Annotated in this window: 110 protein-coding genes and 1 pseudogene (2 of these 111 cut by a window edge); 39 read left to right on the forward strand and 72 right to left on the reverse strand. The window is 64.9% G+C overall.

Annotated elements, in window-relative coordinates:
* The 9 genes in view from coaA to hisB are tightly spaced (at most 19 nt apart) and all read right to left on the reverse strand, a layout consistent with a single transcriptional unit that may run on beyond the window.
* Positions 1–352, reverse strand: the 5' portion of a protein-coding gene (gene coaA, locus PD284_RS03575) for a type I pantothenate kinase (protein ID WP_274626855.1). 611 nt of this gene lie to the left of the window's left edge; 352 of the gene's 963 nt are visible here — the first part of the coding sequence; it begins with the start codon at positions 350–352; its stop codon lies off the left edge, out of view.
* An 8-nt stretch (positions 353–360) separates the two neighbouring features.
* Positions 361–687: a phosphoribosyl-ATP diphosphatase gene (locus PD284_RS03580; RefSeq protein ID WP_274626856.1), complete on the reverse strand. Its 327-nt coding sequence runs from the start codon at positions 685–687 to the stop codon at positions 361–363.
* A gap of 19 nt (positions 688–706) precedes the next feature.
* Positions 707–1,492: an imidazole glycerol phosphate synthase subunit HisF gene (hisF, locus tag PD284_RS03585; protein WP_274626857.1), complete on the reverse strand. Its 786-nt coding sequence runs from the start codon at positions 1,490–1,492 to the stop codon at positions 707–709.
* Entirely contained in the window at positions 1,489–2,067 is a 579-nt protein-coding gene (locus PD284_RS03590; protein ID WP_274626858.1) for a Uma2 family endonuclease, read from the reverse strand. Before PD284_RS03590 ends, hisF begins: the two co-directional genes overlap by 4 nt.
* 5 nt (positions 2,068–2,072) lie before the next feature.
* Positions 2,073–2,828 carry a 1-(5-phosphoribosyl)-5-[(5-phosphoribosylamino)methylideneamino]imidazole-4-carboxamide isomerase gene (gene hisA, locus PD284_RS03595; RefSeq protein WP_274626859.1) on the reverse strand — a complete coding sequence of 252 codons (756 nt, stop codon included), beginning with the start codon at positions 2,826–2,828 and terminating at the stop codon, positions 2,073–2,075.
* Positions 2,829–2,831: 3 nt separating this feature from the next.
* Positions 2,832–3,137: a DUF1330 domain-containing protein gene (locus tag PD284_RS03600; RefSeq protein ID WP_274626860.1), complete on the reverse strand. Its 306-nt coding sequence runs from the start codon at positions 3,135–3,137 to the stop codon at positions 2,832–2,834.
* Complete coding sequence (hisH, locus tag PD284_RS03605) at positions 3,134–3,784, reverse strand: imidazole glycerol phosphate synthase subunit HisH (RefSeq protein ID WP_274626861.1); 651 nt, start codon at positions 3,782–3,784, stop codon at positions 3,134–3,136. The genes PD284_RS03600 and hisH overlap by 4 nt, the downstream gene beginning before the upstream one ends.
* Positions 3,784–4,266, reverse strand: coding sequence for a DUF2628 domain-containing protein (locus PD284_RS03610; RefSeq protein ID WP_274626862.1), 483 nt, complete (start codon positions 4,264–4,266; stop codon positions 3,784–3,786). The genes hisH and PD284_RS03610 overlap by 1 nt, the downstream gene beginning before the upstream one ends.
* A gap of 3 nt (positions 4,267–4,269) precedes the next feature.
* Entirely contained in the window at positions 4,270–4,869 is a 600-nt protein-coding gene (hisB, locus tag PD284_RS03615; RefSeq protein ID WP_274626863.1) for an imidazoleglycerol-phosphate dehydratase HisB, read from the reverse strand.
* Between the two features lie 170 nt (positions 4,870–5,039).
* On the opposite strand from hisB, the gene hslV reads away from it, so the two are divergent.
* From hslV to PD284_RS03640, 5 genes are all read left to right on the forward strand, one after another.
* Positions 5,040–5,594 (forward strand): ATP-dependent protease subunit HslV, encoded by a 555-nt coding sequence (gene hslV / locus PD284_RS03620; protein ID WP_274626864.1) that lies wholly within the window; start codon positions 5,040–5,042, stop codon positions 5,592–5,594.
* A complete protein-coding gene (locus tag PD284_RS03625; protein ID WP_274626865.1) occupies positions 5,578–6,096 on the forward strand; it encodes a GNAT family N-acetyltransferase in 519 nt (172 codons plus the stop codon). The genes hslV and PD284_RS03625 overlap by 17 nt, the downstream gene beginning before the upstream one ends.
* Positions 6,093–6,695 (forward strand): DUF2585 domain-containing protein, encoded by a 603-nt coding sequence (locus tag PD284_RS03630; RefSeq protein ID WP_274626866.1) that lies wholly within the window; start codon positions 6,093–6,095, stop codon positions 6,693–6,695. The genes PD284_RS03625 and PD284_RS03630 overlap by 4 nt, the downstream gene beginning before the upstream one ends.
* Positions 6,696–6,698: 3 nt before the next feature.
* Positions 6,699–8,012 carry an ATP-dependent protease ATPase subunit HslU gene (hslU, locus tag PD284_RS03635; protein WP_274626867.1) on the forward strand — a complete coding sequence of 438 codons (1,314 nt, stop codon included), beginning with the start codon at positions 6,699–6,701 and terminating at the stop codon, positions 8,010–8,012.
* A gap of 141 nt (positions 8,013–8,153) precedes the next feature.
* Complete coding sequence (locus PD284_RS03640; RefSeq protein WP_274626868.1) at positions 8,154–9,113, forward strand: DUF1402 family protein; 960 nt, start codon at positions 8,154–8,156, stop codon at positions 9,111–9,113.
* Here PD284_RS03640 and PD284_RS03645 read toward each other — a convergent pair.
* The 5 genes from PD284_RS03645 to PD284_RS03665 form a co-directional block, all read right to left on the reverse strand.
* Positions 9,062–9,502 carry a DoxX family protein gene (locus PD284_RS03645; RefSeq protein ID WP_274626869.1) on the reverse strand — a complete coding sequence of 147 codons (441 nt, stop codon included), beginning with the start codon at positions 9,500–9,502 and terminating at the stop codon, positions 9,062–9,064. The genes PD284_RS03640 and PD284_RS03645 overlap by 52 nt on opposite strands.
* 64 nt (positions 9,503–9,566) lie before the next feature.
* Positions 9,567–9,929 (reverse strand): helix-turn-helix domain-containing protein, encoded by a 363-nt coding sequence (locus PD284_RS03650; protein WP_274626870.1) that lies wholly within the window; start codon positions 9,927–9,929, stop codon positions 9,567–9,569.
* Positions 9,926–10,465: a Smr/MutS family protein gene (locus tag PD284_RS03655; RefSeq protein ID WP_274626871.1), complete on the reverse strand. Its 540-nt coding sequence runs from the start codon at positions 10,463–10,465 to the stop codon at positions 9,926–9,928. Before PD284_RS03655 ends, PD284_RS03650 begins: the two co-directional genes overlap by 4 nt.
* Positions 10,465–11,565: a murein transglycosylase A gene (gene mltA, locus PD284_RS03660; protein WP_274626872.1), complete on the reverse strand. Its 1,101-nt coding sequence runs from the start codon at positions 11,563–11,565 to the stop codon at positions 10,465–10,467. Before mltA ends, PD284_RS03655 begins: the two co-directional genes overlap by 1 nt.
* Positions 11,566–11,585: 20 nt before the next feature.
* A complete protein-coding gene (locus PD284_RS03665; protein ID WP_274626873.1) occupies positions 11,586–12,293 on the reverse strand; it encodes a Tim44/TimA family putative adaptor protein in 708 nt (235 codons plus the stop codon).
* Between the two features lie 206 nt (positions 12,294–12,499).
* Here PD284_RS03665 and PD284_RS03670 point away from each other — a divergent pair, with 206 nt between their 5' ends.
* Positions 12,500–13,000 (forward strand): FxsA family protein, encoded by a 501-nt coding sequence (locus tag PD284_RS03670; protein ID WP_274626874.1) that lies wholly within the window; start codon positions 12,500–12,502, stop codon positions 12,998–13,000.
* 117 nt (positions 13,001–13,117) lie between these two features.
* The gene (gene secB / locus PD284_RS03675; RefSeq protein ID WP_274626875.1) at positions 13,118–13,594 is read left to right on the forward strand and encodes a protein-export chaperone SecB; all 477 of its coding nucleotides are present in this window, start codon (positions 13,118–13,120) and stop codon (positions 13,592–13,594) included.
* A gap of 65 nt (positions 13,595–13,659) precedes the next feature.
* Here secB and dnaQ read toward each other — a convergent pair whose 3' ends face one another.
* The 5 genes from dnaQ to PD284_RS03700 are packed head-to-tail and all read right to left on the reverse strand — an operon-like array spanning position 13,660 to position 17,311.
* Positions 13,660–14,379: a DNA polymerase III subunit epsilon gene (dnaQ, locus tag PD284_RS03680; RefSeq protein ID WP_274626876.1), complete on the reverse strand. Its 720-nt coding sequence runs from the start codon at positions 14,377–14,379 to the stop codon at positions 13,660–13,662.
* Between the two features lie 56 nt (positions 14,380–14,435).
* Entirely contained in the window at positions 14,436–15,032 is a 597-nt protein-coding gene (gene coaE / locus PD284_RS03685) for a dephospho-CoA kinase (RefSeq protein ID WP_274626877.1), read from the reverse strand.
* Positions 15,029–15,868 (reverse strand): shikimate dehydrogenase, encoded by an 840-nt coding sequence (locus PD284_RS03690; RefSeq protein ID WP_274626878.1) that lies wholly within the window; start codon positions 15,866–15,868, stop codon positions 15,029–15,031. Before PD284_RS03690 ends, coaE begins: the two co-directional genes overlap by 4 nt.
* Complete coding sequence (locus PD284_RS03695; protein WP_274626879.1) at positions 15,861–16,460, reverse strand: Maf-like protein; 600 nt, start codon at positions 16,458–16,460, stop codon at positions 15,861–15,863. Before PD284_RS03695 ends, PD284_RS03690 begins: the two co-directional genes overlap by 8 nt.
* Before the next feature lie 29 nt (positions 16,461–16,489).
* Positions 16,490–17,311 carry a pyruvate, water dikinase regulatory protein gene (locus PD284_RS03700; RefSeq protein WP_274626880.1) on the reverse strand — a complete coding sequence of 274 codons (822 nt, stop codon included), beginning with the start codon at positions 17,309–17,311 and terminating at the stop codon, positions 16,490–16,492.
* 400 nt (positions 17,312–17,711) lie between these two features.
* Here PD284_RS03700 and hemE point away from each other — a divergent pair, with 400 nt between their 5' ends.
* From hemE to PD284_RS03740, 8 genes are all read left to right on the forward strand, one after another.
* Positions 17,712–18,746, forward strand: a complete 1,035-nt coding sequence (gene hemE, locus PD284_RS03705) for a uroporphyrinogen decarboxylase (RefSeq protein WP_274626881.1) — start codon at positions 17,712–17,714, stop codon at positions 18,744–18,746.
* Between the two features lie 10 nt (positions 18,747–18,756).
* A complete protein-coding gene (gene hemJ, locus PD284_RS03710) occupies positions 18,757–19,293 on the forward strand; it encodes a protoporphyrinogen oxidase HemJ (RefSeq protein ID WP_274626882.1) in 537 nt (178 codons plus the stop codon).
* Positions 19,294–19,464: 171 nt separating this feature from the next.
* Entirely contained in the window at positions 19,465–20,730 is a 1,266-nt protein-coding gene (gene rho / locus PD284_RS03715; protein WP_274626883.1) for a transcription termination factor Rho, read from the forward strand.
* Positions 20,731–20,997: 267 nt separating this feature from the next.
* Positions 20,998–22,317: a tRNA uridine-5-carboxymethylaminomethyl(34) synthesis GTPase MnmE gene (gene mnmE / locus PD284_RS03720; RefSeq protein ID WP_274626884.1), complete on the forward strand. Its 1,320-nt coding sequence runs from the start codon at positions 20,998–21,000 to the stop codon at positions 22,315–22,317.
* A gap of 110 nt (positions 22,318–22,427) precedes the next feature.
* On the forward strand, positions 22,428–24,299 hold the full coding sequence (gene mnmG, locus PD284_RS03725) for a tRNA uridine-5-carboxymethylaminomethyl(34) synthesis enzyme MnmG (protein WP_274626885.1): 1,872 nt from the start codon (positions 22,428–22,430) through the stop codon (positions 24,297–24,299).
* Positions 24,296–24,934, forward strand: coding sequence for a 16S rRNA (guanine(527)-N(7))-methyltransferase RsmG (gene rsmG / locus PD284_RS03730; RefSeq protein WP_411956173.1), 639 nt, complete (start codon positions 24,296–24,298; stop codon positions 24,932–24,934). Before mnmG ends, rsmG begins: the two co-directional genes overlap by 4 nt.
* Positions 24,931–25,728: a ParA family protein gene (locus PD284_RS03735; RefSeq protein WP_274626886.1), complete on the forward strand. Its 798-nt coding sequence runs from the start codon at positions 24,931–24,933 to the stop codon at positions 25,726–25,728. The genes rsmG and PD284_RS03735 overlap by 4 nt, the downstream gene beginning before the upstream one ends.
* 15 nt (positions 25,729–25,743) lie before the next feature.
* Positions 25,744–26,619 (forward strand): ParB/RepB/Spo0J family partition protein, encoded by an 876-nt coding sequence (locus PD284_RS03740; RefSeq protein ID WP_274626887.1) that lies wholly within the window; start codon positions 25,744–25,746, stop codon positions 26,617–26,619.
* Between the two features lie 15 nt (positions 26,620–26,634).
* Here PD284_RS03740 and holA read toward each other — a convergent pair whose 3' ends face one another.
* Positions 26,635–27,678: a DNA polymerase III subunit delta gene (holA, locus tag PD284_RS03745; protein WP_274626888.1), complete on the reverse strand. Its 1,044-nt coding sequence runs from the start codon at positions 27,676–27,678 to the stop codon at positions 26,635–26,637.
* A gap of 246 nt (positions 27,679–27,924) precedes the next feature.
* Between holA and PD284_RS03750 the strand changes: the two genes are divergently transcribed.
* The gene (locus PD284_RS03750) at positions 27,925–29,097 is read left to right on the forward strand and encodes a DUF2793 domain-containing protein (RefSeq protein WP_274626889.1); all 1,173 of its coding nucleotides are present in this window, start codon (positions 27,925–27,927) and stop codon (positions 29,095–29,097) included.
* Between the two features lie 103 nt (positions 29,098–29,200).
* On the opposite strand, the gene PD284_RS03755 is transcribed toward PD284_RS03750, so the two are convergent.
* Positions 29,201–29,539 carry an ArsR/SmtB family transcription factor gene (locus PD284_RS03755; RefSeq protein WP_274626890.1) on the reverse strand — a complete coding sequence of 113 codons (339 nt, stop codon included), beginning with the start codon at positions 29,537–29,539 and terminating at the stop codon, positions 29,201–29,203.
* A gap of 50 nt (positions 29,540–29,589) precedes the next feature.
* Here PD284_RS03755 and PD284_RS03760 point away from each other — a divergent pair, with 50 nt between their 5' ends.
* From PD284_RS03760 to PD284_RS03770, 3 genes are read left to right on the forward strand one after another with little or no spacing between them, the layout of a single operon-like run.
* Entirely contained in the window at positions 29,590–30,075 is a 486-nt protein-coding gene (locus PD284_RS03760; protein ID WP_274626891.1) for an SRPBCC domain-containing protein, read from the forward strand.
* Between the two features lie 17 nt (positions 30,076–30,092).
* Positions 30,093–30,455 (forward strand): VOC family protein, encoded by a 363-nt coding sequence (locus PD284_RS03765; RefSeq protein ID WP_274626892.1) that lies wholly within the window; start codon positions 30,093–30,095, stop codon positions 30,453–30,455.
* A complete protein-coding gene (locus PD284_RS03770; RefSeq protein ID WP_274626893.1) occupies positions 30,456–30,671 on the forward strand; it encodes an SRPBCC family protein in 216 nt (71 codons plus the stop codon).
* Positions 30,672–30,714: 43 nt separating this feature from the next.
* Here the strand turns inward: PD284_RS03770 and PD284_RS03775 are convergent, their stop codons facing one another.
* The 7 genes from PD284_RS03775 to PD284_RS03805 form a co-directional block, all read right to left on the reverse strand.
* Positions 30,715–31,497, reverse strand: coding sequence for a TerC family protein (locus tag PD284_RS03775; protein WP_274626894.1), 783 nt, complete (start codon positions 31,495–31,497; stop codon positions 30,715–30,717).
* A gap of 259 nt (positions 31,498–31,756) precedes the next feature.
* Complete coding sequence (locus tag PD284_RS03780) at positions 31,757–32,581, reverse strand: TIGR00282 family metallophosphoesterase (protein ID WP_274626895.1); 825 nt, start codon at positions 32,579–32,581, stop codon at positions 31,757–31,759.
* Between the two features lie 64 nt (positions 32,582–32,645).
* Positions 32,646–33,224, reverse strand: coding sequence for a 5-formyltetrahydrofolate cyclo-ligase (locus PD284_RS03785; RefSeq protein WP_274626896.1), 579 nt, complete (start codon positions 33,222–33,224; stop codon positions 32,646–32,648).
* Positions 33,225–33,241: 17 nt separating this feature from the next.
* Positions 33,242–34,828 carry a gamma-glutamyltransferase family protein gene (locus tag PD284_RS03790; protein ID WP_274626897.1) on the reverse strand — a complete coding sequence of 529 codons (1,587 nt, stop codon included), beginning with the start codon at positions 34,826–34,828 and terminating at the stop codon, positions 33,242–33,244.
* Positions 34,829–34,885: 57 nt separating this feature from the next.
* On the reverse strand, positions 34,886–35,284 hold the full coding sequence (locus PD284_RS03795) for a hypothetical protein (RefSeq protein WP_274626898.1): 399 nt from the start codon (positions 35,282–35,284) through the stop codon (positions 34,886–34,888).
* Between the two features lie 125 nt (positions 35,285–35,409).
* Positions 35,410–35,592: a 50S ribosomal protein L32 gene (rpmF, locus tag PD284_RS03800; protein WP_274626899.1), complete on the reverse strand. Its 183-nt coding sequence runs from the start codon at positions 35,590–35,592 to the stop codon at positions 35,410–35,412.
* A 141-nt stretch (positions 35,593–35,733) separates the two neighbouring features.
* Entirely contained in the window at positions 35,734–36,441 is a 708-nt protein-coding gene (locus PD284_RS03805) for a biosynthetic peptidoglycan transglycosylase (protein ID WP_274630532.1), read from the reverse strand.
* Between the two features lie 126 nt (positions 36,442–36,567).
* Here PD284_RS03805 and PD284_RS03810 point away from each other — a divergent pair, with 126 nt between their 5' ends.
* Both PD284_RS03810 and PD284_RS03815 read left to right on the forward strand, forming a co-directional pair.
* Positions 36,568–37,485, forward strand: coding sequence for a polyprenyl synthetase family protein (locus PD284_RS03810; RefSeq protein WP_274626900.1), 918 nt, complete (start codon positions 36,568–36,570; stop codon positions 37,483–37,485).
* A gap of 111 nt (positions 37,486–37,596) precedes the next feature.
* On the forward strand, positions 37,597–39,924 hold the full coding sequence (locus PD284_RS03815; protein WP_274626901.1) for a response regulator: 2,328 nt from the start codon (positions 37,597–37,599) through the stop codon (positions 39,922–39,924).
* A 28-nt stretch (positions 39,925–39,952) separates the two neighbouring features.
* On the opposite strand, the gene PD284_RS03820 is transcribed toward PD284_RS03815, so the two are convergent.
* The 3 genes from PD284_RS03820 to PD284_RS03830 all read right to left on the reverse strand — a co-directional run bounded on the left by PD284_RS03820 (position 39,953) and on the right by PD284_RS03830 (position 42,772).
* Positions 39,953–40,798, reverse strand: coding sequence for a transglycosylase SLT domain-containing protein (locus PD284_RS03820; protein WP_274626902.1), 846 nt, complete (start codon positions 40,796–40,798; stop codon positions 39,953–39,955).
* A gap of 5 nt (positions 40,799–40,803) precedes the next feature.
* A complete protein-coding gene (gene ispG, locus PD284_RS03825; protein WP_274626903.1) occupies positions 40,804–42,054 on the reverse strand; it encodes a flavodoxin-dependent (E)-4-hydroxy-3-methylbut-2-enyl-diphosphate synthase in 1,251 nt (416 codons plus the stop codon).
* Between the two features lie 112 nt (positions 42,055–42,166).
* A complete protein-coding gene (locus PD284_RS03830; protein ID WP_274626904.1) occupies positions 42,167–42,772 on the reverse strand; it encodes a TetR/AcrR family transcriptional regulator in 606 nt (201 codons plus the stop codon).
* Positions 42,773–42,907: 135 nt separating this feature from the next.
* Here PD284_RS03830 and PD284_RS03835 point away from each other — a divergent pair, with 135 nt between their 5' ends.
* From PD284_RS03835 to PD284_RS03855, 5 genes are all read left to right on the forward strand, one after another.
* Positions 42,908–43,369, forward strand: a complete 462-nt coding sequence (locus PD284_RS03835; RefSeq protein ID WP_274626905.1) for a (2Fe-2S)-binding protein — start codon at positions 42,908–42,910, stop codon at positions 43,367–43,369.
* Positions 43,370–43,372: 3 nt separating this feature from the next.
* Positions 43,373–45,649 (forward strand): xanthine dehydrogenase family protein molybdopterin-binding subunit, encoded by a 2,277-nt coding sequence (locus tag PD284_RS03840; RefSeq protein ID WP_274626906.1) that lies wholly within the window; start codon positions 43,373–43,375, stop codon positions 45,647–45,649.
* A 329-nt stretch (positions 45,650–45,978) separates the two neighbouring features.
* The gene (locus PD284_RS03845) at positions 45,979–47,115 is read left to right on the forward strand and encodes an efflux RND transporter periplasmic adaptor subunit (protein ID WP_274626907.1); all 1,137 of its coding nucleotides are present in this window, start codon (positions 45,979–45,981) and stop codon (positions 47,113–47,115) included.
* An 18-nt stretch (positions 47,116–47,133) separates the two neighbouring features.
* Positions 47,134–50,328 (forward strand): efflux RND transporter permease subunit, encoded by a 3,195-nt coding sequence (locus PD284_RS03850; protein ID WP_274626908.1) that lies wholly within the window; start codon positions 47,134–47,136, stop codon positions 50,326–50,328.
* A gap of 106 nt (positions 50,329–50,434) precedes the next feature.
* The gene (locus tag PD284_RS03855; protein WP_274626909.1) at positions 50,435–50,593 is read left to right on the forward strand and encodes a DUF3309 family protein; all 159 of its coding nucleotides are present in this window, start codon (positions 50,435–50,437) and stop codon (positions 50,591–50,593) included.
* Between the two features lie 69 nt (positions 50,594–50,662).
* Here PD284_RS03855 and PD284_RS03860 read toward each other — a convergent pair whose 3' ends face one another.
* The gene (locus tag PD284_RS03860; protein WP_274626910.1) at positions 50,663–51,832 is read right to left on the reverse strand and encodes an MFS transporter; all 1,170 of its coding nucleotides are present in this window, start codon (positions 51,830–51,832) and stop codon (positions 50,663–50,665) included.
* A gap of 335 nt (positions 51,833–52,167) precedes the next feature.
* Between PD284_RS03860 and PD284_RS03865 the strand changes: the two genes are divergently transcribed.
* Positions 52,168–53,076, forward strand: a complete 909-nt coding sequence (locus tag PD284_RS03865; protein WP_274626911.1) for an SH3 domain-containing protein — start codon at positions 52,168–52,170, stop codon at positions 53,074–53,076.
* Positions 53,077–53,128: 52 nt separating this feature from the next.
* Here the strand turns inward: PD284_RS03865 and pyc are convergent, their stop codons facing one another.
* Positions 53,129–56,587, reverse strand: coding sequence for a pyruvate carboxylase (gene pyc / locus PD284_RS03870; RefSeq protein ID WP_274626912.1), 3,459 nt, complete (start codon positions 56,585–56,587; stop codon positions 53,129–53,131).
* A 127-nt stretch (positions 56,588–56,714) separates the two neighbouring features.
* Between pyc and PD284_RS03875 the strand changes: the two genes are divergently transcribed.
* Entirely contained in the window at positions 56,715–58,064 is a 1,350-nt protein-coding gene (locus PD284_RS03875; RefSeq protein ID WP_274626913.1) for a PQQ-dependent sugar dehydrogenase, read from the forward strand.
* 53 nt (positions 58,065–58,117) lie between these two features.
* On the forward strand, positions 58,118–58,507 hold the full coding sequence (locus tag PD284_RS03880) for a YciI family protein (RefSeq protein ID WP_274626914.1): 390 nt from the start codon (positions 58,118–58,120) through the stop codon (positions 58,505–58,507).
* 95 nt (positions 58,508–58,602) lie between these two features.
* Here PD284_RS03880 and PD284_RS03885 read toward each other — a convergent pair whose 3' ends face one another.
* The 9 genes from PD284_RS03885 to PD284_RS03925 form a co-directional block, all read right to left on the reverse strand.
* Positions 58,603–59,721 (reverse strand): branched-chain amino acid ABC transporter substrate-binding protein, encoded by a 1,119-nt coding sequence (locus tag PD284_RS03885; protein ID WP_274626915.1) that lies wholly within the window; start codon positions 59,719–59,721, stop codon positions 58,603–58,605.
* A gap of 133 nt (positions 59,722–59,854) precedes the next feature.
* A complete protein-coding gene (locus PD284_RS03890; protein WP_274630533.1) occupies positions 59,855–60,187 on the reverse strand; it encodes a DUF6867 family protein in 333 nt (110 codons plus the stop codon).
* Between the two features lie 32 nt (positions 60,188–60,219).
* On the reverse strand, positions 60,220–60,948 hold the full coding sequence (locus PD284_RS03895; RefSeq protein ID WP_274626916.1) for an ABC transporter ATP-binding protein: 729 nt from the start codon (positions 60,946–60,948) through the stop codon (positions 60,220–60,222).
* Positions 60,949–62,394, reverse strand: coding sequence for an ATP-binding cassette domain-containing protein (locus tag PD284_RS03900; RefSeq protein ID WP_274626917.1), 1,446 nt, complete (start codon positions 62,392–62,394; stop codon positions 60,949–60,951).
* Positions 62,394–63,782: a high-affinity branched-chain amino acid ABC transporter permease LivM gene (livM, locus tag PD284_RS03905; protein ID WP_274626918.1), complete on the reverse strand. Its 1,389-nt coding sequence runs from the start codon at positions 63,780–63,782 to the stop codon at positions 62,394–62,396. Before livM ends, PD284_RS03900 begins: the two co-directional genes overlap by 1 nt.
* Positions 63,783–63,785: 3 nt before the next feature.
* Positions 63,786–64,688 carry a branched-chain amino acid ABC transporter permease gene (locus tag PD284_RS03910; protein ID WP_274626919.1) on the reverse strand — a complete coding sequence of 301 codons (903 nt, stop codon included), beginning with the start codon at positions 64,686–64,688 and terminating at the stop codon, positions 63,786–63,788.
* 323 nt (positions 64,689–65,011) lie between these two features.
* Positions 65,012–66,013, reverse strand: a complete 1,002-nt coding sequence (locus tag PD284_RS03915) for a 4-hydroxyproline epimerase (protein ID WP_274626920.1) — start codon at positions 66,011–66,013, stop codon at positions 65,012–65,014.
* A gap of 10 nt (positions 66,014–66,023) precedes the next feature.
* Positions 66,024–67,241, reverse strand: coding sequence for an NAD(P)/FAD-dependent oxidoreductase (locus tag PD284_RS03920; protein WP_411956250.1), 1,218 nt, complete (start codon positions 67,239–67,241; stop codon positions 66,024–66,026).
* Positions 67,242–67,397: 156 nt separating this feature from the next.
* Positions 67,398–68,291, reverse strand: a complete 894-nt coding sequence (locus PD284_RS03925; RefSeq protein WP_274626922.1) for a dihydrodipicolinate synthase family protein — start codon at positions 68,289–68,291, stop codon at positions 67,398–67,400.
* 123 nt (positions 68,292–68,414) lie between these two features.
* Here PD284_RS03925 and PD284_RS03930 point away from each other — a divergent pair, with 123 nt between their 5' ends.
* Positions 68,415–69,062: a GntR family transcriptional regulator gene (locus PD284_RS03930; RefSeq protein ID WP_274626923.1), complete on the forward strand. Its 648-nt coding sequence runs from the start codon at positions 68,415–68,417 to the stop codon at positions 69,060–69,062.
* Between the two features lie 58 nt (positions 69,063–69,120).
* Here the strand turns inward: PD284_RS03930 and PD284_RS03935 are convergent, their stop codons facing one another.
* Entirely contained in the window at positions 69,121–69,426 is a 306-nt protein-coding gene (locus tag PD284_RS03935) for a hypothetical protein (RefSeq protein WP_274626924.1), read from the reverse strand.
* A 270-nt stretch (positions 69,427–69,696) separates the two neighbouring features.
* The gene (locus PD284_RS03940) at positions 69,697–71,193 is read right to left on the reverse strand and encodes a CoA-acylating methylmalonate-semialdehyde dehydrogenase (RefSeq protein WP_274626925.1); all 1,497 of its coding nucleotides are present in this window, start codon (positions 71,191–71,193) and stop codon (positions 69,697–69,699) included.
* A 217-nt stretch (positions 71,194–71,410) separates the two neighbouring features.
* Here PD284_RS03940 and PD284_RS03945 point away from each other — a divergent pair, with 217 nt between their 5' ends.
* On the forward strand, positions 71,411–72,292 hold the full coding sequence (locus tag PD284_RS03945) for a LysR family transcriptional regulator (RefSeq protein ID WP_274626926.1): 882 nt from the start codon (positions 71,411–71,413) through the stop codon (positions 72,290–72,292).
* Positions 72,293–72,334: 42 nt separating this feature from the next.
* Here the strand turns inward: PD284_RS03945 and PD284_RS03950 are convergent.
* Positions 72,335–73,152 (reverse strand): annotated as a pseudogene (locus PD284_RS03950) (nickel-binding protein).
* Between the two features lie 232 nt (positions 73,153–73,384).
* Between PD284_RS03950 and PD284_RS03955 the strand changes: the two are divergent.
* Positions 73,385–73,858 carry a hypothetical protein gene (locus tag PD284_RS03955; RefSeq protein ID WP_274626927.1) on the forward strand — a complete coding sequence of 158 codons (474 nt, stop codon included), beginning with the start codon at positions 73,385–73,387 and terminating at the stop codon, positions 73,856–73,858.
* A gap of 25 nt (positions 73,859–73,883) precedes the next feature.
* On the opposite strand, the gene PD284_RS03960 is transcribed toward PD284_RS03955, so the two are convergent.
* The 4 genes from PD284_RS03960 to PD284_RS03975 all read right to left on the reverse strand — a co-directional run bounded on the left by PD284_RS03960 (position 73,884) and on the right by PD284_RS03975 (position 78,153).
* Positions 73,884–75,137, reverse strand: coding sequence for a D-amino acid dehydrogenase (locus PD284_RS03960; RefSeq protein ID WP_274626928.1), 1,254 nt, complete (start codon positions 75,135–75,137; stop codon positions 73,884–73,886).
* 16 nt (positions 75,138–75,153) lie between these two features.
* Positions 75,154–76,308: an alanine racemase gene (alr, locus tag PD284_RS03965; protein WP_274626929.1), complete on the reverse strand. Its 1,155-nt coding sequence runs from the start codon at positions 76,306–76,308 to the stop codon at positions 75,154–75,156.
* Positions 76,309–76,450: 142 nt separating this feature from the next.
* On the reverse strand, positions 76,451–77,683 hold the full coding sequence (locus PD284_RS03970) for a multidrug effflux MFS transporter (protein ID WP_274626930.1): 1,233 nt from the start codon (positions 77,681–77,683) through the stop codon (positions 76,451–76,453).
* Complete coding sequence (locus PD284_RS03975; protein WP_274626931.1) at positions 77,680–78,153, reverse strand: MarR family winged helix-turn-helix transcriptional regulator; 474 nt, start codon at positions 78,151–78,153, stop codon at positions 77,680–77,682. The genes PD284_RS03970 and PD284_RS03975 overlap by 4 nt, the downstream gene beginning before the upstream one ends.
* Before the next feature lie 146 nt (positions 78,154–78,299).
* On the opposite strand from PD284_RS03975, the gene PD284_RS03980 reads away from it, so the two are divergent.
* Positions 78,300–80,387, forward strand: a complete 2,088-nt coding sequence (locus tag PD284_RS03980) for a M3 family metallopeptidase (RefSeq protein ID WP_274630534.1) — start codon at positions 78,300–78,302, stop codon at positions 80,385–80,387.
* On the opposite strand, the gene PD284_RS03985 is transcribed toward PD284_RS03980, so the two are convergent.
* Together PD284_RS03985 and PD284_RS03990 are read right to left on the reverse strand one after the other, a co-directional pair.
* On the reverse strand, positions 80,364–82,082 hold the full coding sequence (locus tag PD284_RS03985) for an adenylate/guanylate cyclase domain-containing protein (RefSeq protein ID WP_274626932.1): 1,719 nt from the start codon (positions 82,080–82,082) through the stop codon (positions 80,364–80,366). The two genes, PD284_RS03980 and PD284_RS03985, sit on opposite strands and share 24 nt — an antisense overlap.
* Positions 82,083–82,213: 131 nt before the next feature.
* Positions 82,214–82,477 carry a hypothetical protein gene (locus PD284_RS03990; RefSeq protein ID WP_274626933.1) on the reverse strand — a complete coding sequence of 88 codons (264 nt, stop codon included), beginning with the start codon at positions 82,475–82,477 and terminating at the stop codon, positions 82,214–82,216.
* A gap of 170 nt (positions 82,478–82,647) precedes the next feature.
* Here PD284_RS03990 and typA point away from each other — a divergent pair, with 170 nt between their 5' ends.
* Positions 82,648–84,474, forward strand: coding sequence for a translational GTPase TypA (gene typA, locus PD284_RS03995; protein ID WP_274626934.1), 1,827 nt, complete (start codon positions 82,648–82,650; stop codon positions 84,472–84,474).
* Positions 84,475–84,650: 176 nt separating this feature from the next.
* Here typA and PD284_RS04000 read toward each other — a convergent pair whose 3' ends face one another.
* The 12 genes from PD284_RS04000 to PD284_RS04055 all read right to left on the reverse strand — a co-directional run bounded on the left by PD284_RS04000 (position 84,651) and on the right by PD284_RS04055 (position 97,123).
* Complete coding sequence (locus PD284_RS04000) at positions 84,651–85,265, reverse strand: cysteine hydrolase family protein (protein ID WP_274626935.1); 615 nt, start codon at positions 85,263–85,265, stop codon at positions 84,651–84,653.
* A gap of 2 nt (positions 85,266–85,267) precedes the next feature.
* Positions 85,268–87,322, reverse strand: a complete 2,055-nt coding sequence (locus tag PD284_RS04005; protein WP_274626936.1) for a hydantoinase/oxoprolinase family protein — start codon at positions 87,320–87,322, stop codon at positions 85,268–85,270.
* Positions 87,319–89,052, reverse strand: coding sequence for a hydantoinase B/oxoprolinase family protein (locus tag PD284_RS04010; protein WP_274626937.1), 1,734 nt, complete (start codon positions 89,050–89,052; stop codon positions 87,319–87,321). The genes PD284_RS04005 and PD284_RS04010 overlap by 4 nt, the downstream gene beginning before the upstream one ends.
* A complete protein-coding gene (locus PD284_RS04015) occupies positions 89,049–89,921 on the reverse strand; it encodes an isocitrate lyase/PEP mutase family protein (RefSeq protein WP_274626938.1) in 873 nt (290 codons plus the stop codon). Before PD284_RS04015 ends, PD284_RS04010 begins: the two co-directional genes overlap by 4 nt.
* On the reverse strand, positions 89,918–90,418 hold the full coding sequence (locus PD284_RS04020; RefSeq protein ID WP_274626939.1) for a LeuD/DmdB family oxidoreductase small subunit: 501 nt from the start codon (positions 90,416–90,418) through the stop codon (positions 89,918–89,920). The genes PD284_RS04015 and PD284_RS04020 overlap by 4 nt, the downstream gene beginning before the upstream one ends.
* On the reverse strand, positions 90,415–91,689 hold the full coding sequence (locus tag PD284_RS04025; protein WP_274626940.1) for a 3-isopropylmalate dehydratase large subunit: 1,275 nt from the start codon (positions 91,687–91,689) through the stop codon (positions 90,415–90,417). Before PD284_RS04025 ends, PD284_RS04020 begins: the two co-directional genes overlap by 4 nt.
* Positions 91,686–92,393, reverse strand: coding sequence for an ABC transporter ATP-binding protein (locus PD284_RS04030; protein WP_274626941.1), 708 nt, complete (start codon positions 92,391–92,393; stop codon positions 91,686–91,688). The genes PD284_RS04025 and PD284_RS04030 overlap by 4 nt, the downstream gene beginning before the upstream one ends.
* Positions 92,386–93,132 carry an ABC transporter ATP-binding protein gene (locus PD284_RS04035; protein WP_274626942.1) on the reverse strand — a complete coding sequence of 249 codons (747 nt, stop codon included), beginning with the start codon at positions 93,130–93,132 and terminating at the stop codon, positions 92,386–92,388. The genes PD284_RS04030 and PD284_RS04035 overlap by 8 nt, the downstream gene beginning before the upstream one ends.
* On the reverse strand, positions 93,125–94,126 hold the full coding sequence (locus PD284_RS04040) for a branched-chain amino acid ABC transporter permease (RefSeq protein WP_274626943.1): 1,002 nt from the start codon (positions 94,124–94,126) through the stop codon (positions 93,125–93,127). The genes PD284_RS04035 and PD284_RS04040 overlap by 8 nt, the downstream gene beginning before the upstream one ends.
* Positions 94,123–94,995 carry a branched-chain amino acid ABC transporter permease gene (locus PD284_RS04045; RefSeq protein ID WP_274626944.1) on the reverse strand — a complete coding sequence of 291 codons (873 nt, stop codon included), beginning with the start codon at positions 94,993–94,995 and terminating at the stop codon, positions 94,123–94,125. Before PD284_RS04045 ends, PD284_RS04040 begins: the two co-directional genes overlap by 4 nt.
* Positions 94,996–95,060: 65 nt before the next feature.
* The gene (locus PD284_RS04050) at positions 95,061–96,266 is read right to left on the reverse strand and encodes an ABC transporter substrate-binding protein (protein WP_274626945.1); all 1,206 of its coding nucleotides are present in this window, start codon (positions 96,264–96,266) and stop codon (positions 95,061–95,063) included.
* Positions 96,267–96,307: 41 nt separating this feature from the next.
* On the reverse strand, positions 96,308–97,123 hold the full coding sequence (locus tag PD284_RS04055) for a GntR family transcriptional regulator (RefSeq protein ID WP_274626946.1): 816 nt from the start codon (positions 97,121–97,123) through the stop codon (positions 96,308–96,310).
* A gap of 180 nt (positions 97,124–97,303) precedes the next feature.
* Here PD284_RS04055 and PD284_RS04060 point away from each other — a divergent pair, with 180 nt between their 5' ends.
* Positions 97,304–97,882 (forward strand): nuclear transport factor 2 family protein, encoded by a 579-nt coding sequence (locus tag PD284_RS04060; protein ID WP_274626947.1) that lies wholly within the window; start codon positions 97,304–97,306, stop codon positions 97,880–97,882.
* Between the two features lie 103 nt (positions 97,883–97,985).
* Here the strand turns inward: PD284_RS04060 and PD284_RS04065 are convergent, their stop codons facing one another.
* The 3 genes from PD284_RS04065 to PD284_RS04075 form a co-directional block, all read right to left on the reverse strand.
* Positions 97,986–99,536, reverse strand: coding sequence for a VOC family protein (locus tag PD284_RS04065; protein WP_274630535.1), 1,551 nt, complete (start codon positions 99,534–99,536; stop codon positions 97,986–97,988).
* A gap of 69 nt (positions 99,537–99,605) precedes the next feature.
* Positions 99,606–100,253: an NADPH-dependent F420 reductase gene (locus PD284_RS04070; RefSeq protein WP_274626948.1), complete on the reverse strand. Its 648-nt coding sequence runs from the start codon at positions 100,251–100,253 to the stop codon at positions 99,606–99,608.
* Entirely contained in the window at positions 100,243–101,310 is a 1,068-nt protein-coding gene (locus PD284_RS04075; protein WP_274626949.1) for an LLM class flavin-dependent oxidoreductase, read from the reverse strand. The genes PD284_RS04070 and PD284_RS04075 overlap by 11 nt, the downstream gene beginning before the upstream one ends.
* Positions 101,311–101,423: 113 nt before the next feature.
* On the opposite strand from PD284_RS04075, the gene PD284_RS04080 reads away from it, so the two are divergent.
* The 3 genes from PD284_RS04080 to PD284_RS04090 all read left to right on the forward strand — a co-directional run bounded on the left by PD284_RS04080 (position 101,424) and on the right by PD284_RS04090 (position 104,878).
* A complete protein-coding gene (locus PD284_RS04080) occupies positions 101,424–101,798 on the forward strand; it encodes a winged helix-turn-helix transcriptional regulator (protein ID WP_274626950.1) in 375 nt (124 codons plus the stop codon).
* 552 nt (positions 101,799–102,350) lie between these two features.
* Positions 102,351–102,692 (forward strand): DUF4286 family protein, encoded by a 342-nt coding sequence (locus PD284_RS04085; RefSeq protein ID WP_274626951.1) that lies wholly within the window; start codon positions 102,351–102,353, stop codon positions 102,690–102,692.
* Positions 102,693–102,910: 218 nt separating this feature from the next.
* Complete coding sequence (locus tag PD284_RS04090; RefSeq protein ID WP_274626952.1) at positions 102,911–104,878, forward strand: oxidoreductase; 1,968 nt, start codon at positions 102,911–102,913, stop codon at positions 104,876–104,878.
* A 29-nt stretch (positions 104,879–104,907) separates the two neighbouring features.
* Here the strand turns inward: PD284_RS04090 and PD284_RS04095 are convergent, their stop codons facing one another.
* From PD284_RS04095 to PD284_RS04120, 6 genes are all read right to left on the reverse strand, one after another.
* Positions 104,908–106,548: a flavin-containing monooxygenase gene (locus PD284_RS04095; protein ID WP_274626953.1), complete on the reverse strand. Its 1,641-nt coding sequence runs from the start codon at positions 106,546–106,548 to the stop codon at positions 104,908–104,910.
* A gap of 259 nt (positions 106,549–106,807) precedes the next feature.
* Positions 106,808–107,959: an ABC transporter substrate-binding protein gene (locus tag PD284_RS04100; protein WP_274626954.1), complete on the reverse strand. Its 1,152-nt coding sequence runs from the start codon at positions 107,957–107,959 to the stop codon at positions 106,808–106,810.
* A 116-nt stretch (positions 107,960–108,075) separates the two neighbouring features.
* A complete protein-coding gene (locus PD284_RS04105) occupies positions 108,076–108,801 on the reverse strand; it encodes an ABC transporter ATP-binding protein (RefSeq protein WP_411956174.1) in 726 nt (241 codons plus the stop codon).
* The gene (locus PD284_RS04110; RefSeq protein WP_274626956.1) at positions 108,798–110,618 is read right to left on the reverse strand and encodes a branched-chain amino acid ABC transporter ATP-binding protein/permease; all 1,821 of its coding nucleotides are present in this window, start codon (positions 110,616–110,618) and stop codon (positions 108,798–108,800) included. The genes PD284_RS04105 and PD284_RS04110 overlap by 4 nt, the downstream gene beginning before the upstream one ends.
* The gene (locus PD284_RS04115) at positions 110,615–111,664 is read right to left on the reverse strand and encodes a branched-chain amino acid ABC transporter permease (RefSeq protein ID WP_274626957.1); all 1,050 of its coding nucleotides are present in this window, start codon (positions 111,662–111,664) and stop codon (positions 110,615–110,617) included. The genes PD284_RS04110 and PD284_RS04115 overlap by 4 nt, the downstream gene beginning before the upstream one ends.
* A gap of 126 nt (positions 111,665–111,790) precedes the next feature.
* Positions 111,791–112,321 carry a hypothetical protein gene (locus PD284_RS04120; protein ID WP_274626958.1) on the reverse strand — a complete coding sequence of 177 codons (531 nt, stop codon included), beginning with the start codon at positions 112,319–112,321 and terminating at the stop codon, positions 111,791–111,793.
* Between the two features lie 320 nt (positions 112,322–112,641).
* On the opposite strand from PD284_RS04120, the gene PD284_RS04125 reads away from it, so the two are divergent.
* Positions 112,642–112,863, forward strand: the beginning of a protein-coding gene (locus tag PD284_RS04125) for an SDR family oxidoreductase (protein WP_274626959.1). The gene runs 582 nt beyond the window's last position; only the first 222 of its 804 coding nucleotides appear in the window; it begins with the start codon at positions 112,642–112,644; its stop codon lies beyond the right edge, outside the window.

Consider the following 112,863-nt stretch of genomic DNA (forward strand, 5'->3'; position numbering starts at 1 on the left):
AACGGCGCAGCAGTTCCTTCAGGATACGCGCGGTGGTCGACTTGCCGACGGAGACCGAGCCGGCAATGCCGATGATGAATGGCGTCTTCGTCGCGCTGTCGGCAGCGTTGAAAAAGCGCTTGCGGAGCGCATAAAGCGCCTGGGTGGTCTCGACATGCGCGGACAGGAGCCGCGACATGGACAGATAGATGCGCCGCACTTCGCCGAGATCGATAGGGTCGTTCAGCGAGCCGAGGCGCTGGACTTCTTCCTCGGTCAGCGTCAGCGGCGTGTCGGCACGGAACCCCGCCCACTCGTCGGCGGAGAAGAAGCGGTATGGGGAGTACTTTTCGGTCGGAACCAGCTGATCCATGCGCTACCTCAGCCGCCGCCTTGCCGCGATGCTTTTTCCGCAGTCCCCGATTGCGCGGTGCGGCGGCCGAGCTCCGCGAGGACTTCTGACATGGGAACGCCGGCGATGTGCAGCACGACGAGCCAATGATAGAGCAGGTCAGCGCTTTCCGAAACAAGCCCCGGCCTGTCCTTGCCGACAGCAGCGATGACCGTCTCGACGGCTTCCTCGCCGAGTTTCTGCGCGGCCTTCGGCATGCCCTTGCCGATCAGCTTCGCGGTCCACGAATCCGGATCACCCGAGGCGGCGCGCGCCGCGATGATCCGTTCCAGGTCTGACAGGGAAAAATCGCTCATCCGCCCCTCGGCAGGCTGTTCAGGTCGTGCGGTCGAGCCGCACCGGCACGCCGGCTCTTGCCATGTGCGCCTTGGCCTCCGCAATGGTGTAAGTGCCGAAATGGAAAATCGATGCGGCAAGAACTGCCGCCGCATGCCCCTCGCGAATGCCGTCGACCAGGTGATCCAGGTTGCCGACGCCGCCTGACGCGATGACCGGCGCCCGGACCGCGTCGGCCACGGCGCGGGTCAACGCCAGGTCATAGCCGCCCTTGGTGCCGTCGCGGTCCATCGACGTCAGCAGGATCTCTCCGGCGCCGAGGTCGACCATCTTCACCGCAAATTCGACCGCATCGATGCCGGTCGCCCGCCTGCCGCCGTGGGTAAAAATCTCCCATCGGCCGGCTTCGCCCTCGCCCGAAACACGTTTCGCGTCGATCGCCACGACAATGCACTGGTTGCCGAACTTGTCGGCGGCTTCTGCGACGAAATCAGGATCCTTCACCGCTGCCGTGTTGATCGACACCTTGTCGGCGCCGGCTAGGAGCAGCTTGCGGATGTCGGCCACCTGGCGGACGCCGCCACCGACGGTCAACGGCATGAAGCATTGCTCGGCCGTGCGGGCGACCACGTCGAAGATCGTCTCGCGGTTGTCGGAGGAGGCGGTGATGTCGAGGAAGCAGAGTTCGTCGGCCCCGGCGGCGTCATAGGCTTTCGCCGCCTCGACAGGATCGCCAGCGTCTATCAGATCGACGAAGTTGACGCCCTTGACGACGCGGCCGTCCTTCACGTCCAGACAGGGAATGATGCGGGCTTTGAGGGTCATTGAACCGACCCACGGTCGATCCCTGAATACACCTCCGCGAGCGCGATGGTTGCACCAAGCCGCTTCAAGTCGACAATCTCCTCGCGTCCGACAATTTCGTCCGGCCCGAGCCAGGCATCGGCGCCGTCGCGCGACCACAGCCAGATGCGCGGCTCCTCATGTGACAAGATGAGATAATGCTGGAGCGACGGAATGGCACTGTAGTCGGCAACCTTCTCGATAAAATCCCTGCTCATCGACGATGGAGAGAGAACCTCCGCGAGAAGCACGGGCTCCGAGGCGACGAGATCCGAATCGTTGCTTGACGGAGTACCGCGATCGACGAAAACATCGGGATAGCGAATACCATCGCCGGTGCGGACCGCGACGTCTGCCGATCCAACGGAATATGCAGGATACGAAAACTGGCGAAGCAGGATCGCCCCCACCCGCAAGGCGAGGATTGCGTGTCGTTTTGTCGTGTTGATCATCATCTCGACCACTTTTCCCCGGACGAACTCCCGCTTCCCCTCGCGCCCCTCGTTCCAGCGGAGGAATTCGTCGGCTGTGGTCGGATGTTTCGACTGGATGTTCATGTCCGTCAGTCTAGCACGGCGGTCTTGCGCGGAAAATCGCGGCGCAGGATCGCCAGGGCCTCGGCCGGATCGACGCGGCCGTCATAGAGCGCGCGGCCGGAGATCGCGCCTTCGAGCTTGTTCGCATCCGGCATGGTCATGCGCACGACGTCGGCGATCGAAGCCAGGCCGCCCGAGGCGATCACCGGGATCGAAACGGCATCAGCCAGCCTTATCGTCGACTCCCAGTTGATGCCTGCCAGGATGCCGTCACGATCGATATCGGTGTAGATGATGGCGGCGACACCGGCGCCTTCGAACTGCCTGGCGAGTTCGACGACCTCCAGCGAGGAGGCCTCCGCCCAGCCTTCCACCGCGACCTTGCCGCCCTTCGCGTCGATCCCCACGGCAATCCTGCCCGGGAAGAGCCTGCACGCCTCCTTCACCAGATCCGGATCGCGGACGGCCACCGTGCCGAGGATGACGCGGGCGAGCCCCTTGTCCAACCAGGACTCGATATGCGCGAGCGTGCGGATTCCGCCGCCGAGCTGCACCGGATTGCTGGTCGCCTTGAGGATCGCCTCGACCGCCTCGCCATTGACGGATTTGCCCGCGAAGGCCCCGTTGAGGTCGACCACGTGAAGCCACTCGAATCCCTGGTCCTCGAACGCCTTGGCCTGGGCGGCCGGATCGGCGTTGTAGACGGTCGCCTGGTCCATGTCGCCGAGCTTCAGGCGAACGCAGACGCCGTCCTTGAGGTCGATGGCAGGGAAAAGGATCACGGATCAGACGCCTTCGACTACGGCCATGTGTGCGACCGAACAGGCCTGCCGCAGCTTGAGCGCGGCCTGGTACTCCGGCGAATGGAAACAGTCGAGCGCGGTCTGGTAGCTGTCGAACTCGATGACCACCATGCGCGAGGCTGCAGGCCCATCGAAAACCTCCGAGCGGCCGCCGCGCACAATGAAACGTGCTCCGTACTTGTCGAAGGCCGCTTTATTGGCCGCAATGTATTTCGGATAGCCGTCGGGATCGGTGACGTCCACCATCGCCATCCAGTAACCCTTCTTGCCGGCAGTTTGCTCGCTCATGGCTTCCACCTCAGAAAGTTGGCTATGAGGGCCAGACCCAGCGCCTGGCTCTTCTCGGGATGAAACTGCGTTCCCGCCAGATTGTCACGCGCGACCATGGCCGTGATCTGCCCGCCATAGTCCGTCACCGCCACGAGCTGGCCGGGATCTCGCGCCTCGAGATGGTAGGAATGGACGAAATAGGCATGGAGCCCCTCCGCGCCGGTGGGGATGCCCGCCAGCAGGAAATGGTCCCGTTTCACGTGAATCGTGTTCCAGCCGATCTGCGGGATCTTGAGATCCGGATCCGACGGGACGATTTCCTTCACGTCGCCGGCAATCCAGCCGAAGCCTTCGGTCGTCGTCTTCTCGAGTCCACGCTCGGCCATCAGCTGCATGCCGACGCAGATGCCGAGGAACGGCCGCCCGTGGGTGATCGCAACCTCGCGGATGGCTTCATCCATGCCCCGCACCGCGGCCAGTCCAGCCCGGCAATCCGCATAGGCGCCGACGCCCGGCAGCACGATCCGGTCGGCGGAGGCGACGCGCTCGGGATCGGACGTGAGTTCCACCTCGGTCGCGATGGCGTTGTCGCGCGCTGCCCGCTGGAAGGCTTTCGTGGCCGACCGCAGATTGCCCGACCCGTAATCGATGATGGCGACCCGCATCAGAGCTTTCCTGGATAAGAAACAAGACCAATCGTTGGACCGACCGCCGGCCTCACCAGAGGGACGCTCGCGGGCGGCGGAGGGGATGCCAGGCGATCCTCGGGCCCGTCATGCTCTACACGCTCGTATTCATACCGCGCCTCGGCTTCGTCGACGCTCCCGGCGTGCACCACGCCCCACTCCCGCCAGCCGCGCCGGCGCAACGCCGCGACGCGCAGGGCGGCGCCCTCCAGGCCGAAATAGACCGAGACCGGCAGGACAACCAGCGGACCCAAGGCGGCAATGCCGGCGATCTCGACAACCGCGGACAGTGCGGCGACGGCCGCGAAGGCAAGCACGGCCTCGATCCAGAGGCGATGCCAGAGCAGCCAGAACACGGGAAGCAGGAACGCAAGCCAATGGAAGCCGTCGCGGACGAATGCCGTGCCCGCGGTAGCTTCGCCGGGCATCGCCTTCGTTTCCATGACGACATATGTGGCCATCGATCAGCCCTTCAGGCTTCCCTTGGTGGACGGCACCGCGTTCGGCTGGCGCGGATCGGGCTCGAGCGCAGCGCGCAGGACGCGCGCCACCGCCTTGAAGCAGGTCTCCGCGATGTGATGGTTGTTCGCCCCGTAGAGGTTGGTCACGTGAAGCGTGATGCCCGCATTCTGGGCAAGGGCCTGGAAAAACTCGCGCACCAGCTCGGTATCGAACGTGCCGATCTTGGGCGACGAGAAGCTGACATCCCACACCAGGAAAGGCCGCCCCGAGACGTCGACCGCCGCGCGGGTCAGCGTTTCGTCCATGGCGAGGTCGAGCGAGGCGTAACGCATGATGCCGCGGCGTTCGCCGAGCGCATCCGCAATGGCGCGGCCGATCGCGATGCCGGTGTCCTCGACGGTGTGGTGGTCGTCGATATGCAGGTCGCCCTTGGCGGTGACCGTCATGTCGATGAGGGAATGACGCGAAAGCTGGTCGAGCATGTGATCGAAGAAGCCGACCCCGGTCGCCATCTCGGACCGCCCCGTCCCGTCGAGATCGACAGAAACGGAGATCTCGGTCTCGTTCGTCTTGCGTTTGACGGAGGCCTTGCGCGCGGTCATTCGTTCTCCCCGGATCTCGAGCCGCGCGCGTTCTAACAGCGCGTCCGGCCGATTACCAGTTGCCTTCGCACTTGCACATTTGCAAAGCCAACGCTCCGCCATACATAGAGCGCGAAGAACTCGTACCGCGCGAATTGCCTCATGGGGATTGCGCGCCATCGGAGCAACACATGTCGAATGAGATCATCATGCACGGGACGACGATCGTCACCGTGCGCAAGGGCGGCAAGGTCGTCATCGCCGGCGACGGCCAGGTCAGCCTCGGGCAGACCGTCATGAAGGGCAACGCCAAGAAGGTGCGCCGCATCGGAAAAGGCAACGTCATCGCCGGGTTCGCTGGCGCGACGGCAGACGCCTTCACGCTGCTGGAGCGGCTCGAGGCGAAGCTGGAGCAGTATCCGGACCAGCTGACGCGCGCCTGCGTAGAACTCGCCAAGGACTGGCGGACCGACCGCTACTTGCGCCGCCTGGAGGCGATGATGCTGGTGGCCGACAAGAACGTGTCGCTGGCGCTCACCGGCACCGGCGACGTGCTTGAGCCCGAGCACGGCGTCATGGCCATCGGCTCTGGCGGTAACTACGCGCTCGCCGCCGCCCGCGCCCTGATGGACACCGAAGCCGATGCCGAGACGATCGCCCGCAAGGCGATGGATATCGCCGCGGACATCTGCGTCTACACCAATCACAGCGTCATCGTCGAAACCATCGATGGCGCCGAGGCTTAGTCCGCGCTACGGCTTCCGGGCAGTAATGGAAGCCGACCTTCCCATGATCGGCGCGTGGCTGGCGGAGCCACATGTGGCCGAGTGGTGGGGAGACAAGGAAAGCGAGCTGGAGGGCATCGCCGACCATATCGACAGCATCTCGGTAGAGCCGTTCGTCATCGAACTCGAGGGGCGACCGATCGGCTATATCCAGAGCTACGACCCCTATCTGGAAGAAGGCGAAAACCCCTTCTCGGATCAACCTTTCGGGACGCTCGGGATCGACCAGTTCATCGGCGAAAGGGAATTGATCAACGAGGGCCACGGTACGGCCCTGATAGTCCAGTTCGTGGCGATGCTGTTCGAGGAAGGCGCGCCGCGCGTGATCGTCGACCCCGACCCGAAGAACACGCGCGCCATCCGCGCCTATGAAAAGGCCGGCTTTCGCCGCATAGATGAACGCGCGTCGATCTATGGCCACGTACTTCTGATGGCCCGCGACGCGGAGGACGAGGGGGCATGAGCAGCGCAAGCGCCACGACATCACCGGCAAGCAAGGCATGGTCCGGCTGGACCTGGGGCATTCCCCTCGCGATCGCGCTCGTGGCGCTGCAAGCGGTCATCCTTTACGCCATGGGCCGCATACCGATCTGCGAATGCGGCTACGTCAAGCTCTGGCACGGGGTGGTGATGAGCTCGGAGAACTCACAGCATCTCTCCGACTGGTACACGCCCTCCCACATCATCCACGGCTTCCTGTTCTACGGGCTGGCGTGGCTCCTGTTTCCGCGGCGCTCGCTGTGGTTCCGCCTCGCCTTCGCGATCCTGCTCGAAGGGGCGTGGGAGATCGTCGAGAACAGCGATTTCATCATCAACCGGTATCGCGAAGCGACCATCTCGCTGGATTACTTCGGCGACTCCATCATCAACTCGGTCGCCGACACAGTCTGGATGGTCGTGGGCTTTATTGCCGCGGGACGGCTACCTATATGGGCAACTGTTGTGCTTGCGCTGCTCTTCGAGATCGGCGTCGGCGCAGTCATCCGGGATAATCTGACGCTCAACGTGATCATGCTGCTGCATCCGTTCGAGTTCATCCGGCAGTGGCAGAGTGGTGCGTAGCAAATGACGACGTTTTCCCCCCGCGAGATTGTTTCCGAGCTCGACCGTTTCATCATCGGCCAGAAGGACGCCAAGCGCGCCGTGGCGATCGCGCTGCGCAACCGCTGGCGCCGCCAGCAGCTGGAAGGCCAGATGCGCGAGGAGGTGATGCCCAAAAACATCCTGATGATCGGGCCGACCGGCGTCGGCAAGACCGAGATTTCCCGCCGCCTGGCAAAGCTCGCCGGCGCGCCCTTCATCAAGGTCGAGGCCACCAAGTTCACCGAGGTCGGCTATGTCGGCCGCGACGTCGAGCAGATCGTGCGCGACCTCGTCGAGGTGGCAATCGGGCTCACGCGCGAGAAGATGCGCGAGGACGTCAAGGCGCGCGCCCACATCAACGCCGAGGAGCGCGTGCTCGAGGCCCTCGTCGGCAAGACAGCGAGCCCCGCGACGCGCGACAGCTTCCGCAAGAAGCTGCGCGACGGCGAACTCGACGACAAGGAGATCGAGATCGAAGTCGCCGACACGGGGACCGGCGGCATGCCGGGCTTCGAGATCCCGGGCATGCCGGGCGCCAATATCGGCGTGCTGAACATCAACGACATGCTGTCCAAGGCCATGGGCGGCCGGCGCACCAAGACGCGCAAGACCACGGTCAAGGAATCCTACGACCTCCTGATCAGCGACGAGTCCGACAAGCTGCTCGACCAGGACGAGGTCGTGCGGCAGGCCGTCGAGGCGACGGAGAATGACGGCATCGTCTTCCTGGACGAGATCGACAAGATCGCGGCCCGCGAGGGCGGCATGGGCGCCGGCGTCTCCCGCGAGGGCGTGCAGCGCGACCTGCTGCCGCTGGTCGAGGGAACGACGGTTGCGACGAAGTACGGACCGGTGAAGACGGACCACATCCTCTTCATCGCGTCCGGCGCCTTCCATGTTTCGAAGCCGTCCGACCTGCTGCCCGAGCTGCAGGGACGGCTGCCCATCCGTGTCGAACTCCGGGCACTGGAGAAGCAGGACTTCATCCGCATCCTCACCGAGACCGAGGCCAGCCTGATCAAGCAGTATGTCGCACTGATGCAGACGGAGGGCGTCACGCTGTCCTTCACCGAGGACGCCATCGACGCGCTTGCCGGCATCGCCGTGGACCTCAACGCGAGTGTCGAGAACATCGGTGCGCGGCGGCTGCAGACGGTCATGGAACGCGTGCTCGACGACATCTCGTTCCATGCGCCGGACAAGTCCGGCTCGGAGGTGACGATCGACGCGGATTTCGTGAAGAAGAACGTCGGCGACCTGGCCAAGAACACAGATTTGTCGCGTTTCATCCTTTAAGAGACGCGTCGTCGCGACAAGATCATTTCTGCATCGTGCCTGGCTTGGGTCCCGACGCAGAGATTCTGCAACAGGCCCTCGACTCGCTCGGGGGCCTTCCCTTAGGGTCGCGGCGCGGTTTCCGGCAACAATGCGGCGGCAATGAAACTCCTTGTCATCCTGACCAGCGGCTTATTCCTCGCCCTCGCGCCCCAGGCGGCTGAGGCCGCCAGGTTGGTGCCTCCCGGCAACCGCAACGTAGAACAACCGGAAGTCCCGGGCGCTTCGGCAAGGCGGACACAGGCGCTGAAGACCACCTACGAGGCGAAGTACCGAAAAGTCTACCACCTGCTGAAGAGCGACGCGAAGCTGCGCAAGAAGATCGTCGAGGTCTCCGCGCAGTACGGCATCGACCCGATGCACATGGTCGGCGCCATCGTCGGCGAGCATACCTACAACGTCGACGCCTACGACCGCCTCCAGACCTACTACGTCAAGGCTGTCTCCTACCTGACCAAGCAGCTTTCCTTCGGTTATGGCGGCGAGGACATCTCGCAGTTCGTCACGCGCGCCGAGTTCACGCCCTGCAAGGCAGAACAGGGAAGCTATGACGTCTGGACCTGCCGCGAGCGGGTGTGGGACCACGCCTTCCGCGGCAAACAGGTCGGCGGCGTTTCCTTTCCCAACAAGCGCTTCTCGGCGACCTTCTTCCAGCCCCTCTACGCCGGCCAGACCTTCGGCATCGGCCAGCTCAATCCGCTGACGGCGCTGCAGATGAGCGACATCGTCACCCAGGTTTCCGGCCTGCCGCCGCTCGACGCCTCGCAGCCCAACAAGGTCTACGAGACGATCATGGACCCGGACCTCACGCTGCCCTATGTGGCGGCGACGCTGAAGAAGTCGATCGATTCCTACAGCTCGATCGCGGATTTCGACATTTCCAAGAACCCGGGCGTGACCTCCACGCTCTACAATGTGGGCAACCCCGAGGAGCGCGCCGCCGTTCTCCGCGCAGACAACGACAGGCGGGCAGCCGAAGGGCTGGAGCCCCGGCTGCCCGAAGAAAACTACTACGGCTGGCTGGTGAACGAGAAGCTGCCGGAGCTCGAAGCGCTCTTCTGATCGAGCTGCCGCCAGGGGAAGATCGCCCGCAGCGCAGGGTCGCGCAGCCAGAGCCCTCCCCACATGAACAGGCCGAGATAGACGCTGAAGAGGACGTGGCTGAACAGCGGGCTGCCGGCTCGGATCTGGGTCGCCATGGCGCCGCCGAGCAATCCCATCGTCAGCACCGCGCCGAGCACGCTTGTCCTCGGATAGAGATAGAGCAGCACGCAGGCGAGCTCGATGATACCGATCATCAGGACGTAGCCGTCTGGCCAGCCCAGCTGCAGCATTGTTTCGGTCGCCACCGACGCACCGACGAGCTTGGGGGCAACCGAAGCAACCAGCATGAACAAGGCATAGAGGCCGGTGAGAACCCAGCCCAACTTCACATAGGTCTGTTCGCTCATGACATGCATTCCTTGACGTTCCTCTCGCCAAGGACGGGTCAGCCGGCGCGCATCCGACAAGGCTTCAGCGCTTTTTCGCCGACTCCAGTGCTGCGATCAGGACCCGCAACGCCTCTTCGTCCAGTTCGCCTATGTCGCGCGCCAGGAGATTGGCGAGGCGCGTCGCCTGAGGCGACAGGCCGGACGTGTCCACGACCACCCGTGGATCGGACGCCCAGGCGAGGTTTTCGAGCTCGTCGGCATCGTCCCAGATGATGTTGAAGTAGCCTATCACCTTCTGGACAAAGGGCCAGCTCGGCTGTCCGCGATGTCCATGCTCGAGCGCCGAGAGATAGGCTGCGCTGACCCCGAGCGCGGCCGCCATGTCCTTCTGGGCGATGCCGCGCTGGCGTCGGAGTTCACGCAGTTTCTGGCCGAAAGGCGTCATCCGCCGGCCGCCGCATGCCGACGAAGCCGGACGTAGAGCGCGCCCCCGCCGCCGTGGTGGCGCGCGGCGCTGTCGTGACTGCTCACGACCGAGCGGAACGCCGGCGTCGCCAGCCATTCCGGCACGACGCGCCGCAGCACGCCGTCGCCCTTGTTCGTCGATCCCTTTCCAGTGACGACAAGGACGTAACGGACGCCGGAGGCGTGGGCGCGGTGCAGGAAGGAGAGCAGCAGCCCGTGCGCCTCGCGCTGGGTCAGGCCGTGGAGGTCAACCTTGGCCTCGATCACCAGCCTGCCCTTGGCCAGCTTGTCGTGGGTCGGCCGGTCCAGATGGCGGCCGACCTTGTGGTCCTTGCTGGGTGGGGGCGGCGCAATGTCCGAGAAGACGGCGGCCGGAACGATCGGCTGCATGTCCGGGACCGTTTCCGGATCGGCGCCGAGAGGAGCCGTGCCCTTCAGCGGCTTTGCCGAACGAGCTACCTTGTTCCAGAGGATGCGGTCGTCATCCGAGAGCGACCTGCCGCCACGCGCCGACATCAGAGGCGACCCTCGACCAGCGCACGCGGCAAGAGCGCATAGAAATCGGCGTCGTTGCGGACGACGCCGGCAATCTCCCCGGCAGCGTCGCCCGATCCGGCAAAGAGGTCGCCGCGGGCAGGACCGGTGATCGCCGAGCCGGTGTCCTGTGCGATCATGAGTCTGCGGAAGGGCTTTGCATCGAATGCGGTCAGCGTCGGCGCATCGATGAAGAACGGCGTGCCGAAGGTATGGAGCAGCCGGTCGACCGCGATCGAACGCCCGGGCGTGAGCGGAACCTTGGCGGCGGCGACGGGACCGAGTGCAGCATCCTCGACCGGCGCCTCGCGAAAGAAGATGTAGGATCGGTTTCGCCAGAGGATCTCGTTGATCCGATCTGGATGCGCGCGGAACCATGCGCGGATCGACTGCATGGTCACCTGCTCGAGCGGGATCTCGCCGAGTTCGGCCAGCACCTTTCCCGCCCCGGTGAAACGATGCCCGCTCTTGGCGGCATAGGTGACGCGCACGAGGCGGCCATCCGTCATGCGCAGTCGCGCAGCCCCCTGCACATGTATGAAGAAGGCATCCACGGGATCGGCGAGCCAGGCCAATGCCAGACCGGCCGTGTCGATCGATCCGGTTTCGATCTGGCGGCGATCGCAATATTCGGAGACGCCGTCAGCGGTGCGGCGGCCGAAGGCCAAATAGGGATCCATGCCGGCGGGCCGGTTGGCGTCATCGATGTCGACGAGGTCGGTCGGCCGGGCGAGGAGCGGCGCCTTGAAGCGCTCGGTCCGATGCGGCGACGCCTCGACCACCGGCTCATAGAAGCCCGTCACGAATCCCGAATTTCCGGCAGGTGTCACCAAGGCGGGAACAAAGTGGCGCTCGAAGAACGCGCGGGCCTCATCGTCATCGATGCTTCCGATCGCACGGGCTTCGGCGTAGGCCGCAGAAAAGGCCTCGACCGCCACGCCCAGCGTGCCGGTCCGGTATGGTTTCACGTGAATCCGAGCTGCGCAGCGGGAAAATGCGGCGAAGGCTTCGGCCTTGGGATCGGCTTTCCAGCCCGGAATCTGCCCGAACTCGACCGGTTTGAAGAGCGGCGACAGCGCCATCGCGCCACCCGCCCCTCGGTTCAGTCTTCCGCCTCGGTCGCGACGAGCTTCCAGTTTGGATCGCGCGACCGCGTGTCGCGCGAGAAGGTCCAGACGTCCTTGACTTCTGCGACCGTCTCCGGATCGCCGTCGATGACCTCGCCGGCCTTGTTGCGCGTCGCCGAGATCAGTTCGCTGACGATGCGCAGGGTCACATGCGCCTCGGACCCCTTCATCTCGGCAGAAACGATGTCGGCCTTGTCGATGCCGACAAAGGAAGACTGGATCTTTTCCGACCGCTGCTCGCGCTCCCCGATGGCGCTGACAAAGCCGTCATAGACCTCGCGCGAAAGCAGGTTCTTGAGCGTTTTCCGGTCGCCGTCCGCATAGGCCATGACGATCATCTCATAGGCCATCTTGGCGCCTTCGACGAAGGACTTGGGCTCGAAGCTCGGATCTGCGTCCTTGATGGCGCGCAGGCCCTTGTTCAGCTCGGTGTCGGGCTTGGCGAAGGCGTCGATGGCCTTGTAGGCGTCCTCGGCGCCCTCGGCGCCCTTCTTGCGGCCCGGCAGGGAGACGACGTTGTCCGGACCGGCCGCGGCATCGTCAGGCTTGGTGCGGTTTGCAGTGTAGGGATCGAAGGGCGGACGCTCGTTGCCGGTGCGACGGCCGAGCACATTGCGCAACTGCACGAAGATCGCGATCGCGACCACCAGAAAGAAGATCGTGCCGAAGTCGAGATATTCCATGTCGTCCGCCAGCCTGTCCCCTACCCCGCTGTCCGAGGCAGGCGCTGCACGTGTGCATGCAGCGGTCAAACAACCCATATAGATCGCAACGCGCGATCATTCAAACATGTGATCATTCAAATGCGGGCTTCCCTTACCTATGTATGACCCGATGCGCCAGCCAGGGGGCGCGGCCCGTGCACTCTCCGACCGAGGATATTCCTCTTTTGATTCCGCTGATCCTTCTTCTCCTTCCGCTGCTTGAGATCGCCACTTTCGTGCTCGTCGGAAGCGAGATCGGCGTGCTCGCGACCATCGGGCTGGTGCTTCTCAGCGCTGTCCTCGGCATGTTCCTCCTGCGGACGCAGGGCGTAAGCGCCCTTGCCCGGGCCCAGCTCGACCTGCGCGCCGGCAGCGATCCCGGGCCGCAGCTTGTGAAGGCCGTCATGACCGTCGTCGCGGCGGTGCTGCTTCTGATCCCCGGTTTTCTGACCGATGCGGTCGCCATCCTGCTCTTGATCCCGGCGGTCCGTTCCGCCGTCTGGCGCCTCCTCAAGGGTCGGCTGGCGGCGTCCGGCCGCTTCGCTTCCTTCGAAGGCGGCTTCGGGTCGACCCGCTGGTCCGGAGGCCGGCCTGCCGGTCGCGGTAATGTGATCGACCTCGACGAGGACGACTATTCGCGGGATGGAAACCCGGGCTCGCCGTGGCGGCTGAACAAGGACGAATGATCGCCTTTCGAGGCGCGACGGGCGGCGAAGGCGCGCTTGTAAGGCGGAACGCAGCGTGCTAGCCAACCCGCCACTTCAAATCGGGCTTGCAGAGCCCCAGCAATGAGGATTCGGCCGATGGCCAATGAGGAAAAGAAGGGCAACGGCACGCCGCCTTCGCTCAACGTGCTGGCTCAGTATGTGAAGGACCTCTCCTTCGAGAGCCCCGGCGCCCCCAATTCCCTGCGCGGCCGCGAGACCGCCCCGGGCATCGCCATCAACGTCAATGTCGCCGCCAACCCGCTTTCCGACAAGGATTTCGACGTCAACCTGACGCTGAACGCCAAGGCGAGCCACGACAAGGACGTGCTCTTCAACGTCGAACTCGTCTATGGCGGCGTCTTCCGCATCGACGGCTTTCCCCAGGAGCACATGCTGCCGCTTCTGTTCATCGAATGCCCGCGGCTGCTCTTCCCGTTCGCGCGCCAGATCATCGCCGACGCCACGCGCAATGGCGGCTTCCCGCCGCTGATGCTCGACCCGATCGATTTTGCGCAGATGTTCCAGCAGAAGATCGCCGAGGACCAGGCCAAGGCCAAGGTTCAGGTCAGCTGATCCGGTCCTCTCGGACAAGGTTTCAGGAAACCCGGCCTCGCGCCGGGTTTTCTTTTTTCGGCAGGCTATTCGGCGGCGAGAACGGTCGGCTGGAGCTTCGCCCAGATGGCATTTTCACCAAGCCCGCCAACCAGCTTTGCGTGCGCCGCGCGCTCGGCTTCCGTCAGTCTCGGCGGCAGTGGCGCTGGCCGCACGTAGCTCACATCCGCCAACCCAGCGCTCAAAGCCTCACCCGCCGCAGCTGCCGCCGCGGTCTCCAGGATGAGCGCGGCCTGCTTGCCGCCGATCAGCTCGATGTAGACTTCGGCCAGAAGCTCGGAGTCGAGGAGCGCGCCATGCTTGGTGCGCCGGCTGTTGTCGACGCCGTACCGCTTGCAAAGCGCATCCAGGGAATTCGGGCCCATCGGATGCTTGCGGCGGGCCAGCGCCAGCGTGTCGATCACCCTGCCGGTCTCGACGGGCGCATATCCCAGCCGCGCAAATTCGGCGTTGATGAAACCGATGTCGAAGTTCGCGTTGTGGGCGATCAGCTTCGCGCCGTCGATGAACGCGATGAACTCGTCGGCAACGCCGGAGAAGATCGGCTTTTCGGCAAGATCGGCCAGGCTGATGCCGTGAACTGCCTGAGCATCGGGATGGATCGCGCGACCTTCCGGATGGATATAGTGATGGAAGGTCCGACCGGTGGGAAAGCGATTGACGAGCTCGACTGCGCCGATCTCGATGATCCGGTCGTCCTTGGCGTCGAGGCCGGTAGTCTCGGTATCGAATATGATCTCGCGCATCGAATCACTCCTGCGCCAGTTGACGCTCACCCATGGCCGACTTCAAGCCGAACATGTCAGGAGCCTGTTTTGTCACCGCGCAAGCTGTGGACGATGGCGGCGACAGCCCGTCGCGCCGGTTCCATGCCTTGTGCCGTGTCGACGATGAAGTCGGCCCGACGCCGTTTTTCGGCATCCGGAACCTGCTTGGCGAGGATTGCCGCAAATTTCTCCTCGGTCATTCCCGGCCGGGCAAGCACGCGCTCGCGCTGGACTTCGGGCGGCGCCGTCACCACGACGATCCTGTCGACGCGATGCTCGCCCCCGGTCTCGAAAAGCAGCGGGATATCCAGCACCGCCATCGGCGCGCCGGCTTCGCGATACCGGGCAAGGAAGGCATCCGCGTCGGCGCGCACCAGCGGATGAATGATGGATTCAAGCCGGCGCAGCGCCTCGGGATTGCCGATGACCCTGGCGGTCAGTTTTGCGCGATCGACGACACCGTCGACCACGGTTCCAGGAAACGCCGCTTCGATCGCGGCCGCAGCCGGTCCCGCATAGAGCCTGTGGACTGCCTCGTCGGAGTCGTGGACCGGCACGCCGAGCTCGCGGAACATATTGGCGGTCGTCGACTTGCCCATGCCGATCGACCCGGTAAGCCCCAGCACGATCATCGGCCTGCATCCAGATCGGCCACGATCGTCGCGCGAAGCTCAGCGGTTACCTCCGGGCGCCTGCCGAACCAGCGCTCGAAGCCGGGGACGGCCTGGTGCAGAAGCATGCCAAGCCCGTCGACCGTCTTCAGCCCGCGCCGCTCGGCAGCCGCAAGGAACGGCGTCATCAGCGGCACATAGACGAGATCAGTGACGATCGCGGAGTCTCGCATCAGTTCGGGGTCGGCGGGGAGTTCGCCGACCCCCTTCATGCCGAGCGACGTGGTGTTCACGATGAGCCCGGCATCGCCGAGAAGCTCCGGTAGCGCCTTCGGTTCGTGGGCCGAAACGCCGCCGCCGAAGTGCCGCGCGAGTTCGGTTGCCCGTGAAAGCGTCCGATTGACGACCCTGACATCGCCGATCCCGCGCGACCTCAAGGCATGGACGATCGCCCGCGACGAGCCGCCGGCGCCCAGCACGACCGCCGCCGACGCCGACGCCCATCCGGGGGCGCGGTCATCCAGATTGGCGGCAAATCCGTACGCATCGGTATTGCTGGCGAACAGCCTTCCCTCCTCCAGCCACAGCGTGTTGACCGCGCCGATCTGCTCGGCCGCGTCATCGCGATGGTCGGCTGCGGCGAAAGCCGCTTCCTTGTGCGGGATCGTCACGTTTCCGCCGCGCAGTCCCTGCTTCCCGAGGCTTTTCAGGAAGTCTGGAAGATCGGCCGGGGAAACGTCGACCGCCTCATAGGATCCATCGATGCCGTACTGGCGCAGCCAGTGGCCGTGGATCTTCGGCGAACGCGAATGGGCGATGGGATGGCCGCAGACGAAGGCCTTCAGGGTTTCAGCCATCGATCGCTCCGAGTTCCCGAAGTTTGGAAAGCAGCGCCAGAAGCGGCAGGCCGACAATGGTGAAATGGTCCCCGACGACCTTCTCGAAGAGCTGTATGCCCTCGCCTTCGATCTGGTACGCGCCGACGCTGCCCAGCGCCTTCGCCCCGACGCTTGCCAGATGGCGGCCGATAAAGGCCGGCTCGAGCTTGCGCATCGTCATCTGAGCGACGTCCACGTGACGCCAAAGGGTCTCTCCGTCCTTGACGATCGCGACCGCGCTATTGAGCTGATGGGTGTTGCCGGAAAGCGCAAGCAGGTGCTCGCGCGCGCCTTCCATATCCTTCGGCTTGTGGAAGACGCGGTCGCCGAGCGACAGGGTCTGGTCCGATCCGATGACAAGCGCGCCGGGATGCCTTTCACTGACATCGAGCGCCTTGGCCTCCGCCAGCACCTGTGCGACGTCCTCAGGCGTCGCGCCTGACGCCTCCAGCGGCGCCTCGACGGCGCGCTCGTCGATCTCGGGGCGTACGACCGTAAACTTCAGGCCGGCATTCTCGAGCAGCTGTCGCCGGAAAGGACTGCCGGAAGCAAGTATGATCGCGCTGGGCATTTGATGCGGCCTCCTTGAAGGCGTTCGGCCTAGCGCGACTTGCCGCGCAGGGCAACGATGGCTGCCGCCGTTTCCTCGATGGATCGACGGGTCACGTCGATCATCGGCCAATTGTGGCGGGTGCAGATCTGGCGCGCATAGGTCAGTTCTTCGGTGATGGCCGCTCTGTCGACGTAGTCGGTCGCGTCATAACTCGACGTCGTTCCCAGCATCCGGTTCTGGCGCACCTGGGAAATCCGCTCGGCGGTGGCCACCAGGCCGACGATGAGCGGCCGCCGCGCGTCGACCAGGCTTTGCGGCACCGGAACGCCCAGCACGATGGGAATGTTGGCGGTCTTGATGCCTCTGTTGGCGAGATAGATGCTGGTCGGCGTCTTCGACGTGCGCGAGATGCCGATGAGGACGATGTCGGCCTCCTCGATATCCATCGGCAGCTGACCGTCGTCATGCTCCATGGTGAAGTTCAGGGCGTCGATGCGCCGGAAATACTGGGCGTCGAGCACATGCTGCGCCCCAACGCGCCGGCCTGCCGGCGCGCCGAGATAGGACTGGAACACGGCCAGCACCGGCTCCAGGACGGACACGCAGGGCAGTCCCATCTGCTGGCAGCGTTCGTCTATGGACCGGGCCAGCGCCTGGTCGACGACCGTGTAGAGGACGATGCCCGGCTCGTTCTCGACCTCCTCGAACACCTTCTGCAGCTGCCGCTCGGTGCGGATCAGGGGATAGATGTGCTCGATCGCACGCGCGTCCTTGTACTGCGCGGACGCCGCGCGGCCGGCGGCCAGCAGGGTCTCGCCCGTGGCGTCCGAAATCAGGTGCAGATGAAAGAAGCTCTGGGGTTTGTTCACAGACGATGTGCCCGACCTGTTGAAGGCTGTGGATGGCTCGCCCGAGCTGGTCCCGGGCGGCGCGGCGGACTGTATCAGAACGCCGTTTGTCCACAATTCGAGGCGGCGTGAAGTTCGATGCCCCCATGTGGAGAAGATTGTGGGCTTTCGGAATTATCCACGGAGGCTGGATTCCGGCGACCAATCGCTGGTTGATCAAGTACCTGTCTCTGCTATGCTTTTCAAGCTTGTCCCCAGTGTTCACACTGAGCGCCTGACAAGCGCTTTTCGCCGCGAAATCTCGGTTCTGGCGTCCGAGGCGTGACCTTTTGCCTACTCCCGATTCCAACAGACTCGTAGAATCAGAAGACTCTTTTCAAATAGGATTTTCTTTAAGGCTAGCCGGAAAGGACAACGCGAATTGGCCGGAAAACGGATCGTCGTAGACGTGCTGAACGGGGAAGCGAGCTTCCCTCCTCCGATCTGGATGATGCGCCAGGCCGGACGCTATCTGCCGGAGTACCGGGAGGCCAGACGCCAGGCCGGCGGTTTCCTCGACCTTTGCTACAACCCTGATCTCGCCGTGGAAGTGACCCTGCAGCCGATCAGGCGGTTCGGGTTCGACGCATCGATCCTGTTCTCCGATATCCTGGTGGTCCCGCATGCGCTGGGACGCGACCTGCGCTTCGAGGAAGGCCGCGGACCGTTGATGACGCCGATCCGGGAAGGCGAGGTCGATGAACTCGACGGCGAGGCGTTTCACGTGAATCTCGCTCCCGTCTACGAGACGGTAACCCGCCTGCGGAAGGAACTTCCGGACGAGACGACGCTGATCGGCTTCTGCGGGGCGCCGTGGACGGTGGCGACCTACATGATCGCTGGGCACGGCACGCCCGACCAGGCGCCGGCGCGGCTCTTCGCCTACCGGGCGCCCGAGGCAATGCGACGGCTGCTGAACACGCTTGCGGAGCGGTCGGCGGAATATCTGAAGCGCCAGATCGCGGCCGGCGCAGACGTGGTCCAGATCTTCGATTCCTGGGCCGGCGTGCTCGACGAGGCCTCGTTCGAGGCGTTTTGCATCGAGCCGGTGCGCCTGATCGTCGAGAGCGTGCGCCGCGAGTATCCGGACGTGCCGATCATCGGCTTCCCGCGCGGCGCAGGGGCTCTCTACGACACCTACCGGGCGCGGACGGGCGTGACCGCGCTTGGGCTGGATTGGTCGGTGCCGTGGACGCAGGCGAGAAAGCTGCAGGCCGAAGGGGCGGTGCAAGGAAATCTCGATCCGCTGCGGCTGGTGGCGGGCGGACGCGCGCTCAGCGAGGGCGTCGACGCGATCCTTTCCGAACTCGGCAACGGGCCCCTGGTGTTCAACCTCGGCCACGGGATCACCCCCGAAACGCCGATTGCGCATGTGGAGCAGATGATCGCCCGCGTGAGAGGCGCGTCGGCCAAATGAGGCGGGTGCGATGACCGGAAACGCGGTGACGGGGAGCGGTGGGTCCGCGGCGCGTCGGGCGGCAATCTCGGTCGCTGTCCTCGTCGGGCTGACGGGCGCCCTCTTCCTGCTGGCGCCGGACGGTCTCTATCCGTGGATCAAGGCGCTGCACGTGATCGCGGTGATCTCGTGGATGGCGGGAATGCTCTATCTTCCACGGCTCTTCGTCTATCACGCCGACACTGAGACCGGGTCCGCGCAGTCGGAGACGTTCAAGGTGATGGAGCGCCGCCTGCTGCGCGCCATCATCAACCCGGCGATGATCGCCAGCTGGGCGCTCGGCCTCTGGCTGGCCTGGCGGGTGTTCGGTTTCCAGGGCGGGTGGCTGCATGTGAAGCTCGCCGCTGTCGTCGCCCTGTCGGCCGTGCACGGCTACCTGTCGGGCGCGGTTCGGCGCTTTGCCGAAGATCGCAACGTGAAGCCGGCGCGGCACTGGCGGATGGTCAACGAAATCCCTACATTGCTGATGATCCTCACCGTGATCATGGTGATCGTGAAGCCGTTTTAGGCGCGGCGTCTCGAAATTGGCGGCTTGCTCTTTGCGGGGCGCGGCGCTACAAGCGCATACTTCCCTCCCCGCCTTGCGCACTCGACACATCCGTTCGGGCGTCTTCGGCACGCATCGCGTTGCTCAGGCATATCTTCCTTCGAATCTTCCTTCGACCCGAGACCCTCTCCCATGCAGGAAATGAAACTCCAGGATTTCAAGAACAAGAAGCCCACGGACCTGATCGCGTTCGCGGAGTCTCTTGAGGTCGAGAACGCCAGTGTGATGCGCAAGCAGGAACTGATGTTCGCGATCCTGAAGAAGCTTGCTTCTCAGGACGTCGAGATCATCGGCGACGGCGTGGTGGAAGTGCTGCAGGACGGCTTTGGGTTCCTGCGCTCGGCCAACGCCAATTACCTGCCCGGACCCGACGACATCTACATTTCGCCGTCGCAGATCCGGCGGTTCTCGCTGAAGACCGGCGATACGGTCGAAGGACCGATCCGCAGTCCGAAGGAAGGCGAGCGCTACTTCGCGCTGCTGAAGGTCAACACGATCAATTTCGACGATCCTGAGAAGATCCGGCACAAGATCCATTTCGACAATCTGACGCCGCTTTACCCTACGTCGCGGCTGAAGATGGAGACGGACAACCCGACCGGCAAGGATATCTCGCCGCGCGTGATCGATCTCGTCGCGCCTCTCGGCAAGGGCCAGCGAGCCCTCATCGTGGCGCAGCCGCGCACCGGCAAGACGGTGCTGCTGCAGAACATCGCGCATTCGATCACCGCAAATCACCCCGAGTGCTATCTCATCGTCCTGCTCATCGACGAGCGGCCCGAGGAAGTGACCGACATGCAGCGCTCGGTGAAGGGCGAAGTGGTGTCGTCGACTTTCGACGAACCGGCGGCGCGGCACGTGCAGGTCGCCGAGATGGTGATCGAGAAGGCAAAGCGGCTGGTCGAGCATGGACGGGATGTCGTCATCCTGCTCGATTCCATCACGCGGCTCGGCCGCGCCTACAACACGGTCGTCCCTTCCTCCGGCAAGGTTCTGACCGGCGGCGTGGACGCCAACGCTCTGCAGCGCCCCAAGCGCTTCTTCGGCGCGGCGCGCAACATCGAGGAAGGCGGTTCGCTGACCATCATCGCAACGGCGCTGATCGATACCGGCAGCCGCATGGACGAAGTCATCTTCGAGGAGTTCAAGGGCACTGGCAACTCGGAAATCGTGCTCGACCGCAAGGTGGCCGACAAGCGCATCTTCCCTGCGATGGACATCCTCAAGTCTGGTACGCGCAAGGAAGACCTGCTGGTGCCGCGCTCGGACCTGCAGAAGATCTTCGTGCTGCGCCGCATCCTTGCGCCGATGGGCACTACGGATGCGATCGAGTTCCTCATCGACAAGCTCAAGCAGACGAAGACCAACGCCGACTTCTTCGATTCGATGAACACATAGGCCGATTGGTCGGCCAAGAGCGCTGCCGCACAGGCGGCAGCGCCATCCCTTCGCGGTTCAGAGGCTCACCCTCACCGCCCCGGATTAACCAGATCCGATTCGCCTCCGCAACGATCCATGTGAAGCGCCGCTGCGCTTCGATCCGGGGGCAGAAGCTTTCGCGTGACTCGGTGATTCACGTGTGACACTGACGGCTCAACGCCCGGCGCACTCGGACAAATTGAGGTTGACGCGTGCGTCGCTCGAAGGATCATGTTCGGATCGCCGATGACGCTCTTCAAGGATACCATCTTCGCGCTTTCGAGCGGCCGACTGCCGGCCGGGGTCGCCGTCGTGCGCATATCCGGACCCCAATCTCGATTCGTTTACGAAACGATGATTGGAAGCCTGCCCACTGCCCGGCTTGCCAAGCTTGCCACGATCAGTAACCGCGGCGGCGAGCCGCTGGACCGCGGCCTCGCCCTCTGGTTCGATGGTCCGGCGAGCTTTACCGGCGAAGACAGCCTGGAGCTTCATCTTCATGGCGGCGTGGCTGTAGTCACCGCGGTGCTGCAGGCGCTGGGGGAACTCGATGACGTCCGACATGCGGAACCAGGCGAATTCACGCGGCGCGCTTTCGCACATGGAAAGCTCGACCTGGTTCAGGCGGAGGCGCTGGGCGATCTTGTTTCTGCGGAGACGGAGGCCCAACGACGCTTCGCCTTGCTCAACGCCGAGGGACGGCAGGGCGCTCTCTACCGATCATGGCGCGAACGACTGGTGCATGCGCGCGCCATGATCGAGGCCGAGCTGGATTTCGCCGACGAAGCCGATGTTCCAGGCTCTGTCGCGGACCGGATCTGGCCTGATATGGAGCGGCTGGCACAGGAGATCGCGGACCATTGTGGGCACTTCCGGCGGGCCGAGATGCTCCGGGATGGCTTTGACGTGGTCATCATCGGCGCGCCGAATGCCGGGAAGTCGAGCTTGCTGAACGCCCTGGTGCAACGGGACGTCGCCATCGTATCAAACGAGGCGGGAACGACACGCGACCTCATTGAAGTGGCGCTTGATCTGGAAGGCTACAAGGTTCGCATCACGGACACAGCGGGGTTGCGCGACGCGGAGGGCGCGGTCGAACGGATCGGCGTTGATCGCGCGATCGCCAGGGCGAGAGGAGCGCATCTGGTGGTCGAGGTGCTGGACATGAGCGAGATGGCGGCGCCCACTCTCGACGGCGCGCCCGCGCCGCAGATACGCGTGGGCTCCAAGGCGGATCTCGGGCGCGGCGATGCCGCCAACTTCGACGTCGTCATCTCGACGGTCGACGGGCGCGGTGTCGACACTTTGTTGGGCCTGATCCGTGATGCAGCGAAGGCCGCCGCGGGCGCCAGCACGGATCTCGCCCCGTCGCGACTGAGGCAGGTGTTGCTGCTGAAGGACGGAGAACGCCACATCCGGAGATCACTCCGGATGGACACCGCCTCCTTGGAACTGCGCGCGGAGGAACTGCGGCTGGCAGGCTCGGCCCTGGGGCGCATCACCGGGGACGTGGACGTCGAGGATCTCCTGGACGCGATATTTTCGAATTTCTGCATCGGAAAATGACTCACGTGAAACATTTCCGTGATGGATTCACATGAAACGCGCCTGATGGATGGGCTGTTTGCGTTTCACGTGAAACGAGCCTAGATGCTGGCTTTCAAAGGTTGATGCCCATGGAAGAGAGATTCGACGTCATCGTCGTCGGTGGCGGTCACGCGGGCTGTGAAGCGGCTTCGGCCGCCGCGCGCGCCGGTGCGAGGACTGCCCTGGTGACACTAAGTTTCGCGACCGTCGGCGCCATGTCGTGCAATCCCGCCATTGGCGGGCTTGGCAAGGGTCAACTCGTGCGGGAGATAGATGCGCTCGACGGCCTGATGGGACGTGTGGCCGACGAGGCCGGCATTCAGTTCCGGCTGCTCAATCGGCGCAAGGGGCCGGCAGTGCGCGGGCCACGCACGCAGGCGGATCGCAAGCTTTACCGAAACGCGATTCAGCGTCGCATTGGCGAGCAAGCCGGCCTTGCGGTGGTAGAGGCCGAGGTCGCCGAGATCATCGTCGAAAGCGACGCGATCAGGGGTATCAGGCTGCACGACGGCAGGGTTCTCGATTGCGCAGCGCTCGTCCTCACCACGGGCACATTCCTGCGTGGTCTCATCCACATTGGCGACAAAAGGATTGTCGCCGGCCGCATGAATGAGCCGGCCGCCGTGAGTTTGTCCGAATCCATGACCCGGATCGGGTTCAAGCTTGGGCGCTTGAAGACGGGCACGCCTCCCCGCCTCGACGGACGCACGATCGATTGGGCGAGCCTGGACATGCAGGCGGCCGATGCGGATCCGACGCCGTTCTCATTGATGACGGACAGAATCGTGACGCCGCAGATCGAGTGCGGCATTACGCGGACGACCGCGGCGTCGCATGAGGTGATCCGCGCCAATCTCAGCCGCTCGGCGATGTATTCCGGTTCGATCGAGGGGATCGGGCCGCGCTACTGTCCATCGATCGAGGACAAGATCGTCAAGTTCGGCGATCGTGAAGGTCACCAGATTTTTCTGGAGCCGGAGGGACTGGATGACCACACGGTCTATCCGAATGGTATATCAACCTCCCTCCCCGAGGACGCCCAGTTTGCGCTGCTGAAAACCATTCCCGGACTCGAGCAGGCGCGCTTGCTGCAGCCGGGATATGCGATCGAGTACGACCACATTGACCCGCGGGAGCTGCATGCGACGCTGGAGACCCGCAAGGTCGCCGGGCTGTTTCTCGCCGGCCAGATCAACGGTACGACCGGTTATGAGGAGGCTGGCGCACAGGGGCTGGTGGCGGGGCTCAATGCCGCTCGCAAGGCCGGCAATCTCGGCTGCCAGACTTTCAGCCGCACCGAATCATATATCGGCGTCATGATCGACGATCTGACGACCCGTGGCGTGAGCGAACCGTATCGCATGTTCACCTCGCGGGCAGAGTTCCGCCTTTCGCTTCGCGCCGACAATGCCGACGAGCGCCTCACCCCGCTCGCCGATTCGCTGGGGATCTGCTTGGCCGAACGCAGGGCTCGCTTCGATGCGCATCAGGAGAAGCTCGCGATTGCGCGCGCGCTGACGCAGTCGCTGACAGTGACGCCGAACGAAGCCGGGAGACAAGGCATCGAGGTCAACAAGGACGGCGTCCGGCGGTCAGCCTATCAACTGCTTGCCTATCCCGATATCGATGCCGCAATGCTCCGCCGTGTATGGCCTCAGCTTGGGGAGATCGACGAGGCGACCATGGAGCGGGTGGAAACCGAAGCGAAGTATGCCGTCTATCTCGACCGCCAGCGAAGTGAAGCGAGCCAGATCCGGGCTGAGGAAGGGCGCATGATCCCTGTTGGCCTGGATCTCTCCAGTGTGCCCGGGCTCTCGAATGAACTGAGGCAAAAGCTGGCGCTGCGAAAGCCGCGCTCGATTGGCGAAGCGCAGCGGATCGAAGGCATGACGCCGGCGGCGCTGGCTATCCTCCTGACCCAGGTCCGGAACCACGAAGTGTCCGCGGGTGTGGCAGCTTGATGGAAGCGCGCTTTGTGGAACTGAAGCAGGCAGCCGGGACCGTTTCACGTGAAACGTTCGAGGATCTCCTGGCCTTCGAATCACTCTTCAGGAAATGGGCGGCGCGGATCAATCTGGCGGCGCCCTCGACGCTCGGAGATCTCTGGCGGAGGCACATCCTCGACAGCGCCCAACTGATCCGCCATGCCGCAGATGCGGAGAGGTGGGTCGATCTCGGATCGGGCGGCGGCTTTCCCGGTCTCGTCATTGCGATCTTCCTGAAGCGGCGCTCCGGAGCGCATCTCGACCTGGTCGAGAGCAACCGGAAAAAATGTGCGTTCCTCCAGGCTGTCGTCACCGATCTTGCGTTGCCCGCCCGCGTTCATGCGTCGCGAATCGAGGCAGTCGTGCCAACGTTGGGCACCCCTCATGTCGTGACCTCGCGCGCGTTGGCGCCCCTCCCCTTGTTGCTGGAACTGTCCGAGCCCCTGCTCTTGCAAGGTGGGCGCGCCCTTTTCCATAAAGGTCGGGATTACCGCCGAGAGATCGAAGAAAGCGCTGAGGACTGGGAGTTCGATCTGGTAGAACACGTGAGTCTCGTGGAGCATGACAGCGTCATTCTCGACATTTCAAATCTCAGGCGGCGGCAAGGATGACAAACAGTCTGCGCATCATCACCGTGGCAAACCAGAAGGGCGGCGTCGGCAAGACGACGACGACGATCAACCTCGCGACAGCTTTGGCGGCAATCGGCGAGAGCGTGCTCATCGTCGACCTCGACCCGCAGGGCAACGCCAGCACCGGGTTGGGGATCGATCGGCGCGATCGGCTCATCTCTTCCTACGATGTCCTCACCGGCGAAGCGACGATCGAAGCGGCGGCTGTCGCCACGGCTGTTCCCGGCCTGTCCATCATACCGTCGACGCTCGACCTGCTCGGCGTCGAGATGGAGATTTCCAATGCGCCTGACCGGGTCCTGCGGCTCCGCAACGCCTTGCAGGCGTTTGCCGAACAGGCGAGCGGCTTCGGCTACGTGCTGATAGACTGCCCGCCGTCGCTCAACCTTCTGACGCTGAACTCGATGGCGGCAGCCGATTCCGTACTCGTTCCCCTGCAATGCGAGTTCTTCGCCCTGGAGGGCCTCAGCCAGTTGCTTGAGACCGTCGACCAGGTGCGGCGCACGATCAATCCGACGCTGAACATACAAGGCATCGTCCTGACCATGTTCGACGGTCGAAATAATCTTGCAAATCAAGTGGTTGAGGATGTCCGCGCCAATATGGGCGACAAGGTCTACAAGACGGTCATCCCGCGCAACGTCCGCGTTTCCGAAGCGCCCTCGCATGGCAAACCGGCGATCCTCTACGATTTGAAATGTTCTGGAAGCCAGGCCTACCTGCAGCTCGCGTCCGAAGTGATCCGCCGCGAGCGGCAGTTGCGAGCAGCGTGACGATTGGATAGCGCGATGAATGACGATCCTTCACGGAAAAGATTGGGGCGCGGTCTCGCGGCGTTGATCGGAGAGATCGACCGCCCTGCCGAGCCCAGCCAGACCACTCAACGGGCCGACGGCAGAGTCCCGATCGAGTTCGTCGCGCCCAACCCGAAGAACCCGCGGCGGAATTTCGCCGAGCAAGATCTCGCCGACCTGGCGCAGTCGATCCGGGAGCACGGCGTCGTGCAGCCCATCCTGGTGCGGTCGGCGCCTGTTCCCGGCCGCTACGAGATCATTGCCGGCGAACGCCGGTGGCGGGCCGCGCAGCGGGCCGGCCTGATCGAGATTCCGGTGCTCGTGCGCGAGGTGAACGACCGCACGGCGCTCGAACTTGCCATCATCGAAAACGTCCAGCGCGCCGACCTCAATCCGGTCGAGGAGGCGCTGGGCTATCAGCAGCTGATCGACGAACACAGCTACACCCAGGCCGATCTCGGCCAGGTGATCGGCAAGAGCCGCAGCCACGTCGCCAACACGCTGCGCCTCCTCAAACTTCCCGAATCGATCCGCGACATGCTTGTGGACGGGCATCTTTCGGCGGGCCATGCGCGTACCCTGGTCACGGCCGAGGATCCGGTCGGGCTCGCCAAGCGCATCATCGACGACGGCCTTTCCGTGCGACAGGCCGAGGCTCTCGCACAGGAGCCCAATGCTGCGTCCAAGCGCAATGCGCCACGGGGCGCACGGCCGGAGAAGGACGCCGACACGGTTGCGCTCGAAAAGCTGCTCAACGACGTTACCGGCCTCGCCGTCAGCATCGACCATAAGAGCGATGGCGGCGAAGTGCGCATTCGCTACCGGACGCTCGAGCAGTTGGACGAGCTCTGTCGGCGTCTGAAGGGCTGATTGTTCGTCGGCTATCTAGCGGCCGCGAGCGGCGGCCGACGACTCTGCGGTAATTCCCAAAACTGCCTGCCGAATGGCCGGAGCTGCAAGCTCCGGTCGCTTGCGTGTCGCCAGAACGAGGGCCTGGAGACGCGTGAGCGTGCGCTCGGAGCGGCTGGTTGGCCACGAACCAAGCGCCCTTTCGATCAATTGACGCCGGCTAAAGAAAATCGGCGGCCGGGCCGAAGCGACCACGCTTCCCGGAGAAACGCCGGCGTCGACTGCGCCGCGCATGAGATGCAACGCCTGGACCTGGCGCATCAGGGCCGAAAGAACCTGGAATGTCGCGCCTTGCGCGGAAAGGGCTCGCGACAGCGCGGCATCGGCGCGCGGCATGTCGCCTGCCAACGCGGCGTCGATGACTTCGTCGACGGAACTTGCCGACACGTCGCTCACGGTGCACTCGACGTCCGAGCGCTCAATCTGCGTTCTCCCCGCCATATAGAGAACCAGCTTATGAAGCTCGCTGCGTGTGGCGCGGCGGTCGCCTCCAAGGCTGTCGCGCAGCACGCGGCGGGCATCGAGGCCGATGGAAAGACCGGCATTGCCGAGTTCCTCGTCGATCAGGCGATCAAGGTCGCGGCCCTCGTCGGCGTAGCATGGCAAGGCCATGCTCGAGGCGCCGCCTTCCACGACGCTGCGCAGCGCAGCCCCCTTCTTCAGGTCGCCTGCCTCGATGAGCACGACGGCGTCGGCAGCCGGCCGGGCGATGAGCGCCTTGACGTCGTCCGCCAGCCGCCGATCCGCCCCTGCGCCACGTATCCAGATCAGCCGCTGCGCAGCGAACATGGCGACGGCATGCGCCTCATCGAGCAGCCGCCCCGGATCCTTCTCCAGCGTGCTGGCATCGAGCTTCACCACCACGAACGGGTCGTCGAGCGGCAATCCGGTGCTCTTGGCAAAGCGTTCTGCGCGTTCCGAGACCAATCCCCGATCAGGCCCGTAGCACAGCACGATCGATGCTTCCGGCCGGGAGCGGGCCAGCCAGGCGTCGACTTCATGAGATTTCTTCTGGGCCATGGGAATCCGGTTCGAGTGATCGTCTCAAGGTCTCCGGGTACGGGAGTTGCCATGATCGGAGCACTGGCAGGGGCGACTATCGCGATGTGAGCACTTATGCCGCCGCCGCTGACAAACCACAACTGCGGGAAGGAACGACGGGCTTCGCGAGCCACGATCCGGCGCTGGGGTATCTGATCGTAGGAATAAATTCTTGACCACACCGGCCGGCAAGCGTATAGAGGAATTTTTTCCTCGGAGCGATTCATGTCTGACACGACTGCCCGCCTCGCCCTTCCCCTCCTCGCCCCATCCCAGGCCCAGAAGCATGTGACCCACAACGAGGCGCTGATTGCGCTCGACGCCCTGGTGCAGCTTGCCGTAGCGGAGCGGCGGGCGTCACCGCCGCCTGTTGCGGCGGAGGGCGCCCGCTACATCGTCGCTGCGGGCGGCACAGGCGCATTCGCCGCGCACGAGGGCGAAATCGCCGTCAGGCAGGATGCGGCCTGGATGTTCTTCGCGCCCGACGAAGGCTGGATCGCCTGGATTGCGGTCGAGTCCGCGGTCCTCGTGTTCAGCGGCGGCGTGTGGAGCGATCTAAAACCGCGCGTGGCCGACGAACTCGGGATTTCGACGACTGCGGACGCCGTCAACCGCCTTGCGGTTGCCAGCGAGGGGGTGCTTTTCACGCACGCCGGCGACGATTGCCAGGTGAAGTTGAACAAGGCGGCGGCCGGCGACACCGCGAGCCTGATGTTCCAGACGGCATATTCGGGGCGGGCCGAGATGGGGCTTGCCGGCGACGACAAGTTTCACATCAAGATCAGCGCCGATGGCGCCAGCTGGCAGGACGTGTGGGTCGCCGATCCGACCAACGGAAACATCGGAATAGGCACGAGCGTGCCGGTTTCCCGCCTGCATCTCCAGGGGCCGGGTCTGCTTCAGGCGCAAATCAGGTGTCGTACCGAGGTCACCGGGACGAACTTCGGCGGAGGCATCATCCTCCATCACAACAATGACGCCGGCGCATTGCCGGCCGCCAATGACCGTCTCGGGTACATGCTGTTCGGCGCTGCGGACGGAAGCGCGAGCCGTCAAGGCGGCGGCATCGTGGCCTATGCCGACGACACCTACTCCTCGACCTCGGCGCCCACTCGATTCGCCTTCGAAACGGCGCCCTCGGGCACTACGGCGCGCACGGTGCGGCTCATGATCGCCAGCAACGGAAATGTCGGCATCGGGGCCGGCACGCCCGCCACAAAGCTCGACGTGGATGGGCCGGTGAAGGTGAAATCCTACACGCTTGGCGGCGGCCTGCCAGCAGCGACCGGCATTGCTGGCGCGATCATATTCGTGGGCGACGAGGCAGGCGGGGCGGTGCTTGCATTCTCGGACGGCGCTGACTGGCGGCGCGTCACCGACCGAGCTGTCGTCGCCTAGCAAGGGAAGCAGCGGCGGCAGACTTCGTGATGCCGCCGCAACTTTCCCGGAAGGCCCTGCCCTCCCCTCCCCAATGGGCATCCCGAGCCGCTGCCGTCCGGCTTCAGGAGCGCCCGCGCTCCCCTTCCATGTCGCCCTTCAGCTTGTCCAGGATGCTGATCGCGTGGCTTGCGTACTGGCTTATCCAGCGGTCGTGGATCTCCTTGATGGGCATGGAGTTCAGATGGTTCCAGCGCTCGCGGCCCGCGCGCTTCACGATGATCAGATCGGCCGCCTCCAGCACCTTGAGATGCTGCATCACCGTGCACCGGTCGAGATCCGGAAACTGGCCGCATAGTGCGCCGGTCGTCTCCGGCGCCTCTTTGAGCCGATCGAGCAGGAGACGGCGCGTCGGGTGCGCCAGCGCCTTGAAAACATTGTCGTTCTTCGCATCGCTTGACATGTTATAGAAATATAACATACCGTTAGGAGATGCAAGGGAAGGAAGGAACGATGTCCCCTGAATTCAGAGTTACCACACGCATCTCGAGGCCGCTGGCCGACGTGTTCGACGCCGTGGTCAATCCGAAGAAGCTCAGCGCCTATTTCGTCACCACCGGCGGCGGCGCCAATGCGCCCTTGAGGGAAGGCACGACGGTCGTCTGGTGGGGCGACGTTTCAGTGGAAGTGGACCGGGTCGTCCCGAACGACCGGATCGAGCTTCGCTGGGATGCGAGCACGCCGCCCGGGGAGTCCGGCTACAAGACGAAGGTCGAAATGAGCTTCGCGGCTCTCGATGACGGCGGGACCATGGTCACCATCGCCGAGAGCGGGTGGCGGGAGAACGAGAACGGCGTGAGGAAGTCCTACCTGAACTGCGAAGGCTGGACCCAGATGCTGTGCTGCCTGAAGGCCTATGTCGAACACGGCATCAACCTTCGCGAGGGCTATTACCGTAGCGAAATGCACGGTGAGCCTGCCCGCGAACACAATCTCTAACCCACAGGGAGCATTACATGTCGAGCAAGTTCACCGGCGGCCTGAACATCGCAATGAAGGTGCCGCCGCACCAGATGGCGGAGACGGTGCGCTTCTACCGGGACGTCGTCGGCCTGGAGCCCTATGTGGGCAAGGGGCAGGAGATCGGCTTCAAGCTCGGGCCCAACCGCCTGTGGATCGACGAAGCGCCAATGCAGAGCCAGGCGGAAGTCTGGCTGGAACTGTTCACCGACGATCATGAAGGCGCGCTGGCGGATCTCGAGAGCGCCGGGGTGGTCCGGTGCGACGCGATCGAGACGCTTCCCGAAGGCTTCAAGGGCGGCTGGATCAGCAACCCGGCAGGCATCGTTCACATGGTGCGCACGCCGGACGCGTGGTGATTGCGTGAGGCGCCTGTCGCGACGGCGCGCATGGAGATCCGGAACCACGGTTTCCGCGGAGAAGACGAGGCGCAGATTCGCCAGGCGATCGACTCCGCGGAAGGATTTGCACTGATGCTTGCCGGAGCCAAAGCCTGGCCGGAGCACGGCCTGCGCCTCGGTCTCGTCGCCGACCGCCATCCGGACATGCTGGTGCGGGGATGGCTGCAGGCCTGAGATAGCGTCCGGCCGCTCTGCGGCCGTGCCATGCTCGTATCGCTCAGGCGTTGGTGTCTGGCTCCACAACCGCACCCGCTCCTTCCCTGCGGCGTCGGGCCAGCATGTTGAGGCCCTCGACCAAGGCCGAGAAGCCCATCGCGGCGTAGATGTAGCCCTTGGGCACGTGGAAGCCCATGCCGTCGGCGATCAGCGTCATGCCGATCATCAGCAGGAAGGCCAGCGCCAGCATCACGATGGTCGGGTTCTTGGCGATGAAATTGGCCAGCGGCGTCGCGGCCACCAACATCACGGTTACTGCAGCGATGACGGCGATGTACATGATCGCGATCTCGTCGGTCATGCCCACGGCGGTGATGATGGAGTCGATCGAGAACACCAGGTCGAGCAGCAGGATCTGGAAGATCGCGCCGCCCAGCGAAAGCTGGAGCGTCTTGCCCAGCATGGTGTCCTTGTGATCGCTCGGGTCGACCGTGTGGTGAATTTCCTTCGTAGCCTTCCAGACCAGGAAAAGGCCGCCCACGATGAGGATCAGATCCCGCCAGGAAAAGCCATGGCCGAATACGCTGAACAGCGGCTGCGTCAGCTGTACGATGAAGGAGATGGTCGCCAGCAGCAGCAGACGCATGATGAGCGCCGCGCCGATGCCCAGCCGTCGCGCCCGCACCTGATGCTCAGCGGGCAGCTTGTTGGTGAGGATGGAGATGAAGATCAGGTTGTCGATGCCGAGGACGATTTCCAGAACGACAAGCGTCAGAAGGGCTACCCAGGCCGTTGGATCGTTCACGAACGCGAAATAGGGCGCCAGGAAGTCGATGATCGGCATGGGCGAGAGCTCTTGGAAATGAGGGTTGGTTGGGCAGAGTTAGGTAGCGACAGCCAATCCGTCAATGTATGCAATTGTATTCATGAGAGCTGGCGGCGACGGATCGCGAGGAATTTCCCGCCAGGCCTTGGGCGGCTTACATCATGCAGCTTGCCACGAACGCGCTTCCGCCGGGCTGAAGAAGGCCTATGCGGCCGCCGCTGACGTGGCCGGGCCGCGGGGTCTGCCAAACTTCCGACAGCGGGCTTTCGCCCGGATCCTATCGCCAGAACGCCGGGGTGGTTTCCTCGAGCCGGGGGCCGAGGCGCAAGGGCGCGACCCGTTCGGCAAGGCCTGTCCGATCCGAGATGTCGACGCCGACGCCGCAGATGGTGGCCGGGCCTGCCGCAGCCTCGAAGCGGCCTTTGGGCACTTTCGACAGAAAGCGGTTGAGCGGCTCGTCCTTGTCCATGCCGAGCGAGGAATCATAGTCTCCGCACATTCCGGCGTCGGTCAGGTAGGCCGTGCCGCCGTTGAGGATCTGGTGATCGGCGGTCGGCTGGTGGGTGTGGGTCCCCACGACGAGGCTCGCGCGCCCGTCGACGAAATGGGCAAAGCACATCTTTTCCGACGTCGCCTCGGCATGGAAGTCGATGATCGCCGCGTCGGCCTGCTCGCCGAGGGGGCACGCAGCGAGGATGGTTTCGGCCGCGTGGAACGGATCGTCGAGATCAGGGTGCATGAAGATGCGGCCCATGATGTTGGCGACCAGGACGCGGGCCCCGTTCTTCGCCATGAAAACGCCGGAGCCGGCGCCTGGCGTACCCTTCGGAAAGTTTGCAGGTCGCAGGAAGCGGCTTTCGCGCGGCGCGAACTCCAGCGCTTCGCGCTGGTCCCAGACGTGGTTTCCCGTCGTCACCACGTCGGCGCCGGCTGCCAGCGTCTCGCGAAAGATGTCCTCCGTGATGCCGAAGCCGCCGGCGGCGTTCTCGCCATTGACAACAACGAAGTCGAGCCGGAAATCCGAAATCAGGCCGGGCAGGCGATTCCAGACCGCCGTGCGGCCCGTGCGGCCCACCATGTCTCCGAGAAAAAGCAGACGCATCGATCGATCCCAGTTCTCAGAGGGGTCTAGAAGCCTGCGGCGTCCCTTGCAACCAAAAGCAGCACTAGAGGAATTGCCGCATTCCACTTTGGGTCAGCAGTTCCGGGATAATCACGTCATGCCATTCGTTGGGCACGACCGGCACTTCCTGGCAGTCGAAGGCTATCCCGATCAGCCGCGGCGTCATCCCCTTCGCCTGCAATCTGGCAATTGCCCGATCGTAATAGCCCGCGCCGTAGCCGATGCGGTGGCCGCGCGAATCGAAGGCTGCGAGCGGCACCAGCATGACCGATGGATCGAGGACATCGGCCTCCTCGCCCGGTCCTGCGGTGCCGAAGCCCATGTCGACCAGCGGAGCGCCGCGCACCAGTTCACGGAAAACCATGGTTTGCCTGTCGAGGATGGCGGGCAGGCAAAGCCGCGCACCCTTCTCGCGAAGCGCGAACATCAGCGGACGTACGTCGACCTCGGAACGCATGGGCCAGAAACCGGAGACGATCGTTCCGGGATCGAAATCGATCGCCGCCTTGCCCGTTTCAGCCATCTCAAGCGAGGCCTCGACGCGCCAGAAGGGGTCGAGCGCATCGCGACGCGCCAGCGCCGCCTTGCGCAGTTCCGTCTTGAGCATTCTTTCGGCCGACATCCGATGCTACGCCCTGCCTACCAGCCCAACGCGAGGCCATCCTTGCGCGGGTCTGATCCGCCGATCAGGAAGCCGCTCTCGTGATCCACAGCGATGATCTGGCCGCCCCCGTGCGGGGAGGCCGCATCGCGGACCTGGTGGCCGCGCGCAATCATCCCCTGCCGCACGGATTCGGAGATGCCGCTCTCTACTGCGAGAACGCCGTCCTTGTCCCAGAAGAGGCGCGGATGGTCGACCGCTTCCTGCGGGTCCATGGAGAAGTCAACCATGTTGGCAAGCACATGGGCATGCCCCATCGGCTGGAAGGCGCCGCCCATCACGCCGAAGGAAGCGGCAACGCGGCCGTCCTTCATCGCCATGGCCGGAATGATCGTGTGCATCGGTCGCTTGCCCGGGCCGAGCTCGTTCGGATGGCCGGGCTCCAGGGTGAAGCACGCGCCGCGATTCTGGAGAGTGACCCCCGACCTGGGCGTCACCACGCGGGAGCCGAAACCGCTATAGACGGAGTTGATGAAGGATACGGCGCGGCGGTCACGATCGACGACGGTCAGGTAGATGGTGTCGGCATCCGGAAGTTCGGGCAGCGCGACATCCGGGTTGTGGCGTCTGGGATCGATTCTTCCCGCCAGCGCATCAAGATGGGCGTCGGAGAGGATTGCGGCCGGGGCAACCGTCATCGTCTCCGGGTCGCCTACAAGATGATCGCGCACGGCATAGGCCAGCCTGGCCGCCTCGATCTCGAGATGGTAGCGCTCGACGCTGTCAGGCGCGGCGGTCCGCACGCCGATGCGCTCCATCAGCCCGAGCAGGATGAGCGCTGTGATCCCCTGCCCGTTGGGCGGCATCTCGATGATGTCGTGGCCGCCATAGGAGAGCGAGATCGGATCGACCCAATCTGCCGTGACCTGCAGCAGATCCTGCTCGGAGAGGAAGCCGCCCTTTGCCTGGATCGTCGCGGCCATTTCGGCTGCGATCTCGCCTTCGTAAAAAGCCTTAGCTCCACCCCGCGCGACGATGCGCAAGGTGGATGCCAGCGCCGGCGCACGAAACCGCTCGCCGACCTTGGGCGCCCGGCCGTCCACCAGCAAGTGTCGCGATCCGCCTTCATCCCGGCTGAGATCGGCGACATAGCCCGGCCAGTCGCGCGCCACCCGCGGATGGATCGCAAAGCCGTCCTCCGCGTATCGGATCGCCGGCCGGAACAGGTCGTCGAAACCGCGCGTGCCGAACCGATGGAGCAAGGTTTCCCACGCCTTGAGGGCGCCGGGCGCGGTGACGCCAAGGGCGCCGGTTTCCGGAACCTCGCGAAGGCCAAGGGCGCGATAGCGCTCGCCGCTTGCGGCAGCCGGCGCTCGGCCGGAGCCGTTCAGGGCGTGCACCGAGCCGTCGGGTTCGGCAACGATGGCGAGGCAGTCGCCGCCGATGCCGGTCATGTGTGGCTCGACCACGCACAGGGTTGCGGATGCAGCGACGGCCGCGTCGGCGGCATTGCCGCCGCCCTTCAGGACGTCGAGCGCAACCGCGGTCGCCAAGGGATGCGAGGTCGCAGCCATGCCGTTCTCGGCATAGACGGCGGACCGTCCCGGTCTGTCGAATGCCCGCATCGCCCCTCCCGCGATTGCCGCAACTGCCGCACAGGTCCGCTGCGCGAGAACCTCTTCCTACCCGATGGTCACATCGCGTCCGGCCGAACGCAGTGATACCGAGAAGCCGGCCAGCAAGTCCACAAGCGTGATCACCATCAGCGTGAAAAAGACATGGTGGGCCGCGCCGCTCACCAGCAGGAATTCGACCAAATATGCCATGAAGACAAAGGTCGAGAGAAGGTGGTCTACCACGGATGCGTTGGACGTCCGGGTGGATTTCACGATCTCGATGAAAAGCAGGATCAGCGCGAAGGCGATCAGCGCGTCGCCCAGCGTCATCGTCCACATGCCGCCCGACATCATCGGCATGGAAAACAGCTCTTCGGCCCAGATCGAGCCGGATTCAACGGATAGCGCCAGGCCGATATTGTACAGGAGGAATGGTACGATCAGCAGGGGAACTGCGCTCAGCATCGAGATCTCCGTCGTGGACGTCCTCTAGATGGGCATCCCGAACCGCCGTCAAGAGGCGGGCCTCGACCTTTACAAATGAAAAGACCGGCGCGAGGCCGGTCGTTTCAGTCGATGAGGAGAGCCGATCAGCTTTCCTTCGGCTCAAGCACCTGGCGGCCGCGATACATGCCCGTCTTCAGGTCGATGTGGTGCGGACGGCGCATCTCGCCGGAATTCTTGTCTTCGACGTAGCTCGGAGCCTTCAGCGCGTCGGCCGAGCGGCGCATGCCGCGCTTCGACGGCGAGGTCTTTCTTTTGGGTACAGCCATGTTGCGTTCCAGTCGGTCAAAAGCCCGGACCGCCCCACAAAAGGGCCGGCTGCCGGGCCGAGGTCTTCAATAAAGTGGCGTGCCTATACACGCTACGGCGTTGCTTGACCAGCATGGTCGGCGAAATTTTTCCGTGGACGACTATTGGACGCACTGGACATAGGCGCCCGATCTGGCGGCAAGCCGCTCGACCCGTGCCGCCAGTCGCCGAAGATCTCGCGACGGGTTCGTCGGATCCCGCGCATATGGGTTGGGCAGCGTCACCGCCAGCAGGGCGGCCTGGCGGCGGGTCAGGTCCTTCGCCGACTTCTTGAAATGATGCTGTGCGGCTGCCTCGATGCCGTAGACGCCCGGGCCCCATTCGGCGATGTTCAGATAGATCTCGATGATGCGCCGTTTGGGCATGACGAGATCGAAGTAGACGGCGCCCGGCAGTTCGATCATTTTCCTGACTGCGCCGAGCGGCCGATGCCACAGGTAGAGGTTCTTGACCGTCTGCATGGTAATGGTCGAGGCGCCGCGGATCGGCCTCCCTGCCAGCAGGTCGTTGACCTCGGCCCTGAGCTCTCCCCAATCGACGCCCTTGTGGGAGCAGAACTGGCCGTCCTCCGACATGATCACCGAATGCACCATCACCGGGGCGATGTCGTCGAGCGGCACCCAGCGGCGGTCATAACCCTTGAGGGTGACGAGATCGGCCAGCATGAAGGTCGACACCGGGTGGACGAAGGATGGCAGGTAGAGAATCGTCAGCACGACGGGCACAGCGGCGACCGCGACGGCGATCGCCATCAAACGCCGGGACCAGGAACGCAGCCAGTTGCGTCTTACGCCCTTGCGCGCGCCCATCCCCGCCGGATTCCTGATCTCCGCTTCGATCGTCGGTTCGGTCAATGCCCGGTCCCGTGTTCAAGCTCGGCATAAAGGCAGCCGCTCGCTTGCGCAACGCCTGACTGTCCGCTACCGCTGCCGGCCATGAGTGAAATGGCGGAAAACGGCTTCGAGAAGGCCTTGGCGGCGCATGCAGAAGCGGTCGAGAGATTTCTGGACCGCGCGCTGGACGAGCGGCCGCGCTCAGGCGAGATCGCGCGGCCGACGCGCCTTCTGGCGGCGATGCGCCATGGCGTCCTGAACGGCGGCAAGCGGTTGCGCCCTCTCCTCGTCATGGAAAGCGCCGCGCTCTTGCGGGGAGACAAGTCGGCAGCCCTGAGGGTCGCAGGCGCGCTGGAATGCGTCCACTGCTATTCGCTGATCCATGACGACCTGCCGGCGATGGACGACGACGACCTGAGGCGCGGTCAGCCGACCGTGCACAAGGCCTTTGACGAAGCCACTGCAATCCTGGCCGGTGACAGCCTGCTCACCTATGCATTCGAACTGATCGCGGACGACGAAACGCTGATCCCGATGGAACGCAAGGCCGCGCTCGTGCTCGGTCTGGCGCGCGCCGCCGGCATTGGCGGAATGGCGGGGGGCCAGGCCCTGGACCTCGAAGCGGAGACAGTCAAGCCGGACGAAGCGGGCATCATCCGGCTGCAGGCCATGAAGACCGGCGCGCTGTTTCGCTACGCCTGCGAGGCGGGCGCCATCGTGGCTGGAGCGGCGGCGGCGGACCGCGAGGCATTGGCGGAGTTCGGATCCGCTCTGGGGCTGGCCTTCCAACTGGCCGACGACCTGCTGGACCTGACCGCCAGCCCGGAAACCATGGGCAAGGCGACGGGCAAGGACGCGACTGCAGGAAAGGCAACGCTGGTAGCGCTCCACGGCGCCGATTGGGCGCGCGCGCAGCTCAACGGACTGGTGGCCCAAGCGGAATCATTGCTGGAGCCGTTCGGCGCACGAGCCGCAGCCTTGCGGTCGGCCGCACGCTTCGTGGTGGACAGGCGACACTGACCGGCCGCCCGAAGCGAGTTGTTCCGCGAATCACGGCTACGAAATATTAATTCTAATCCCACTTAATCTGCGGCCATCGAACATGCGCGTAACAGGTGCGGGGTGGTGCGCGTGCAGGCCTATTCGCCATTCATCGGTTCTATTCGACGTCGCTATCTCACCGGCCTGCTGATCTTTGCGCTTGCTTCCGGCTGCGTGATGTACGCGCTCAACCGGATCAACAATTTCCGCCACGACATAGACCGGCTGTCCGGCGGCATCTCGACGCTCGTGCGGGACCTGAAGAGCGCCACCAACTTCGCCGAGCAGGCGGTGGCGAACTGGCGGCCGGACACGCGCGACGCGCTGGTAAGCGCGGCCTGGGGCCATGTCGAGCGCCTCAATACGAGCATGGGCATCCTGAGTGCGCGGGTGGAGGCGATGCGCCCGCGGCTCTCCGAAAGGACCAATGACGAGCTGGATTCCGCCTCGATCAATGGCGACCTGCTTTGGTCGGCCCGCGATATGGTCCGCAACCTCAAGCGGCTGGCGTCGGCGGACGCGGCCGACGAATGGATCTTCCGGGAGATCAGCAACCAGAACGAGCTGTTCGCACTGCCGATGCTGTTGCGCGCCCGCGCCGCCATGGAGAACGAGCGGCGTCTTGCCGACAGGGGCAACGACAGGCTGCTCTTGTGGGGCAGCGCGCTGCTGATCAGTGTGCTCGCCTTCTGCGCCGTGATGGTGTTCCGTCCGATGGAGCGTGCGATCCGCCGCGCCTTCCAGCAGTCCGAAGAGTCGCTTGCGCGCGCCGAAGCGGCAGACCGCGCAAAGTCCGAGTTCCTGGCCAATATGAGCCACGAGATCCGTACGCCCATGAACGGCGTCCTGGGCATGGCGGAACTCTTGGCGAATACCGAGCTGACGACGCGCCAAAAAACCTTCACCGACGTCATCGTGAAGTCCGGCAACTCGTTGCTGACGATCATCAACGACATCCTGGACTTCTCCAAGATCAACGCCGGACAGCTGACCCTCGATCCAGCGCCGTTCCGCCTGGCCGAGGCGGTTGAGGATGTCGCTTCGCTGATCTCGACCCGCGTCGCCGAGAAGAACCTGGAATTGGTCGTCCGCGTCGACCCGCATCTTCCGCGTTTCGTCGTCGGCGACGTGGGACGGTTCCGCCAGATCGTCACGAACCTGCTCGGCAACGCCGTCAAGTTCACCGAAAAAGGGCATGTGCTGATCGACGTCACCGGCGTCGCGGCCGACGGAAAAACTGCGCTCAGAGTGCGCGTGGAGGACACCGGCATCGGCATTCCTCCCGACAAGGTTCAGGGCGTCTTCGAGAAATTCGCCCAGGTGGACAGCAGCTCGACGCGCCGTCACGAAGGGACTGGTCTCGGCCTTGCCATTGCCGCCCGACTGGTCGACCTGATGGGCGGCAAGATCGGCGTGGAGAGCGAGATCGGCCGCGGTTCGGTCTTCTGGTTCACCGTGGAACTTCCCATCCATGAAACGATCGAAGACGTCGCGCCGGTCCCGCTGGACGTGAGTGGCGCCCGCGTGCTGGTGATCGACGACAATCCCGTGAACCGTGACATCCTGATCGAGCAGTTGAAGAGCTGGGGCTTCGATTGCGCGGCGGCGGAAAGCGGCGCCATGGGCATCGCGTTCCTCAACCGAGCCTACCAGATGGGCGTCCAGGTCGACTGCGTCGTTCTCGACTACCAGATGCCGGGCATGAACGGAGCCGACGTCGCCAAGGCCATGTGCTCCGACGACAGGACCGCCGCCATTCCCATCATTCTGCTCAGTTCCGTCGACCAGATGGATTTCAGCCGGCTCGTGCTCGACTACAGCATCGCCGCGCAACTGACCAAGCCGGCGCGATCGTCCGTCCTGCTGGCGGCGGTCGTTTCCGCCATCCAGAAGGCGCGGTCGAAGAGGGTGGCCGTACAGCACGTCCACGAACCCGCGATCTTGTCGATGCTGCAGCCGCCGGCGGCTGCTCGCGTACCGACCGCGCCGCACGTTGCACCGGCGGCACCGGCAAAGACGGCCGGGGGCGCGGATATCCTGATCGCCGAAGACAATGATGTGAACCAGCTCGTCTTCGCACAGATCCTGAATGGGCTTGGCCATACGCATCGTATCGCCGCAAATGGCCGCACGGCCTTCGAGATGTTCCGGGCCCAACGCCCCAAGCTCGTCCTCATGGACGTGTCCATGCCCGAGATGAACGGCTACGAGGCGACGCGCGCCATTCGCGCCTATGAAAGCCGGCTGGGATGGCACACGCCGATCATCGGCGTGACGGCGCACGCCTTGAAGGGCGACAGAGAGAAATGCATCGAAGCCGGCATGGACGACTATATGTCCAAGCCCATTTCGCCGGATCGACTGAGCGCCAAGATAAGCGCCTGGATGACCGATGGCGTGGTCGCCAAGTCGGCCTGACGCCATGCGGCGAACGCGATGCGCGGCGTCAGCGGTTGCGGACGACGATGCAGGCGCCGCCTGCGCCACGTAGCTGCTGGCAGATGATGTCGGCGTTGGCGCGGTTGTCGACGCCGATGCGCACGGCATAGATGCCGCGCCGTCCTATCGGCGTCCGCACACGGCTGACGACCGGCTCGTATTCGCTCAGAAGGGCAGGGAACCGCCCGCGGATGCGGCTCCACTGCCGGATCGCGGCGGCGCGACGGAAATTGCCGGCCACCTGGACGCCCCACGGCTTGACGTTTATGCGGGCCATCGGAATGGTCGCAGCCATGATGACGGGGAGCTTGCGGCAGGCCTCGCGGAACGAAAGCTTCCTGTCGAGCGGCTGCACGTTGCCGGCATAGGAAGCGGTCGAAAAGCTGTCGGCGGGCTCGCCCATGATGTCGAGCACGTAATCCTCGGTCTCGAGCGGCAGAAAGCCGCCGCTGGTCAACCAGCGGGAGACGCGCGCTTCTCCCGCGTTGTAGGCGGCTGCGGCCAAACCGAGATTGCCGAAGTTCGTTTTCAGCTCGCCGAGATAGCGGGCCGACGCCGGAATCGCCTGCTCGACATCGAACGAGTCGGCCAGTCCGCGCATCCTGGCGGTGCCCGGCATGAATTGCGCGATGCCCTCCGCGCCGACGGGACTGACGGCTTCAGGATCGAACCGGCTCTCCTTCCAGATGAGACGGGCGAAAAAATCGCTGGGCAGCCGGTTGGCGTCGGCATGCGTCTCGATCAGGTGGCAGATGCGGCCGATCGTGACGGGTCTGGGCTGCGCGCTCGGCGGGTCCGCCTGCGCGGGCAGGGCAAGCAGGCAGGCGATGCCGGCTGCCAGCGTCGCCCGCATCACGGCTATTCCGCCGCCGCCCTGCCGCGGCCGAAGCGCTGCTCGATGTAGTCCGCGACCATCTTCTGGAAATCCTCGGCGATCGACGGCCCGCGCAGGGTGGCCGCCTTCTGGCCGTCGATGAAGACGGGCGCGGTCGGCATCTCGCCGGTGCCGGGGAGCGAAATGCCGATGTCGGCATGCTTCGATTCGCCCGGCCCGTTGACGATGCAGCCCATGACAGCGACCTTGAGCTCTTCCACGCCGGGGTACTGCTCACGCCAGACCGGCATGTTGACGCGGATATCCTCCTGGATCTTCTGGGCCAGTTCCTGGAACACGGTCGAGGTCGTGCGCCCGCAGCCGGGGCAGGCCGCGACGATCGGCACGAACTGCCGGAAGCCCATTGTCTGCAGGAGTTCCTGCGCCACCTGCACCTCGCGCGTGCGGTCGCCGCGCGGCTCAGGCGTCAGCGAAATTCGGATGGTGTCGCCGATGCCCTGCTGCAGCAGGATGCCCATCGCGGCGGACGATGCGACGATGCCCTTCGAGCCCATGCCGGCCTCGGTAAGGCCGAGGTGGAGGGCGTGGTCCGAGCGTTGGGCAAGCATGGTGTAAACCGAGATGAGGTCCTGCACCTGGCTCACCTTGGCCGACAGGATGATCTTTTCGCGCGGCAGCCCGATCTTCTCGGCCGCCTCGGCGGACAGCAACGCCGACTGCACGATCGCCTCGCGCATCACCTGCTCGGCGGTCAGGGGCGATCCCTCAGCCTGATTCTTGTCCATCAGGCTGGTCAGCAGCGCCTGGTCGAGCGAGCCCCAGTTGACGCCGATGCGCACCGGCTTGTCGTACTTGATCGCCATCTCGACGATGGCGGCGAACTGCTTGTCCTTCTTGTCCTTGAAGCCGACATTGCCGGGATTGATGCGGTATTTTGCGAGCGCCTCGGCGCAGGCCGGGTGGTCCGCCAGCAGGCGATGGCCGATATAGTGGAAATCGCCGACCAGCGGCACGTCGACGCCAAGCCGGTCGAGCCGCTCGCGGATTGCGGGGACGGCCGCCGCGCTCTCGTCGCGGTCTACCGTGATGCGGACGATCTCCGAGCCGGCGCGATGAAGCGCTGCGACCTGCGCAACCGTCTCGTCAATATCGGCGGTGTCGGTGTTCGTCATCGACTGGACGACGACCGGCGCGTCACCGCCGACGATCACGCCGCCGACATCGACAGGCACCGAGCGCCTGCGGGGAAAGGGTGAGGAGAAATATCCGGTCATGCCGGTCGTCCAGTTTGACGGAAATGATGGCTTTGAGGTGGCTGAGCGCGCACGCCTTGTCAATGGGCGCGATGGTCACGCCACGACGAGGAGCCCCGCCGGACCGCCACGGTCAGGGCTTGATGGCCAGTTCGATGACACGGACGAGCTGGCCGACCGCATTGCGTTGCCTTTCCATGTCCGGCGCGCGCATCTTCATGCCTTCCAGGCCGTCGACCAGAAATTCCGCCAGCATTTCGGCGCACAGGCCGCGTTCCTTCAGGACCACATGCGTGCGTCGCGTCTCAGCGGTGATCGCGTCGCAGAAGAGCTGCGCCAGCGCCTTCTTCCAGGTCTCGACCAGATCTCCGGCGAGCTGGCCCTTCAGGTCGAGCAGCTCGGCGCCGTGCGGCGATGTCTCGATAGGGCACATCATGTCGATCATCTTGAATTCGATCGCGGAAGCCAGACGCTCGCCGAGCGTGCCCGGCCCCGCCAGCACTTCGGCGATATGGCGCGTGCACTGCTCGAACATGCGACCGGCGATGGCCCGGTAGATGTCCGCCTTGTTCCGGAAGAGCAGGTAGAGCGCCGGCCGCGACATCTCCGCCGCGCGTGCGATGTCATCCATCGTGGTGCGATGATAGCCGTAGGCCAACACCACCTTCATCGCGCCGTCGAGCACGCGCGTGCGCTTTGCCTCCTCGACCGACCCCGTCTCCAAAGCGTCAGCAGTCAATTCGCGCCATTCTCCCGGGCAACGGTCCGCACACGGAGCGTCAAGCTCCTCGATACAGCACTGTTGACAAAAAGACAGAAAATGTCAATGTGTCAGAACCTGTCGTCCGGTCCCGGGCGTCGATGAGGGTATCCCATGCGCCTGACTGTAGACGGGAAGGTTGTGGAGATCGAGGCGGATCCCGAAATGCCGCTTTTGTGGGCGTTGCGGGACCTGGCGGGGATACTCGGACCCAAGTTCGGCTGCGGCGTCGCAGCGTGCGGAGCCTGCACCGTCCACGTCGATGGCCAGCCCGTTCGCTCCTGTTCCATTCCTGTCGGCGAAGTTTCGGGCGCGGTAACCACCATCGAGGGCCTTTCGGCCGGCGGCAAGCTGCATCCGGTCCAGCAGGCCTGGCTGGAGGAGCAGGTCGCGCAATGCGGCTACTGCCAGACGGGCCAGATCATGAGCGCCGCGGCGCTGATCGACGAGATCCCTGACCCCACTGACGAGGATATCGACAACGCAATGGCCGGCAATCTGTGCCGCTGCGGCACCTATCCGAAGATCCGCGCCGCGATCCGCAAGGCGGCGGCGCTGAAGACGGCAGGGATCTGAGCCATGTGGCGCTTGGGCAAGATCACGCGGCGCGCTTTCATGCTTGGCTCGGCAGCCGTCGCCGGAGGGGTTGCGGTCGGCTACTACTGGTACAAGCAACCCTACGCAAACCCGCTGGAAGGCACGCTCGCCGAAGGCGAGGCAACCTTCAATCCCTATGTGAAGATCGCTCCGGACAACACCATCACCGTCATCGCGCCACGTGCCGAGATGGGGCAGGGGGTTTCGACGACCCTCGCCGCCCTCGTTGCGGAGGAACTGGAAGTGGGCCTCGATCAGGTGAAGGTCGAGCACGGCCCGGCGTCCTATGCCTATTACAACTCTGCGATGTTCGAGGAGGGCGGTCCGTTCGCCTTCTTCGACGACAGCGCGATGGCGGAAGCGACGCGCGCAGCGCTAGGCAGCGTCGGCAAGATCCTGGGGCTGCAGGGCACGGGCGGCTCGACCTCGATCCGCGACGCCTTCGACAAGATGCGCCACGCGGGCGCTGCCGCGCGGCATGTGCTGGTCGCAGCGGCGGCCGACAAGCTCGGCGTCGCGGCGGCCGAACTCACGACCGAAGGCGGGATGGTTCTTCACAAGGCGTCGGGACGATCGGTCGCCTATGGCGAAGTGGTGGCGGCCGCTGCGGCGATTGCGCCGCCTTCCGAGGTCAGGCTCAAGGAAAAGGGCGAGTGGCGGCTGCTCGGCAAATCGCAGCCGCGCGTCGACATGCTCGCCAAGGTGACCGGGGCGCCGATCTTCGGCATCGATGTTCGTCTTCCCGACATGCTGTACGGCACCGTGCGGATGAGCCCCGTGTTCGGGGCGAAGCCGGTGAAGGCCGACACCTCGAAGGCCGAGAAGATGCCTGGCGTCGTCAAGGTCGTGTCGCTGGACACGACCTACGGCCACGGCTTCGGGGTGATCGCGGAAAACACCTGGGCGGCCTTCAAGGCCGCAGAAGCTATCGACGTCGAATGGGGCCCGCCCGCATATCCGGCCGACAGCGACGGCATTTTCGCCGTGATCGCCGAAGCTGCCGCCCAGGGCGAGGGGACCGCGCTACGTGATGACGGAGACGTCGACGTGGCTTTCGCGGACGCTCCGCAGGAGCGCGTGATCGAGGCGGAGTATCGCGTCCCCTATCTCGCGCACGCGCCGATGGAGCCCATGAACGCGACGGCGCGCCTCAAGGACGGGGTGCTCGACGTGTGGGCGCCGAACCAGATGCCGACGCTGACCCGTTCCTTCTGCGCCGATCTGGCCGGCGTCGAGGAGGCGAAGGTCAACGTCAACACCACCGCGCTCGGCGGCGGCTTCGGCCGCCGGGGCGAACTGGACTATTCGCTCTATGCGACGCTGCTTGCCAAGGAAGCGGAAGGGCGTCCGGTCAAGGTGACGTGGACGCGCGAGGAGGATTTCCGCCACGATGCCTACCGGACGGCTGCCGTCGGACGCTTTCGGGCCCGGCTGGGAGAGGACGGGCTGCCGGTGGCCGTGGATATGCGCGTGGCGGCGCAATCCATGATGGAGAGCATCCTCAAGCGCTGGTACCCTTCGATCTCGCCGCTCGGGCCGGACCGGACGATCACCGACGGCGCCCATAACCAGCCCTACTCGATCCCCAGCTACCGGGTGACGGCGATTGCCGCGCCGCTGGGCATTCCGGTTGGCTTCCTGCGATCGGTCGGCAACTCGTACAACGGCTATTTCCACGAATGCTTCATGGACGAGATCGCCGCGATGGGGAAAATGGATCCCGTCGCGCTTCGCATGAAGCTCATGTCCCAGTTCCCGGCCGCGGTGAAGGTCGTCGAGAAGGTGGCCGCGATGGCGAAATGGGGCGAGGCGCTGCCTGCCGGTCGGGCCAAGGGTTTCGCCTTCACGTTGTCGTTCGGCAGCTGGGTCGGCCAGATCATCGAGATCGCCGACACGCCGGCCGGCATCAAGCTGGACAAGATGTGGATCGCCGCCGACGTCGGCCTCGCGCTCGATCCCGGCATCATCGAGGCGCAGCTGATTTCGGGAGCGATCTACGGCCTGTCCACCGCCATGAGCCAGCAGATCACGTTCGCCGACGGCATGGTCGAACAGTCGAATTTCCACGATCAGGATGCGCTGCGCATTTCACAGTGCCCGGTCTTCGAAGTCGCCATACTGGAGAATTTTCACAAGATGGGAGGCGTCGGAGAGGTCGGCACGCCGCCGTCGGTCCCGGCGCTCGCGAATGCGGTGTTCGCGCTCACGGGCAAGCGCATCCGGACACTTCCCCTCGACCGCGAGGTGACATTCGCATGAACGGAGGGAAAGTCTCCTGACGGCTACCGCCATTTGCCTCGCCAGTCGTCGCACAGTCATGCGAAAGCATTGGCCGGCGGCGGATGCAGCGCTGCGCTGCGGTGCTTGTCGCCCGAACTAACGCTGGCAAGTGACGCTCCCTTGCCCGCAGAATTGATGCAGCCATGAATATTAATGACTGTTGTGCAACGAACGATTGGGATAATGAGCGCGGTTCGCGTGGAGCGGGCGACCAAGACTCATTGAACGAAGTATTGCGCGCACCCATATCGCCACGCAAATAGAGGGAACACGCCTTCGTCCTGAGGGACAGGGGCCGGAAAAAGACAATGCCGAAGTTCAGGTTTCATAAGCTGGCGGCACTCGCCGTTCTTATCGCTTTTGCCGCGTGGATGGGCACGGGCAAGTTCTCCTCGGTCGGCAGCGCCTCCGCAGAGAACGAGGCGAAGCCCGCGGAGCAGGCGGCAGAGCAGGCCAAGGCCGCGCCTCGCACCGTTGCTGTCATCACGCCGCCGCGTGTCCAGCACGCGCGCGCCATACGGCTCTCCGGACAGACCGAGGCCGACAAGCGTGCGGTTCTGGCAACACGCGCCGCAGGCATCATCGAAGAGCTGCCGGTCGTGCAGGGCGATCACGTCAAGAGCGGCGACCTGGTGCTGATGCTGAGCGCCGAGGACAAGCCGGCGATGGTCGACATGTCGAAGCAGGTGGTGAAGCAGCGCGAGGCTGAGCTGGAGGCTTCCCAGAAGCTCGCCAAGACAGGCAACCTGCCGAAGTTGCAGCTGGACACCGCGATATCCGCCCTGGCCCAGGCCAAGAGCCAGCTCGAGCAGGCGCAGGCCGAACTCGAACGCAACCGCATAGTGGCGCCGTTCAACGGCGTGGTCGACAAGGTCTCCGTGGAGCGGGGCAGTTCCGTCATGCAAGGCGGCGAGGTGGCGACGCTGATCAGCCTCGATCCGGTGCTGGTGAAGGGCGAGATCAGCGAGCGCGACCTGCGTCACATCAAGAGCGGCGACAATGCAGAGGCGCTCCTGGTCAATGGCGAAACGGTCAAGGGCAAGGTACGCTACATCAGCCGCGAGGCTTCCCCTGCAACGCGCACGTTCCGCATCGAGGTGGCCATACCCAATCCCGATCTGCGCATCCCTGCCGGGATGACGGCGGAGATCACCCTGCGCGCGGCCCCCGAGGACGCTGTCGTGCTGCCGAGATCGGTGGTGACGCTCAGCTCGCACGGCGACCTGGGCATCCGTGCAGCGGACAAGGACAACAAGGTCGTGTTCTTCCCGATCGACCTTGTCGATGACACCTCGTCCGGCCTGGTGCTCGGAGGAATCCCCGCAGACGCACGCATCATCGTGGCCGGACAGGATCTCGTCCAGGAAGGCGACGAGGTGAATCCGGTGCAGGCCAATGCGGAACTGGTCAAGAAATTGGCGGGCGAGCCCGCCGGCACCAATTAAGCAACGACGGACCCCGTCATGGATATCGTCAAGATCGCGATCAAGAACGCGCGCCTCACTTTGTCGGTGCTGCTGTTCTTCCTGATTGCCGGCACGATCGCGTATCGCGCGGTTCCCAAGGAAGCGGAGCCAGACGTCGCGATTCCGATCATGTACGTCTCCCTGATCTATCAGGGCATCTCGCCGGAGGACGCCGAGCGCCTGCTGCTCAGGCCAGTCGAGCAGCAGCTCAAGAACCTCAAGGGCCTGAAGGAGATGAAGTCGAACGCCTACCAGGGCGGCGCGAACGTCATCGTCGAGTTCGACCCCTCCGTGGACCTGGGCGACGCGCTGATCGAGACCCGCAACAAGGTCCAGGACGCCAAGCGCGACTTGCCGGTGGGCGTCGAGGAGCCGACGGTCAACGAGGTCAACATCTCGGAATTCCCCGTCGTCTTCGTCACCCTGTCTGGCGACATCCCGGAGCGTGCTCTGACCGCGGCGGCCAAGGTGCTACAGGATCGCATCGAGGAGGTCCCGGGCGTGCTCGAAGCGCCGATCCAGGGCGCGCGCGACGAGATGGTCGAGGCGGTCATCGACCCGATGAAACTCGCCTCCTACAACATGCGCATGGACCAGTTGATCCAGGGGATCGGCCAGTCCAACAACCTGGTGGCTGCCGGGTCTATCGAGGGGTCGGAGGGCAAGTATGCGATCAAGGTGCCGGCGCTCATCGAGACGCCGGAGGACGTCGGCAACCTGCCGGTGGTCGCCGGACCGAACGCCGTGGTGCGGGTTCGCGACCTCGCCACGGTGCGCGCGACTTTCGAGGATCGCGAAACCATCGCGCGGCTGGACGGCAAGCCGGCGATCGTGCTCGAGGTGAAGAAACGCATCGGCGCCAACGTGGTCGAGACCATCGAAGGCGCCAAGCGGGTGGCGGACCAGTTCGTAGCCGACAGCAAGGCCACCATGCCCGACCTGCAGGTGACCTATACCCAGGACAAGTCGACCTTCGTCAACCAGCTGCTCAACGACCTGCAGAACCATGTGCTGATCGCGGTCATCCTGGTCTTCATCGTCATCCTCTACGCGCTGTCCGGGCGCGCTTCGATGCTGATCGGCCTTGCCATTCCCGCTTCCTTCCTGATGGGCATCCTGGCGCTTGCGATGATGGGCTACACGATCAACATGATCGTGCTCTTCTCGCTGATCCTGGCGGTCGGCATGCTCGTGGACGACGCGATCATCGTCACCGAGTATGCGGAGCGGCGCATGTCGGAAGGCATGCCGAAGGCGCAGGCCTTCGAGGAAGCCGCCAAGCGCATGGCCGGGCCGGTCATCGCCGCGACGCTGACCCGCATCGCCGCCTTCTCGCCGCTGCTGTTCTGGCCGGGCATCGTCGGCGACTTCATGAAGTACCTGCCGATCACGCTGATCGTGACGCTGGCGGCGTCGATGGCCTATGCGCTGATCTTCGCGCCCTCGATCGGCGCGCTCATCGGCAAGGCGCCGCTGCACACCGAGGAGGAACGCCGCGACGGCCTCTACATGGCGATCGTCAAGAAGGCGGTGCACTATCCGATCACCGCGCTCGCGTTGACGGTGGCGCTGCTCACCGGCGGCCTCTACGCCTACACGCAGTACGGCAACGGGGTCGAGTTCTTCCCCCAGGTGGAGCCCGACTACGGCCTTCTCTACGTCCATGCCCGCGGCAACCTCTCCCTGGAGGAGATGGACCTCGCCACGCGCGCGGCCGAAAAGCGCCTCATCGGCTGGCCGGGCATCAAGAACGTCTATGCCCGCGTCGGCAAGACGCGCGGCGGGCAGGATATCCCCGAGGATGTGGTCGGCGTCATCAATTACGAATTCATCGACTGGCGCGAGCGCAAATCGGCGCATGAGATCCTTAACGACCTGCGCGTCGCCATGGCTGGCATCCCCGGCGTGGACGTCGAGGTGCGCGTGCCGGACGCCGGCCCGCCGACCGGCAAGCCGATCCAGGTGCAGCTCGCGGCGGTCAATCCAGCCGGGCTGAACGACTACGCGAAGGAAGTCGCGGCTGCGGTCGCCAAGGTGCCGGGCGTCATCGATCTCTCCGACGGTCTGCCGCCGCCCGGCGTCGACTGGGCGCTGGTGGTCGACCGCTCCAAGGCCGCGCAGTACGGCGTGTCACCCACCTCGGTCGGCACGGTGGTGCAACTCGTCACGACGGGACTCAAGCTCACCGACTATCGCCCCGCCGGCGCCGACGACGCCGTCGACATCCGCCTCCGCCTGCCGGAAGACCGCCGCACGCTGGCGGCGCTCGACCAGTTGCGCATCCAGACGGCCGACGGGTCGGTGCCGATCTCGAACTTCGTCACCCGCAAGCCGGAGCCGACCGTCGGCGTCCTCAACCGGATCGACGGCAAGCGAACGATCACGATCCAGGCGAACGTCGCCAGCGGCTTCCAGGTGGCGGCCGTGCAGGCCGAGGTGAGCAAGGTGGTCGCCGGGATGGCGAAACCGGGCGTAGAGTGGAAGCTCGCCGGTTCGAGCGAGGACAGCGCCGAGGCCGCGGCGTTCCTCACGAATGCCTTTGGCGCGGCGATGTTCCTGATCTTCATCGTGCTTCTGGCGCAATTCAACAAGTTCACCAGCGTCGTGCTCGTGCTCACCTGCGTGGTGATGGCCATCGTCGGCGCGCTGCTCGGCATGCTGCTCACCGGGCAGACCTTCGTCATCGTGATGTCCGGCATCGGCTTCATCGCGCTCGCCGGCGTCGTGGTGAACAACAACATCGTGTTGATCGACACCTACGACCGGCTTCGCGAGGAGGGCTGGAACAAGTACGACGCCGTCCTTCAGACATGCCGCGAGCGCGCGCGTCCGGTGGTGCTGACGGCGGTGTCGGCGATCCTCGGCGTGCTGCCGATCGCCTTCGGCCTCGGCCTGGAGATCTTCCACCAGGAGACCACGATCAACGCGCCGTCGACCCAGTGGTGGATCGCGCTGTCCTCGGCCATCGTGTTCGGCCTGTCCTTCGCGACCGTGCTGACGCTGATCGTGACGCCCTCGATGCTGATGGTTTTCACGCGCGACAAGCGCAAGCCGGGCGAGCGCGGCCGCGTGCAGCGCTTCTTCGACTGGATTTTACGCCGCGGCGGCAAGACGGAGCACGCGGCGACGGCCAAGGGCGGCGACAAACCGCTGGCCGAGCCCGAGATTCTCTATCCTAAGGCGGCAGAGTAACCGCTCGCCTGGTCATCAGCGACTGCCGCATAGCCGGTCCGGGGAACCTCCGGGCCGGCTTTCGCATTTCTGTGTCATTGCAATCATTTCGCGAGGGAAACCCGCTATGACGCTTGGCACAATCCTGATTATCATTTTGATCCTTATCGTTCTTGGCGCCATTCCCGCCTGGCCATATTCGCGTGGCTGGGGCTACGGACCGTCCGGCATCGCCGGAGTCATCCTGGTCGTGCTTCTCATCCTACTGCTGATGGGCAGGGTCTGACGTACGTGGCGGGCTACCGCGCCTGGGCCAGCGGGGGCTGAGAACCTCCTGGCCGGACCGCGCGGGCTTTCACGCGTGTCTGAAATCCGCGCGGTGCACCACCGATGCGAACGCCGTCGCGCAGAGCAGCAAGGCGGCGACGCCGGCGAACACCGGACCGATACCGGTGTGCTCGGCCACCAGCCCGACAACGGATGGTGCGATCAGAACGCCGGTTGACGCCATGGTGGTGGCGACGCTCATCCCGGTAGACGGCGCCATGCCCTCATGGTTTCCGGCTGCCGAGAAGGCGATCGGGATCATGTTCGCCGCACCGATCCCGGCGACCGCGAAGGCCGCCAGGGCCGGTAGGGTCCAGGGCGAAAGCGAGGCCGCCAGCATTCCGGCGGCCGTCAGAACGCATGACGCGCGCAGGGTGAGCACCGCTCCGAAGCGCTGACGAATGCCGTCGCCGAAAAACCGCATGACCGCCATCGCTCCCGAGTAGAGGGCAAAGGCAAGACCGGCCACGCCGATATCGGCGCCGAGATCCTGTTCCATGAAAAGCGCCGCCCAATTGCGCAAGGTCACCTCGGGGACGACGCAGATCATGCCGATCAGGCCCACCATGTAGATCGTCGGCAGCACCGGGAGGGCCGACCGCCCGCCGCCCTCTGCCGAGGCGGGGCGGTCGCCGCCGACGATATGAGGGGCCGCAACCGCAACGACGATCCCGGTCACCGCTGCCACCAGCAGGGCGTGCACCGCATAGCCTTGGGTCTGGATCAGAAAGCCGCCGATACCGCTGCCGACGAAGCCGCCCAAGCTCCAGAAACCGTGCGTCGACGACATGATGGGTCGCTTCAGGCGTCGTTCGACGGTGACCGCGTTGGCGTTCATCGCAACGTCCATGCCGCCGAGGACGGCCCCCAATAGGAACAATGCGGCCGTGGAGGCGAACACGCCCGGAGCCAGCGTGACGAGCGGCAATCCGAACACGGCGAGGAAAGCGAGCGGCAGGACCACCGGACGCGAGCCGGCGCGCGCCATGATGAGACCTGCGCAAGGCATCGAACTCACTGCACCCAGTCCAAAGCTGAGTATCAGCAGGCCGAATGTGGCTTCGCTGATGTCGAGACGCATCATGTAGGCGGGTATTTGCGCGGACCAGCTTCCTATTATGAAGCCGTTGATGAAGAACATCGCGGCGACAGCCCAGCGCCCGCGTTGCGCACTGGCAGTATGATTGGTGGCGTCCATCTGAATATCTCGATGAGGTCGTCAGTCAAATTCCTAAATCGGTTCAACAACGTGTCAATCAGCGGCGGAGCCAAGCTCAATGTGAGCGGAAAGACAGTTCTTTGCCCGGAATCGGCAGTCGAACGCGTCAAAATGCGGGCGCTTCTGCTGACGGGATCGCAGTCATTTGGGCGCAAATGAGTCCCATGGCCCAACGAATGACCGGCCTTGGCCACATTCTTGTCGGATTCTAGGAGCGAAGAGTAAGTTGCTTACAATTGAGAGCGCTGGCCGGTTTAGAGGGAACCAGCCATCCCCGCGGCAGGGAGGACCAGCGCCCAACTGGAGGGATCATAATGCGTTTCCCCGCTGAAAATGCGCGGCGACCGCGCACGGTGATTCAGTGGCAAGACGATGGGCCTGCACCGCGCGTCCGTAATCTCCTGTCGGAGGACGTTTCGCCGTTCAAGGCGCTAGGACTTGCCGCCGTTCTGTGTGTTGCGTCCATTGCCGCAGTCGTGGCGGTCATTCAGTTCCAGCGTCAGGGCGGCCTTCCGGAGGTCGGCTCACTCGTCGAGCGCGCCCAGGCCAGCGTCGCGACCGCATTCCCAAAAGCTCCGGAGCCCGACACCACGACGGCCGAGGCGACCGCACAGCCGGCAAGCGTCGACGCCATGCCTATCGAGCCGACGGCTCCTCGAGCATCCAGCGCTCTATCGACCTCGCCGCCTGCCGATGTTGAACTGCCCGATGCTGTCGCGATGCAGGAGGTCGAACCGAGCGGCACGGCCGGCATCATCCTCGCCGAGGCGACCGCGCCGGATCAAGGCGATGTTGAACTTGAACTGGAACCGCTGACCAAGAACGATCCCCGCTGGATCGACAGCGGAGTCGAGCCGATAAGCATCGACGCCATGGATCTTTCACGCGTGGCAGCGCTTGCAGACGAACCGATGGCTCTCACGCCGGCCGGTGCGCCTGTCGTCATTCAAGAGCCCGATCCGGCCCCGAAAGTCGAGCCGATGGAGGTCGCCGCGATCGAGAAGGCGCCGACGTCCATGGCCGTCGGCTTCGATACGGGTCTGTCGAATGCCAGGGTGAGGACCGCCGTCTTCCTGCGGTCGCGGCCTGCCGACGGCTCAAAGGTGATCGTCACGATACCCGGCGGCGCGTCGATCCAGGCGCCTGCCAGCTGCAAGCACTGGTGCCAGGTGAGCTACCAGGGCAGGCGCGGCTTCATCTACAAGAGCTTCGTCCTGCGGTAGCCGATAGCGCCCACCTCCGAAGAAGGGCGGCGCCAGCGCCGCCCTGGTCCGTTCAGCCGTAGACGACCAGAAGGTCCTTCGCGTCGATCTGGTCGCCGGCCCGTACGAGCACTTCGGCGATCGTGCCGTCGCGCTCGGCGTGCAGGGCGGTTTCCATCTTCATCGCCTCGATGGAGAGCAGCACGTCGCCGGCCTTGACGGCCTGCCCGGCCGCAACCGACAGCGTCGAGATGACACCGGGCATCGGCGCGCCGACATGTGCGTCATTGCCGGCTTCGGCCTTGCGGCGCGCCTTGCCGTTCGACACGCCATGGGCGCGATCGGGCACCTTCACGCGGCGCGGCTGGCCGTTGAGCTCGAAGAAGACGGCGACCATCCCCTTCTCGTCCACGTCGGTCATCGCCAGGCAGCGGATGACCAGCGTCTTGCCCTTCTCGATGTCGACGAAGATCTCGTCTTCCGTCTGCATGCCGTAGAAATAGGTTGGGGTCGGCAGCACGCTGACCGGGCCGTACATCTCGTGGGCGGCGGCAAAGTCGAGGAACACCTTCGGGTACATCAGCCAGGAGGCGAACTCGTATTCCGTCACCTTGCGGCCGAGCTTCTGCTCCAGCTCCTTGCGGCTGGCGGCGAGATCTGCCTCCTTGAGCAAAGAACCGGGCCGCACCGTGATTGGCTTCTCGCCCTTCAGCGCCTTCTTCTGGAGCTTGGAGGGCCAGCCGCCGGGCGACTGACCGAGGTCGCCGCGCAGCATCGACACGACCGATTCCGGGAAGGCGATGTCGCGCGCGGGGTTCTCGACGTCGGCGACCGTCAGGTCCTGGCTGACCATCATCAGCGCCATGTCGCCGACGACCTTCGACGACGGCGTCACCTTGACGATGTCGCCGAACATCAGGTTGACGTCATGGTAGGCCTGCGCCACCTCGTGCCAGCGGGTTTCGATGCCGAGCGAGCGCGCCTGCTCCTTGAGGTTTGTGAACTGGCCGCCAGGCATCTCGTGCAGGTAGACCTCGGAGGCGGGTCCCTTGAGATCGCTCTCGAAGGCCGCGTACTGGTTGCGGACGGCCTCCCAGTAGAACGAGATCTTGCGGATCCAGGCGGTGTCGAGGCCCGGATCGCGATCGGTGCCCTTGAGGGCTTCGGCGATCGATCCCAGGCAAGGCTGCGAGGTGTTGCCGGAGAACGCGTCCATCGCCGCATCGATTGCGTCGACGCCCGTCTCGACCGCGGCGAGCACGGTAGCTGCGGCAAGTCCGGACGTGTCGTGGGTGTGGAAATGGATCGGCAGGTCGGTCGACTCGCGGAGCGCCTTGAAGAGCACGCGCGCGGCGGCCGGCTTGAGCAGTCCGGCCATGTCCTTCAGCGCGATGATGTGGGCGCCGGCAGCCTCGAGTTCCTTGGCGAGGCCGACATAGTATTTCAGGTCGTACTTGGCGCGCGCCGGGTCGAGGATGTCGCCCGTGTAGCACATCGCAGCCTCGCAGAGCCTGCCCTCCTCGAGCACGGCGTCCATCGAGACGCGCATGTTCTCGACCCAGTTCAGGCAGTCGAATACCCGGAACAGGTCGATGCCGCCCGCGGCCGCCTGCTTCACGAAGTGGCGCACGACATTGTCGGGATAGTTCGTGTAGCCGACGCCGTTGGCGCCGCGCAGCAGCATCTGCAGCAGAAGATTGGGCGCTGCCTCGCGCACGCTGGCCAGACGCTCCCATGGGTCCTCGGTGAGGAAGCGCATGGCCACGTCGAAAGTCGCGCCGCCCCAGCATTCGAGCGAAAGAAGCTGCGGCAGGGCGCGTGCATAAGTGCCGGCGATGCGGGCGATGTCGTGGGTGCGCATGCGCGTCGCAAGCAGCGACTGATGCCCGTCGCGCATGGTGGTGTCAGTCACCAGCACGCCCTTCTCGGCGCGCATCCACTGGGCGAAGGCGGCGGGTCCGAGCGCATCGAGCTTCTGCTTGGACCCGTCCGGAATGGATCCGGTGAACCACGGGATCACCGGGGCCGCAGCGTCGGGATTGGGCCTTGCGCGGCCGCGGGTCTCCGGATGGCCGTTGACCGAGACGTCGGCCAGGTAGTTCAGGAGCTTTGTCGCGCGGTCCTGACGCTTGACCTGTTCGAACAACTCGGGCGTCGAATCGATGAACTTCGTCGTGTACGAATTGTCGTGAAAGCTCCGGTGCGTGATGATCGCTTCCAGGAAGGTCAGGTTGGTGGCGACGCCGCGGATGCGGAACTCGCGCAGCGCACGATGCATGCGCGCGATGGCTTCGCCGGCGCTGGGCGCCCATGCGGTCACCTTTTCCAGCAGCGGATCGTAGAAGCGGGTGATGACCGCGCCGGAATAGGCGGTGCCGCCGTCGAGGCGGATGCCGAAGCCCGTCGCGCCGCGATAGGCGGTGATGCGGCCGTAGTCCGGAATGAAGTTCTGCTCGGGGTCCTCGGTGGTGATGCGGCACTGGAGGGCATGGCCGTTGAGGCGGATGTCCTTCTGCGCGGGCACGCCAGACTCCGGCGTGCCGATGGCGAAGCCGTCGAGGATGTGGATCTGCGCCTTGACGATGTCGATGCCGGTCACCTGTTCGGTGACGGTGTGCTCGACCTGGATGCGCGGATTGACCTCGATGAAGTAGAACTTGCCGGTGTCGGCATCCTGCAGGAACTCGACCGTTCCCGCCCCGATGTAGCTGGTCTCGCCGGCGATCTTCAGCGCGTAGCCGCAGAGTTCCTGGCGCAGCGCGTCGCTGAGATATGGGGCCGGAGCGCGCTCGACGACCTTCTGATTGCGGCGCTGGATCGAGCAGTCGCGCTCGTAGAGGTGCACCACGGTGCCATGGGTGTCGCCCAGGACCTGGACCTCGACGTGGCGGGCGCGCTCGATGAGCTTCTCGAGATAGACCTCGTCCTTGCCGAAGGCGGCCTTGGCCTCGCGCTTGCCCTCGGTGACCTCGCGGACAAGATCGGCCTCGCTGCGGATGGCGCGCATGCCGCGGCCGCCACCGCCCCACGACGCCTTCAGCATCACGGGATAGCCTATTCCCGCGGCCAGCTTCTTGACCTCTTCCATGTCGTCCGGCAGCGGATCGGTCGCCGGAATGACCGGCACCCCGACTTCAATCGCCAGGTTGCGGGCGGCGATCTTGTTGCCAAGCCGGCGCATGGTTTCCGGCTTCGGACCGATGAAGGTGATGCCGTTTTCGGCGCAGGCCTCGGCGAACTCCGGGCTTTCCGAGAGAAGGCCGTAGCCGGGGTGGATGGCGTCGGCGCCCGAGAGCCTTGCGACGCGCATGATCTCGTCGATGGACAGATAGCTCTCGATCGGGCCCATTTCCTTGGCCAGATGGGGGCCACGGCCGACCTGATAGCTTTCGTCCGCCTTGAAGCGATGTAGCGAGTATTTGTCTTCCTCGGCCCAGATCGCGACCGTTTTGAGCCCCAGCTCGTTCGCCGCGCGGAACACGCGAATGGCAATTTCAGACCGATTGGCGACGAGGATCTTCGTGATCGGCACGCGGGCGCTCTCCGGAAAGGTGGGCTGATTTCGCCCTTGATTAGCGGATAATTTGTGCAGTGCAAACGAAAATGGCAGCCCGATCGCGCCGGGCGTCGCCGCGAGACCTCCTGGCCGCGGGTTTTGAATGGCGGTCGGTTCGTGTAGCGTGCGCGCGAACAGCTTAGGGGGTAGCGGAGTGTCACGCATTTTTGCACAGCTTGTCGCAGTGGTCGGCGCAGTTCTGATCTTCGTTCGGGGCCAGGACGGGCGCCGCGTCAAGCCGGCGTTCGGCGCTGAGCCGTCAATCCCGAAGGCGAAGCCGCAAGGGATTCCGACGTTGAAGATGCCCACTGCGCGGGGGTGGAAGGCAGGGGAAGCGCCGGCAGCCGCGCCCGGCCTCAAGGTGAACGCCTTCGCCACCGGGCTGAAGCATCCGCGCTGGATTCAGGTGCTACCGAACGGCGACGTGCTGACGGCGGAGGCGCTCAGCGTCCCGGGCGGCATCAAGAACGCCTTCGACTATGCCATGGTCACCACGATGAAGCGCGCCGCCGCAATCGGCGACAGCCCGAACCGGATCACGCTGCTGCGAGACGCGGATGGCGACGGCGTGGCCGAGACGCGTGAACTGTTTCTCGAGGGACTCAACCAGCCATTCGGCATGGCGCTGCTCGACGGCACGTTCTATGTCGGCAACACTGATGGTCTGATGGCCTTTTCCTACATGGATGGGGACACGCGGATCCGGACGACCGGCAAGAAACTCGCCGGGTTCAAGCCGGGTGGACATTGGACCCGCAGCCTGCTGCCGAGCCGCGACGGCAAGAAACTCTATGTCGGCGTCGGATCGCTGAGCAACATCGGCGATCAGGGCATGGAGGCAGAGGAAGGACGCGCGGCGATCCACGAGTATGACGTCGCCACCGGCAAGCTCCGCATCTTTGCATCGGGGCTGCGCAACCCCGTCGGCCTTGCCCTGGAGCCGACGACGGACACGTTGTGGACTGTCGTGAACGAGCGGGACGGGCTGGGCGACGAGACGCCACCCGACTATCTGACCTCCGTGGAGGACGGCGGCTTTTACGGTTGGCCGTACTGCTACTGGGGGCAGACGATCGATGATCGCGTGCCGCAGGATGCCGCCCTGGTCGCGTCAGCGATCACACCGGATTTCGCGCTCGGCGGACATACTGCGTCGCTGGGCCTGTGCTGGATGCCGGCCGGCACGCTGCCCGGTTTTCCGGACGGCATGGTGATCGGCCAGCACGGATCCTGGAACCGGAGCACGCTCAGCGGCTACAAGGTCATCTTCGTGCCATTCACCGACGGACGACCTTCCGGCCCCGCACGCGACATCCTCACCGGCTTTCTCTCGCCCGACGAGAAGTCTTCCTACGGTCGGCCCGTCGGGGTGACGATCGGGCCGGATGGCTCGCTGCTGGTCGCGGACGACGTCGGCGACGTCATCTGGCGGGTGACCGGCGCCGCGAACTGAGGAGCCAGGCCGGGGGGGCCGAGGAGAAGATTGAGCATGGAGGAGGTTTTGCAATGCTCTACGCAATTCTGGCGTATCACGTCGAAGACGTCATCACCTCGATGTCGGACCAGGAGGATCGGGCCCTGATGGAGGATCTCCACGAGGTGCATGGACGGCTGACGCGTGAAGGCCGGCTCGGACCGGCGGCGCGCCTCGGCGCAACGACCAGTGCCTGCACGTTGCGCGGGCCAGGAGACGGCGTCGTTCTCGACGGTCCCTTTGCCGAAACCAAGGAGCAACTCCTGGGCCTCTATGTCCTCGATTGCGAGGCCAGGGAGGATGCGATCGCGGCGGCGCGCGACCTGCGCAGCGCAAACCCCAGCGCCGTCTATGAGATACGGCCGATCCAGCTCTACCTGCCTGGCGTGCCGTTTCCCGTGACCGAAACGTCGCCGGCGTGAGCGCCGCGGCCTGGTGGGCCGGGAAGGACCAGACGCCCAATGAAAAATGCCCGGCGCGAGCGCCGGGCATCTGATCACTTGAACGGCAGTTCAGCTCATTCGTTCTCGAAGTAGTTGTACTTGCCGTCGTCGCCCTTCTTCCAGGTGTACATCACATAGTCCGGACGGGTGATGTCGCCCTTGGCGTCGAAGCCGAGGTCGCCGATCGCGGTCTTGAACGGACCCTTGGCCTTGGCGGCTTCCGCGACCTTCTGCGGATCAACGTCGCCGGCGGCCTTGGCGGCGTCCGCGATGACCTGCACGGCGGCGTAGGCGTAGAGCGTGTAGGCTTCCGGCTCGAAGCCCGCGGCGCGGAACTTCTCGACGATGTCCTTTGCGGCCGGGTTCTTGCGCGGATCCGGCGCGAAGGTCATCAGCGTGCCGTCAACGGCGTCGCCGGCGATCGAAGCAAGCTCGTTCGACACGATGCCGTCGCCCGACATGAAGGTCGCCTTCAGGCCCTGGTCGGCCAGCTGGCGCATGATCAGGCCCGCTTCGGTGTGGAGACCGCCGTAGTAGACGGCCGTCACGCCGGCTTCCTTCATCTTGGCGATGAGGGCGGAGAAGTCCTTGTCGCCGACGTTGATGCCTTCGTACATCGCCTCGGTGACGCCGGCGCCGTTCAGCGCCTTCTTGGTCTCGTCGGCAAGGCCCTGGCCGTAGGGCGTCTTATCGTGGATGACCGCGATCTTGCCGTCCTTGAAGTTCTCCGCCAGGTACTGGCCGGCAACGATGCCCTGCTGGTCGTCGCGACCGCAGGTACGGAAGGTGTTCCACAGGCCGCGCTCGGTGTACTGCGGGTTGGTCGACGCCGGCGAGATCTGCATGATCCCGTTCTCAGCATAGACTTCCGACGCGGGAATGGAGACGCCCGAGTTGAAGTGGCCGACGACGAACTTGACGCCGTCAGCGACGAACTTGTTGGCGACCGAGATGCCCTGCTTCGGATCGGAGACGTCGTCGCCGACGACCACCTTGATCTGCTCGCCATTGATTCCGCCAGCAGCGTTGATGTCGGCGGCCGCCTGCTCCGCGCCCTTCTGGAGCTGCGCGCCGAAAGCGGCGTTCGGGCCGGTGATTGGACCGGCGACGCCGATCAGGATGTCCGCCCAAGCGGTGCCGCCGAACGCGACGAGCGCGGTCAGGGCAACTGCGGACAACAGTGATTTCTTCATTAGTGACTCCCATTGTACGAGTGGGCTGAACCGAGCTTTCGTGCGACGCCCACCCTATCGCAGAAAGCTTAGAATGCCGATTTTCCGGCCGTTGTCACGTCGGTTTGGGTGCAAACCGGCGTATTGGTGAATGTCATGCCTTGGCTTTCCAGCTTAGCGGGGACGCACGCTCGTATAGCCAACTATACTGCGTCACCATCTGCTTGGTGCGCGTGTATCGATGCGCGATCAGGCCGACCGCAGCCAAGATGACGAGGTCGGACAAATAGTGCGGCAGACTGAGAAAGGGTCCGCCATAGAGCGCGTAGTGCAGGAATCGAACTCCTGCGGCGAGAAGCAGCGAATAGACGAGGAAACTCGCGGGTTCCTGCCATACACGCGCGACGGCGCGGCCGGTCATCCATGTCGCCCAGCAGGCGAGCAGGAAGAAACACAGTTCGCCGAAGTAGAAGTGCTCGGTGATCATTGCGAGGATCATCAGGGAAAACTCCGTTCGGCCTAGTGACGCCCGCCTTCGAGATAGGCGGCGCGTACCTCGGGATCGGCCAGCAGGTCCTTGCCGGTGCCGCTCATGGTCACCCTGCCGTTGACCATGACGTAGCCGCGCGTGGCGAGCTTAAGGGCGCCGAAGGCGTTCTGTTCGACCAGGAACACGGTGAGCCCTTGCGTCCGGTTCAGCTCTCGAATGGCGTCGAAGATCTGCTTGACGATGAGCGGCGCCAGACCGAGCGACGGTTCGTCGAGCAGCAGCAACTTGGGGCGGGCCATCAAGGCGCGGCCGATGGAGAGCATCTGCTGCTCGCCGCCCGACAGCGTGCCGCCACGCTGGGCGATGCGTTCCTTCAGGCGCGGGAACAGATGAAAGACCTTCTCGACGTCCTCGTCGTAGTACTTGAGCTTGTCGAGACCGGCGCCCATCTGCAGGTTTTCCATCACGGTCATGCGGGGGAAGATGCGCCGGCCCTCCGGCGACTGCGCAATCCGCAATCTCGCAATCTCGTGCGTCGGCATTTCGGTGATGTCGGTGCCGGCGAAGGTGATCTTGCCGGTGCGTGCTCGCGGCGTCCCGAAGATGGTCATCATCAGCGTCGACTTGCCGGCGCCGTTGGCGCCGATCAGCGCCACGATCTCGCCTTCGTTGACATCGACCGAGACGCCGTTCAACGCACGGATGTTGCCATAGTAGGTCTCGACGCCCTCGACCTTGAGCAGGGTTTGCATGGCCATCTAGTTGCGTCCCCCGCGCTTCGCCGGCGCTGCCTTGGCCGATCTCTGCTGTCTGGCGAGCGCCTTGGCCTGGCCCACCCAGTCCTCTCGGCCGATCCGCCCGTCGAAGGCCAGATAAGCCTCGGCCGCAGCGATGTCGGCCCGCTTCCATGCCGCGATCTGGTCGAAGTGGAAGATGCCGTGGTCGTTGAGCTTGCGCTCGTTCACTGGTCCTATGCCCTTGATCCGGGTCAACGCGTCCGGCTGGCCGCCGCGCGGGGCGGTCAAGGTGTTCGAAAGCACCGGCGCGGAAGGCGTCCGCCTGGTCGCCCTGGCGACCGGGCGCGCCTCGGCGGCCGGCACAGCATCGGATGCCCGCTTCGGCGATTTCGCGGAAGGCGGCTGCTTTGCGGTCTCTCCCGCCGGCGTTTGCGCAAGCCGCGCCATCCTCGCCTCGACTTGCCGCGCCCGAGAAGCGCCGGCCGAGACCTTTATTATCTCGCCCTCGTCGTCGCTGTGGCGGATGGTATCGGAGACAGGACCCGCCATCATGGAGGCGGAAACCGAGGGACCGTGCGCTGGATCGGGCTCCGCGTCCAGTTCCTCGATGACGCTCTCATCGCCGACCTCGGTGAGCACCTCGGTCACCTCCTCGTCATCGACGCCGAGATAGGCGGCGATGACCTTCGGGTCGCTCTTGACCGACATCGGGTCGCCGTCGGAAATCTTGCGGCCGTATTCCAGCACGACGACGTGGTCGGAGATCTGCATCACGACCGACATGTCGTGCTCGATCAGCAGGATCGAGGTGCCGGTGTTCTCCTTGATGTCGTTGAGCAGGGCGTTGAGCGCCAGGGATTCCTTCGGGTTCAGGCCTGCCGCGGGCTCATCAAGGCAAAGCAGCTCCGGCCCCGTGCACATGGCGCGCGCAATCTCGAGCCGGCGCTGGGCGCCGTACGGGAGATCGCCCGCCGGATCGTCGGCGCGGCTGGTGAGATCCGCCTTCTCCAGCCAGAACTTGGCCAGCTCGATCGAGTCGCGCGACGCCTGGGCATAGCCGCCGATGCCCAGCAGGCCGAGGATGGTGTAGCCCGACGCCTTCATGAGCACGTTGTGCTGCGCAACCAGCAGGTTCTCGAGTACGGTCATGCCCGAAAACAGCCGGATGTTCTGGAAAGTGCGCGCGACCTTCGCCTTCTGGGTGATCTGGAAGTCAGCCAGCCGCTCGAGGAGGTAGGTCGACCCGTCCTTGCGGGACAGCGTGATCATGCCTTCGCTGGGCTTGTAGAAGCCGGTGATGCAGTTGAACACGGTCGTCTTGCCGGCGCCGTTCGGCCCGATCAGCGCGGTGATCTCGCCGCGCCTGGCCTGAAAGGAGAGGTCGCCGATCGCCACCAGCCCGCCGAACTTCATCGACAGGTGTTCGACGTTGAGGATCGCATCGTTCATGGAAGCCGCCGCACTCATCAACCGTGGCCTTCCTTGGTGAACGCGCTTGAGACGGCCTTCCGTTCGCGCAGGAAGGCGGTGGGCTCGCGGCTGGCCACGAAACCGCGCGGCTTCCAGATCATGACGATGACCATGGCCATTCCGAAGAGCAGCATGCGGTAGAGCTCCGGCGTGAAGTCGGGACCGAAGATCAGCTTGAGGAACTGCAGCTCGCGCAGCGCCTCCGTGCCCCCGACCATGACCAGCGCCGCAATCGCGATGCCGGTGAGCGAACCCATGCCGCCGAGCACGACGATGGCAAGGATGATCGCCGATTCCAGGAAGATGAAGGATTCGGGGCTGACGAAGCCCTGCCGCGCTGCGAAGAACGAGCCGGCGAAGCCGCCGAACATGGCGCCCGTCGCGAAAGCGGTGAGCTTCGTCGTGGTGGTGTTGATGCCGAGCGAACGGCAGGCGATCTCATCCTCGCGCAGCGCCTCCCAGGCGCGGCCGACCGGCATTCGACGCAACCGGATGGTGACGAAGGCGGTGAGCAGGCAAAGCAGAAGGATGAGGTAGTAGAGGAAGATCTTGTAGTAGACGCCGGACTGCGGAATGCCGAATACCTTGGCGATGTAGAAGGGCGACGAGACGTCGAAATTGAAGAGGCCGAAGAACGTCACCTTGGGTATGCCGGAAATGCCGGCCGAGCCGTTGGTGAGTTCTCGCCAGTTGATCAGCACGAGACGGATGATCTCGCCGAAGGCCAGGGTCACGATGGCGAGATAGTCGCCGCGCAACCGCAACACCGGAAACCCGAGGATCACGCCCCACATTGCAGCCATGGCGCCGGCGGCGGGCAGCAGGATCCAGAACGACCAGCCGAACTCGGTGCCGAGCAGGGCGTAGCAATAGGCGCCGACTGCGTAGAAGGCCACATAACCCAGGTCGAGCAGCCCGGCGAGGCCGACGACGATGTTCAGGCCCCAGGCCAGCATCACATAGATGAGAATCTGGATGCCGAAATTGTCGACCCACTTCAGGGAACCCTGGAGGCCGAACATGAGCACCATGGCGATGGGGAAGACAAAGAGGAACCCGATGCCCAGCGCGTTGAAGTTCTTGCGCACAAAGCCGGCCTCGGCTTCCACCGGCGGAGCCTTGGCCTTGGCTGCCTTGCTGCGCTCGACGGCGGGCTGGACGTAAGCCACCGACACGAAGCGCACGACCATGACAAGCGCCACGATGATCGCCAGCAGTCCCCAGCGGGGGACCAGGATCAGCTCATTGCGGATGTTCTGATCGGTCTTCAGGCCTATCAGGAGGACGAAAAGGCCAAAGGCGATGAGCCCCGCATAGACGGCCTCGCGGAGGGCGCGCGGAAACAGGGCATCCGCGGCCCGTTCGGTTGTCGTAACGGCAGCCATGGGTCAGACCTTTTCGACTTCGGGCCGGCCGAGGATGCCGGACGGCAGGAAGATCAGGACGATAGCGAGGATGGAGAAGGCGGCGACGTCCTTGTAGTCGATCGAGAAATAGGCCGACCACATGCTTTCTATGAAGCCGATCAGCAATCCGCCGATCACGGCTCCGGGGATGGAGCCGATACCGCCGAGCACCGCGGCGGTGAAGGCCTTCACGCCGGGGACGAAGCCATCCGAGAAGGCGACGACGCCGTAGTACATGAGGAACAACGTGCCGGCGACGGCGGCGAGCGACGCGCCCATGATGAAGGTGATCGAGATCGTGCGGTCCACGTCGACGCCGAGCAGAGCGGCCATCTTGCGGTCCTGCTCGCAGGCGCGCTGCGCCCGGCCGAGGGCGGTGCGGTTGACGAGATACCAGAAGACGGCAAGCAGCGCGGCGGTGACCACGACGATGATGATCTGCTTCAGCGAGATCGAGATGCCTCCCACAGTGTAGACCTGGCTGACCATCGGCGGGATCGGCTTGTTGCGCGGCCCTTGGGTGACCTGCACGAAGTTCGACAGCGCGATCGACATGCCGATCGCGGTGATCAGCGGCGCCAGCCGGAACGAACCGCGCAACGGCCGATAGGCGATCTTCTCAATCACCCAGTTGTAGAGGCTGGTCATCAGCATCGCCACGATCATCATGATCAGAAGCGCGACGGCCACTGGCACCGAGTAGAAGAGGCTCAGCAGGATCAGGAACACGATCAGGGCGATGAAGGCGCCCACCATGAAGATGTCGCCATGAGCGAAGTTGATCATGCCTATGATGCCATAGACCATCGTATAGCCGATCGCGATCAGCCCATAGATCGATCCCAGCGTCAGCCCGTTAACAAGCTGCTGGACGAAATATTCCATATGTCTGCGGCTCCCCTGGAATGTCGCCCGTCGGGTCGCATTCCTTTTTCTTCCCCGAGTCGTAATGTGTCGGGCATGGAATGCAACGCAAAAAGTAGCGTGGCAGCAGGCCTTCCAGCATCGTATCCGCCTGCTTGTTCTTTGCGCGCAGGCTTATATACCAGGGCGGAAGCTAGCATTGGCCCAACGCAATGTCATTGTCTATTCGCGCATTTTTTTGAGCATCTGTGCAAGGATTCTGCGAATGTTGGGCACCCACCGGTTGAAACATGCGTGGTGGACGCCCTTCGCCAAAGCCCCCGGTGCGCATCTCGACCCGCATTTCAGGTCGCCACGAAGCCATGCGCGAACGGATCGCGATCATCGATGAAGATCGTATTCAAACCCGTCATGCGCGCCCACCCGCCAATGGATGGAACGATTGCCGGGCGGCCGGCCACCTCCGTTTCGCGCTCCACGCGCCCTTTGAACAGCGATCCGATGATGGACTCGTGGACAAAGGAATCTCCGGCCTTCAGCTTGCCCTTTGCATGGAGCTGCGCCATGCGCGCCGAGGTCCCGGTGCCGCAAGGCGAGCGGTCGATCGCCTTGTCGCCGTAGAACACCGCATTGCGCGCGTCGGCTTCGGGATGCCTCGGCTTCCCGGTCCACAGCATGTGGGAGAGCCGGTTGATGGCGGGGTTCTCCGGATGCACGAAGCTGTATTTCTCGTTGAGCCGCTGGCGGACAACGGGACTCCAGGCGATGAAGTCGCCAGCGGAATGGTGGGCCATGTCGCGGAAATTCTCCTGCGGCTCGACGATGGCATAGAAGTTGCCGCCATAGGCCACGTCGACCTTGATCTCGCCGAGCGTCGGGCAGTCCACCGTCAGGCCCTCGGCATAGAGGAAGGAGGGGACGTTGGTGATGCGGACCTCCTCCACATATTCGCCCTCCTGGCGATACTCTGCGATGACGAGGCCGGCCGGCGTATCCAGCCGAAGCACGCCCGGCGTCTTCGGTTTCACCAGGCCGTTCTCGATCGCCATCGTGACGGTGCCGATCGTGCCGTGGCCGCACATCGGCAGGCAGCCTGAGGTCTCGATGAAGAGGATGGCGACGTCGCAGTCGTCGCGCGTCGGCGGGTAGAGGATCGATCCCGACATCACGTCGTGGCCGCGCGGCTCGAACATGAGGCCGGTGCGAATCCAGTCGTATTCGGCGAGGAAGTGCGCCCGCCGCTCCATCATGGTCGCGCCGTGCAGTTGCGGCCCGCCGCCGGCGACCAGGCGCACCGGGTTGCCGCAGGTATGGCCGTCGATGCAGGTGAACGTGTTGCGTGGCATCGTGTTGGTCTCAGAAGCGTTGCGCAGAGAAGGGGGACGTGTCAATCGCGGAAATGCTGCCGAGCGCCATGTCGCTGATCAGGCGGCCGGTGGCGGCGGCCTGCGTCAGACCGAGATGACCGTGGCCGAAGGCGTAGAGAACCGGCCCGCGCGCAGCCTTGCCGATGACCGGCAGGGAATCGGGAAGCGACGGGCGGAACCCCATCCACTCGCGGCCACCTGAAGGGTCCAGCCCCGGCAGGAACCGCCGCGCCTTTTCCATCATGGCTCTTGACCGCGCATGATTGGGCGGCCGGCGAAGTCCAGCCAGCTCAACCGCACCGCCGACGCGGATGCCGGTGTCGAGCGGCGTGACGACGAAGCCGTGGCCGGAGAAGATGAGCTGGCGCCTGACGTCGAAGGCGGAGCGGGGCAGGGTGGTGTTGTAGCCGCGCTCGGTTTCCAAGGGGATGCGGTCGCCGAAATGGCGCGCGAGCAGATGCGACCACGCGCCGGCGGCGACGACCAGCCGCCGCGCCACGATCGTGCGGCCCTCACGCAGTTGCACGGCGACGGTATCGCCCATCGGGACGGCGACCGCGACATCGCCCTGCACGAAGGACGCGCCGCGCTGCTCCGCGTAGCGCCAGACCGCCTTGCCCAGCAACTTGGGATCGGCGACCGTCTTCCAGCCCGGCACGAAGGTTCCCTTTATGAACTGTCCGGAGAGGCCCGGCTGGAGCGCCGCCAGATCGTCGCCGGCAACATGCCGGTAGCCGATGCCGAAGCGGTCGCGCGCGGCCCATCCCGGGAGTGACGCGCAGAACTCGTCCTCGCTTTCGTAGAGCTCGAGCGAGCCGTCCTCGCGCAGCATGTGGCGCGTGCCGGAACGGTCCAGCAGGCTCATCCACTCGGCTTCGGCGAGCTTCATCAGCGCCGCCTGCGCCGACAGCGCCGCTTCGTAGTTCGAAGGCGCGCCGGCGCGCCAGAAGCGCCATAGCCAGGGCGCGAGCCAGGGCAGGTAGGCTGGCGGGATAGCCAAAGGCCCCAGCGGGTCGGCGAGCCAGCGCGGCAGGTGGCGCAGCATGCCCTTCTGGGCCAGAGGCAGCACGTCGGAGAAGGCGAAGGCCGCCGCGTTGCCCGAACTGGTCTCCTCGCAGATGCCGGTGCGGTCGATCACCGTTACCCGGCATCCGGCTTCCGCGAGGCAGGCCGCCGTGCAGATGCCGATGATCCCGGCGCCGACGATGACAACGTCGCCATCGTCCCCATTGGCGAGGGATGGCTGCTGCGCCGATGCGGGCCGCGAGGGCCTGTCGGAAGGTGCCGTCCTCCTGGTCACGTCTGCGCTGCCCTCATCTCCCGCAGCGTCCTCTCTAGTCCGTCTCCGCCCTGCGGGCCTTCCTCAGAGAGCGGGGAGCGTCGGGCGTTTGGCCAGCGCGTCCCTGACGATCTTCTCGGCCGCCTCGCGCCGCGCCCCGGACAGCGGCTGGCGGGGCATGCGGACGCGATCATTGCTTCCGATCGCAAGCACCTCGGCCAGCTTGATGTTCTGGACCAGGTAGGTGGACACGTCGAGGTCGAGCAGCGGGCGGAACCAGCGATAGATCGCCAGGGCCTCCTCGCGCCGGCCCTGCTTCATCAGCTTGTAGATCGCCACCGTCTCGCGCGGGAATGCGGTCACCAGTCCCGCGATCCAGCCGACCGCGCCGACCGAAAGCGCCTCGAAGGCGAGGTTGTCGACGCCGGTGAAGACGTCGAAGCGATCGCCGAACCGGTTGATGATCTCGGTCGTACGCCGAATGTCGTCGGACGATTCCTTGATGGCGACGAAGAGATCGTCGGAGGCGAGTTCCGCCATCGTGTCGACGGTGACGTCGACGCGATAGGCGATGCGGTTGGAGTAGATCATCACCGGCAGCCCGCCCGCCGCGGCAACCGCCTTCAGCGTGGCGACGGTTTCATCGGGGTTGGTGTGGTAGATCGGGCTCGGCACGACCATGAGGCCATCCGCGCCCGCCTTGGCGGCGCGCTTGGCGAGGGCGGCGCCCTCACGCGTCGCCGCCTCGTTGATCGTCATCAGCACAGGTCGGCTGCCGGCGATCTTCCGAGCCGTCTGGAAGACCTCGAGCTTCTCCTCGTGACTGAGCATGGGCCCCTCGCCGAGCGAGCCGCAGACGATCAGCCCGTCGCACCCTGCTTCGATCTGGAGGCCGAAGCAGCGTTCCATCTCGGCATGATCGAGACGATCATCCCCCGTGAACTTGGTGGTGACCGCCGGAAACACTCCGCTCCACATACCGTTCCTCCTCAAAAACTAATATATCAGACATATATCACTGGACGACGGAATGTTGTCAATTGCGAAATTCGAGTGATATCTCGAAAAGGTTAGGGCATGACACAGGCGCTGGAACACAGGATGGACGATGAAGCGGTTGGCTTCGAGCCGGTAGCCCTGAAGGCCTACCGCACGCTCGAGCGGATGATCGTGACGCTCGAACTGGCGCCGGGCTCGCTGACGACCGAAGGAACGCTGATCCAGCGGCTCGGCCTTGGCCGCACGCCTGTCCGCGAGGCCATCCAACGCCTCGCCTGGGAAGGCCTGGTCGACGTCCGCCCGCGCGCCGGCCTGGCGATCGCGCCGCTACACGCAAGCGACTGGCTGCGGGTGCTGGACGCCCGCAAGGGGGTCGAGGTCGTCCTTGCCCGATCCGCGGCCCGGTTCATCACGCGGCCGATCGCGGAGCACTTCCATGCAGCTGCGCTGGCGATGCAGAAGGCGGTCGTGGCGAACGATCCCCTCCTCTATCTGGATGCCGACAAGCAGCTCGACGAGGCGATGGCGCTGGCCGCCGATAATGCCTTCGCTGCACGCGTGGCGGCCCCGCTCCAAACCCACAGCCGACGCTTCTGGTATCGCTATCAGACGGCAAGCCTCGCAGAGTCGGCCGAACACCATGTGCAGGTCATCCGCGCAGTGCTCGACGGGGACGAGGCCGAGGCCGCATCCGAAACCGAGAGGCTCATGGCGTTGCTGCTTCTCCAGGCGCGGGTCTCGCACCGCTGAAAACTACGCCCTTCTGTCCGCAACGCGTCGCTCGGAGCCGGTGCGGAAAAAGCCGAATTCAGGCATCCCGGCCGGCGATAAGGGTCTTGCTTTCCCAGCCTTCGCCCGCCGAAACGATGCAACTCGTGCCGTCGGTGCGGGTGGCGAGGATGGTCCATGTGCCCGTATCCGAAACGAACACCTCGAGGACGGCGGAGTTGTCGACCATTCCGACAGCCATCGGGCTTTCCCGGAAGTCCTTTGAGAGCTTTGCGACGATGTCGCCGCGCACGCCGCACAGGTTTGGCTGCTGGGCAGCGGCAGGAAATGAGAGAACGAGTCCCGCGAGGGATGCAGCCGCGAGGCTGAGGATCTTGCGTGCCATGACGACCTCCTGACTGCGACGCGGGCATCAAGCGGCTCCTGGCCGCCATCAACCGGGGTCGACCGGGGTTCCTGTTGCACCCGAACGCCTCCCGCGATCCGGTGCTGGATCAAGCGGGATCGCCGCGTCTGCGTTCCATCACGAACCATGTCACGTCGATAGGGTTGGTGAACCGTGCAGGCAGAAGATGGGCGAAGAGCGCACGCCCAAAACGCATGAGGGCGGCCCGGAGACCGCCCTCTGAGAGGCAAGCAATCGAAAGACGGGCGATCAGTTCATCGTCGGGATGACGAACTCGGCGCCGTCCTTGATGCCGGACGGCCAGCGCGAGGTGACCGTCTTGGTCTTGGTATAGAAGCGGAAGGCGTCCGTGCCGTGCTGATTGAGGTCGCCGAAGGACGACGCCTTCCAGCCGCCGAAGGTGTAGTAGGCGATCGGCACCGGGATCGGCACGTTGACGCCGACCATGCCGACCTGGACGCGGCTGGCGAAGTCGCGGGCGGCGTCGCCGTCGCGGGTGAAGATCGCCACGCCATTGCCCATCTCATGGTCGTTGGCCAACTTGATGGCGTTCTCGTAGGTCGGCGCGCGCACCACCGAGAGCACCGGCCCGAAGATCTCTTCCTTGTAGATGCGCATGTCAGGCGTCACGTCATCGAACAGGCAGCCACCCATGTAGTAGCCGTTCTCGTAGCCCTGCATCTTGAAGCCGCGGCCGTCGACGACAAGCTTGGCGCCTTCTTCCACGCCGAGGTCGACATAGCCCTTGACGCGCTCCAGCGCCTGCCTGGTGACCAGCGGACCGAAGTCGGCGGACGAGTCGGTCGAGGGGCCGACCTTCAGGCTTTCGACGCGCGGGATCAGCTTGTCCATCAGCCGGTTGGCGGTGTCGTGGCCGACCGGCACGGCGACCGAGATCGCCATGCAGCGCTCGCCGGCCGAGCCGTAGCCGGCGCCGATCAGCGCATCGACCGTCTGGTCCATGTCGGCGTCAGGCATGATGATCATATGGTTCTTGGCGCCGCCGAAGCACTGCACCCGCTTGCCCGACGCGGTACCGCGCGAGTAGATGTAATGCGCGATCGGCGTCGAGCCGACGAAGCCGATGGCCTTGATATCCGGATCGTCGAGGATGGCGTCGACGACCTCCTTGTCGCCGTTGACGACGTTGAGGATGCCGGCCGGCAGGCCGGCCTCGATGAACAGTTCCGCGATGCGCATCGGCACTCCCGGATCACGCTCGGACGGCTTCAGGATGAAGGCGTTTCCGCAGGCGATGGCCGGCGCGATCTTCCACAGCGGGATCATGGCGGGGAAGTTGAACGGGGTGATGCCGGCGACCACGCCGAGCGGCTGGCGCATGGAATAGACATCGATGCCCGGGCCGGCGCCGTCGGTGAACTCGCCCTTCATCATGTGCGGCGCGCCGATGCAGACCTCGACGACTTCCAGGCCGCGCTGGATGTCGCCCTTGGCGTCGGCGACCGTCTTGCCGTGCTCGCGGGCCAGCAGGTCGGCCAACGAGTCGTAGTCGCGCTGGACCAGTTCGAGGAACTTCATCAGCACGCGGACGCGGCGCTGCGGGTTGGTCGCGGCCCAGGCCGGCTGCGCCGCCTTGGCGTTCTCGACCGCGGCGCGCAATTCGGAAGCCGAGCCGAGCGCGACCTTGTTGCGTACAGCGCCGTCCATCGGCTGCATGACGTCCTGCGTGCGCCCGCTGGTCGAGGCGACCTGCTTGCCGCCAATGAAATGTCCGACAACGTCCATGGCATCTCTCCCTGAATCTGGTGATGGTCGCATTCTCGCCCTTTGACGGCGGATTGACAACGCGACGCGAAACGCATCCGTTGTGCAGAAAATCGTGAGCCAGCATAATGAAGCATGAACTGACGCAAAGAAGGCCGGTGCACCCTCATGCCGGGCCGGGCGCGTTTTGCGCGAACTGGACTAGGCGGTGCGGCGCTCCCGGCGAGATGCGCCCATCATGAACTGGGATGACGTCCGCATCTTTCTCGCAGTTGCTCGCGCCGGGCAGATCCTCAACGCCGCACGGCGGCTCGACCTCAACCATGCGACCGTGTCTCGACGCATATCCTCGCTCGAGGAGGCGCTCGGAACAAAACTCTTCCGTCGGCAGACCACCGGCAGCGAGCTGACACCGGCGGGCGAGCGCTTCCTGGCGATCGCCGAGCGCATGGAGGCGGACGTGATAACGGCGCGCGCCGAAGTCGCCGGGGAGGGCGACACGGTTTCGGGCACGGTGCGCATCGGCGCGCCGGACGGGTTCGGCGTCGCTTTCCTGGCGCGGCGGCTGGGCGCGCTGACGGAGGAGCATCCGGGGCTGACCATCCAGCTGGTCCCGGTGCCGCGCTCGTTCTCCCTGTCGAGGCGCGAGGCGGACATCGCCATCACGACCGAGCGCCCGACCGAGGGACGGCTGGTCGCGGCCAAGCTCGTCGACTATTCGCTCGGCCTCTATGCCTCGCGTGGCTATGCGGACCTCCACGGCCTGCCGGCGGGGCGAGACGACCTATCCGGGCACAGGCTGATCGGCTACGTCCCGGACCTCGTTGTCAATCCTTCGCTCGACTATGCGGCCGAGTTCAGTCCTGCGTGGAGGGCCGGTTTCGCCATCTCGTCGGCCCTGGGCCAGGTCGAGGCAGTGCGCTCGGGCGCAGGCATCGGCATCCTGCACGCCTTCATCGCGCGGGCCCAGCCCGATCTGGTCGAGGTGGGGGCGGCGCCGGCGATCCGCCGCGCCTATTGGCTCGTCTATCACGAATCCGTTCGGCCGCTGCGGCGGGTTCAGGTCGTTGCGGGCTTCATCCAGAAGGCGGTCGAGAAGGACCGGGCGCTGTTCCTGTAGCCGTCCCCGCTTCTCGCCGAGGCGGCAAGGCGCCGCGCTCGATCAGAAAGCTTTCCAGGCGCACTCGAAGCTTTGCACCGGGTGAGAGAATCCCCTCAGACGCCGTCGTTTCGTCGGCAGGAAGGGGCCGGCGGCGCCGTACTCCCGGTAAATATTCTCCGACACCAGGATATGGTCGCCGGTCGCCGCGGCACACAACCGGGCGGCGAGTTGGACCGCCGTGCCGAAGAGGTCGTTCTGTCCTCGACCGGCTCGCCGCAGTCGAGCCCGATCCGCACATGGATCGGCTCCGGGTTGCCGCCGTTGTAGCGCTCGAACCCCGCTTGGATGTCGATGGCGCAATCGATGGCCTCCTTCGCGGAGGCGAAGGAGGCCATGATGCCGTCACCGGTATGCTTCACCTCGCGCCCGCCGCGCCTGGTCAGGCAGCGCCGCACGATCGAGTCGTGCGCCCGCACCAGTTCCGTGGCGATGCGGTCGCCGAGCCGCTCCGTCATCCGTGTCGAGCCCACCATGTCGGTGAACATGATGGTGCGGTGCGCGGTGTCCATCTCCGCCGCCTGGCTCCCGGCCGGCGGCTCGGGATCCAGAACGCGGCCGAGAAAGGCCTCGACGACAGAGGGTGCAACCTCGACGATCTCCTCCGCCACGAAGCCATGGGCGTCGCGGTGCACGCACTGGGCGGCCTCCTTGTCCGGGGCGTCGATGAGGCAGAAGGTCGTGCCGCGCTGTTCGTCGAACCAATAGGTCAGGAACTTGACGCCGTATTGGTCTTGGATCTCGAGATCCTTGCGGTGGGCTTCCGCGATGTCGGACGCGGTGACCCCTGTCAGATTGTGTCGATCCATGAAGATGGGCATCTTTGGCCCTCCGCGCGTTCCTCGTGGCGGCCAACGCCGGTCGCGGCCGATAGCTTAGGCCCATTATCGGGCATTTTCGTGCAAGCGGCTAGCCGGGTTCGCGCACCATCGACCGCCCGCGCATGGTGGCGAGTGCACGAACAGGCCCGCTCGGTGTAAGCTGGAGGGATGCTGGCCCGGCACGCTGTTCGGATGCAACGCGGCGCTCAGCAGTGAGGGGAGGGACGGACCCATGGGACAGGTGAGCCGCATCATGTTCGCGGTGGCAGCGGCGTTGCTGCTCGTCCTCGCCGCCGCGTTGATCGGATATGCAGGGTACCAGCTTGTGAAGGCGATGGCGTCGGCCAGCCAGGTGCTCGCCGCCGGCGATTTCGGGTACATCGTCATCGACTCCGTCGGCTATGTGGTGATCGCAATCGCAATCCTCGACGTCACCAAGCACATCTTCGCCGAGGAAGTGCGCGGCTGGCGGGATCGCAGCCGCGAGCATCTGTTCAGGGAGAGCTTTCACAAGTTCGTGTCGATTATTTCGATCGCCATCTTCCTGGAAGGGCTCGTATTGGTGTTCAAGGTCTCCCAGGACGAAGTCCGCCTCTTGCTCTATCCGGTGCTCCTGCTTTTCGTCGCGGTTGCCATGATGGTCGGCCTCGCCGTGTCGCAACGGCTCGGCGTCGCTCCCGACAGGGATGCGGACTCGCCGAACTGAGCTGCGGCCGGAGGCCCTCCGCCCCTCAGCCGTATCGGCCAAGCCCGAGTTCGCTGACGTCGATCTCCGGCTTCTTGCCGGAGATCACGTCGGCCAGCACCCGCCCGGAACCGCAGGACATGGTCCAGCCCAAGGTGCCGTGGCCCGTGCTCAGATAGAGGTTCGGATAGCGCGACTGACCGATGATCGGAGGACCGTCCGGCGTCATCGGCCGCAAGCCGCACCAGAAGCTGGCGCGCGACAGGTCGCCGCCCTTCGGGAAAAGGTCGTTGACGGAATGCTCTAGCGTATCGCGGCGCGCCTGGTGGAGGCGAAGGTCATAGCCCGAGATCTCGGCGGTGCCGCCGGCGCGGATGCGGTCGCCGAGCCGGGTGATCGCCACCTTGTAGGTCTCGTCCATGACCGTCGATTCCGGCGCGCCGATCGCATCGGTGATCGGCACGGTGATGGAATAGCCCTTGATGGGATAGACCGGGATGGACATGCCGATCTTGCGCAACAGGATCGGCGAGTAGCTGCCCAGCGCCACGACATAGGCGTCCGCCTTGAGGACGCCGGCGCTGGTGGCGACACCCGCGATCTTGCCGCCCTCGACCATGATCGCCTCGATGTCGACGCCGAACCTGAACGTCACGCCACGCCCGGCGGCGTGGGAGGCCAGCCGCTCGGTGAACATCTGGCAGTCGCCGGTCTCGTCGCCCGGCAGGCGCAGGCCGCCGACATACTTTCCCTTCACGTTGGCGAGGGCCGGTTCAGCCGCGATGCACCCGGCAGGGTCCAGCACCTCGAACGGCACGCCGAACTGCCTCAGCACCTCGATGTCGCCGCCGATGCCGTCGAGCTGCTTCTGCGTGCGGAAGAGCTGCAGCGTGCCCTGACTGCGCTCGTCATAGGTGATCCCGGTAGAGGTGCGCAGGTCGCGCAGACAGTCGCGCGCGTATTCGGCAATCGGCACCATGCGCGCCTTGTTGACCGCATAGCGCGCCGAGGTGCAGTTGCGCAGCATCTTGAACACCCAGGACCACATCGCCGGATCGACGAGCGGACGGATCACCAGCGGCCCGTGCTTCATCAGCAGCCACTTGATCGCCTTGACCGGAACGCCCGGCCCGGCCCACGGCGAAGAATAGCCCGGCGACACCTCGCCAGCATTGGCGAAGCTTGTCTCCAGCGCCGGGCCCGTCTGCCGGTCGACGACCGTGACCTCGTGGCCGGCCTCGGCGAGGTAGTGCGCGGCGGTGACGCCGATCACGCCACTTCCCAGGATCAGAACTTTCATTTCTTCCGATGTCTCCTCAGGCGCCGAAATAGTGGCGGTGGAACCGCCTGCCGAAACTGGTCAGGATCTCATAGCCGATGGTGCCAGCGTGCTCCGCGACCTGATCGACTGTCTGATCCGCTCCGATCAGGTCGACAAGATCGCCGGGCCTCAAGGCGTCATGCGGCAGGGCCGAAATATCGAGGATGATGCTGTCCATCGAGACGCGCCCGGCAAAGGGCAGGCGTGCGCCATGGTGGAACGCAGCGGCCGCGCCGCGCCTGTGCCAGCCATCTGCATAGCCCAGTGAGATGGTGGCGAGGCGCATATGGGTCCTGGCGCGCGATGCGTAGCCATAGCCGATGCCGACGCCGTCGCCGACCTCGCGGGTCTGCACCACCTTGGCGCGCAGGCTCACCACCTGCCGCATCGGGTTCGCGTCCCCCGGCGTCGGGTTGACGCCATAAAGGGCTGCGCCGGGTCGAGCCAGGTCGTGGTGATAGTCCTGCCCCAAAAAAATGCCGGAGGAGTTGGCGAGCGACGCGGGCACCGCCGGCAGCATCCGGCGCAGTCGATCGAAATTGTCACGCTGGAGCCGGTTCACCGGATTGTCCGGCTCATCGGCGCAGGCGAGATGACTCATCACCAGCACGAGCTGCACGCCCGACAGCAGTGCTGGCGTCGCTGCCAACCGCTCGACCTCGTGGGGCGAAAGGCCGAGCCGCGACATGCCGCTGTCGACCTGCAGGGCCGCGGGAAGCGGCCGCTCCAGCCGCCGCGCGAGGTCGGACCATGCCTGCAACTGCTCGAGACTGTTGAGCACCGGCGTCACGTCCGCTTCGGCGGAATCGCGCTCGGCGCCGGGGGGCAAGCCGTTCAACACGAAAATCGCGTGGTCGCGCGGCAGAACCGCGCGCAACTCCAGCGCCTCGAAAATGTGGGCCACGAAAAAGCTGCGGCAACCTTCGGCAGCGAGGGCTTCGGCCACCTCTGCCGCCCCCAGCCCGTAGGCGTCCGCCTTGACGACGCCGGCGCAGGCTGCGCGGCCGAGCCGCGCCTTCAAGATGCGATAGTTCTCACGCAGGGCGCCGAGATCGATGCCGAGCAGTGCGCCGGCCAAATGCTCCGGCACGGTGGGCTGCACGGGCAGTGCGCCCGGTCCTTTCGTCACACCGCCCGGGGGCGTCGTCATCAGGGTACCTCGTCGTGAAAGCCTACGCGCAAAGGCTCTAGGATGAGACGAGTGGCACTGCAACTCGGCCTGGCGGATTGTTGATTGGTCCAAGCCGTTGGGCCACGCTGGAGGTGGGTCCGCTGCGTCGCTGGGCCGCACTTCAGGAGGGTTTTGGCTTGTCTTGGCGGATCGCCGGCTCGGGCACACGTCGCCATAGAAGCCAGGCCAGGATGGCGATCGCCCCCATGGTCGGGATGACGGTGGCGAGCGCCGTCACCGGTTCGCCGATCATGGCGCAAACAGAGCCGCCCACCAGCCCGCCGCCCATCTGGACGAAGCCGCTCAGGGACGATGCGGCCCCCGCATTTTGGGGGAAGGGAGCCATGGCGGCGGACAAGGTGGCGGGAGTCACGAACGCAATGCCGAAGGCGAAAAGGCCCAGCGGTCCCATCACGCTGAGGAAAGTCGGCTCCCAGATGCGCAGCAGGACCGCCAGCAGAAGGCTGCCGACAGCGATGAACACCAGCCCGATCGGCACGAGGCGAAACGCGCCAAGTCGGCCGATGAGCAGGCGAACGGTCGCCGATCCCGCAAAATAGCTGCCGCTCTGCATCAGCATGCCGGCGCCGAAAGCCGTAGGCGAGAGGCCGACCCGGTCCATGAGAATGAAGGGCAGGATGGTGGCCTGGGTGTAGAGTGCGCCCACCGCACCGGCGAGGATGATGCTGCAAAGCACGAAATAGGGTGTGGCGAGCAACATCCCGTAGGAGCGGATAAGGGCGCGCGGCGCGATGCGCGACAGATCGCGCTCGACGGTCTCGGTCATGGCGAAATGGACCATCAGCATGATCGCGATGCCGACCGCGACCATGAGCAGGAAGATGGCGTGCCAGCCTGCGACCTGCATGGTGAGGCCGCCCAGGGTCGGCGCAAAGGCGGGGCCGATGCCGAGGATCATGCCGATCAGATTCATGATCCGGGCGGATCGCTCATGGGTGAAGAGATCGCGGACGATGGCGCGCGATATGGCGACGCCGACCGCCGCGCCGAAGCCCTGTATGCAGCGCGCCACGATGAGCGCCTCGATCGTCGGGGCGAACAGCGCGTAGAGCGATCCCGCCACGTAGATGCCCATGAAGGCGAAGGTGACTGGCTTGCGGCCGAAGCCGTCCGACAGGGGCCCGCAGATCAGCTGAGCGAAGGCGAAGCCGGCAAAATACAGGGACAGCGTCATCTTGACCGCGGCTTCGGTGGTCCCGAAGGCGCGAACGATCTCGGGCATGGCCGGGGTGAACAGGGCCATGGAGACTGGCCCGATGGCGACGAGCGCTGCGCCGATCAGCGAGACGCGACGCTCGCTCATCAGCGGCGGTGGGGCTGGATGCGCGCTCATGCAACAGGGCCCTGCGAGGTGGGGGCGGCGCGGCAACCGGCAAGATTGTCCCGCGCGGCCTTGAGCACGCTCATGAAACGCTCCCAGTCGCGCGCGTCCATGCCGGCCGATGCCTTCGCCCGCGTGGTCGTCCCCAGTTGCTTGATGGTCGCCAGCACCTCGTCCGCCGCTTCGGTCACCTGGACCAGCTTGGCCCGCCGATCGGCGGGGTCGGCGACGCGCCGGATAAGCTGCTTTGCTTCCAGCCGGTCGAGGAAGCCCGTGACGGTCATCGCCTCGACCCCCATGCGCTCGGCCAGCACGTTCTGCCGGACGAGCCCGGCGCGGGCGGCGTGCGACAGCGTACGCGCCTCGCCCGCTGTGACGCCGATGCCGGAGCCCGCCACAGCCCTGTCGAAATCGGCGCGCACGAGGCGGGCAAGGTCGGTCGCCAAGAAGCCGAAGCCATCGGGGTTGACACTGTGGGTCACGGCCGCGTCCAATCTTAGTAAGAAAACCTTATTATAAGCCCGCTTAGGTACATCGACCGCCAGCGTCAAGATGGTTGCGACAGCCGTTTTCGCGGCCTACATCCAACCATATCAATGTCCGAACCTCTCCCCCGAAGGCTTTCATGATGTCGCAGAACGAACCCATCGACCTCGGCGCCCATGCGCTCACCTCGTGGACCGGGTCCTTCGGGTTGCCGGACTTCAGCCGGATCGGCGAAGGCGATTTCGGTCCTGTCTTCGATGCGGCATTGGCAGCTCATCGGGCGCAGATCGATGAGATCGCAGGCAACCCGGACAAACCCAGCATCGAGAACACGCTGAGGGCGCTCGAACTAGCCGGTGATCCGCTCGACCGGGTATCGTCCATCTTCTGGTGCCGCGCCGGCGCGCACACCAACGATGCGATCCAGGCGATGGAGCGCGAGATCTCCCCGAAAATGGCGCGGCATTTTTCCGCCATTTCGATCAACGCGCAGCTGTTTTCCCGGATCGACGATCTCTACCAGCGCCGCGCTGATCTGGACCTCGATGCCGAGACGCTGCGGGTGTTGGAAAAGTGCTGGAAGGGTTTCGTGAAATCCGGCGCCAGGCTCGATCCGGAGGGCAAGAAGCGGCTCGCCGCCATCAACGAGGAACTGGCTTCGCTTGGCGCGAAGTTCGGCCAGAACGTGCTCGCCGACGAGCGCGACTGGGCACTGTTCCTGGATGAGGGCGACCTGGCCGGTCTGCCGGATTTCCTCAAGAGCGCCATGGCCGAGGCCGCCGAGACGCGCGGACAGAAAGGGCGCTATGCCGTTACCCTGTCGCGCTCGATCTACGAGCCATTCATGACCTTTTCCACGCGCCGCGACCTGCGGGAAAAGGCGTTCAGGGCTTTTACCATGCGCGGTCAGAATGGCGGGGACACCGACAACAGCGACATTGTTCGCGACACGCTGCGGCTGCGCACCGAGAAGGCGAAGCTCGTCGGATACGAGACCTATGCCGCGCTGAAGCTCGACGACACCATGGCGAAGACGCCGGCGGCGGTGATGAACCTGCTTGAGCCGGTCTGGGCGAAGGCGAGGGAGAAAGCGGCGGCGGACGAGATTCTGCTCGGACGTATCGCGGTCCGTGAAGGTGCGAACGAGAAGATCGCGGCCTGGGATTGGCGCTATTTTCAGGAGAAGCTGCGCGCCGAGAAGTACGATTTCGACGAGGCGGAGCTAAAGCCCTACCTGCAGCTGGAAAGGGTCATCGATGCCTGCTTCGATGTCGCGCAGCGTCTGTTCGGTCTTACCTTTGTCGAGAAGAAGGGGATTCCCGCCTGGCACGAAGACGTCCGCGCCTTCGTCGTCCGCAACGCCGACGGCAGCGAACGCGGCCTGTTCCTCGCCGACTACTTCAACCGGCCCTCGAAGCGTTCCGGCGCCTGGATGAGCAGCCTGCAATCGGGCTACCGTCTCGGTGAAGGCTCGACGCCGATCATCTACAACATCATGAACTTCGCCAAGCCGCCGGCGGGCGAAGCGGCGCTGCTCTCCGTCGACGAGGCGAAGACGCTGTTCCACGAGTTCGGACATGCGCTGCACGGCATGCTAACCGACGTCACCTGGCCCTCCGTCGCCGGCACCTCGGTCAGCCGCGACTGGGTCGAACTGCCCTCGCAGCTCTACGAGCACTGGCTGACGGTCCCGGCCGTGCTGGAGAAGCATGCAAGGCACTTCAAGACCGGCGAACCCATGCCCAAGGCGCTGATCGACAAGATGCTCGCAGCGCGCAACTTCGCGGCGGGCTTCAACACGGTTGAGTTCACATCCTCGGCCCTGGTGGACATGGCATACCATTCCCGCGCCGACGCCCCCGCCGATCCACTCGCCTTCGAGGCGGAAACCCTGCAGAAACTGGAGATGCCGGACACCATCGCGATGCGCCATCGGACGCCGCACTTCCTGCACGTGTTCTCGGGCGACGGCTATTCGGCCGGCTACTATTCCTACATGTGGTCCGAGGTGCTGGATGCGGACGCCTTCCAGGCGTTCGAGGACACCGGCGACCCGTTCGATCCCGTGATGGCCGAGAAGCTCCTCAAGCATATCTATGCTGCCGGCGGCTCGCGCGACCCGGAAGCGCTCTATCTGGCCTTCAGAGGCAAGATGCCGTCGCCCGAGGCGATGCTGAGGAAGCGCGGGCTCGCGGCGGTGACCCCGCTAGGCGGACCTGGCGAGCGCTAGGCGTCGCGTATCCAGCCGCATTCCCTGCGGCACGACCAGGACTTCGAGCGGCTGCGATCGGCCCCGTATGTCGACTGTGCGGACCTCGGAGCCGGCAAGGTCGATGCCGGACAGTTCCGCCGCAGTGGCGGAGACGACGACGGCGGCGTCCAGTTCCTTGGCCACCGCTTCGAGGCGGCTGGCGATGTTGACGGTGTCGCCGATCGCGGTGACGCCCATCACCCGTCCGTAGCCCATCGTTCCGACGATCGCCGGGCCGACATGGATGCCGATCGCGACCCGGAGCGGCTGCCGGAGCTCGGCGGCCAGGTCGTCACTGACCCGCGCCAGATCGTCGATGATGACAGCCGCCGCAAGCAGCGCCTGATGGCAGGCCTCGACCTTGGAAACGTTGAGGCCGAAGATCGCCATCGCGCCATCGCCGATGAACTTGTCCAGCCGGCCGCCTGCCTGCTCCACGGCGTTGCCCACCACCGCGAAGTAGCGGTTGAGCAGGAAGACGGTGTCGAAGGGCAGCCGGCGGTCCGAAAGCGCGGTGAAGCTGCGGATGTCGCAGAAAAGGATGGCGACGTCCTGTTCGCGCCCGGGCGTGGCGGGCCCGCCGGCGGTCAGGCTGGCGATGCTGCGGTCGGCTGCGAGAAGCGGCACCACCCGCACATCGGCGGTCGGCCTGAGCTGGCAGGCAAGCCGGACGTCCGGTTCCGCATGGATCCTCGCCAGGGTCGCCTGCTCGAGCGCAGCCGGAGCGGGCAGGCGATCACCGCCGTCCAGCACCTTGACGCGGCAGGTCGAGCAACGGCCGCGGCCGCCGCAGACGGCGTGATGCGGAATGCCGGCCAGCCGGCTGGCCTCCAACACCGTATATCCCTTCGGCACGCGAACCGCGCTCCCATCGGGATAGCGTATCTCGACCACGCTGCTGCGTTCGCGGCGGGCGCGCACAATGCGCATGGCGAGCACCAGGGCGAGCGCTGATCCATAGATGGCGTAGACCGCTACCGCGATTTCGGTCTTTATCTCCAGTGCGCGTTCGATGACCGCCGGATCGATGTCGTCGGCGCCCGTGAACGGAATGAATTCGACGGTACGTCCGGCGTTGACGAGGCCCAGCAGCGCCAGAACGGGGATCAGCGCGGCAAGCACGAGAAGCGCGGCCGCAGCCGACGAGAACCACGACCGGTGCCGGAGCCAGAAATAGATCCCCAGGCAGCCGTGCGCCCAGACCGCCACGACCGCGAAGGCTTGCCGCAGGCCGACGTAGGGGGCCCAGATCCAGAGCGAATTGGCGACGAACTCATAGGTGTCGTTCACGCCCGACAACGTGCTGTAGACGCGCGTGCCGATGACGTGCTCGGCAATCAGCAGGGGAATGGCCAGTCCGAGCACGACCTGGCAGGTCTCGCGCAGCGGCATGACCAGCGTACGCCGTCGGTAGAGCGCCCAGAGCACCAGCGAGACGTGGACGAGCAGCGCTCCGTAGAAAAGCGCCGTGCCTGCGGGATTACGCCAGACGAAAAGGAACCAGAGCCGCCCCGCCTCAGCCGCCTCCAGCGAAATCAGCGCCAGCATATGGTTGGCGAAGTGCATGACGACGAAGATCATCAGCACCAGGCCCGAAGCGAGCCGTGCGTTGCGAAGCCAGTATTCCAGGGGGCGTCGCCGGGTCGCCGTATGCCGCGATGCGAGGTCGGTCATGGAGCGTCTGGCGCCTGATTGAGTTCCGCCAGAGTGACAGGGGCGGGCTCTTTCATCAACGGCATCGTGGCGCCGCCGCGCCACGCGCGCCGATCAATCAAGCGGATCAGTCAAGGGATGGAGACGAACGATTACTGCGCCTGCACGCGGTAGCGCAGCGGACGCGCCGGATCCGCCGTACTCGACGTTGCGGAGCCTGCCCGGGCCTTCTTGCCCGGCACCGGTCCGGTGATGATGTAGTCGATGCCCGGATCCGTCTGATCCGCCGCGAGAAGCAGGCTGGCGTGGGGCGCTTCCTCGGTCCGCTCGTAGGCGAATGCCGTGCCTGCGGCTGCCGCCGCGCCGACGACGGCGGCGATTCCGATGCGGGACCAAAGACGGCGGACGTGCTTCATCTGCCTCAAACCCGATTGCGAGGACCGAGTTCCAGCCTATCCCTAAAATTGTAAACGATCGGTAACCATCGCCGCGCCCCTTTCGCATCTGCGAAAAAACCTGTATGAGCGCGCCCTGACGAAATGCGGCGTTGTCTTTGGCGCGCCCCGCACCCCCGAGACACAACAACATGAACCTTCGAAACATCGCGATCATCGCGCATGTCGACCATGGCAAGACCACTCTCGTCGATGCGCTCCTGAAACAGTCCGGCTCCGTCCGCGACAACCAGCGCGTCGCCGAACGCGTCATGGATTCGGGCGACATCGAAAAGGAACGCGGCATCACCATCCTGGCCAAGGCGACTTCGGTCGAGTGGAAGGATACCCGCATCAACATCGTCGACACGCCGGGCCACGCCGACTTCGGCGGCGAGGTCGAGCGCATCCTCAACATGGTCGACGGCGCCATCGTGCTGGTCGACGCCGCCGAAGGGCCGATGCCGCAGACCAAGTTCGTGGTCGGCAAGGCGCTGAAGGTCGGCCTGAAGCCGATCGTCGCCATCAACAAGATCGACCGCCCCGATGCGCGTCACGTAGAAGTGATCAACGAGGTGTTCGATCTCTTCGCCGCGCTCGACGCCACCGACGAGCAGCTCGATTTCCCGATCCTCTACGGTTCGGGCCGTGACGGCTGGATGGCCGCGAGTCCCGAGGGCCCGAAGGACCAGGGCTTGGCGCCGATGTTCGACCTCGTGCTCGACCACGTGCCCGCGCCGAAGGTCGGCGAGGGGCCGTTCCGCATGATCGGCACCATCCTTGAGGCCAATCCCTTCCTCGGCCGCATCATCACCGGCCGCATCGAGGCCGGCACGCTGAAGCCGAACCAGGCGGTCAAGGTGCTCCATCACGACGGCACGTTGCTCGAGAACGGCCGCGTCTCGAAGATCCTCGCCTTCCGCGGCATCGATCGCCAGCCGATCGAGGAAGCGCAGGCCGGCGACATCGTCGCCATCGCGGGCCTCTCCAAGGGCACCGTCGCCGACACGTTCTGCGATCCGGCCGTGACCGAGCCGATGGCTGCCCAGCCGATCGATCCGCCGACGGTCACCATGTCCTTCCTCGTCAACGACTCGCCGCTCGCCGGCACCGAAGGCGACAAGGTGACCAGCCGCGTCATCCGCGATCGCCTGCTCAAGGAAGCCGAGGGCAACGTCGCGCTGAAGATCGAGGAATCGGCCGACAAGGATTCCTTCTACGTGTCGGGCCGCGGCGAACTTCAGCTCGCCGTGCTGATCGAGACGATGCGCCGCGAAGGCTTCGAGCTTGCCGTCTCGCGTCCGCGCGTCGTCATGCAGAAGGACGAGAGCGGCCAGCTGCTCGAGCCGGTCGAGGAAGTCGTCATCGACGTCGATGAGGAGCACGCGGGCGTCGTCGTGCAGAAGATGTCGGAGCGCAAGGCCGAGATGATCGAGCTGAAGCCGTCGGGCGGCAACCGCCAGCGACTGGTCTTCCACGCCCCGACGCGCGGCCTGATCGGATACCAGTCGGAGCTGCTCACCGACACGCGCGGCACGGCGGTGATGAACCGGCTGTTCCACTCCTACGAGCCCTACAAGGGCGAACTGCCCGGCCGCACCAACGGCGTGCTCATCTCCAACGAGCAGGGCGAGGCAGTGGCCTATGCCCTTTGGAACCTGGAGGATCGCGGCCCGATGGTCATCGACGCCGGCGTCAAGGTCTATGCCGGCATGATCATCGGCATCCACTCGCGCGACAACGACCTCGAAGTGAACGTGCTGAAGGGCAAGAAGCTCACCAACATCCGCGCCGCAGGCAAGGACGAAGCGGTGAAGCTGACGCCGCCGATCCGCATGACGCTGGAGCGCGCGCTGGCCTGGATCCAGGACGACGAGCTGGTCGAGGTGACGCCGAAGTCCATCCGCCTGCGCAAGCTCTACCTCGACACCCACGAGCGCAAGCGCTTCGAGAAGTCAAAGGTCAGCGGCGCGGCGTAAGACCCAAGGCGGGAACGCCTCGCCTCGGCCGGCTGTGCAGCCTTTGTGCTGTCAACCCGGCCGGCGCCCTTGATGAAGGCAGACATGCCGGCGTGCCAAGGGGCACGCACGGCCTGTCTGAGGCAATCCGCGTCAGACGCGGCAGCGCGACGCGCATCAGAGCCCGTTGACGCCCCTTAAAGTTCCCCGATCAGGCGGACCGCTTCCGCGCAGCTCATCTGCCCGGCGACGGTGCGCAGATCGGCGATCGTCGTGTCATGCGCCTCGCGCCTGAAGGCCGCGCAGCCGTCGGCGAGCACGATGGTGTTGAGATCGCGCAGGTGGGCGTCGCGCACCGTGGAGGCGACGCCGCCGTTGGTGACGATGCCGCAGACCAGCAGCGTATCGATGCCGGCCTTGCGCAGCACCCATTCGAGCCGCGTCATGTAGAAGGCCGAATAGGCGACCTTTTCGATCCTGATGTCGGCGGGCTGCAACAGCTCCACCAGCGCCTGCCCCCGGCTTCCCGGTGCGAAATCGCCCTTGCCGAGGAATGGGCGGATCGCCTTGAGATGGGGGGAGATGAAGGGCTCGCCGTCCTTTCCCGGCACCAGGGTGAACTCGGCCGAAATGATCCAGCCGCCCTTCGCCCGCAGCGCTTCCGCCACCGGCAGCACGCGCTCGGGCAGGGCCGCGATGTCAGGGCTGGATTGGCCTCCCCGCGCGTAGGCACCGTCGGGATGCAGGAAATCATGGGTCAGGTCGATGATCAGGAGACCCGTTGCCCGCGGGTTCGAAATCGCTGCATGCATGGCTACTTCCCCGCGCGCTCGATCAGCAGATTGCCAAAGCGGTCGACGCGGGCGACGAGCCCCGGATCGACGAAGATCGTCGTGTCGGGCTGTTCGAGCAGCGCTGGTCCGGCGACCATCGCGCCGATCTCGAGCGACAGCCGGTCATAGACCGCCGCGTCATGGAACGCGCCGTCGGCAAAGACGCGGCGCATGCCCGTGCGACAGGCCTCGGCAGGTTTGCCGTCGACAGGTGCGAACACCGCCATGTCGAGATCCGGACGGTAGCCGATCACCACGACGCGATAGTTCATGACGCGTGTCGGGATATTGTCGAGCAACCGGCCATAGGCGCCGCGATAGGCTGCGTCGAACGCTGTCCTGATCGCCTCCGGGGTCAGTTCGGCGTCGGCAAGGGAGATCGGCACGCTCACAGTATGGGTCTGCCCGACATAAAGCATGTCGAGTTCGAAGATGCGCTCCACGCGTTCGAAGGCCACGCCCGCATGCGACAACAGCGCCTGCGTCTCGTCGGCGACCTCATGCATCTGCCGGCCCAGCGCCGGGGCATCGAGCTGGTCGAGCAGCCGATTGACTGTCTGAACCCGATCGTGGCGCATATCGGCGACCACGCAGCCAAGCGCCGAGGTGATGCCCGGGAAGCGCGGCACGAGCGCGGCGCCGAGCCCGACCTCCTTGATCAGCGCGCCGGCATGCAGGGCGCCGCCGCCGCCGAAAGGCATCGCGGCGAACTTTGCCGGGTCATGCCCCTTCTCGATCGAAACCAGACGGATGGCGCCCGCCATCTTGGCGTTGGCCAGCTTCAGGATGGCGTCGGCTGCCTGCTCCACGCCGAGGCCGAGGGGGCCGGCGATGTGCGCCTCGATGGCGTTGCGCGCCGCCTCGACGTCGAGGCGCTCGAGCTTGCCGCCGATGGGACGGTCGGGATTGATGCGGCCGAGCACGAGATTGGCGTCGGTGACGGCGGGGCGATCATTGCCCAGCCCGTAGCAGACCGGTCCCGGATCGGATCCCGCGGATTCAGGTCCGACCTGCAGGAGGCCGCTCTTGTCGACCGAGGCGATGGAGCCGCCGCCTGCGCCGATGGTGGTGATCTCGATCATCGGGGTGCGCACCACCATGCCGAACTCGATCGCCGTCTGGGCCGCCAATGCGGCCTTGCCGTCGGTGACCAGCGAGACATCGAAGGAGGTGCCACCCATGTCGCAGGTGATGACATTGCGGAATCCCGCCGCCTTAGCGATTGCCGTTGCGGCGATGACGCCGGCTGCGGGACCGGAAAGCGCGGTGCGGATCGGGTAGCGCTTGGCGGTATCGACCGTCATGACGCCGCCGTTCGACTGCACGATCAGGAGATCGCCGGCAAAGCCGCGGCCGGTCAGCGTATCCTCCAGCCGCTCCAGGTAGGACGAAACGACCGGCTGCAGATAGGCGTTCAGCGTTGCCGTCGAGACCCGCTCGAATTCGCGGATTTCCGGCAGGATCTCCGTCGCCGCCGTCACATAGGCGTTGGGCCAGACCGAGCGCACAGTCTCGACAGCCCGCTTCTCGTTGTCGTTGTTGGCATAGCCGTTGATGAAGAAGACGCAGACCGCCTCGCAGCCGCTCGCGGCGAGCGCCCTGGCCCGCTCGCGCACCTCTTCTTCCGCGACGACCCGCAGGACCGAGCCGTCGGCAAGAACGCGCTCGGCGACCTCGACGCGGTCCGCGCGATCCACGACCGGGGCGAACGAGCCTTTCAGGCCCCAGGTCGTCGGCCGGTCGCGGCGGCGCATTTCGAGCACGTCGCGAAAACCTTCAGTCGTGATGATGCCGGTGCGTGCGCCCTTGCGCTCCAGCAGGGCGTTGGTGCCGACGGTCGTGCCGTGCACGATCGTGCTTATGTCGGCAAAGCCATCGATCTGCCGGCCGATACCCTCGACGATGCCCTTCGACTGGTCGCCGCGCGTGGACGGAACCTTGGCGGTCATCACCGCGCCGGCGCTCTCGTCGAGAATGAAAACATCGGTGAAGGTGCCGCCGACATCGACGCCGATCACATAGACTGGGCGATTCATCGGGCCTCCCGGCTGCGAAGCCGCGCTGTTTCGCCGGCATCGACCCGATCGTCACGGATCGAGACGCCATAGTCGCTGGCGGCCCGTTGCGGGCTCACGAAGCCCCGCCTGACATCGCGCCAAACCAGATCGGGGTCACGCTCGAACGGGTCGCCATATCCTCCTCCTCCGGGGGTCTCCAGGCGAACCTTCTGCCCGCGCTGCAGATGTATGCCGACCATCTTCGACGCCATCGGCGGCTGGCGTTCCCCGTCGGCCTGCTCGTAACGGAAGCGATTGGGCGCGGCGGCGCCGCCGCCGACGACGCCGGGAGGCGCGAACCTGCCACGTTCGCCGAACAGGAAGACATCGGCCTCCCTTTCCAGAAGTTCGACCTCGTACACCGCCCCGAGGCCACCCCTATGGCGGCCCGCTCCGCCGGAATCGGGGCGCAGCGCCCACTGCGTGAAGCGGACCGGATAGGCCGCTTCGAGGATCTCGAGCGGCGGCATGGTCGCCGTCGAGATCGGCGCATTGCCATGGTTGAGACCATCGCCCGCGCCGTGCGCGCCGTGGCCGCCGCCGAAGAAGGAGAACATGACCCAGCGCTGGCCGCCGGCCCTGTGGCCTGCCAGCGAGAGAGCGTTGATCGTGCCGTAGGCGCACGCCATGGCGGTGCGCGGCGCGATTTTGGCGACGGCCTGGAAAACCACGTCGATCAACCGCAGGATCGTCTCGGTGTAGCCGCCGACGGGCTTGGGCGCCACGACCGACAGGAGGGAGCTTTCGGCGATGCGGAACTCGACCGGTTCCAGAACGCCGGCATTCGCCGGCACGTCGCCGAAAATGTGCTTGAGCGCCACATAGCACGCGGCGATGGTGGTCGAGCGCGAGATGTTGACGGGGCCGGCGCAGGCGGGCGAGGAACGGGTGAAATCCATCACCATCCGGTCGCCTTCGATGGTGAGGTCCAGCGCGATCCTCAGCGGCTCGTCGACGATGCCGTCATTGTCGAGGAAATCCTCGGCCGAGACGGTGCCCGCCGGCAGTTCGGCGATCTGCGCACGCATCATCTCGGCGGCGCGAGCCTTCAGCTCGACGAGCCCGGCGGAGATGGTGGCGTCGCCGTAATCGTCGATCAGCGCGTGCATGCGCCGCTCGCCCAGCTCCAGCGCGTTGATCTGACCGTTGAGGTCGCCGTAGAGCGACAGCGGCAGACGGGAGTTGGCGGACAGTATGTCCACCACATCCTGTCGGAATTCGCCGCGATCGTAGAGCTTGACCGGCGGGATCAGCATGCCTTCCTGGAAGCATTCGGTGGCGGCAGGATTGTAGTTGCCGGGCACGTTGCCGCCGACATCATGCCAATGGCCGACGGAGGCGAGGAAACAGAACGGCCTGCCGTCCCGGAACACCGGCTTCACCAGCCTGAAATCCGAAAGATGGGTGCCGCCGTCATAGGGATCGTTGAAGATCCAGACATCGCCCTCATGGATGCCGTCCCGCCGCGCCGCCTTGTCGATGACGGCCCTGACGGCAAAGGCCATGACGCCGACGAAGATGGGCAGGCCGGACTTGCCCTGCACCAGCGTGTCCCCGGTCGTCGCATCGTAGATGCCGTGCGAGGCGTCGTGCGCCTCGGCGATGATGGGATTGAAGGCGGAGCGGAACAGCGTCGCATCCATCTCGTCGGCGATCTGTTCAAGGCGACCCTTGAGAATCGCGAGTGTGACCGGGTCCAGCGCCATCACGCATCGCCTTCGTCATAGCGCCGGCCCTCGGCAAGCAGTTCGGGCGTGCCGATGACGGCGTTGAGGCCGGCAAAATCGAACATGCGGTCGCGGAAGGCCATGTTTGACCCAGTGCGGGTCAGGTTGCGGTAGTAGTCTTGCTGCGTGGCGGCGACGGCGCGGACGATGCCGCCGGGGAAGATGACGAGGCTGAAGCCGAGTTTCTCCAGTCCGATCGCATCGACGCTGGGCGTCTTGCCGCCTTCCACCATGTTGGCCATCAGCGGCGCGCGGCCCGCAAAGCGCTCCACGATACGACCGATCTGGTCGATCGACTGCGGCGCCTCGATGAAGAGGACGTCGGCGCCGGCTTCCAGATAGGCCTCCGCACGCTCCAGCGCTGCGTCAAAACCTTCGACGGCGATGGCGTCGGTGCGACCGATGATCAGCGTGTCGTCGGAGGCGCGCGCATCACAGGCGGCCCTGATCTTGCCCGCCATCTCGCCGGTCGAGATGAGCGACTTGCCGTCCAGATGACCGCAGCGCTTGGGCATCGTCTGGTCCTCGAGCTGCAGCGCGTCGGCGCCCATGCGTTCGAAGACGCGCACCGTGCGCTGGACGTTCAGGGCGTTGCCGAAGCCGTTGTCGGCATCGACCACGATGGGCAATGCGATGCGGTCGCGCAGGGCTGCGATGGTGTCGGCCACCTCGCTCATCGAGACCAGGCCGATGTCCGGGCGGCCGAAGCGCGTATAGGCGATCGAAGCGCCGGAGAGGTAGACGGCCTCCGCCCCCGCCTGGGCCGCGATCAGGCCGCTCAGCGCGTCGTAGACGCCGGGAGCAAGCAGGATGCGCTTTTCCCCGAGGCGCTGCTTGAGATTGGCTTTCATGCTGGCCTTCCATTTCCCGCCGCGAAGCGCTTCTTCAGATGCGGAACCAACCCGCCGTCGGCGAGCATTCGCTGGAGATTGTCGGGGAGGGGTTCGAGGACGATGCGCCTGCCGCCCGCTGCAAGGCGCAACGCGCCGGCTCCGACGTCAAGCTCGGCCTCCTCGCCGTCGGAGATGCCGGAGAGATCGGCCGCGGCCAGGACCGGCAAACCGAGATTGATGGCGTTGCGGTGGAAGATGCCGGCGAAGGACCGCGCCACCACGCCGGCGACGCCCAGATGCTTCAGCGCTTCGGCAGCCTGCTCGCGTGACGATCCCATGCCGAAGTTCTTTCCGGCCACCACGATGTCGCCCGGCCTGACCTGCGCCGCAAACTCCGGTCGCACACCTTCGAGGCAGTGTTTGGCAAGCTCCTCGAGGCCGCCTTTCATGTACTGGCCGGGAGCCAGCTGGTCGGTGTCGATGTCGTCGCCGAAGAGGAAGATGCGGCCGCTCACCGGTTTGCCTCCCGCAGGAAATCGCGGGGATCTGCGATCCGGCCGGCGATGGCCGAGGCGGCCACCGTCAGCGGCGAGCCGAGCCAGACCTTCGAGGAAGCCGCGCCCATGCGGCCCTTGAAGTTGCGCGCCGTGGACGAGATGCAGGAGACGTCCTCGCCGAGACGGTCGACGCCATAGCCTGCGCAGATGCCGCACGCATTGGGGAGGATGCGCGCGCCGGCGTCCTCGAACACCTTCATGATGCCGTCCTCCGTCGCGCGCTGCTGGTCGCGGCGCGAGGCCGGCGCCACCAGCAGTTCCACGCCCGGGGCGATCCGGCGTCCGCGCAAAATCCCGGCCGCCCCCTCGAGATCGACATACTTGGCCCCGGTGCAGGCGCCGAGATAGGCGACCGTGATCGGCGTGCCCGCGGTCTCGCCGACCGGAGCGGCGTTGGCGGGCGAATGGGGCGCGGCCACCTGGGGCGCGAGCGCGGCCGCGTCGAAGACATGGTGCTCCAGCAATTCGGCGCCAGGATCGGTGAACAGCGGGCCATGGTCACCCGACTCGCCGCCTGCCGCGCGCAGGAATGCGGCGGTGGTCTCGTCGGGCGCAATCAGCCCGGCCTGAGCGCCAAGCTCGGCCGCCATGTTGGAGAGCGTCATGCGCTCCTGCATGGAAAGGGCGGCAATCGCCTCGCCCGCATACTCGACCGCCTGGTACTTGCCGCCGTCCATGCCGAGCCGGCCGCAGAGCGCCAGCATGATGTCCTTGGCGGTGAGGCCGGGTCCCAGCCGGTTTCGCCATTCGATCAGGATGGTGCCGGGCACCTTCAGCCAGATCTCGCCGGTCGCCAGGACGCCCGCCATTTCCGTCGCGCCGATGCCGAACATGTAGCAGCCGAAGGCGCCGCCGGTGGGCGAATGGCTGTCGCCGCCGACGACGAACATGCCCGGTTTGAGATGGCCGCGTTCCGGCAAGACGACGTGACAGATGCCCTCGCCGTCATGGAAGGCGACGCGCCGCTCGCTCGCCCAGCGGCGGGTAAGCTCGAGGATGCGCGCGCCTTCGTCGGTGTCGCCGGGCACGAAGTGGTCGGAGATGAGCACGACCTTCGAGGCGTCGAAGAGGCCGACGCCGAGTTCCTTCAGGATGGGCTCGACCCGGCGCGGCCCTCCCGAGTCGTGGATCATTGCAAGGTCGACCTTGGCCGTGACGACCTCGCCCGGCCGCACGCTCTGCCGCCCCGCCGCGCGCGCGATGATCTTCTGCGCAAGTGTCGCCCTCATCCCGCCAGCCCCAGGTAGGAACGCTGCAGTTCGGGATCGTTCATCATGTCGGCCGGCTTGCCCGAAAGCCGGATCTCGCCATTTTCCATGACGAAGGCGCGGCTGGCGATCTCAAGCGACTGCAGCACATTTTGCTCGACCAGCAGGATCGTCAGGCCGGTCGCATTGAGACGCGAGATGAGCGTGAACATCTCCTCCACCAGAAGCGGGGACAAGCCGATCGACGGTTCGTCGAGAATGAGCAGCTTCGGTTCCGCCATCATGCCGCGGCCGATCGCCAGCATCTGCTGCTCGCCGCCCGACAGCGTGCCTGCCTTCTGGCGGAAGCGTTCCCTCAACCGCGGAAAGGTGTCCGCGACCTTCTCGATATTGCCTGCCCGGTTCGTCCCGCCCCGGCGATAGGCGCCGAGCTCGAGGTTTTCGCGAACGGTGAGATTGGGGAAGATGTGGCGTCCCTCCGGCACCTGGATCAGCCCGTGCTCCACGATGGCGCGCGCGCCGAGCCCGCCGATCTCGCGCCCGTCGAGGCGGACCGACCCATCCCGGCAGCGGAGGAGTCCCGACAGCGTGGCCGCGAAGGTGGTCTTGCCGACGCCGTTGGAGCCGAGCAGCGCCACGATCTCGCCGGCGGCGATGTCGAGGTCGACGCCACGCAGAACCTCCACCGCGCCGTAGCCGCTCCTGAGACCCTGGACCTCAAGCATCGGCCGCCTCCCGCCTGGCGATGCGTTCCGCCATGCCCTTGCCGAGATAGGCTTCGATCACCTGCCGGTTGGCGACCACGTCACGCGGCCTGCCCTCGGCGATCAGTTCGCCTTGGTTCAGGACCCAGGTGTATTCGGAAAGGCTCATCACCGCCTGCATGACATGCTCGATGAGCAGGATCGTCACGCCGGTTTCGCGGACAGCCCGGATGATCGGGATGACGTCGCGGATTTCGGACGGATTGAGCCCCGCCAGAACCTCGTCGAAAAGCACGAGCTTGGGTCCGGTGGCCAGCGCGCGCGCCACCTCGAGCCGCTTGCGGCCGGCGACGGTCAGCGCGCCCGCCGGCATGTCGAGCCTGTCTCCGAGGCCGACCATGTGCGCTACCTCGCCGGCCCTTGCCAGCGCGTCGCGCCGGGACGCGATATGCAGATGCGCGCCGACCGCGATGTTCTCGCGCACCGACTGGCCGGCGAAGGGCTGCACGATCTGGAAGGTGCGCACGAGGCCGCGCCGGGCGATCGTCTCAGGCGCAAGCCGCGTGATGTCCTCGCCGCAGAAGGCGACGGAACCGGAATCCGGCCGGTGGAACCCTGTGATCAGCGAGAACAGCGTGGTCTTGCCGGCGCCGTTGGGGCCGATCAGGGAGACGATGCCGCCTTCCGGTACGGTGAAGCTGACATTGCGGGCCGCCTGCACCCCGCCGAAGCTCTTGCAAAGGGCTCGCACCTCAAGCATGGCCGGACGCCTCCGGCTGCGCTGCCGACGCTGTCGTCCCGGGCGCCTTGCGCGCCCTTTGCGTCAGCAACCCAGCCAGACCACGCGGCATGAACAGCACCATCGCCACCAGCACCGCGCCATAGAGGGCGAGGCTGATGCCGGGCGCCTCGCCGACGAAGGTGCGCGTTCCCTCCGAGATGGCATGGACGCCGATGGCGCCCAGCAGGGGCCCGAACAGCGTCCCCATGCCGCCGATGATCGGCACCAGCAGGCTGGTGACGGAAATCTCGGGGCCGTAAGCGATGGCAGGATCGAGATAGAGGAAATACTGTGCGTAGAAGACGCCGGCGAGGCCGGAAAAAATGCCGGAAAGGACGATCGCGCCCATCTTGACGCGAAAGGCATCGACGCCGAGCGCGCGGGCGGCGTCCTCATTGTCGCGCACGGCCATGAGCTGGGCGCCGAAGCGCGAGTTGCCGATCCACCAGACGGTGAGGAAGGCGGCGAGCGCCAGCGCCCATACAACCCAGAAATAGCCGGCGCGCGCGACGAACTGAAAGTTCTCGACGCCGCGCGCGAGCGGGATGAGCAGCCCGACGCCCGCGCCGGTGAAATCGACGGAGTTGGACAGGATGCGCAGCACCTCGGCGAAAGCCAGCGTCACCAGCGCGAAATAGGAGCCGCGCAGGCCGTAGCGAAAGGTGCAGAAGCCGATGAAGGCGGCGACCGCCGCCGCCAGGGCGCCGCCCAGCGCCATGCCGATCCAGGGATTGACCCCGAACTGCACCTGCAGCACCGCCACCGCATAGGCGCCGGTGCCGAAGAAGGCGGCGTGGCCGAAGGAGAACTGTCCGCCATAGCCGCCAAGGATGTTCCAGGCCTGCCCGAGCAGCGCCGCGTAAAGCGTCATGATGACGACGTGGAGCCAGAAATCGGATGTCGCCACCAAGGGCGCAACGCCGATCAGCAAGAACACGGCGAGAAGAATGGAGAGGCTGCGCTTCCCGGTCATGCCTTGTGCCCCAGGAGGCCGGCCGGCCGGAAGATCAGGACCAGGATGAAGATCAGGAAGATGCCGATCTGGCCGAGGCTTTCGCCGAGGAACAGTCCGCCCATCGCCTCGACGATGCCGATGGTGAAGCCGCCGAGCAGCGCGCCTACGAATGATCCCATGCCGCCCAGCACGACGATGGTGAAGGCGATGAGGATGAAGCCGTGTCCGACCTGCGGGGTGACATAGTAGCTGGGCAGAAGCAGGCAGGCAGCAACGCCGAGGCAGGCGATGCCAAGTCCGAAGCTCATGGCATAGACATGCTCGGTGTCGATGCCGACCAGGGCCGCGCCCTTGCGCTCCTTGGCGAGCGCGCGGATCGCCTTGCCCAGGTCGGTGCGCGCCATCACCAGCCAGAACAGCGCCGCTGTCGCCAGCGCGCCGAAGAAGGCGATGACCTTGGGCAGCGGCAGGAACGCGCCCAGGACCTCCACGGTCTCGAAGGAGTAGGGCGTGTCGATGATGCGGGTATCCGACTTGAAGAAATAGAGCGCCAGGTTCTCGATGACGATCGAGAGGCCCAGCGTCGCCAGCAGGATGTTCTCGTCGCGGCCGTGGCTCGACCGCGTGATGATCCCGCGTTGCAGCGCGTAGCCGATCGCAAACATCAGCGGCGGCACGATCAACAGGGCGGCATACGGATCGACGCCGAACTGGACGTTCAGGAAATAGACCGCGTAGAGCCCGATCATCAGCAGCGCTCCGTGCGCGAAATTGATGATGTGCAGCACGCCGTAGATGAGTGTCAGCCCGAGCGCCACCAAGGCATAGAGCGCGCCGGTGGTGATGCCGTTGAGCAGGGAAGGGACGACAATGGCAAGGTCGGGCATTGGCGGCGCTGTTTCCTGGAAGGCCGGGCGGCCACAACGCGGCCGCCCGGGACGGATGTCTTGGGCTAGGCGTTGGACTTCATGGGGAACACAGCTTCAGCCGAGGCGAACTCGGCCGGGTAGATGACCTCTATATCGTTGTTGAGGATCTGCGTGTTGACCGGCTTTGCGCCGATGTTCTGGCCGTTCTCCACCTTGGTCGCGCCATAGGGCATGCCGTGCTGGTCCCAGGTCGAATCGGCGAGAGCAGCGATCACCTTCTCCTTGTCCGTGGAGCCCGCCCGCTCGATGGCGTCGGCCAGATAGGCGACCGCGTTGTAGGTCAGGAAAACCTCGTAGGTGTAGACGAGCCCCTTGGCTTCCGCCGCCTTCTTGCGCGCCAGCGCAAGCTCCGACTTCGGATTGAACCAATGGTTGCAATCCATGATCTGGTCGGCGACGTCGGGGAATTCCTTGACGAACTGGTAGTTCGACGCCGCACCGCCGAGCACCGAATAGATGGCCTTCGCCTCCACCTTCTGCTGCTGCAGGGTGCGGGCGAACAGGATGTATTCGTTGTAGTAGTTGGCCGGGATGATGATGTCCGGCTTCTTCGACTTGATCTGCAGGACGATGTTGGTGAAATCGCGCGTCGGGTTGGCATGCTTGATGACGTCGACCACCTCGATGCCGATCTTCGGCAGTTCGACCGAAAGCAGCTTGGCCGAGCCGGTGCCGAACAGCGACTCCTCGTGCACCACGAGTGCGGTCTTCGCCGGCGATCCCGCCGCCTTGTTGATGGTGTCGAGATTGGCAACAGCCGCCGACGCGATCTTGCTGTAGCCCGGCGCGAAGCGGAACGTGTTCGTGAGGCCGCGGTTCATGATGTCGTCGGCAACGCCGACATCGACAACGTGCGGCGTGTTGGTCTTGGCCGCCTCTTGCGACGTGGCGAGCGAGATTGCCGAGGAATAGCCGGCCACGATGCCATGCACGCCGGCCTCGACCATCTTGGTGACTTCGGCTGCGCCAAGCTCGGGCTTGCCCTGGCTGTCGCCAAGCACCGCTTCAAGCATGGCTCCGCCGAGCGACTTGATGCCGCCGGCGGCGTTGATCTCCTCGATCGCCATCTGCGCGCCGGCGCGCGACTGGGTTCCGGAGAAGGCGATGAACCCGGTAACCGGGTGGATCAGGCCGATCTTGACGGGAGCCGGCTGCGCCCTGAGCACCGCGGGAAAGCCGGTAACGCCCAGCGCGGCAACGCCGGTCGCGAGAAATTCGCGTCGCCGCATGCCGCCTCTGCTTGAATCTTTCCCCCTGTCGTCAATGCTGGTCATTCGAAGTTCCTCCTGTTTTTGGTTTTAGGTCCCGGTTGCCCTTCCGGCGATTTCCTCATGTCCTCCTCGCCGGTCAGGATTGACGATGACGGAAGCGCCGCCCAGCGCATGCCCTCCTTCTCGCGCACGCGCTGCATGGACATTTCCAGGCGATACAGATCGGGGCGGTACAGGACCCGGATGTATTCCACCGGCCTGCCGGAGGCATCGCGCACGACGCGGCGCACCTCGATGAGCGGCGCGCCGGCGTGGATGCCGAGCGCGGTGGCTACCTGCGCATCCGCCACGGTCGCCGAAATGCTCTGGCGCGCGGAGGCGACATCGACTCCGGCGCGCTCCAGCAGATGGAGCAGCGGCCGCGAGTTCAAGTCGTCCTGGTCGAACTGCCGGCCGATGTCGCTCGGCACATAGGTCACGAGGAATGACATGGGTTTGCGATCGAGCAGGCGCACGCGCACCGCGCGCTGCACCTCGACGCCCTGAGATATCTCCAGGGCATGGGCGATGTCCTCGCTGGCCTCCACATAGCCGAACTCGAGCACGCGGGCCTCGGTGACGAGGCCCATCAGCGAGATGTTCTCCAGCCATCCCTCGATGGATGCGGTGACGGCCGGCGGCGGCGGACGCTTGACCACCCGCGTGCCCTTGCCGCGCTCACGCACGACCAGTCCGGCGTTGGCGAGCTCGTTGAGCGCGCGCTTGGCGGTAATGCGGGAGACCCCGAACTCCTTGCACAGCTCCTGCTCGCCCTCGATCAGCTCGCCGGGCGAGATCTCGCCGCTGTAGATGCGGTTGCGCAGCAGGACGAACATCTGATGGTAGAGCGGCACACGGGCGTTGGCGTCGAAACGGGCCCCGCCCTGCCTTGCTCCCGGCCGGGTCGCTTCGGCTTTGATGTGGCCGCGCTTGACCATCGGCTTCCTCCCGCGAGCTTGCCTCTAATGATATGTCAATATACCATTATGTCAACAGATCCGGAGGGGAGGAGTGAAATGCCCATAGTCCGTCTAACGCTGCAGGAAGGCTATGAAGATGCGTTGCGCGTCCGGCTGGCCGAACGATTGACCGATGCCGTGCGCGCCACGATCGCGGCGCCTCTCGAGGCGATCACCATCGTCATCGACGAGGTGAAGCCGTCCAGCTACATGCGCGGCCGCGCCGCGCGCCGGCCCGGCGCGGCGCTTGCCTCGCCTTCGGATACGGTCAGGGCCTTCCTCGTTGCAATGGAAGCGCGGGATCTGGCGGGGGCGAGGAGCTTGCTTGCGCCAAGCTTCCGCATGACCTTCCCGGGCGGCGCTGAATTCACCGCGCTCGAGGAACTCGTCGCCTGGGGCGGCAAGCGCTATCGCTTCGTCAGGAAGACCTATGAGGGTTTTGACGAGTGCTTCGGCGAGCAGGCTATGGTCGTCTACTGCTTCGGCACGCTTTCAGGCGAGTGGCCGGATGGACGCCCGTTCGAAGGCGTACGCTTCATCGATCGCTTCACGGTGGATGAAGGCAAGCTTGTCGACCAGCGGGTGTGGAACGATCTGGACGCGGTCGCCGCCCGCCAAAACGCGACGGCCGGGTGAAAACGCCCGGCGGTTCATTCGTCGGCGAACAATCCTCCTGAAGCAACAGGGCGACCCACCGGGGCTACCTGACGCCGGTGGCGTTCGCCGCGCGGTGTCGATCTCAGGCCTGCTCTTCGCCACCATTGCGGGCGAGCCATTCGCCTATGATCGCTTCGTCATCGCCGACAATGTCGTGGCCGGCGTCGAGCGTGCGCGTCTCCAGCTCGGCCCCGCAGGCCCTGAACCAGTCGGCCAGCGCGGGTGCACGACGGCCGAAGGGATCGTTGGCCCCGCTCAGCAGCAGCACCCGGGCCTGCGCCAGATCAGGCATGGGCGGGTCTTCCAGCACCGGCGAGGCGCGCAACAGGATGGCCCGGCGGATCGCCTGCGGGTAGAGTCCCATCACGGCGGCGGCAAAATTTGCGCCGTTCGAGTAGCCAAGGAAGGTCAGGCGTTCAGCAGCAAGCCCATAGGCTGCGACGGCCTCCTCGACGAACGCCTCAAATGCCTCCGCCTCGGCGCGGATGTCGGCCTCGTCGAAAGTGGTCGCCGTCAGCCGCCGGAACCAGCGCGGGGACCCTTCCTCGTGACTGCGACCCCTCGCGCCCAGCAGCGTCGCCCTCGGCGCGATCCGATGGGCAAGCGGCATCAGGTCGGCCTCGGCGCCGCCGCTTCCGTGGAGAAGCACGATGACACTGCCATCCGGATCGTCCGGGGTGTGGAAGCGGTGGACGAATGGCAGGTCCCGCGGGGCGAGGCGAGGTTCTCCCGGCATCGCAAACTGCGGCAGCATCACACTGATCGCCTCTGCACGCTGCTTGTCGTGGGGTGGCACCATCAGCGCTTCTCCTAGCCGGTCCGGCATTTCATCGATCGTGAAGCCCGGCCCGTCGGTCGCCAGCTCGATCAGCGTCCCGCCAGGCTCGCGCACATAGAGCGAGGTGAAATACTTGCGGTCATGCACGTTGGTCGGCGACGAGTTGAGCCGCGACAGCGCAACCTCCTCGGCGCGGACGGCCGGTACGTCGGGAACACGGAACGCCACATGGTCGGCGGTTCCTGTGCCGGGAATGCCCGGCACGTATCCCGTCACGTCGCGAATATCGACCGCATCGGTGTCGGAGATCATCCTCGTCGTGTTCTCCGCGCGAGGCCCCGGCCGGTAGCCGAACCGCGCAACGAAGGAGGCGGTCTCCTCCGGCGTCTCGGTCAGGATCGTGACCGCGCGCAGTCTGCGCGGCGCCATCGCCTCGTCGCCCCAAGGCGCCATCGAGGGGAGATCCGAGCCGACCAGCTTGACGATGATCCCGTCCGGGTCCTTCAACCGCAGGACTGGCTCATCCAACTCGCGCGACGGACCTTGGTACGGCACCCCGGCCCGCAGCGCACGCGTCATCCATTCGCCAATGCTCGCCACAGGCACCGCGAAGGCAATTTCTGACACCTGGCCGTTGCCGACCCGCCCCGGCGCTCCGTCTTCCCAGACGAGGAACGTGACCAGCGAACCGGGCGACCCGAGGCGATCGCCGTAGAACAGGTGAAGCTGCGTGGCGTCTTCGTAGCCGCCGGTGCGTTTTACGAGACGAAGGCCGAGGAAGCCGATATAAAAATCGACGTTGGCCTGCACGCTGCGCGTGATCAGCGTGACGTGATGGATGCCACTTTGCGAGATGTCCGTTCACTCCTGCGGTTTCGGGTGGTATCGGCCACGGAGTCCAACCCGGGCCGACCCAAAAGGCTGTCACGCCGCCTGTTCGACGGCCAGCAGCTTTTCCATCTCGGCACGGCCGAAGCCGGCGCCGAAGATCGGCGTGCCCGTGCCAAAGTGGCGACTGGCCGCGAGCGGTCCAGCGTCGACGGCATCGTAGCCCAGACGGTCGACAAACGCAGCGACGATCTTGCGGGCTGCGGCATCATCTCCGGCTAGGGCCAGAGCGCGGCGGTCGGGATCACCTGCCGGCCGCGCTTCCTCCTCGATCTCATGGTAGCCCATGTGATTGAAGCTGCGCATCAGCCGTGCCCCCGGCAGATAATCCTGGACGACCTCGCTGCTGGATCGCTCGCCCTCGAATTCGGCAATGGTCCCATCGGTCGGCGCCCAGTAGTTCATGACGTCGATGACGACCTTCCCGGCCAGAAGGTCAGGCCGCAGGCTCCGATACTTCGACAATGGCAGCGCCAGCACCACGATATCGCTGGCGGCAATCGCATCCTCGGCCGTCGTCGCCTTCGCTCCGGGGGCCGTGAACTCCAGCAGGAGCTCGATCTCGGCAGGCGGCCGCGCCGTTGCGACGCGGACCTCGTAGCCGGCTTCGAGCGCCAGCCGCGCCAGCGCGGTGCCGACGCGGCCTGCGCCGAGAATGCCGATGGCATGCGCGTCATGCGGCATCGGCTGTCTCCTTCGCAGCGCTGGTGTTGCCGAGTTCGGCATCGACCAGCGGCTTGACCTTGGTGCCGAGCAACTCGATGGAGCGCAGGAACTCCCTGTGCGGCATCTGGCCGACATCGGTCTGGAAGAACTGCCGCACGTGCCCGAGGCTCTTGTGCAGGTCGACGATGCGCTCCGCAATCTCTTCGGGACCACCGGCAAACAGGGCTCCGCTTCCGCTGGCCTCCTTGTCGTAGTGGAAGCGTGGTGGCGGCGCGAAGCCGCGGATCTTGCCAAGCTGCTCCATGACGCGGTGCCAATGGGTCCAGAAAAATTCCTTGGCCTGAGCCGCATCCTCGCCGACGAATCCGGGGCTGGCGACGGAAACCTTGATCCTGCCTTGCGGGATCTCCGCCTGCGCAGCCGCCCGCCGATAGAGATCGGCCAGAGGCGCAAAGCGCTTCGCCTGCCCGCCGATGATCGCGTAGGAGACGGGCAGGCCAAGCAGGCCGGCCCGCACCGACGAATGCGGATTGCCGCCGGTGGCGAGCCAGATCGGCAAGGAGCCTCGCTCGGGGCGCGGCACCACCAGTGCGTCGTTCAAGGCGGGGCGGAACTTGCCGTTCCAGGTGACGGATTCGCTTTCGTTGATCTGGAGGAGCAGCTCGAGCTTTTCCGCGTAGAGTTCGTCGTAGTCGTTCAGGCTGTGCCCGAACAACGGGAAGGATTCCGTCGACGATCCCCGGCCGGCGGTGATTTCGGCGCGGCCGTTGGAAAGCGCGTCGAGCGTGGCGAACTGCTGGTAGATCCGCACCGGATCGTCGGTGCTGAGCACGGTGACGGCGCTGCCAAGCTTGATGTTCCTGGTCGTGGACGAAGCGGCGCCCAGGATGACGGTCGCAGCGGACGCCGGCATTTCGCGCGTGTGGTGCTCGCCAATGCCGAAATAGTCCAGTCCCACCTGATCGGCGAGCTGGATGGCCTCGAGCAGATTGCGGGTGGCCTCGGCCGTCGAGCCGAGCTTGCCGGTGGCGGCATCCATCTGCACGTCGCCGAAGCTATAAACGCCAAGTTCCATGATCTTTGCTCCTTCACCGGTGACGCGGCTTGAGGACAGGCGTCACAGACGGTATATATTCGTAACCTGGCCTAATATTGTGACTGGCTACAGCGGCACAAGGAGGCACATCGATGTTACCGGAGAACGGCAGCCTGCTGGACGTGTGCAGGCCCGTACGCCAGATCCTCGCGCGGGTCGGCGACAAGTGGAGCGTCCTGATCGTGATGGCGCTGCGCGACGGACCCCGGCGTTTCAACGAGATCAAGCGCGCCGTGGGCACGATCTCGCAGCGGATGCTGACGCTGACGCTGAGGAGCATGGAGCGCGACGGTCTCGTCCTTCGCACGGTCACCCCGTCAAAGCCGCCGCGCGTCGACTATGAGCTGACCGAGCTGGGCCATTCGCTCCGCGGTCCGGTTGAGGAGCTGGGCAAATGGGCGATCGAGAACGAAAACCGGATCGCTGTTGCGCAGGTCTGGTTCGATGGCCGCGACCAGGCTGCTTGATCTCCGCCTGCGATAGGTGACGTCAGGTCGGGAGGCCGGGGCCGGCCAGGCTTGCCAGGCGTTGAGGCTTTCGCGGAGTGCTGCCCAGAAACAACGAAAGCCGCGGAGGACCGCGGCTTTCGTAGAAGCTTAAATGGAGCGGGTGGAGCGATTCGAACGCTCGACCCCAACCTTGGCAAGGCAAAAATTGCGCTGTTGGGGCAATTCGCTCCAGTAGCTGCGAATGCGCTTGAATCCGTCGGAGAACGAGGCGTCGAGGTCCTCCAGTTTCGAACTGGGCTCGAACAGAGTGGACACGCGCGAACCGCCAAGTACTCCGGAGATTGTGACCGCGCAGTGACCCGCCAAGGATTGCGTGCATTCGCGTACTCGATCCCGGCCATCTGCGCCCCATTCACATGTATACCGACACATCGCTGCTATCAGGAAAATACCAATCCCCGGCTGCACAACGTCGGTATGAAAGTGGGAAGTGGTGGTGTAGGTCACCACGCGGAAAGAACCGTGTTCCCATGTCCGTGGGCGCAACGATAGCAGACACTGGGGGAGCGAATGCCGAAATACCTTTTCTTCGGGTTCACGAACCCCGTGCCGGGCCGCGAAGACGAATACAACGACTGGTATACGGAAACCCACCTTCCCGATCTTTTGAAGGTGCCGGGAATTGTCTCGGCCCAGCGTTTCAAGCTCGCCGACCATCAACGCTCGCCGGGACCACACCCCTACAAGTATCTCGCGGTCTACGAATGCGAAACGGACGATGTGCGCTCGATCGTATCAGAGCTGAAGGCGCGCTCGGGCACCTCCGAGATGCCTATCAGCAGTGCGATGGATACCGAACGGCTGATGTACTTCTTTGAGCCGATTACCGATGTGAAGAGTACTGAAGCTTGACGCGGTAGCGGTATCGATTTCATCGGCCATTGCGAGTGCAATACTGGTTCGCGCGCAAAGCGCCAGCCTCGAAACTCCACGCCGTTCCACTATCATCTGAGGGCTGAGCGCGCAGTTGACGAACGACACATACGTCGTGGTGTGCCCGGCCGTTCGATTTGGCCGACCAATCGGTGTCGACGACTTCCCGAACGAAGATCGCGGCCGATGGAGACTCGATGACGACCCACGTTCTGAAGCCGATTGATATCGGTGGGGTAACCATCCGCAATCGCGTGGTGCGCACAGCCCACGGCACGAGACTGGCATACCACTCTTTCGAGGATCTGTTTGAGTTCCATGCGCCGCGCGCACGCGGAGGCGTCGGTCTCACCATCCTGGAACTGATGAGCGTCCACCCCACTTCACCCAACTCGCTCAAGGCTTGGAGCGATTCCCAACTGGAAGACTATGGGTGGATGATCGACAAGCTGAGGCCCCTGGGCATGAAGCTCTTTCAGCAGCTCTGGCATGGGGGACAGCACACGCGAACGGACGACGGCTCCCCATCCTGGTCGGCTTCCGACATGCCCAGCCCCTTCACCAACGCCGTGCCGGTCGTCATGACCAAGCCGATGATCGATGAGATTGTCGCTAGCTTCGCCCTTGCCGCGCGCAAGTGCGAACAGCGGGGTGTCGACGGCGTTGAGGTGCATGGCTGCCACGGCTACCTCATTCAGCAGTTCCTCTCGCCCAACACCAACCGACGCTCGGATGACTACGGCGGAAGCTTTGAGAACCGGGCGCGCTTCCTTCTGGAAATCCTGAAGGCCGTGCGCGCTGAGGTTTCGTCTGGCTTTCCTGTCGGCGTCAGACTTGGGCCCGACGAGGCGACAGGTGGGGTGAGCGTGGACGAGAGCCGTGCCTTGGTCGAGTTGCTCCAGAACCATGGCCTCGTGGATTTCGTGAACGTCTCGATCGGCAGCTATCAGAACTTCGACCGGATCCTGGCGGGGATGCATGAACCGGCAGGTTACGAACTGCCTCGCACCGTTCCCGTGACGAAGGCCGCCTCCGTCCCCACGATCGTGACCGGGCGCATCAGGACGCTGGAAGAAGCCGACCAGATCATCCGACAAGGCGATGCCGACCTTGTCGGCATGACGCGGGCCCACATTGCCGATCCGCATATCGTGCAGAAGACGATCGATGGTCGCGCCGAGCAGGTGCGTCCGTGCATTGGCTGCAACCAGGGTTGCCTGGCGGGCCTTTTCGGGCCCGAGATCAGGGTGGGCTGCACGGTCAATCCCACGGCGGGACGCGAAAGGACGATCTCTGAGGAGCGCGTCATGGGTGCCGAGCATCGGAAGAGAGTATTGGTGGTCGGTGGAGGTCCCGCAGGCATGGAAGCCGCTCGCCTGGCCGCGATGAGGGGGCATGAGGTGATCCTGGCGGAGGCGCGACCCCGCCTCGGCGGCGCGGTCAATCTGGCCGCGGCGACAAGGTCGCGCACCGGCATCCGTGACATTACCGCGTGGCAGGAAACCGAATTGTATCGGCTCGGGGTCGAGGTGCGCCTGTCGACATATCTCGAAGCCGATGAGGTTCTCGCGGAGAAGGCCGACAGCGTGATCGTGGCTACTGGCTCCACTCCGCGCATGGACGGCATCCAGGCGATGAACCCGGGTGAGAAGATCAAGGGCGTTAACCAGCCGCATGTGCTGTCATCGCTCGACCTGTTGGAGGGCAACCGACAGGTCGATGGCAAGAGTGTTCTGGTCGCGGACGATACAGGCCATTACGAGGGCATCGCGGTCAGCGAGTACCTGCTCGACCGCGGCTGCCGGGTGACGTTTGTATCCCGGCATGTCTCGTTCGCGCCGCTGCTCGAAACGTCGGCGGTGAACGAACCGATGCTGCGCCGCCTGTCTTCGGCTGGGATCGATATCCACCTGCGCGGCCGCGTCATCTCGATTGGCGAATACACGGCAATGATAGGGCCAACTTACCTGCCAGCGACGTCGAACCGGACGCGGCAGATCGAGGCCGATTTCGTCGTGCTGATCAGCCCGAACCGCGGGAACTCGGAAATCTTCCACGCACTGGCTGGTCGCCATCCCGACGTGCGCATCGTCGGCGACGCGCTTTCACCTCGGTTCCTGCCAACCGCCGTGCGGGAAGGGTGGATGGCCGGAAACGCGGTCTGAGCATCCAGCCATCTCAGCGATAGCCCCGCCTATTTCTTGATGAGTTCGTCGAAACCGCTGGCGATCGCCGCCTCGGAGCGCCGACGATACTCGTCAGCACTATCCCGGTACTGCATCACGCGGCGCTTGGTGCGCCCGTCGACATTCGTATTGACGCCGGTGAACCAGCTGTCCACGCCAGCCGAAAGGTGGCGGCTCTGAACATCGCGCGCATGGTCCATGAATTCCTGTTCTACCGCCAGCCTCGGCTCGGCATAGGTCAGTCCATGCTCGTCCATATATTTGACGAGCCTCGCTATCCATTCGGCGTGGTATTCGCTGGTGCGCGGAATGTTGCCCTGGGAACTGAGCGGTCCAGCCGGCATGAAGAAATTCGGGAAACCGGTCACCATCAGGCCGAGATAGGTGATCGGGCCCTCGCTCCACTTGTCCGCCAGTTTCAGGCCGTCCACACCCTCTATGTCGATCGCTTCGAAGGCACCCGTGACGGCATCGAAACCGGTCGCATAGATGAGCATGTCAAGTTCGTGGAACGCATTTGTCGTCTCTACGCCTGTGGGCGTGATGCGCTTGAAGGGTGTTTGCTTCAGGTCGACCAGCGTCACGTTCGGCTGGTTGTAGACCTCGTAATAATTGGTCTCGTGGGGGACGCGGCGCGTTCCGAAGCCATGATCCTTGGGTATCAACTTCTCGGCCGTCTCGGGATCGTTCACGCGCTCTCGAATCTTCCTGCGAATGAAGTCGGAGATCAACGCGTTGGCGCCCTCGTCAATGACGAGATCCATGTAATTGCCCTGCCATATGCCCATTCCCCGCGCGTTGTAGCGCTCCTCGAAGAAGCGCTCCCGCTCTTCGGGCGAAGCATCGAAGACACTCCGCAGCACGGGGGTGTGGAGGAACCAGGCCCGCGACGAGTTCACCCGCCTCTTTAGGTCCGCGTAGCTCGCCTTGATCTCGTCCTGCTCCTCAGGCGTGATCGGGCCGTTCTTGAGCGGTGCACAATAGTTCGCCGTCCTTTGAAAGACCGTCAGGTGACGTGCGGTCTTTGCCACCTCCTGGATGGTCTGCACCCCCGAGGCGCCGGTGCCGATAACGCCCACGCGCTTGCCTTCAAAGCTGACGGGAGTCTTCGGCCAGCGAGCCGTGTGATATGCTTCCCCGGCGAATGTCTCGACGCCTTCGATCCTCGGGAGCTGAGGGAGCGTCAACGGCCCTACGCCAGCGACGAGCCAGCGCGCCCTATGTCTCCTGCCGTCGTCAAGCGTGACCTCCCAGACGCTTTCCCTCTCCAGGAAACACGCCGCCGTCACACGGCTAGAGAACTGCATATCCTTGCGCAGATCGAAACGGTCGATGACGTAGTTGAAATATTTCTCGGTTTCCGCCTGTCCCGAAAAATGTTCCTTCCAGTCCCATTCCGCGAATAGCTCGGGAGAGAAGAAGAACCCGTAGGAGTAGCTTTCCGAATCGAAGCGTGCACCGGGATAGCGGTTCCAGTGCCATGCCCCGCCCGGCCCCTCTCCAGCCTCGAAGAGGCGGCAGCGCAGGCCCAGTTCTCCAAGTCGCACCAGTGACGAAATCCCACTGGCGCCTGCCCCGATGATGATGGCGTCGTACTCGGCCGAGGCCGCAGGTTCATTCAACTGCGAAAGCGTGTTTGGCCGGTTCATCAGCGTTCGACATGCGCCCCTGTGGATGGTTCAAGGCATTGGATCCTCACGGAGGAGATAGCCGAAGCACCGGGTCCGGGCACGGCAATAAGAGCCGTTGGTTTCAGTATTTCATATGCAAAGCCGCCACGCCGACGGGCGAAGGAAGGCCCCCCGAAAGCCGGCGGGCTTGGACTTTCAAACGCAATTCGGCGCGCAGATGCTGCGCGCCGAATTTTAGTCAAAAACCGCACATGCGGACCGTCGCCAGGCTGGACGCCTAGTTGGAAAGAACCCACTTTCCGTCCTTTACGGTCACGAGGAACGCTGCGTCGTCGCCGACTCCCCATGGCCACTTCGGATCGGCAAAGGTGTAGATGCTGTGCACGCCAGGCACCTGGTTCAGCTTGCGCAGTTCGGTCGCTATCGCAGCTCGGAATTCCGGCGTGCCGGGTTTGGCGGTCTGCACCGCATTCTCCAGGGCCTCCGCGGCAAGTAGACCGGAATCGTAGCCGAAGCCGGAGACCGCGTCGACGGTGCCTTCACCGTGCTTGGCGTTGTACTTTGCGATGAAGTCCAGCGCGACAGGCTTGCGCGGCTCGGAATCCGGCAGGCTCTCGGCAACCGCAATGGCGCCGATGTTCGCGTGGATTCCCTCGAGCGCCGCTCCGCCAAGGCTCAGGAAGTCCTTGTTGAACACGCCGTTCGAATTGTAGATCGGCCCCTTGTAGCCACGCTCGACAACGGCGACGTTCGCCAGGACGCCGGCAGAACCGGAAACCCCGAGGAAGATCGCATCAGGGTTCTTCGAGACGAGGCGCAGCACCTGCCCGGTCACCGAAGTATCGGCGCGTGCATACCGTTCGTCCGCGACGATCTCGAACCCGGCTTCCTTTGAAAGCGCCTGCAGGGTGGAAAGGTTGATGTCGCCCCATGCGTCCGAGAAGCCGAGGAAGCCGATGGTTTTGATGCCCTTCTTCTTCATGTCCGCTATGGTCGGAAGCATCCACTTGGCGGGCGGAGGCGGGACGTTGAAGATCCATTCGTCGCGGGCATCGTCGAGCTTGACCGGAGCTGTCGGCATCAAAACGAGCTTCGCGGCAGACGTGATCTGAGCAATTGCGATCGCCGTGGGCGCCGTCGATGGCCCGATGATGAGGTCCACATTGTCCCCCTCAACGAGCTTTCGCGCATTGCGCGAGGCGACCGCAGGGTCGCTGGCGTCGTCAAGGACGATCACGTTCACCTTTTCGCCGCCAATGTCGGCCGGAACGGCAAGTTCGACCGCGTTCTTGAGCGCGATGCCCTGCGAGGCCGCAGGACCCGACAGAGAATAGATCACGCCGATCTTGATCTCGGCGAGAGCTGGGCTGGCGAGTGCAAGCGCGCCAATCGCGCATGCCGTCGTCACAGACACGAGTCTTGAAATCATTCTGTTGTGCTCCTCCATTTTCGGGACGGTTCCTCCGGCCCACTCGATCCCCCTCCGCTCCGTGACGGAACGGCAGGGCAGACTTGTGATAGGTCTTCAGGGGCGATCGTGACGCCTCATGCCGCTGAAGCACCTAGATACGTGCGCATGATGCGCGGATCGTGCAGCAGTTCGGCGGCCGGGCCCGAAAGCACGACCTCGCCGGTTTCGAGCACGTATCCGTGGTCGGCTGTCATGAGGGCGGCGCGGGCATTCTGCTCGACCAGCAGGATGCTGACCTCCATCTCGCGCAGTTGCGCGATGACGCGGAAAATCTCGCGCACGACAATCGGCGCCAGGCCCAAGCTCGGCTCGTCCAGCATCAGCAGTTTCGGTCGCGCCATGAGCGCACGACCAAGCGCCAGCATCTGCCTCTCGCCACCCGACAAGGTTCCGGCAATCTGGCTGGCCCGCTCGGCAAGCCGCGGAAACAGTTCGAATACACGCGAGAAATCCTCGCGGATGGAGGCGGCGCCTGTTCTGCGGCGGCTGAATGTGCCAAGCAGCAGATTGTCTCGAACCGACATCTGCGCAAACAGCTCGCGTGTCTCGGGCACGAGAACCATGCCCTTGCCGACACGATACTGAACGTCGTGGCGCTGCAGCGGCTCACCTAGAAATTCGGCTTGGCCATCAAAGGGCAGCAGGCCCATCAGCGCCTTTAGGAACGTGCTCTTGCCCGCGCCGTTCGGCCCTATGATTGTGACGATGCGGCCGGGCTCCATGTCGATCGACATGCTGCGGATCGCTGCGATCTTGCCGTAGCTGACGTTGAAGTTGGCGGTGCGAAGGAAACCCATCACGCGACCCCACCCAGATAGGCTTCCTGCACCTTCGGGTCGCGGCGAACATCCGCGGGCTTTCCGACCGCCAGCCGGCGTCCGAATTCGAGCACCACGACATCGTCGGCCAGGCCCATCACGAACTCCATATCATGCTCGACAAGCAAAATGGACATGCCCTTGGCGCGCAGGTGGCGCAGCAGATCCGCCAGCGCCTTCTTCTCCAGCGCGCGCAAACCGGCCGCCGGCTCATCCAGGATGACGAGGACGGGATCGGAAATGAGCGCGCGGGCAATCTCCAGAAGCCGCTGCGGACCGAGCGGCAGATTTCCGGCGAGGGCGAAGGGGTCGTCCGCAAGGCCGACCTCCCGCAGGGCCAGAAGCGCCTCACGCCGAAATGCCTCTTCCTCGGCGCGGTCGAGCCCGAGAATTGCGGCAGCGACCCCGGACCGCATCCGCCAATGCGCGCCAATCAGAACATTGTCGAGCAGCGACAGCTGCGGCCTGAGCTTCACGTGCTGGAATGTCCGGGCGAGTCCCTTGCCGATCAGCTTGTGCGGTGGAGCGCCTGTGATCGGAGTCTCAACGAAGGAGACCGAGCCCGAGTTGGGAATTTTCAAACCGCTGATGAGATCGAACGTGGTGCTCTTCCCGGCGCCGTTTGGCCCGATCAGCGCGAGGATGGAGCCAGCGCGCACTTCGAAGCTGAGGTCGTCGACGGCCACAAGGCCGCCAAAGCGCTTGCCGATCCCCTTCAACTCCAGCAGAGGCTGAACACTCGCCCGAGCCTGTTGGGCGCGGTCGAAGGCCAGTCGCTCTCCGGTCCGGAGCTCCGGAAGCGCTGGGTTCGGGCGCTTGGGAAGAACGCGCGCCAGTAGGGGTGAAAGGCCGCGCGGTGAATAGTGAATCAGCAAGATGAAGACGATACCGAACACGACAATCTCGGCGGTACCCGCGTCGAAACCGAGGCTGGGCAAGGTGTCCTGGATCCAATTTCGCCCGAGTGTGACAGCGGCAGCCCCGGCGACCGCGCCGAAGACGTGCCCAACGCCGCCCAGCACAGACATCAGCAAGATCTGCATGCTGTTGTTGAGGTCGAAACTGCTGGGCGCGATGAAACTCTGAGTGTGCGCAAAGAGCCAGCCGGCGAGGCAGCCAAGCTCGGCGGCCAGTACGAACAGCAGAAGCCGCATGCGAAACGCGCTGATGCCGAGACTCTCGGCCAGCAAGACACCGCCTCGCAATGCGCTGATCGCCCTGCCCTGCCGAGATGACAGCATGCTCGCCGCCCCGAGGAGGGCAAGCACCAGCAGTGTCCAGACCAGGTAGTAGGTGCGCGCCGGTCGGTCGAAAACGATGCCGAACAGCGTGATGGGCGGGATATCACCGATGCCGCTGTGAGCTCCCAGATCACGGAGATTTCCGAAGACCATGTAGATCGCGACCGCCCACGCGAGCGTGGTGATAGGGAGATAGTGGCCGCCCAAATGAAGCGTCACTGCACCCATCAGAACCGCGCAGAGCGCGACCAAGCCGATGGCGCCAACCAGCCCCAGCCACGGATCGAAGCCGAGACGAAGCGTCATGTAGGTCGACGTATAGGCGCCGATTCCCATGAAGGCGGCCTGCGCGAAAGACGTCACGCCACCGGAACCGGTGAGCAGCACGAGGCCGAGCGTGGCAATGGCGTAGATTCCCACCAGGGTGAGCAGAAGTAGGCCGAAGGACCCGACGAAGAACGGCAGAATGCTGAGCGCCAAAACGGAGCCGATAAGAAGCATATTGTAGCGCGATACGGGCGACACCGGAGCGGACACCTTTCGATCAATGGTCGTCACGCATGCTCCTCCTCGTCTTCAACCTCATGCCGCGCCCACAGCCAGCGGGTGAGTACGATGGGAATGACGGCGAGAAAGACGATGATCTCCTTGAAGGAGCTGGCGAAGAACGAGGCGTAGGCCTCGACGAGGCCGACGAGCACGGAGCCCAGAGTGGCCAGCGGATAGCTGACGAACCCGCCAAGGACGGCCCCCACGAAGCCCTTGAGACCAATCATCAGTCCGGAGTCGTAGTAGATCGTCACGGTCGGCGCGATGAGGATGCCTATGACCGCGGCGATCAGTCCGGCAAGGATGAAGGCGATACTGCTCGACCGCCGGGTCGATATGCCGACAAGCCGGGCGCCGTCGCGGTTGTAGGCGGTGGCGCGGAGCGCCTTGCCGGTTAGCGTGGCGTTGAAGAAAAGCGCAAGTCCGGCTGACAGCAAGCCAGCCATGACCAGCACAATGACAAGCTGAGACTGGAACTGGAAACCGAAGATCGTCAGCGAACCGCCGAGGAAGGCAGCCGTCCGGACGCCTTCCGCGCCGAACATGACCATTGCCAAGCCGGCAAGCGCGTAGTGAAGGACCAGCGCCACGATCAGAAGCGTCAGCGTCGAGGAGGTCTCGATGGGCTGGAAGACGACCCTGTACAGCAAGGGAGCGATGGGAACGACAACCGCCATCGCAACCAGGATCTGGCCCACCATATTCAGATCGACGCCCTGAAGCGCGACGACTAAGCCGACGGGCAGAAGCGGGATGACCAGCCACAGGAGCAGTGCCGTGGGGATTTTCCAATAAGTGCGCTCGCGGAGGAGCGACCAGCACTCGGCGCTGGCCGCCAGAACTGCCAGGACGCCAAGGATGTACACAGTGCCGGGGAGCTTGCCGTTCTGGATGGCATGCAGCGTCAGCGCCGAGAAGGCGATGAGATCGCCATAGGATGCGAAGATGACCCTGGTCGTCGTGAAGACGAGCACGAATCCGAGTGCGAGCATCGTATAGATCGCGCCGTTTGCAATGCCGTCCTGGAACAGGATCGCCGCAATCTCAAAATCCATCGCTTCGCCTTCTCTTATCGTCTCGATGTCGGCAGACCGTATTGGATCGTTCTGCGCCGCCTGAAGATGGAAATCGTACAGCCTTGTCAGGCCGCTCGACCCGAGTAGGACTCCGACGCCGCTCGCTCAATCAATCCGGACGAACTTGCGGATGCGGAAGACAAGACCCTCGACGTCGACGACGGTCGAAACCATGGACCTGCCGTCCTCGGCGAGGCGGCGCAACACAGAGTTTTGTGCTTGGCCGTTCAGATGGTCGCGGCTGATGCGGTATTGGGTCCGCTGGTCCAGATTGATCACCCGCACGAGCGCGTACGGCTGGCCGATTTCGAAGCGGCGCTCCCTGTCTCCGCCACTCGCCTTGATGCGCTTCTTGAAGTCCTCGACCTCCGCCGCGATTTCTGTTCCATTGGAAGGGCTCAAGATTTCGCGGACCGTATACGGCACCCATTCCGTGCTGTCGTAGGGCGCGGTGTAGCCCATTCGAATCTTGGGCCGATCACCATAGAGCACCTCATAGTCCTGCATCCGGTCCTTCACGGTGATTGTGATCACTTCCTCGCCAATCTCGTCAGGGACATGCTTCTTGAGGCTGTCGTCCCATACCAAGGAGCCGGCGAGATCGATCGTCCATGTCCCTTGGAAAGGGTCGTTCATCTTCCATTTCTCCGGCTGAATTCCGCGACCGCATCTCCCCCCGGTTCAGGAGGCCGATGCATTGTGCACGGGTGGCGACCATGCCGTCAGACGATACTACAGGCCCGCCGGTTTGGGAGATCACGCGGGCCGCTGGAGACAAAATTGCATTGACAATATGCCCCCTCCCGGGCCGCCGGATTATTGCATCCGCAAAATCCTCGGCGTTCGATTGACAGCCCGGCGCGGCAGCCTTTCTATCCCGGCCGAACTGCAATCGCCGGATCGCTGGACCTTGTCCCTGGCGCGCCGCGCAGGCGAATACGGGAGATGGTCTGGGAATGGATCTGGGAATCAAGGGCAGGCTGGCAGTTGTGACGGGCGGTAGCCGCAATGTGGGCCGCGCGGCGGCGGAAGCGCTTGCGCGCGATGGATGTCGCGTCGTCATCGTTTCACGTAACGCCAAGGATGCCCGCGACGTCGTCGACTCACTGACGGCGGAGGGCCATCACGCCTCGGCAATCGAAGGCGATGTCAGCCGGCATGAGGGCATTGCTCCGCTC

It is taken from the genome of Mesorhizobium shangrilense (assembly GCF_028826155.1).
Classification (GTDB): Bacteria; Pseudomonadota; Alphaproteobacteria; order Rhizobiales; family Rhizobiaceae; genus Arvimicrobium; species Arvimicrobium flavum.

Excerpts from the sequence above, each read along its gene's own strand:
- mltA (WP_274626872.1), bottom strand. The coding sequence starts at position 11,565 with ATGGCGCTGTCGCCGCTCTTCAAACCGGTCGAGTTCGGGCAGATTCCG.
- PD284_RS03885 (WP_274626915.1), bottom strand. The coding sequence starts at position 59,721 with ATGAAGAAATCACTGTTGTCCGCAGTTGCCCTGACCGCGCTCGTCGCG.
- holA (WP_274626888.1), bottom strand. The coding sequence starts at position 27,678 with ATGGCCCAGAAGAAATCTCATGAAGTCGACGCCTGGCTGGCCCGCTCC.
- PD284_RS03630 (WP_274626866.1), top strand. The coding sequence starts at position 6,093 with ATGAGCAGCGCAAGCGCCACGACATCACCGGCAAGCAAGGCATGGTCC.
- PD284_RS03845 (WP_274626907.1), top strand. The coding sequence starts at position 45,979 with ATGCCGAAGTTCAGGTTTCATAAGCTGGCGGCACTCGCCGTTCTTATC.
- PD284_RS03945 (WP_274626926.1), top strand. The coding sequence starts at position 71,411 with ATGAACTGGGATGACGTCCGCATCTTTCTCGCAGTTGCTCGCGCCGGG.
- PD284_RS03750 (WP_274626889.1), top strand. The coding sequence starts at position 27,925 with ATGTCTGACACGACTGCCCGCCTCGCCCTTCCCCTCCTCGCCCCATCC.
- PD284_RS04070 (WP_274626948.1), bottom strand. The coding sequence starts at position 100,253 with ATGCCGCATGACGCGCATGCCATCGGCATTCTCGGCGCAGGCCGCGTC.
- PD284_RS03740 (WP_274626887.1), top strand. The coding sequence starts at position 25,744 with ATGAATGACGATCCTTCACGGAAAAGATTGGGGCGCGGTCTCGCGGCG.
- PD284_RS03645 (WP_274626869.1), bottom strand. The coding sequence starts at position 9,502 with ATGAGCGAACAGACCTATGTGAAGTTGGGCTGGGTTCTCACCGGCCTC.
- PD284_RS04100 (WP_274626954.1), bottom strand. The coding sequence starts at position 107,959 with ATGATTTCAAGACTCGTGTCTGTGACGACGGCATGCGCGATTGGCGCG.
- PD284_RS03580 (WP_274626856.1), bottom strand. The coding sequence starts at position 687 with ATGAGCGATTTTTCCCTGTCAGACCTGGAACGGATCATCGCGGCGCGC.
- typA (WP_274626934.1), top strand. The coding sequence starts at position 82,648 with ATGAACCTTCGAAACATCGCGATCATCGCGCATGTCGACCATGGCAAG.
- PD284_RS03835 (WP_274626905.1), top strand. The coding sequence starts at position 42,908 with ATGCGCCTGACTGTAGACGGGAAGGTTGTGGAGATCGAGGCGGATCCC.
- livM (WP_274626918.1), bottom strand. The coding sequence starts at position 63,782 with ATGGCTGCCGTTACGACAACCGAACGGGCCGCGGATGCCCTGTTTCCG.
- mnmG (WP_274626885.1), top strand. The coding sequence starts at position 22,428 with ATGGAAGAGAGATTCGACGTCATCGTCGTCGGTGGCGGTCACGCGGGC.
- PD284_RS03795 (WP_274626898.1), bottom strand. The coding sequence starts at position 35,284 with ATGCTGAGCGCAGTTCCCCTGCTGATCGTACCATTCCTCCTGTACAAT.
- PD284_RS03925 (WP_274626922.1), bottom strand. The coding sequence starts at position 68,291 with ATGTGGAGCGGAGTGTTTCCGGCGGTCACCACCAAGTTCACGGGGGAT.
- hisH (WP_274626861.1), bottom strand. The coding sequence starts at position 3,784 with ATGCGGGTCGCCATCATCGATTACGGGTCGGGCAATCTGCGGTCGGCC.
- PD284_RS04000 (WP_274626935.1), bottom strand. The coding sequence starts at position 85,265 with ATGCATGCAGCGATTTCGAACCCGCGGGCAACGGGTCTCCTGATCATC.
- PD284_RS04040 (WP_274626943.1), bottom strand. The coding sequence starts at position 94,126 with ATGACCGGGAAGCGCAGCCTCTCCATTCTTCTCGCCGTGTTCTTGCTG.
- PD284_RS03960 (WP_274626928.1), bottom strand. The coding sequence starts at position 75,137 with ATGAAAGTTCTGATCCTGGGAAGTGGCGTGATCGGCGTCACCGCCGCG.
- PD284_RS03735 (WP_274626886.1), top strand. The coding sequence starts at position 24,931 with ATGACAAACAGTCTGCGCATCATCACCGTGGCAAACCAGAAGGGCGGC.
- PD284_RS03900 (WP_274626917.1), bottom strand. The coding sequence starts at position 62,394 with ATGAGTGCGGCGGCTTCCATGAACGATGCGATCCTCAACGTCGAACAC.
- secB (WP_274626875.1), top strand. The coding sequence starts at position 13,118 with ATGGCCAATGAGGAAAAGAAGGGCAACGGCACGCCGCCTTCGCTCAAC.
- PD284_RS03840 (WP_274626906.1), top strand. The coding sequence starts at position 43,373 with ATGTGGCGCTTGGGCAAGATCACGCGGCGCGCTTTCATGCTTGGCTCG.
- PD284_RS03990 (WP_274626933.1), bottom strand. The coding sequence starts at position 82,477 with ATGAAGCACGTCCGCCGTCTTTGGTCCCGCATCGGAATCGCCGCCGTC.
- hisB (WP_274626863.1), bottom strand. The coding sequence starts at position 4,869 with ATGACCGCGCGCAAGGCCTCCGTCAAACGCAAGACGAACGAGACCGAG.
- PD284_RS03875 (WP_274626913.1), top strand. The coding sequence starts at position 56,715 with ATGGCGGTCGGTTCGTGTAGCGTGCGCGCGAACAGCTTAGGGGGTAGC.
- PD284_RS04085 (WP_274626951.1), top strand. The coding sequence starts at position 102,351 with ATGCCGAAATACCTTTTCTTCGGGTTCACGAACCCCGTGCCGGGCCGC.
- PD284_RS03785 (WP_274626896.1), bottom strand. The coding sequence starts at position 33,224 with ATGTCGGCCGAAAGAATGCTCAAGACGGAACTGCGCAAGGCGGCGCTG.
- PD284_RS03790 (WP_274626897.1), bottom strand. The coding sequence starts at position 34,828 with ATGCGGGCATTCGACAGACCGGGACGGTCCGCCGTCTATGCCGAGAAC.
- rpmF (WP_274626899.1), bottom strand. The coding sequence starts at position 35,592 with ATGGCTGTACCCAAAAGAAAGACCTCGCCGTCGAAGCGCGGCATGCGC.
- PD284_RS04115 (WP_274626957.1), bottom strand. The coding sequence starts at position 111,664 with ATGGATTTTGAGATTGCGGCGATCCTGTTCCAGGACGGCATTGCAAAC.
- hemJ (WP_274626882.1), top strand. The coding sequence starts at position 18,757 with ATGACCGGAAACGCGGTGACGGGGAGCGGTGGGTCCGCGGCGCGTCGG.
- PD284_RS03955 (WP_274626927.1), top strand. The coding sequence starts at position 73,385 with ATGGGACAGGTGAGCCGCATCATGTTCGCGGTGGCAGCGGCGTTGCTG.
- PD284_RS04095 (WP_274626953.1), bottom strand. The coding sequence starts at position 106,548 with ATGAACCGGCCAAACACGCTTTCGCAGTTGAATGAACCTGCGGCCTCG.
- PD284_RS03625 (WP_274626865.1), top strand. The coding sequence starts at position 5,578 with ATGGCGCCGAGGCTTAGTCCGCGCTACGGCTTCCGGGCAGTAATGGAA.
- PD284_RS03910 (WP_274626919.1), bottom strand. The coding sequence starts at position 64,688 with ATGGAATATTTCGTCCAGCAGCTTGTTAACGGGCTGACGCTGGGATCG.
- PD284_RS03690 (WP_274626878.1), bottom strand. The coding sequence starts at position 15,868 with ATGGCTGAAACCCTGAAGGCCTTCGTCTGCGGCCATCCCATCGCCCAT.
- PD284_RS04030 (WP_274626941.1), bottom strand. The coding sequence starts at position 92,393 with ATGCTTGAGGTCCAGGGTCTCAGGAGCGGCTACGGCGCGGTGGAGGTT.
- PD284_RS03610 (WP_274626862.1), bottom strand. The coding sequence starts at position 4,266 with ATGGCCACATATGTCGTCATGGAAACGAAGGCGATGCCCGGCGAAGCT.
- PD284_RS04080 (WP_274626950.1), top strand. The coding sequence starts at position 101,424 with ATGTTACCGGAGAACGGCAGCCTGCTGGACGTGTGCAGGCCCGTACGC.
- PD284_RS03865 (WP_274626911.1), top strand. The coding sequence starts at position 52,168 with ATGCGTTTCCCCGCTGAAAATGCGCGGCGACCGCGCACGGTGATTCAG.
- PD284_RS03695 (WP_274626879.1), bottom strand. The coding sequence starts at position 16,460 with ATGCCCAGCGCGATCATACTTGCTTCCGGCAGTCCTTTCCGGCGACAG.
- PD284_RS04050 (WP_274626945.1), bottom strand. The coding sequence starts at position 96,266 with ATGCGGCGACGCGAATTTCTCGCGACCGGCGTTGCCGCGCTGGGCGTT.
- PD284_RS04090 (WP_274626952.1), top strand. The coding sequence starts at position 102,911 with ATGACGACCCACGTTCTGAAGCCGATTGATATCGGTGGGGTAACCATC.
- PD284_RS03970 (WP_274626930.1), bottom strand. The coding sequence starts at position 77,683 with ATGAGCGCGCATCCAGCCCCACCGCCGCTGATGAGCGAGCGTCGCGTC.
- PD284_RS03810 (WP_274626900.1), top strand. The coding sequence starts at position 36,568 with ATGAGTGAAATGGCGGAAAACGGCTTCGAGAAGGCCTTGGCGGCGCAT.
- PD284_RS03935 (WP_274626924.1), bottom strand. The coding sequence starts at position 69,426 with ATGGCACGCAAGATCCTCAGCCTCGCGGCTGCATCCCTCGCGGGACTC.
- PD284_RS03930 (WP_274626923.1), top strand. The coding sequence starts at position 68,415 with ATGGACGATGAAGCGGTTGGCTTCGAGCCGGTAGCCCTGAAGGCCTAC.
- hslU (WP_274626867.1), top strand. The coding sequence starts at position 6,699 with ATGACGACGTTTTCCCCCCGCGAGATTGTTTCCGAGCTCGACCGTTTC.
- PD284_RS03915 (WP_274626920.1), bottom strand. The coding sequence starts at position 66,013 with ATGCCACGCAACACGTTCACCTGCATCGACGGCCATACCTGCGGCAAC.
- PD284_RS03895 (WP_274626916.1), bottom strand. The coding sequence starts at position 60,948 with ATGGCCATGCAAACCCTGCTCAAGGTCGAGGGCGTCGAGACCTACTAT.
- PD284_RS03980 (WP_274630534.1), top strand. The coding sequence starts at position 78,300 with ATGTCGCAGAACGAACCCATCGACCTCGGCGCCCATGCGCTCACCTCG.
- PD284_RS04045 (WP_274626944.1), bottom strand. The coding sequence starts at position 94,995 with ATGCCCGACCTTGCCATTGTCGTCCCTTCCCTGCTCAACGGCATCACC.
- PD284_RS03765 (WP_274626892.1), top strand. The coding sequence starts at position 30,093 with ATGTCGAGCAAGTTCACCGGCGGCCTGAACATCGCAATGAAGGTGCCG.
- PD284_RS03940 (WP_274626925.1), bottom strand. The coding sequence starts at position 71,193 with ATGGACGTTGTCGGACATTTCATTGGCGGCAAGCAGGTCGCCTCGACC.
- hslV (WP_274626864.1), top strand. The coding sequence starts at position 5,040 with ATGTCGAATGAGATCATCATGCACGGGACGACGATCGTCACCGTGCGC.
- mnmE (WP_274626884.1), top strand. The coding sequence starts at position 20,998 with ATGACGCTCTTCAAGGATACCATCTTCGCGCTTTCGAGCGGCCGACTG.
- PD284_RS03860 (WP_274626910.1), bottom strand. The coding sequence starts at position 51,832 with ATGGACGCCACCAATCATACTGCCAGTGCGCAACGCGGGCGCTGGGCT.
- PD284_RS03890 (WP_274630533.1), bottom strand. The coding sequence starts at position 60,187 with ATGATCACCGAGCACTTCTACTTCGGCGAACTGTGTTTCTTCCTGCTC.
- coaE (WP_274626877.1), bottom strand. The coding sequence starts at position 15,032 with ATGATCGTGCTGGGGCTTACCGGGTCGATCGGCATGGGCAAGTCGACG.
- dnaQ (WP_274626876.1), bottom strand. The coding sequence starts at position 14,379 with ATGCGCGAGATCATATTCGATACCGAGACTACCGGCCTCGACGCCAAG.
- PD284_RS03985 (WP_274626932.1), bottom strand. The coding sequence starts at position 82,082 with ATGACCGACCTCGCATCGCGGCATACGGCGACCCGGCGACGCCCCCTG.
- PD284_RS03855 (WP_274626909.1), top strand. The coding sequence starts at position 50,435 with ATGACGCTTGGCACAATCCTGATTATCATTTTGATCCTTATCGTTCTT.
- rho (WP_274626883.1), top strand. The coding sequence starts at position 19,465 with ATGCAGGAAATGAAACTCCAGGATTTCAAGAACAAGAAGCCCACGGAC.
- PD284_RS03805 (WP_274630532.1), bottom strand. The coding sequence starts at position 36,441 with ATGGGCGCGCGCAAGGGCGTAAGACGCAACTGGCTGCGTTCCTGGTCC.
- PD284_RS04120 (WP_274626958.1), bottom strand. The coding sequence starts at position 112,321 with ATGAACGACCCTTTCCAAGGGACATGGACGATCGATCTCGCCGGCTCC.
- PD284_RS04075 (WP_274626949.1), bottom strand. The coding sequence starts at position 101,310 with ATGGAACTTGGCGTTTATAGCTTCGGCGACGTGCAGATGGATGCCGCC.
- PD284_RS03655 (WP_274626871.1), bottom strand. The coding sequence starts at position 10,465 with ATGTCGGCGCGTGGCGGCAGGTCGCTCTCGGATGACGACCGCATCCTC.
- PD284_RS04025 (WP_274626940.1), bottom strand. The coding sequence starts at position 91,689 with ATGAGGGCGACACTTGCGCAGAAGATCATCGCGCGCGCGGCGGGGCGG.
- ispG (WP_274626903.1), bottom strand. The coding sequence starts at position 42,054 with ATGACCGGATATTTCTCCTCACCCTTTCCCCGCAGGCGCTCGGTGCCT.
- PD284_RS03755 (WP_274626890.1), bottom strand. The coding sequence starts at position 29,539 with ATGTCAAGCGATGCGAAGAACGACAATGTTTTCAAGGCGCTGGCGCAC.
- PD284_RS03760 (WP_274626891.1), top strand. The coding sequence starts at position 29,590 with ATGTCCCCTGAATTCAGAGTTACCACACGCATCTCGAGGCCGCTGGCC.
- PD284_RS03775 (WP_274626894.1), bottom strand. The coding sequence starts at position 31,497 with ATGCCGATCATCGACTTCCTGGCGCCCTATTTCGCGTTCGTGAACGAT.
- PD284_RS04015 (WP_274626938.1), bottom strand. The coding sequence starts at position 89,921 with ATGAAAGCCAATCTCAAGCAGCGCCTCGGGGAAAAGCGCATCCTGCTT.
- hisF (WP_274626857.1), bottom strand. The coding sequence starts at position 1,492 with ATGACCCTCAAAGCCCGCATCATTCCCTGTCTGGACGTGAAGGACGGC.
- PD284_RS04055 (WP_274626946.1), bottom strand. The coding sequence starts at position 97,123 with ATGTTCGTCCTGCTGCGCAACCGCATCTACAGCGGCGAGATCTCGCCC.
- PD284_RS03850 (WP_274626908.1), top strand. The coding sequence starts at position 47,134 with ATGGATATCGTCAAGATCGCGATCAAGAACGCGCGCCTCACTTTGTCG.
- PD284_RS03600 (WP_274626860.1), bottom strand. The coding sequence starts at position 3,137 with ATGAGCGAGCAAACTGCCGGCAAGAAGGGTTACTGGATGGCGATGGTG.
- PD284_RS03665 (WP_274626873.1), bottom strand. The coding sequence starts at position 12,293 with ATGGAATATCTCGACTTCGGCACGATCTTCTTTCTGGTGGTCGCGATC.
- PD284_RS03590 (WP_274626858.1), bottom strand. The coding sequence starts at position 2,067 with ATGAACATCCAGTCGAAACATCCGACCACAGCCGACGAATTCCTCCGC.
- PD284_RS03640 (WP_274626868.1), top strand. The coding sequence starts at position 8,154 with ATGAAACTCCTTGTCATCCTGACCAGCGGCTTATTCCTCGCCCTCGCG.
- PD284_RS04060 (WP_274626947.1), top strand. The coding sequence starts at position 97,304 with ATGCCCATAGTCCGTCTAACGCTGCAGGAAGGCTATGAAGATGCGTTG.
- alr (WP_274626929.1), bottom strand. The coding sequence starts at position 76,308 with ATGACGACGCCCCCGGGCGGTGTGACGAAAGGACCGGGCGCACTGCCC.
- PD284_RS03880 (WP_274626914.1), top strand. The coding sequence starts at position 58,118 with ATGCTCTACGCAATTCTGGCGTATCACGTCGAAGACGTCATCACCTCG.
- PD284_RS03650 (WP_274626870.1), bottom strand. The coding sequence starts at position 9,929 with ATGACGCCTTTCGGCCAGAAACTGCGTGAACTCCGACGCCAGCGCGGC.
- PD284_RS03820 (WP_274626902.1), bottom strand. The coding sequence starts at position 40,798 with ATGCGGGCGACGCTGGCAGCCGGCATCGCCTGCCTGCTTGCCCTGCCC.
- PD284_RS04035 (WP_274626942.1), bottom strand. The coding sequence starts at position 93,132 with ATGCTTGAGGTGCGAGCCCTTTGCAAGAGCTTCGGCGGGGTGCAGGCG.
- PD284_RS04005 (WP_274626936.1), bottom strand. The coding sequence starts at position 87,322 with ATGAATCGCCCAGTCTATGTGATCGGCGTCGATGTCGGCGGCACCTTC.
- PD284_RS03780 (WP_274626895.1), bottom strand. The coding sequence starts at position 32,581 with ATGCGTCTGCTTTTTCTCGGAGACATGGTGGGCCGCACGGGCCGCACG.